The 115,343-nt window shown below is 46.4% G+C and carries 103 protein-coding genes (2 of these 103 running past the window's edge); 19 read left to right on the top strand and 84 right to left on the bottom strand.

The features are described from left to right. The 13 genes from H5647_RS17575 to gyrA all read right to left on the bottom strand — a co-directional run. Positions 1–361 carry the 5' end (the start) of a mannose-1-phosphate guanylyltransferase/mannose-6-phosphate isomerase gene (locus tag H5647_RS17575; protein ID WP_045860383.1) on the bottom strand. The gene continues 1,028 nt to the left of window position 1, outside the view, so 361 of the gene's 1,389 nt are visible here — the first part of the coding sequence; it begins with the start codon at positions 359–361; its stop codon lies beyond the left edge, outside the window. Positions 362–685: 324 nt separating this feature from the next. Beyond that, complete coding sequence (gene ihfB, locus H5647_RS17580; protein ID WP_268871378.1) at positions 686–994, bottom strand: integration host factor subunit beta; 309 nt, start codon at positions 992–994, stop codon at positions 686–688. Positions 995–1,407: 413 nt separating this feature from the next. Beyond that, positions 1,408–3,087 (bottom strand): 30S ribosomal protein S1, encoded by a 1,680-nt coding sequence (gene rpsA, locus H5647_RS17585; protein ID WP_045860385.1) that lies wholly within the window; start codon positions 3,085–3,087, stop codon positions 1,408–1,410. Between the two features lie 238 nt (positions 3,088–3,325). Then, entirely contained in the window at positions 3,326–4,501 is a 1,176-nt protein-coding gene (gene lapB / locus H5647_RS17590; protein ID WP_045860386.1) for a lipopolysaccharide assembly protein LapB, read from the bottom strand. A 7-nt stretch (positions 4,502–4,508) separates the two neighbouring features. Continuing rightward, positions 4,509–4,817 (bottom strand): LapA family protein, encoded by a 309-nt coding sequence (locus H5647_RS17595; protein ID WP_045860387.1) that lies wholly within the window; start codon positions 4,815–4,817, stop codon positions 4,509–4,511. Positions 4,818–4,850: 33 nt separating this feature from the next. Beyond that, positions 4,851–5,537 (bottom strand): (d)CMP kinase, encoded by a 687-nt coding sequence (cmk, locus tag H5647_RS17600; RefSeq protein ID WP_045860388.1) that lies wholly within the window; start codon positions 5,535–5,537, stop codon positions 4,851–4,853. A gap of 163 nt (positions 5,538–5,700) precedes the next feature. Then, positions 5,701–6,405 (bottom strand): orotidine-5'-phosphate decarboxylase, encoded by a 705-nt coding sequence (gene pyrF / locus H5647_RS17605; RefSeq protein WP_045860389.1) that lies wholly within the window; start codon positions 6,403–6,405, stop codon positions 5,701–5,703. 146 nt (positions 6,406–6,551) lie between these two features. Next, positions 6,552–6,914, bottom strand: coding sequence for a ComEA family DNA-binding protein (locus H5647_RS17610; RefSeq protein WP_052692160.1), 363 nt, complete (start codon positions 6,912–6,914; stop codon positions 6,552–6,554). Between the two features lie 338 nt (positions 6,915–7,252). Further along, positions 7,253–8,665 (bottom strand): sulfate adenylyltransferase subunit CysN, encoded by a 1,413-nt coding sequence (cysN, locus tag H5647_RS17615; protein WP_045860390.1) that lies wholly within the window; start codon positions 8,663–8,665, stop codon positions 7,253–7,255. A gap of 116 nt (positions 8,666–8,781) precedes the next feature. Beyond that, positions 8,782–9,693: a sulfate adenylyltransferase subunit CysD gene (cysD, locus tag H5647_RS17620; protein WP_200911602.1), complete on the bottom strand. Its 912-nt coding sequence runs from the start codon at positions 9,691–9,693 to the stop codon at positions 8,782–8,784. 84 nt (positions 9,694–9,777) lie between these two features. Further along, on the bottom strand, positions 9,778–12,006 hold the full coding sequence (locus tag H5647_RS17625; protein WP_045861504.1) for a bifunctional prephenate dehydrogenase/3-phosphoshikimate 1-carboxyvinyltransferase: 2,229 nt from the start codon (positions 12,004–12,006) through the stop codon (positions 9,778–9,780). A gap of 82 nt (positions 12,007–12,088) precedes the next feature. Next, complete coding sequence (gene pheA / locus H5647_RS17630; RefSeq protein ID WP_045860391.1) at positions 12,089–13,213, bottom strand: prephenate dehydratase; 1,125 nt, start codon at positions 13,211–13,213, stop codon at positions 12,089–12,091. A 20-nt stretch (positions 13,214–13,233) separates the two neighbouring features. Further along, positions 13,234–15,894 (bottom strand): DNA gyrase subunit A, encoded by a 2,661-nt coding sequence (gene gyrA, locus H5647_RS17635; RefSeq protein ID WP_045860392.1) that lies wholly within the window; start codon positions 15,892–15,894, stop codon positions 13,234–13,236. Positions 15,895–16,114: 220 nt separating this feature from the next. Between gyrA and H5647_RS17640 the strand changes: the two genes are divergently transcribed. Genes H5647_RS17640 through H5647_RS17655 form a run of 4 tightly spaced genes read left to right on the top strand, consistent with a single transcriptional unit; the run spans position 16,115 to position 19,718 of the window. Next, positions 16,115–17,485, top strand: a complete 1,371-nt coding sequence (locus H5647_RS17640; protein WP_045860393.1) for a TRZ/ATZ family hydrolase — start codon at positions 16,115–16,117, stop codon at positions 17,483–17,485. Then, the gene (gene ubiG / locus H5647_RS17645; protein ID WP_045860394.1) at positions 17,482–18,198 is read left to right on the top strand and encodes a bifunctional 2-polyprenyl-6-hydroxyphenol methylase/3-demethylubiquinol 3-O-methyltransferase UbiG; all 717 of its coding nucleotides are present in this window, start codon (positions 17,482–17,484) and stop codon (positions 18,196–18,198) included. Before H5647_RS17640 ends, ubiG begins: the two co-directional genes overlap by 4 nt. Continuing rightward, positions 18,195–18,863 carry an HAD family hydrolase gene (locus tag H5647_RS17650; protein WP_045860395.1) on the top strand — a complete coding sequence of 223 codons (669 nt, stop codon included), beginning with the start codon at positions 18,195–18,197 and terminating at the stop codon, positions 18,861–18,863. Before ubiG ends, H5647_RS17650 begins: the two co-directional genes overlap by 4 nt. Before the next feature lie 57 nt (positions 18,864–18,920). Then, positions 18,921–19,718, top strand: a complete 798-nt coding sequence (locus H5647_RS17655; RefSeq protein ID WP_045860396.1) for a YciK family oxidoreductase — start codon at positions 18,921–18,923, stop codon at positions 19,716–19,718. On the opposite strand, the gene H5647_RS17660 is transcribed toward H5647_RS17655, so the two are convergent. The 15 genes from H5647_RS17660 to flhA all read right to left on the bottom strand — a co-directional run bounded on the left by H5647_RS17660 (position 19,713) and on the right by flhA (position 35,869). Further along, entirely contained in the window at positions 19,713–20,357 is a 645-nt protein-coding gene (locus tag H5647_RS17660; protein ID WP_162926434.1) for a hypothetical protein, read from the bottom strand. The two genes, H5647_RS17655 and H5647_RS17660, sit on opposite strands and share 6 nt — an antisense overlap. Before the next feature lie 64 nt (positions 20,358–20,421). Further along, on the bottom strand, positions 20,422–20,853 hold the full coding sequence (locus tag H5647_RS17665; RefSeq protein WP_052692164.1) for a DUF2802 domain-containing protein: 432 nt from the start codon (positions 20,851–20,853) through the stop codon (positions 20,422–20,424). A 72-nt stretch (positions 20,854–20,925) separates the two neighbouring features. Beyond that, the gene (locus tag H5647_RS17670; RefSeq protein ID WP_045860397.1) at positions 20,926–21,411 is read right to left on the bottom strand and encodes a chemotaxis protein CheW; all 486 of its coding nucleotides are present in this window, start codon (positions 21,409–21,411) and stop codon (positions 20,926–20,928) included. Positions 21,412–21,564: 153 nt separating this feature from the next. Next, positions 21,565–22,686, bottom strand: coding sequence for a chemotaxis protein CheW (locus tag H5647_RS17675; RefSeq protein WP_045860398.1), 1,122 nt, complete (start codon positions 22,684–22,686; stop codon positions 21,565–21,567). Then, on the bottom strand, positions 22,683–23,552 hold the full coding sequence (locus tag H5647_RS17680; protein WP_082087200.1) for a ParA family protein: 870 nt from the start codon (positions 23,550–23,552) through the stop codon (positions 22,683–22,685). Before H5647_RS17680 ends, H5647_RS17675 begins: the two co-directional genes overlap by 4 nt. 75 nt (positions 23,553–23,627) lie before the next feature. After that, a complete protein-coding gene (locus H5647_RS17685) occupies positions 23,628–24,551 on the bottom strand; it encodes a flagellar motor protein MotB (RefSeq protein WP_045860399.1) in 924 nt (307 codons plus the stop codon). A gap of 24 nt (positions 24,552–24,575) precedes the next feature. Further along, on the bottom strand, positions 24,576–25,316 hold the full coding sequence (locus tag H5647_RS17690; RefSeq protein ID WP_045860400.1) for a flagellar motor protein: 741 nt from the start codon (positions 25,314–25,316) through the stop codon (positions 24,576–24,578). A gap of 11 nt (positions 25,317–25,327) precedes the next feature. Further along, positions 25,328–26,446 carry a protein-glutamate methylesterase/protein-glutamine glutaminase gene (locus H5647_RS17695; protein WP_045860401.1) on the bottom strand — a complete coding sequence of 373 codons (1,119 nt, stop codon included), beginning with the start codon at positions 26,444–26,446 and terminating at the stop codon, positions 25,328–25,330. 35 nt (positions 26,447–26,481) lie between these two features. Further along, positions 26,482–28,704, bottom strand: coding sequence for a chemotaxis protein CheA (locus H5647_RS17700; protein ID WP_045860402.1), 2,223 nt, complete (start codon positions 28,702–28,704; stop codon positions 26,482–26,484). 93 nt (positions 28,705–28,797) lie between these two features. After that, the gene (locus tag H5647_RS17705; protein ID WP_045860403.1) at positions 28,798–29,592 is read right to left on the bottom strand and encodes a protein phosphatase CheZ; all 795 of its coding nucleotides are present in this window, start codon (positions 29,590–29,592) and stop codon (positions 28,798–28,800) included. 19 nt (positions 29,593–29,611) lie between these two features. After that, positions 29,612–29,998: a chemotaxis response regulator CheY gene (cheY, locus tag H5647_RS17710; protein WP_045861508.1), complete on the bottom strand. Its 387-nt coding sequence runs from the start codon at positions 29,996–29,998 to the stop codon at positions 29,612–29,614. Positions 29,999–30,257: 259 nt separating this feature from the next. Continuing rightward, positions 30,258–30,980 carry an RNA polymerase sigma factor FliA gene (locus H5647_RS17715; RefSeq protein ID WP_082087201.1) on the bottom strand — a complete coding sequence of 241 codons (723 nt, stop codon included), beginning with the start codon at positions 30,978–30,980 and terminating at the stop codon, positions 30,258–30,260. Positions 30,981–31,126: 146 nt separating this feature from the next. Beyond that, positions 31,127–31,954 (bottom strand): MinD/ParA family protein, encoded by an 828-nt coding sequence (locus H5647_RS17720; protein WP_045861509.1) that lies wholly within the window; start codon positions 31,952–31,954, stop codon positions 31,127–31,129. Positions 31,955–32,050: 96 nt separating this feature from the next. After that, complete coding sequence (gene flhF / locus H5647_RS17725) at positions 32,051–33,592, bottom strand: flagellar biosynthesis protein FlhF (RefSeq protein ID WP_045860405.1); 1,542 nt, start codon at positions 33,590–33,592, stop codon at positions 32,051–32,053. 48 nt (positions 33,593–33,640) lie between these two features. Further along, positions 33,641–35,869, bottom strand: coding sequence for a flagellar biosynthesis protein FlhA (gene flhA / locus H5647_RS17730; RefSeq protein ID WP_045860406.1), 2,229 nt, complete (start codon positions 35,867–35,869; stop codon positions 33,641–33,643). A 208-nt stretch (positions 35,870–36,077) separates the two neighbouring features. Between flhA and H5647_RS17735 the strand changes: the two genes are divergently transcribed. Next, positions 36,078–37,295, top strand: coding sequence for a tetratricopeptide repeat protein (locus H5647_RS17735; RefSeq protein WP_052692166.1), 1,218 nt, complete (start codon positions 36,078–36,080; stop codon positions 37,293–37,295). Between the two features lie 27 nt (positions 37,296–37,322). On the opposite strand, the gene flhB is transcribed toward H5647_RS17735, so the two are convergent. From flhB to H5647_RS17835, 20 genes are all read right to left on the bottom strand, one after another. Further along, the gene (flhB, locus tag H5647_RS17740; protein WP_045860407.1) at positions 37,323–38,456 is read right to left on the bottom strand and encodes a flagellar biosynthesis protein FlhB; all 1,134 of its coding nucleotides are present in this window, start codon (positions 38,454–38,456) and stop codon (positions 37,323–37,325) included. 21 nt (positions 38,457–38,477) lie between these two features. Continuing rightward, positions 38,478–39,251, bottom strand: coding sequence for a flagellar biosynthetic protein FliR (gene fliR, locus H5647_RS17745; protein ID WP_045860408.1), 774 nt, complete (start codon positions 39,249–39,251; stop codon positions 38,478–38,480). Then, the gene (locus H5647_RS17750; RefSeq protein WP_045860409.1) at positions 39,251–39,520 is read right to left on the bottom strand and encodes a flagellar biosynthetic protein FliQ; all 270 of its coding nucleotides are present in this window, start codon (positions 39,518–39,520) and stop codon (positions 39,251–39,253) included. The genes fliR and H5647_RS17750 overlap by 1 nt, the downstream gene beginning before the upstream one ends. Positions 39,521–39,548: 28 nt before the next feature. Further along, entirely contained in the window at positions 39,549–40,262 is a 714-nt protein-coding gene (gene fliP / locus H5647_RS17755; protein ID WP_236075072.1) for a flagellar type III secretion system pore protein FliP, read from the bottom strand. 134 nt (positions 40,263–40,396) lie between these two features. Continuing rightward, on the bottom strand, positions 40,397–40,957 hold the full coding sequence (gene fliO / locus H5647_RS17760; RefSeq protein WP_052692168.1) for a flagellar biosynthetic protein FliO: 561 nt from the start codon (positions 40,955–40,957) through the stop codon (positions 40,397–40,399). Between the two features lie 58 nt (positions 40,958–41,015). Beyond that, complete coding sequence (gene fliN / locus H5647_RS17765) at positions 41,016–41,447, bottom strand: flagellar motor switch protein FliN (RefSeq protein ID WP_045860411.1); 432 nt, start codon at positions 41,445–41,447, stop codon at positions 41,016–41,018. Then, the gene (fliM, locus tag H5647_RS17770) at positions 41,440–42,441 is read right to left on the bottom strand and encodes a flagellar motor switch protein FliM (RefSeq protein ID WP_045860412.1); all 1,002 of its coding nucleotides are present in this window, start codon (positions 42,439–42,441) and stop codon (positions 41,440–41,442) included. Before fliM ends, fliN begins: the two co-directional genes overlap by 8 nt. An 8-nt stretch (positions 42,442–42,449) precedes the next feature. After that, positions 42,450–42,974 carry a flagellar basal body-associated FliL family protein gene (locus H5647_RS17775; protein WP_045860413.1) on the bottom strand — a complete coding sequence of 175 codons (525 nt, stop codon included), beginning with the start codon at positions 42,972–42,974 and terminating at the stop codon, positions 42,450–42,452. Positions 42,975–43,201: 227 nt separating this feature from the next. Further along, the gene (locus tag H5647_RS17780; protein WP_052692170.1) at positions 43,202–44,707 is read right to left on the bottom strand and encodes a flagellar hook-length control protein FliK; all 1,506 of its coding nucleotides are present in this window, start codon (positions 44,705–44,707) and stop codon (positions 43,202–43,204) included. A gap of 376 nt (positions 44,708–45,083) precedes the next feature. Then, complete coding sequence (locus tag H5647_RS17785; protein WP_045860414.1) at positions 45,084–45,428, bottom strand: Hpt domain-containing protein; 345 nt, start codon at positions 45,426–45,428, stop codon at positions 45,084–45,086. Between the two features lie 22 nt (positions 45,429–45,450). Beyond that, positions 45,451–47,199 (bottom strand): ATP-binding SpoIIE family protein phosphatase, encoded by a 1,749-nt coding sequence (locus tag H5647_RS17790; protein ID WP_045860415.1) that lies wholly within the window; start codon positions 47,197–47,199, stop codon positions 45,451–45,453. A gap of 115 nt (positions 47,200–47,314) precedes the next feature. Continuing rightward, on the bottom strand, positions 47,315–47,623 hold the full coding sequence (locus tag H5647_RS17795) for an STAS domain-containing protein (protein ID WP_045860416.1): 309 nt from the start codon (positions 47,621–47,623) through the stop codon (positions 47,315–47,317). Positions 47,624–47,878: 255 nt separating this feature from the next. After that, positions 47,879–48,934, bottom strand: coding sequence for a protein-glutamate methylesterase/protein-glutamine glutaminase (locus H5647_RS17800; protein ID WP_045860417.1), 1,056 nt, complete (start codon positions 48,932–48,934; stop codon positions 47,879–47,881). 36 nt (positions 48,935–48,970) lie between these two features. Next, entirely contained in the window at positions 48,971–49,615 is a 645-nt protein-coding gene (cheD, locus tag H5647_RS17805; RefSeq protein ID WP_045860418.1) for a chemoreceptor glutamine deamidase CheD, read from the bottom strand. Positions 49,616–49,689: 74 nt separating this feature from the next. Next, positions 49,690–50,532 (bottom strand): CheR family methyltransferase, encoded by an 843-nt coding sequence (locus H5647_RS17810; protein WP_236074957.1) that lies wholly within the window; start codon positions 50,530–50,532, stop codon positions 49,690–49,692. Positions 50,533–50,619: 87 nt separating this feature from the next. Then, the gene (locus H5647_RS22375; protein WP_045860419.1) at positions 50,620–53,376 is read right to left on the bottom strand and encodes a methyl-accepting chemotaxis protein; all 2,757 of its coding nucleotides are present in this window, start codon (positions 53,374–53,376) and stop codon (positions 50,620–50,622) included. Between the two features lie 10 nt (positions 53,377–53,386). Next, positions 53,387–53,950 (bottom strand): chemotaxis protein CheW, encoded by a 564-nt coding sequence (locus tag H5647_RS17820; RefSeq protein ID WP_045860420.1) that lies wholly within the window; start codon positions 53,948–53,950, stop codon positions 53,387–53,389. A 12-nt stretch (positions 53,951–53,962) separates the two neighbouring features. Further along, positions 53,963–56,473 carry a chemotaxis protein CheA gene (locus H5647_RS17825; RefSeq protein WP_045860421.1) on the bottom strand — a complete coding sequence of 837 codons (2,511 nt, stop codon included), beginning with the start codon at positions 56,471–56,473 and terminating at the stop codon, positions 53,963–53,965. Positions 56,474–56,624: 151 nt separating this feature from the next. After that, positions 56,625–56,987: a response regulator gene (locus tag H5647_RS17830; protein ID WP_045860422.1), complete on the bottom strand. Its 363-nt coding sequence runs from the start codon at positions 56,985–56,987 to the stop codon at positions 56,625–56,627. Between the two features lie 70 nt (positions 56,988–57,057). After that, on the bottom strand, positions 57,058–57,342 hold the full coding sequence (locus H5647_RS17835) for an STAS domain-containing protein (RefSeq protein WP_045860423.1): 285 nt from the start codon (positions 57,340–57,342) through the stop codon (positions 57,058–57,060). 803 nt (positions 57,343–58,145) lie between these two features. Here H5647_RS17835 and H5647_RS17840 point away from each other — a divergent pair. Beyond that, on the top strand, positions 58,146–59,891 hold the full coding sequence (locus tag H5647_RS17840; RefSeq protein WP_045860424.1) for a substrate-binding domain-containing protein: 1,746 nt from the start codon (positions 58,146–58,148) through the stop codon (positions 59,889–59,891). Between the two features lie 3 nt (positions 59,892–59,894). Here the strand turns inward: H5647_RS17840 and H5647_RS17845 are convergent, their stop codons facing one another. The 14 genes from H5647_RS17845 to fliS all read right to left on the bottom strand — a co-directional run bounded on the left by H5647_RS17845 (position 59,895) and on the right by fliS (position 74,063). Beyond that, the gene (locus H5647_RS17845) at positions 59,895–60,338 is read right to left on the bottom strand and encodes a flagellar FliJ family protein (RefSeq protein ID WP_045860425.1); all 444 of its coding nucleotides are present in this window, start codon (positions 60,336–60,338) and stop codon (positions 59,895–59,897) included. Further along, complete coding sequence (gene fliI / locus H5647_RS17850; RefSeq protein ID WP_045860426.1) at positions 60,338–61,768, bottom strand: flagellar protein export ATPase FliI; 1,431 nt, start codon at positions 61,766–61,768, stop codon at positions 60,338–60,340. The genes H5647_RS17845 and fliI overlap by 1 nt, the downstream gene beginning before the upstream one ends. Further along, positions 61,765–62,580, bottom strand: coding sequence for a flagellar assembly protein FliH (locus tag H5647_RS17855; RefSeq protein WP_045860427.1), 816 nt, complete (start codon positions 62,578–62,580; stop codon positions 61,765–61,767). The genes fliI and H5647_RS17855 overlap by 4 nt, the downstream gene beginning before the upstream one ends. Positions 62,581–62,656: 76 nt before the next feature. Continuing rightward, a complete protein-coding gene (fliG, locus tag H5647_RS17860; protein ID WP_045860428.1) occupies positions 62,657–63,691 on the bottom strand; it encodes a flagellar motor switch protein FliG in 1,035 nt (344 codons plus the stop codon). Continuing rightward, positions 63,688–65,364, bottom strand: coding sequence for a flagellar basal-body MS-ring/collar protein FliF (fliF, locus tag H5647_RS17865; RefSeq protein ID WP_045860429.1), 1,677 nt, complete (start codon positions 65,362–65,364; stop codon positions 63,688–63,690). The genes fliG and fliF overlap by 4 nt, the downstream gene beginning before the upstream one ends. A gap of 30 nt (positions 65,365–65,394) precedes the next feature. Further along, the gene (gene fliE / locus H5647_RS17870) at positions 65,395–65,766 is read right to left on the bottom strand and encodes a flagellar hook-basal body complex protein FliE (RefSeq protein WP_045860430.1); all 372 of its coding nucleotides are present in this window, start codon (positions 65,764–65,766) and stop codon (positions 65,395–65,397) included. A gap of 423 nt (positions 65,767–66,189) precedes the next feature. Next, complete coding sequence (locus H5647_RS17875) at positions 66,190–66,384, bottom strand: PA3496 family putative envelope integrity protein (RefSeq protein ID WP_045860431.1); 195 nt, start codon at positions 66,382–66,384, stop codon at positions 66,190–66,192. Positions 66,385–66,643: 259 nt separating this feature from the next. After that, the gene (locus H5647_RS17880) at positions 66,644–68,116 is read right to left on the bottom strand and encodes a sigma-54-dependent transcriptional regulator (protein ID WP_045860432.1); all 1,473 of its coding nucleotides are present in this window, start codon (positions 68,114–68,116) and stop codon (positions 66,644–66,646) included. 51 nt (positions 68,117–68,167) lie between these two features. Continuing rightward, complete coding sequence (locus H5647_RS17885; RefSeq protein WP_236074959.1) at positions 68,168–69,418, bottom strand: sensor histidine kinase; 1,251 nt, start codon at positions 69,416–69,418, stop codon at positions 68,168–68,170. Between the two features lie 152 nt (positions 69,419–69,570). After that, a complete protein-coding gene (locus H5647_RS17890) occupies positions 69,571–70,674 on the bottom strand; it encodes a phosphoribosylaminoimidazolesuccinocarboxamide synthase (protein ID WP_045860434.1) in 1,104 nt (367 codons plus the stop codon). A 200-nt stretch (positions 70,675–70,874) separates the two neighbouring features. Beyond that, positions 70,875–72,335, bottom strand: a complete 1,461-nt coding sequence (locus H5647_RS17895) for a sigma-54 dependent transcriptional regulator (protein WP_045860435.1) — start codon at positions 72,333–72,335, stop codon at positions 70,875–70,877. Positions 72,336–72,748: 413 nt separating this feature from the next. Continuing rightward, on the bottom strand, positions 72,749–73,039 hold the full coding sequence (locus H5647_RS17900) for a hypothetical protein (RefSeq protein ID WP_045860436.1): 291 nt from the start codon (positions 73,037–73,039) through the stop codon (positions 72,749–72,751). Positions 73,040–73,121: 82 nt separating this feature from the next. Further along, a complete protein-coding gene (locus H5647_RS17905; protein WP_045860437.1) occupies positions 73,122–73,499 on the bottom strand; it encodes a flagellar export chaperone FliS in 378 nt (125 codons plus the stop codon). 186 nt (positions 73,500–73,685) lie between these two features. Further along, the gene (fliS, locus tag H5647_RS17910) at positions 73,686–74,063 is read right to left on the bottom strand and encodes a flagellar export chaperone FliS (RefSeq protein WP_045860438.1); all 378 of its coding nucleotides are present in this window, start codon (positions 74,061–74,063) and stop codon (positions 73,686–73,688) included. A 239-nt stretch (positions 74,064–74,302) separates the two neighbouring features. On the opposite strand from fliS, the gene H5647_RS17915 reads away from it, so the two are divergent. The 8 genes from H5647_RS17915 (at position 74,303) to H5647_RS17950 (ending at position 83,557) form a co-directional block, all read left to right on the top strand. Next, complete coding sequence (locus H5647_RS17915) at positions 74,303–75,502, top strand: UDP-N-acetylglucosamine 4,6-dehydratase (RefSeq protein ID WP_162926435.1); 1,200 nt, start codon at positions 74,303–74,305, stop codon at positions 75,500–75,502. Positions 75,503–75,517: 15 nt separating this feature from the next. Further along, entirely contained in the window at positions 75,518–76,558 is a 1,041-nt protein-coding gene (locus H5647_RS17920) for an N-acetylneuraminate synthase family protein (RefSeq protein ID WP_045860439.1), read from the top strand. A gap of 3 nt (positions 76,559–76,561) precedes the next feature. Beyond that, positions 76,562–77,455: an NAD-dependent epimerase/dehydratase family protein gene (locus H5647_RS17925; protein ID WP_045860440.1), complete on the top strand. Its 894-nt coding sequence runs from the start codon at positions 76,562–76,564 to the stop codon at positions 77,453–77,455. Then, complete coding sequence (neuC, locus tag H5647_RS17930; protein ID WP_200911603.1) at positions 77,448–78,674, top strand: UDP-N-acetylglucosamine 2-epimerase; 1,227 nt, start codon at positions 77,448–77,450, stop codon at positions 78,672–78,674. Before H5647_RS17925 ends, neuC begins: the two co-directional genes overlap by 8 nt. A gap of 29 nt (positions 78,675–78,703) precedes the next feature. Further along, positions 78,704–79,846: a nucleotidyltransferase family protein gene (locus tag H5647_RS17935; RefSeq protein ID WP_082087105.1), complete on the top strand. Its 1,143-nt coding sequence runs from the start codon at positions 78,704–78,706 to the stop codon at positions 79,844–79,846. A gap of 63 nt (positions 79,847–79,909) precedes the next feature. Beyond that, positions 79,910–80,596 carry an acylneuraminate cytidylyltransferase family protein gene (locus tag H5647_RS17940; protein ID WP_045860442.1) on the top strand — a complete coding sequence of 229 codons (687 nt, stop codon included), beginning with the start codon at positions 79,910–79,912 and terminating at the stop codon, positions 80,594–80,596. A gap of 23 nt (positions 80,597–80,619) precedes the next feature. Further along, the gene (locus H5647_RS17945; protein ID WP_045860443.1) at positions 80,620–81,411 is read left to right on the top strand and encodes a hypothetical protein; all 792 of its coding nucleotides are present in this window, start codon (positions 80,620–80,622) and stop codon (positions 81,409–81,411) included. Positions 81,412–81,562: 151 nt separating this feature from the next. Further along, a complete protein-coding gene (locus H5647_RS17950) occupies positions 81,563–83,557 on the top strand; it encodes a motility associated factor glycosyltransferase family protein (RefSeq protein WP_045860444.1) in 1,995 nt (664 codons plus the stop codon). Positions 83,558–83,620: 63 nt separating this feature from the next. Here the strand turns inward: H5647_RS17950 and fliD are convergent, their stop codons facing one another. The 3 genes from fliD to H5647_RS17965 form a co-directional block, all read right to left on the bottom strand. After that, on the bottom strand, positions 83,621–85,705 hold the full coding sequence (fliD, locus tag H5647_RS17955; protein WP_045860445.1) for a flagellar filament capping protein FliD: 2,085 nt from the start codon (positions 85,703–85,705) through the stop codon (positions 83,621–83,623). A 270-nt stretch (positions 85,706–85,975) separates the two neighbouring features. After that, complete coding sequence (locus H5647_RS17960; RefSeq protein ID WP_045860446.1) at positions 85,976–86,359, bottom strand: flagellar protein FlaG; 384 nt, start codon at positions 86,357–86,359, stop codon at positions 85,976–85,978. A gap of 85 nt (positions 86,360–86,444) precedes the next feature. Then, entirely contained in the window at positions 86,445–88,211 is a 1,767-nt protein-coding gene (locus H5647_RS17965) for a flagellin N-terminal helical domain-containing protein (protein ID WP_045860447.1), read from the bottom strand. 559 nt (positions 88,212–88,770) lie between these two features. On the opposite strand from H5647_RS17965, the gene H5647_RS17970 reads away from it, so the two are divergent. Beyond that, the gene (locus tag H5647_RS17970; protein WP_045860448.1) at positions 88,771–90,840 is read left to right on the top strand and encodes a motility associated factor glycosyltransferase family protein; all 2,070 of its coding nucleotides are present in this window, start codon (positions 88,771–88,773) and stop codon (positions 90,838–90,840) included. 164 nt (positions 90,841–91,004) lie between these two features. Here the strand turns inward: H5647_RS17970 and H5647_RS17975 are convergent, their stop codons facing one another. The 4 genes from H5647_RS17975 to H5647_RS17990 form a co-directional block, all read right to left on the bottom strand. Continuing rightward, positions 91,005–92,744 (bottom strand): flagellin N-terminal helical domain-containing protein, encoded by a 1,740-nt coding sequence (locus tag H5647_RS17975; RefSeq protein WP_045860449.1) that lies wholly within the window; start codon positions 92,742–92,744, stop codon positions 91,005–91,007. 424 nt (positions 92,745–93,168) lie between these two features. Next, on the bottom strand, positions 93,169–95,154 hold the full coding sequence (locus tag H5647_RS17980) for a TonB-dependent receptor plug domain-containing protein (RefSeq protein ID WP_082087106.1): 1,986 nt from the start codon (positions 95,152–95,154) through the stop codon (positions 93,169–93,171). A gap of 151 nt (positions 95,155–95,305) precedes the next feature. Next, positions 95,306–95,755, bottom strand: a complete 450-nt coding sequence (locus tag H5647_RS17985) for a hypothetical protein (RefSeq protein ID WP_045860451.1) — start codon at positions 95,753–95,755, stop codon at positions 95,306–95,308. Between the two features lie 215 nt (positions 95,756–95,970). Next, positions 95,971–96,405, bottom strand: a complete 435-nt coding sequence (locus H5647_RS17990; protein ID WP_045860452.1) for a hypothetical protein — start codon at positions 96,403–96,405, stop codon at positions 95,971–95,973. A gap of 840 nt (positions 96,406–97,245) precedes the next feature. On the opposite strand from H5647_RS17990, the gene H5647_RS17995 reads away from it, so the two are divergent. Next, positions 97,246–97,449, top strand: coding sequence for a hypothetical protein (locus H5647_RS17995; protein ID WP_045860453.1), 204 nt, complete (start codon positions 97,246–97,248; stop codon positions 97,447–97,449). A 127-nt stretch (positions 97,450–97,576) separates the two neighbouring features. On the opposite strand, the gene H5647_RS18000 is transcribed toward H5647_RS17995, so the two are convergent. The 5 genes from H5647_RS18000 to H5647_RS18020 all read right to left on the bottom strand — a co-directional run bounded on the left by H5647_RS18000 (position 97,577) and on the right by H5647_RS18020 (position 101,930). Next, positions 97,577–99,070, bottom strand: coding sequence for an amidohydrolase family protein (locus tag H5647_RS18000; protein ID WP_045860454.1), 1,494 nt, complete (start codon positions 99,068–99,070; stop codon positions 97,577–97,579). A gap of 88 nt (positions 99,071–99,158) precedes the next feature. After that, the gene (locus H5647_RS18005; protein ID WP_045860455.1) at positions 99,159–99,872 is read right to left on the bottom strand and encodes an NAD(P)-dependent oxidoreductase; all 714 of its coding nucleotides are present in this window, start codon (positions 99,870–99,872) and stop codon (positions 99,159–99,161) included. A 49-nt stretch (positions 99,873–99,921) separates the two neighbouring features. After that, the gene (locus tag H5647_RS18010; RefSeq protein ID WP_045860456.1) at positions 99,922–100,485 is read right to left on the bottom strand and encodes a dihydrofolate reductase family protein; all 564 of its coding nucleotides are present in this window, start codon (positions 100,483–100,485) and stop codon (positions 99,922–99,924) included. A 140-nt stretch (positions 100,486–100,625) separates the two neighbouring features. Further along, on the bottom strand, positions 100,626–101,129 hold the full coding sequence (locus H5647_RS18015; protein WP_045860457.1) for a GNAT family N-acetyltransferase: 504 nt from the start codon (positions 101,127–101,129) through the stop codon (positions 100,626–100,628). Between the two features lie 408 nt (positions 101,130–101,537). Then, entirely contained in the window at positions 101,538–101,930 is a 393-nt protein-coding gene (locus H5647_RS18020) for a DUF2750 domain-containing protein (RefSeq protein WP_236074961.1), read from the bottom strand. A 1,548-nt stretch (positions 101,931–103,478) separates the two neighbouring features. On the opposite strand from H5647_RS18020, the gene H5647_RS18025 reads away from it, so the two are divergent. The 3 genes from H5647_RS18025 to H5647_RS18035 all read left to right on the top strand — a co-directional run bounded on the left by H5647_RS18025 (position 103,479) and on the right by H5647_RS18035 (position 104,372). Further along, positions 103,479–103,766 carry a hypothetical protein gene (locus H5647_RS18025; protein WP_045860458.1) on the top strand — a complete coding sequence of 96 codons (288 nt, stop codon included), beginning with the start codon at positions 103,479–103,481 and terminating at the stop codon, positions 103,764–103,766. 131 nt (positions 103,767–103,897) lie between these two features. Then, a complete protein-coding gene (locus H5647_RS18030; RefSeq protein WP_162926436.1) occupies positions 103,898–104,095 on the top strand; it encodes a hypothetical protein in 198 nt (65 codons plus the stop codon). Further along, positions 104,079–104,372, top strand: coding sequence for a hypothetical protein (locus tag H5647_RS18035; RefSeq protein ID WP_162926437.1), 294 nt, complete (start codon positions 104,079–104,081; stop codon positions 104,370–104,372). Before H5647_RS18030 ends, H5647_RS18035 begins: the two co-directional genes overlap by 17 nt. 352 nt (positions 104,373–104,724) lie before the next feature. On the opposite strand, the gene H5647_RS18040 is transcribed toward H5647_RS18035, so the two are convergent. The 10 genes from H5647_RS18040 to flgF form a co-directional block, all read right to left on the bottom strand. After that, positions 104,725–105,117, bottom strand: coding sequence for a DUF6559 family protein (locus H5647_RS18040; protein WP_045860460.1), 393 nt, complete (start codon positions 105,115–105,117; stop codon positions 104,725–104,727). A 155-nt stretch (positions 105,118–105,272) separates the two neighbouring features. Beyond that, the gene (locus H5647_RS18045; protein ID WP_045860461.1) at positions 105,273–105,557 is read right to left on the bottom strand and encodes a YkgJ family cysteine cluster protein; all 285 of its coding nucleotides are present in this window, start codon (positions 105,555–105,557) and stop codon (positions 105,273–105,275) included. A gap of 161 nt (positions 105,558–105,718) precedes the next feature. Further along, positions 105,719–106,138 (bottom strand): DUF4260 domain-containing protein, encoded by a 420-nt coding sequence (locus H5647_RS18050; RefSeq protein ID WP_045860462.1) that lies wholly within the window; start codon positions 106,136–106,138, stop codon positions 105,719–105,721. 296 nt (positions 106,139–106,434) lie between these two features. Next, the gene (gene flgL / locus H5647_RS18055; protein WP_045860463.1) at positions 106,435–108,036 is read right to left on the bottom strand and encodes a flagellar hook-associated protein FlgL; all 1,602 of its coding nucleotides are present in this window, start codon (positions 108,034–108,036) and stop codon (positions 106,435–106,437) included. Positions 108,037–108,111: 75 nt separating this feature from the next. Further along, entirely contained in the window at positions 108,112–111,294 is a 3,183-nt protein-coding gene (gene flgK / locus H5647_RS18060; protein ID WP_045860464.1) for a flagellar hook-associated protein FlgK, read from the bottom strand. 12 nt (positions 111,295–111,306) lie between these two features. Beyond that, the gene (gene flgJ / locus H5647_RS18065) at positions 111,307–112,461 is read right to left on the bottom strand and encodes a flagellar assembly peptidoglycan hydrolase FlgJ (protein ID WP_045860465.1); all 1,155 of its coding nucleotides are present in this window, start codon (positions 112,459–112,461) and stop codon (positions 111,307–111,309) included. Continuing rightward, positions 112,461–113,525: a flagellar basal body P-ring protein FlgI gene (locus H5647_RS18070; protein ID WP_408034007.1), complete on the bottom strand. Its 1,065-nt coding sequence runs from the start codon at positions 113,523–113,525 to the stop codon at positions 112,461–112,463. Before H5647_RS18070 ends, flgJ begins: the two co-directional genes overlap by 1 nt. 59 nt (positions 113,526–113,584) lie before the next feature. After that, positions 113,585–114,295 (bottom strand): flagellar basal body L-ring protein FlgH, encoded by a 711-nt coding sequence (gene flgH / locus H5647_RS18075; RefSeq protein WP_082087109.1) that lies wholly within the window; start codon positions 114,293–114,295, stop codon positions 113,585–113,587. Between the two features lie 39 nt (positions 114,296–114,334). Beyond that, complete coding sequence (gene flgG, locus H5647_RS18080) at positions 114,335–115,120, bottom strand: flagellar basal-body rod protein FlgG (RefSeq protein WP_045860466.1); 786 nt, start codon at positions 115,118–115,120, stop codon at positions 114,335–114,337. A 47-nt stretch (positions 115,121–115,167) separates the two neighbouring features. Continuing rightward, positions 115,168–115,343, bottom strand: partial view of a flagellar basal-body rod protein FlgF gene (gene flgF, locus H5647_RS18085; RefSeq protein WP_045860467.1) — the 3' portion only. 574 nt of this gene lie beyond the right edge of the window; only the last 176 of its 750 coding nucleotides appear in the window; its start codon lies off the right edge, out of view; the stop codon is at positions 115,168–115,170.

Genomic DNA, 115,343 nt, shown 5'->3' on the forward strand with positions numbered 1-115,343 from the left:
TATTTTTAATAAGGTGGTCGGCGGGTAAAACAATTAAAATGGGGTTTTCGTACAACTGCTGCGCCCTAAGCGCGGCTACCACTATGGCCGGTGCAGTATTGCGCGCACAGGGCTCTAAAATAATATCGGGTTTTGCTATTTGCAGCTCGGACAATTGGTCTGCCACCATAAAGCGCTGGTCGTTATTACAAACAACAATTGGCGCCTTAAACCCCTTAACACGATTAACGGTATGCTGCAGCATGGTGTAATCGCCGTAGAGCTTGTGTAATTGTTTTGGGTAGGCTTTTCGAGACTTGGGCCACAGGCGTGTACCGCTGCCGCCAGAAAGAATAACGGGAACTATGGGGCGAGTATTCAATGGCTTTTCCTGTGCGTTAACTTCCGATGGCTACCGAGCTGTTGACCCGCTCTTTTGTGCGCTGCCGCACAATTTGCGCGAATTATATAGGCTTTAATGGCTGGTTGCAGCAGAGAATTACCACACTGAATAAACTTTTAGGTATATGTACCTAGAAGCCGCCCCCTCCCGTACGTTTTCTCCCTCGCTCTGTAACAAACCAAAAAACGCTGCGGAACACTTACGATTATTTAACGTTTATTCGAGTTATAGTGCCGCTAACAATAACTAAACGGTGCAATACAAAAAACTATATTGCCCTGTAAAACACCACGCCAAACGCGCCTAATCGCGCGATAGACTTTCATTCACCCTATCGCGCATTTCTTTGCCGGGCTTAAAGTGCGGTACGTATTTACCTTCTAGCTCAACAGATTCGCCCGTTTTGGGGTTGCGGCCAGTGCGTGGGGCGCGGTAATGAAGGGAGAAGCTGCCGAAGCCGCGAATTTCGATGCGATCGCCCGCGGCGAGGCACTGGGACATGTATTCGATGATAAGCTTTACGGCCAGCTCTATATCTTTGGCGGATAACTGGTCTTGCCGTTCGGCAATTCGCTCGATTAGCTCTGACTTGGTCATAGGGTTAGAGGCCACTGGCGAGTAGTTAGCGTTATTTAGCACGTTTAGCGCTAATGGTTAACAATGATTCTAGCCTAAAAAGTCGCTTATATCATTGCGTTAGGTTAATAAGTGAATGCAGTTACTCTGTTTTGGCTGCAAGTTGTTGTTTATACAACAAAAAGCGGCGGAACGCCACCTTGGCGGTTACTGTTAACCACAGCACAATTAACATAAACAAACTTAGCGCCCGCCGAACACTACTTTAATTCCTTTTTAATTCCTCTTCGACGGCACACTACCTGCACATAACAATATCGTGCTAAACACGCACTTACACCGTAAACACGACAACAATGGCGCACAAAGCATTTTCTGCACCCTGAAAGCAAAAAAGCGACACGCCTTTCGGTGTGTCGCTTTTACGTAAAACTAAATGCGGTTAGCGATTAGTTTTTACTTTTCATTTCCGCTTTGATCAAGTCACCAATAGTGGCTGGAGCAGCAGATTCAGCTGCTTTTGCACTGTGCTCTTTAATCGCTGCTTTTTCATCGTCGTTATCTTTCGCTTTTATGCTCAAGATAATGGCGCGGTTTTTACGATCAACATTGGTAATTTTCGCTTCTACTTCTTCGCCTTCTTTCAGCACGTTGCGAGCATCTTCAACTTTGTCGCGGCTAATTTCGGAGGCTTTCAAAGTACCTTCAATGTCGTCTGCCAAGGTGATAACGGCTTCTTTCGCATCTACAGATTTCACAACGCCAGTCACGATGGTGCCTTTGTCGTTAGTGCCCACGTAGATAGTGAAAGGATCTTCATCTAGCTGCTTGATGCCTAATGAAATACGCTCACGCTCAGGATCGATAGCCAATACAACTGTTTCTAGCTCGTCACCTTTTTTGTACTTACGTACGGCTTCTTCGCCAGCTTCGTTCCAGCTAATATCGGACAAGTGAACCAAACCGTCTATACCGCCGTCCAGGCCAATAAAGATACCGAAATCGGTGATAGATTTGATTTTGCCAGAGATCTTGTCGCCTTTAGCGAATTGATTACTGAAGGCATCCCATGGGTTTTCTTGACACTGTTTGATACCCAAGGAGATACGACGACGCTCTTCGTCGATATCCAAAATCATCACTTCCACTTCGTCGCCTAGGTTAACAACTTTGCTTGGGTGGATGTTTTTGTTGGTCCAATCCATTTCGGATACGTGAACCAAACCTTCAACACCTTCTTCGATTTCGGCGAAACAGCCGTAGTCGGTAAGGTTGGTGATGGTGGCTTTAACTTTCGCGCCTTCTGGGTAACGATTAGTGATAGCGGCCCATGGATCTTCACCCAATTGCTTAAGACCAAGTGATACACGGTTGCGCTCGCGATCAAATTTAAGCACTTTAACGTCGATTTCGTCGCCTACAGCAACGATTTCACTTGGGTGCTTAATGCGCTTCCACGCCATATCGGTAATGTGTAGCAAGCCATCTACGCCGCCCAAGTCAACGAAGGCACCGTAATCGGTAAGGTTCTTAACGATACCTTTAACCGCTTGACCTTCTTGCAAGGTAGCCAGCAACTCATCACGCTCTTCGGTGTTGGCTTGCTCCATAACGGCACGACGAGAAACAACAACGTTGTTACGCTTCTGGTCTAGCTTAATAACTTTAAACTCTAACTCTTTGCCTTCTAGGTGAGTTGTCTCGCGCACAGGGCGAACATCTACCAATGAACCAGGCAAGAAGGCACGAATACCAGCAACGTCTACAGTGAAACCACCTTTAACCTTGCCGTTAATCACACCTGTAATAACTTCTTCAGATTCGTGAGCCGCTTCAAGCACTTTCCAGCTTTCTGCGCGCTTAGCCTTTTCACGAGACAGGCGGGTTTCACCGAAACCATCTTCTACGGTCTCTAGGGCTACCTGAACTTCGTCACCTATGCTTAGGTCGAGTTCGCCTTTTTCGTTTAGGAATTGTACTGCGGGAATAACGCCTTCAGATTTGAGACCAGCGTGTACTGTGACCCAATCTTGATCGATGTCGATAACAACACCGGTTACGATGGTGCCTGGCACCATATCAACTGTCTGTAAGCTCTCTTCAAAGAGTTCTGCAAAGCTTTCGCTCATTGCGCGCTACCTATATATAGAAACCGTATTCGCCAGTATACGGGTCAATTAATTGTCGCTAGAAACACTCCACATCTGGCTAAAAAGAGGTTGTCCAACGGTTTTTCAGAGGTGCGCGAGGGTAGCAGAGATATACCGTAATCACAAGGGGTTTTGTTTGCTTTTAGGGTGTGCTTGCGTCACGGCCATTTACATGAATGGAGATAGACTCGCACAAACAATATAAGCGCTAAATAGGTTAACGCGCCGTTATCGTCGACCAGCGTTTACAGCTAGGGCACAACCAGTGCAACTGCTCGCCCGAGAACCCACAACCGGCGCATTCGTATTCACAATTTGCGTGGGTTAATTTTTCGAGCACCCCCTTTATGGTGCCGTAGTTAAAACCTATCCATTGAGAGGTGTTTTCTGAGACTAATTTCAGTAGCTCGCCGGCGGCATCCATCTGTGGGAATGCCTGGAGTTCTTGCAATAAAAAATCGACGACAACATCTTCACCTTGCTCTTGCGCGATAGATTTAGCTAAGTAGCTCAGCACGAGTAAACTATGGCTATCGGTATATATTTCTTGGTAAAAGGCGGTCATTTCTTTGGGGCTATTGAGCGCCTGAAAACACGTATAAATAAGCGGTAATGCTTCGGAAATAAATTCGGGGTTATGGTGCGGCAATTTACGCAACACCGTTAACGCAACGGCAGCCCCGCCTTCGGCTAGCTCTATTTTAGACTGGAGCAATGCCGCTCTGGCGCAGGCCTTGTCGTAACGCAGGGCATTGCGCACGAAGCGCCGAGCCTCTCCTGCCGCTTGCCCCGCCAACGCCTCTTCTGCCAGTTCACAGCTGTATTGCGCTTGCCTGTGACGCCATTCATCGGCCGTTGATGAAAACTTGGCGGCCGTGAGGCGGTCTGCCACATCAATTGCCGCCAACCACTCTTTCGTATCTTGATACACTTCTAACAAATACGATAACGCTTGCTCTCTAAAGGCATTATCAAGACCTTTAACTTCTGCTAATTCTTTAAAAAGCGATTCGGCACGATCAAGCAAGCCCGACTTCATATAATCCACACCCAGTTCAAGCTGCGCCAAATGACGTTGCGCTTTACTTAAATTGGGCTGCGATAACACATTCTGATGGACGCGAATGGCGCGGGCGGCTTCGCCGCGCTTTCGGAGTAAATTGCCCAGCGCTAAATGCGTTTCTAGCGTTTCGCTGTTAACGTCTAGCGCTGCGATAAAGGTGTCGATGGCTGCATCGGGCTCATCTTTCAATAAATGATTTAAGCCTTGGTAATAGGAGTTACCGGGCGCAGCTCCGGCGTTTTGGCGTTCGCCAGCTCGCTGATAGCGGCCAAGCACGTAACCCACCGCTACCGCCACTAACAACAATGCAAAAACAAGGTAATCGACCATAGCTCGCTTAGGTCTCCTGAACTTGCGCCGTGCGCAGCTTGCCTACCTCTTTTTGAACCTTACCCAATTCCCGCTTACGCGAATAAAGTTTTCCCTGCGCTAACACCCAAGTGCCAAACCACCCCAAACCAACACCTACAGCAAACGTTAAGCACAAGTAGAAACCAATGGTCATTTCAGGCAGTTGAAAACCGAGGATATTAAGCGTGGTGTAATCGGCGTTATAGAAGCCAATCCAAGCGCCTATAACGAGTACAGCAACCAGCCAAAGGATAATGAAAACGCCCCGCAGCCACCCTATTAGTTTTTGAAACATGCTCTTCTCCTATATAAGCGGCTCGCCAAACAATTAAGCGCCCAACGCTCGCTGGCTCACTTCATTCATTATGAGATTGAATACCGCGTTAATCGACAGGCTAGTACTGTCGAGCACTATCGCATCACTGGCGGGCTTAAGCGGTGAACTGGCTCTATTAGTATCTCGGTCGTCTCGCGCCTCAATATCTGCAAGAATTTTAGCGGGATCGATACCGGCCGCACCTGATAACGCCAACTGCTTAACTCGGCGATTAGCGCGCTCTTGCGCACTGGCGGTTAAGAATATTTTTAGGGGCGCCTCTGGAAAAACAACTGTACCCATGTCTCTACCGTCCGCCACTAGACCTGGCGCCTGCCGAAAATCACGCTGACGGGTAAGCAGTGCTTCGCGCACCTGCGGGTAAGCCGCTACTGTTGACGCGAGCATGCCTATCTCTTCTTGACGAATTGCGTCGGTAACCTCTTTTGAGCCGAGCATGACACAAATAGACTCTTCAGCGAGCCTGAATTCTATCGCCAAGTTCTGGGCTAGCGCTGCGACAGCCTGCTCATTTTCTAAATTGGTATTCGACTGCACGGCCGCTAAAGCCGTTAGGCGGTAGAGTGCACCGCTATCCAGCAATGAATAGCCCGTTGCCTGCGCCACAAGACGACATAGCGTACCTTTGCCAGAGCCACTAGGGCCATCAATTGTTATTACAGGACTATCGTTTTGCATACGCTCTATTCAACTTTTCTTTAATCGTTAATAAGCCCAGTTTATCGAGGCTTTGTACAAGTCGCGCTCCGCAAATATTGCCTACACAACACCTTTCACTCAGAGCGCTGGCCAGTTACGCTTCGCGGGCCTTATGTTATCGCTACTTATTTTCTGGGGTAGTTTACTCAGCACGAATACTGGATGCGATAGCAGCACACGCCGCTGCGGGGTCGGCGGCTTGCGTAATAGGCCGGCCCACCACAATATAATCACTGCCATTTTGTATGGCTTGCTCTGGCGTTACCACTCTTCGTTGATCGCCTTGCGCCGCCGAAACGGGGCGTATACCTGGGGTAACCGTAAGAAAGGCATTGCCTAGCGCTTGCTTCATTTGAGCCGTTTCCATTGCCGAACACACCACGCCATCCATACCCGACTGTTGCGCTAAGCGGGCTAGACGGGCCACTACCTGCTCTGGCGTCTCTTGAATACCAATACCGGCAAGGTCTGAGGCATCCATGCTGGTCAGTACGGTAACGGCAATAAGTTGTGGGCGCTGCTGAAAAGATGCTAACGCATTGCGCGCCGCTACCATCATTCGCTCGCCCCCTAGCGCATGGACATTCACCATCCAAACGCCTAAGTTAGCCGCGGAATTTATAGCCCCAGCAACGGTATTGGGTATGTCATGAAATTTTAGATCGAGAAACACCTCAAACCCTAATGCCTGTACAGCATTGACAATTGAAGGGCCTGCCGCTGTAAACAACTCTTTGCCAATTTTTAGCCGACAGTCTTTGGGGTTAAGCTGCTGTACGGTTTTTAGGCATTGTTCTGCGTTATCGTAATCTAACGCAACCAGTAAACGAGGGCCTAGGTCGATCATAATATCTCTCCATTCAAATACGGTGGGTATTCTACAACGGACCGCAACATTATGCCCTTTGGATATAGCGCTAAAACAAGAAAAGGGAAAGCCACCTGAGCGGTAACTTTCCCTTTTTACACAATACCTAGAATACAAGCAGAACGTTAGAGCAGAATTTTAGCCCGATTCTTTTCCAAAATACCTTCGCCAATTCCTTTGATTACGAGTAGTTCATCTAGCGATTTAAACTTACCCTTCTGCTTGCGATACACCACGATGGCCTCAGCCTTTTTCAGGCCCACACCGGTTAGCACGCTAGCGATTGTTTCTGCATCTGCTTTATTGATATTCACCTTACTCGCCACCTGCTCGGCATTAGGTTTTACCGCTTGATCTTTAGCTTTAGGCGCAGCCACTCCTTGCGGTGATGCAACGAGCAAACAAAAAACCGAAAGCACCAACATTGACGTATAGAAATCTCGCGAAAACATTCGCTGTACAAACTCAAAATTTGTTCCCTTTAACATAACTCGCTCCTTGTTGATTATTATTGGTGTGAAGCCATTAGCTTCGGGAGTTACTTTACGAAAAAAAATTTGAATTTAAAGCAGGCCGTTTTATAAACGTTACGTGAGAAATGAACGTTTATAAACGTGAGAAAAAGAATAAGCATCGACGAAAAGCACTACTACCCATTATTACAACATAACAATGGCTCTAGTGACCTTTAATTAACGTTAGAATTTAAGCGGTAAAGGTAAGGGAAAGCGATTTTACTGACGGGGATTTTTTCGAACCTTCCACCAACGGCAGAAGGTTCGACGGTATTAAGCGTGAGCCAAACCAAACAATAAAGTGAAAAAAATCACAATTTGGATAGATCTTTCGCATCCCAGTGAGGGAAATGTTTGCGCACCAATGAATTCAGTTCAACTTCAAACTCAGAAAACTGAGAGTCGCTTGCCTGCTTAGACTCAAGCGCATCGATCACCATGCCCGCCCCAACTGTGATATTTGTCATACGATCGATAATAATGAACGCACCCGTTGCCCTATTCTGCGGGTAAGAATCGACAACAACTTTTTGCTCCAGCTGCACATCGACAACGGCAATATCGTTAAGCGCCATATCATCTGCTTCAGACTTTTCGAAGGTATTAACATCGATACGGTATTCAACTTCGGAGACAAAACCTGGTGTTACTTTACTCGCAAATTTAAAGAAGTATTGTTTGTTTGTTTTTAACGTGGCCTCGGCCATCCAAACAATATGTGCCTGCAAGCGATCAGAGAAGTGTGGGTTTGCATCCGCGTGCACTATCATGTCCCCGCGGCTAACATCAATTTCATCTTCTAGCGTAAGCGTAACGGACTGGTCAATAAAGGCCGACTCCAGCTCACCATCGTAAGTTTCAATAGATTTTATTTTACTAATTTTCTGAGAAGGATAAACCTTAACTTCATCCCCTTTTTTGACGATACCCGATGCGACAGTGCCACAAAACCCGCGGAAATTAAGATGCGGACGGTTAACGTACTGTACCGGATAACGAAAATCGGTAATATTTTTATCTTCTGAGACTTTTACTGTCTCTAAAATTTCCATTAGCGATTGCCCTGTATACCAAGGCGTATGGGTACTTTTATTAACCACGTTGTCGCCTTCGAGGGCAGACATGGGTACAAAATACAATTCTGCATCGTTCAACGACTTAGACAACTGAAGATACTCGGCCTTAATTTCTTCAAAACGCTTTTCGTCGAACTCGACCAAATCCATTTTATTAATCGCGACAACAACGTGTTTCAAGCCCAATAGCGATGCAATATACGAATGGCGACGTGTTTGTGTTTGCACGCCGTAGCGGGCATCAATCAAAATTATCGCGAGATCACAGGTGGAGGCTCCTGTGGCCATATTACGCGTGTACTGCTCGTGCCCTGGAGTATCGGCAATAATAAATTTGCGCTTCGCTGTAGAAAAATATCGATAAGCCACATCGATGGTAATACCTTGCTCACGCTCAGCCTGCAAACCATCGACGAGCAAAGCCAAATCTAGCTTTTCGCCCGTTGTACCATGCTTTGTTGAATCTGAAGCAACTGCGGCTAACTGATCTTCATAGATCATTTTGGAGTCGTGCAGCAAGCGACCAATTAATGTGGACTTACCGTCGTCAACGCTTCCGCAAGTGAGAAAACGTAACAGCTCTTTTTGTTCGTGCTGCGCTAGGTATGCGTCGATATCGGTTTCAATAAGTTCTGATTGATGGGACATTGAAATGCCTACTCCAAATTCACTGTATATTTTTACGTATGCTCATTAAACCTTCACAGGCATGGCAAGGTACAACAAACACTGCCCCATGGTGCTGAGGCGGCCAAAAAAAGGGATTAGAAATACCCTTCCTGCTTTTTCTTTTCCATTGAGCCTGAAGAGTCGTGATCAATCACGCGACCTTGGCGCTCAGAGGTTTTTGTGAGCAGCATTTCCTGAATAATTTCGGGCAATGTTGTTGCGGTAGATTCAACCGCGCCGGTTAGGGGGTAACACCCAAGCGTGCGGAAACGTACCATTTTTTCTTCAATTTTGTCGTCTTTGCCAATGGGCATACGATCGTCATCGACCATAATTAGTACGCCGTCTTTTTCTACCACTGGGCGCTTCGCCGCAAAATATAACGGCACAATAGGAATGCTTTCTAAATGAATATATTGCCAAATATCGAGTTCAGTCCAATTGGAAAGCGGGAACACGCGAATACTTTCGCCTTTATCCACTTTACCGTTATATAAACTCCATAATTCAGGGCGCTGATTTTTAGGGTCCCAGCGATGGTTTTTATCGCGGAAGGAATACACGCGCTCTTTCGCTCGAGACTTTTCTTCATCTCGCCTGGCGCCACCAAATGCAGCATCAAAACCATGCTTATCTAGAGCCTGTTTTAAGCTTTGAGTTTTCATGATATCGGTATGTTTTGCACTACCATGAACAAACGGACTAATGCCCATATCAACACCTTCTTGATTGATATGTACAATTAAATCCCAACCTAAATCTTTAAGTCGCTGCTCACGAAAGGCTATCATTTCTTTAAATTTCCATGTGGTATCCACATGCATTAAAGGAAACGGCGGCTTACCCGGCGCAAAGGCTTTCATGGCCAAATGCATCATTACTGCAGAGTCTTTACCCACAGAATACAGCATTACAGGGTTATCAAATTCTGCCGCTACTTCGCGGATAATATGAATACTCTCAGCTTCCAGCTGCTTGAGATGTGTCATGGTAGTATCGTTAATCATGAAATGTGTCTCGGGACAGTTCTTAATAGGCATTGACTGACGTTTAACCAGCCAATGCAAATTATAATGATTTAGCGCGTAAAATTAAGCACAATTTACTTCTAAGCTTATGCCGACTTCTCGCGCCAGATCGACAAAGTTAGGGAATGAGGTTGTCACATTTGCACAGTTGTTCACCTGTATCGCGCCTGATGCGCGCAGAGCAGCGATGGTAAACGACATTGCAATACGGTGATCGTGACAGCTTTCTACAGTACCGCCGGTTAACTGGCCACCCACAACAATGATACCGTCGGGCGTTGACTCACATTCGATACCAAGCGCAGTTAAGCCATCTGCCATTGCCTGGATACGATCCGTTTCTTTTACGCGCAGCTCTTCGGCTCCGGTCAGTACAGTTTTACCTTCTGCGCAGGCTGCGGCAATAAGTAGCGCAGGAAACTCATCAATCGCTAGGGGTACTTGATCTTCTGGGATTTGAATGCCTTTTAACGGGGCGTATTGCACGCGAATATCCGCTACCGGTTCTCCGCCTACTTCACGTTCGTTTTCGAGCGATAAATTTGCCCCCATTAAACGTAAAATATTAACCACACCAATACGCGTTGGGTTGATACCAACATGAGTAAGCGTTATATCTGAACCAGGGCAAATAGCGGCCGCCACCATAAAGAACGTTGCGGAGGAGATGTCGGCAGGAATATCGATGTCGGTACCGGTTAACTTGCCACCAGATTTTACCGATACAACATTTCCTTCGCGCTGCACATTGTACCCAAAGCCTCTGAGCATACGCTCTGTATGGTCGCGCGTTGGCGCAGGTTCTGTAACGGTTGTTTCACCTTCGGCGTATAAGCCGGCTAACAACAAACACGATTTTACCTGTGCGCTGGCCATTGGCATTTCGTAGTTAATACCTTTTAATGCAGAACCACCGTTAATAACCATGGGTGGACGACCATTTTCTTCGGTATCGATTGTTACGCCCATATCACGCAACGGATTAGCAACGCGATTCATTGGGCGCTTACTTAACGAGACATCACCCGTTAGTTCACTCTGAAATGATTGCCCTGCTAATATTCCGGATAACAATCTCATTGATGTACCAGAATTACCCACGTATAACGCGCCCGAAGGCTTTTGCAGACCCTTTAAGCCAACGCCATGCACAGTAACGGTACCTTGTTCTGGCCCTTCGATAACAACACCCATGTCACGAAACGCTTGCAAGGTGGCGAGGGCATCTTCACCCTCCAAAAAACCTTCGATATGCGTTGTACCTTCTGCTAACGAGCCCAGCATAATGGAGCGGTGAGAAATTGATTTATCGCCAGGAACGCGAATACGGCCTTTTATTTGGCCACCAGGAGCTACGGTGTAAACAACGAGTTTTTCTTCTGTATTTTGCATAGGGCTACTATAGGCTTTGTGTTCTAACATTTTAGTGAATCGATCGCGGGCAAATTTAGCGCGGGTGAAAACACCGGTGATTTCGGTAGCGTCTTCTTTATCGATTAACGCTCTTAAACGCGAAAGGTTTGAAGAGAATAAATCGATAGCATCTAAAACGCTTCGTTTATTGGCGAGCATTATGTCTCGCCACATAATGGCATCGCTGCTGGCAATTCGAGTAAAGTCGCGAAACCCACCCGCTGCGTAGCGAAAAATATTTTCATTATGGCTGTCATGAGCCAAGGTATCGACAAGCGAATAAGCAATAACATGCGGTAAATGGCTAGTGGAAGCTAAAACCACATCGTGATCGTCTACTTCCATTTCCAATACTTCTGCACCAACGGCTTGCCACATTGCCCGCACGGCCGTAACCGCCTCGGCGTTGTTTTGTGGCATAGGCGTTACAATAACCCGATGCTTAACATACAAATCGGGGTTTGATGCTTCTACGCCACTTTGCTCCGACCCTGCTATTGGGTGACCCAACACAAAGTTAGCCGGAAAATGGCCGTAAATTTCGCGTACATCATCACGTACACTACCTTTTACGCTTGCGCCGTCGGTAATAATAACGTCACTCGGGATACAGGCTTTTAATTGTTCAACAATAGCGCGAACAGTTAACGTGGGCACCGAAATAAAGACGATATCGCCCTTACCTAATTCGCTCGCAACCTCTGAAATATGGGTAACGGCCTGATCAACCACACCCATCTTTAAGGCTTGCTGACACGTTTCTTCTCGTCGTGCAACGCCAATAATTTTTTGGCACGCACCGGCTTTTTGTAGGCCTGCCGCTAAGCTGCCGCCTATTAACCCTAAGCCAACAATAACAACCTTATTTAGTCCGGTCATAATCACCAAGCGATCCGCCACTCGTTTACACCGCCAGCTAATAGTCGCTGGCTAGCGAGAATAAACGACGTGAAGTAAATGGTTATAAAACGCCCTTTGGATAAGAGCCAAGAATTTTTAAATCGGATACGTTTTTTTCCACATCCTTTAGCGCTGCTTGTACAACGCTATCGGTAACATGCCCTGCAAAATCAATAAAAAACACGTAATTCCATGTGCCGGTTGACGACGGACGCGTTTCGACTCGCGTTAGATCTATACCGTGCCGATGAAACGGTTCCAGCAAGCCGTGTAGTGCGCCCGGCTCGTTGCGGGTAGACACCACCAATGAGGTTTTATCATCATTACTGGGGCCAACGTCTTCGGAGCCAATAATTAAAAACCGCGTTGAGTTATCGGGCTGATCTTCAATATTTTGTGCGTAGCTGGTTAAATCGTACAAGTCGGCAGCTATTTCACCTGCGATAGCCGCTGCATTCCATTCACCCTTCAAACGACGGGCTGCTTCTGAATTACTGTTAACAGCTATTCGCTCTGCATTGGGGAAATGGCCATCCAGCCATTTACGGCATTGGGACAACGACTGAGCATGAGAATACACACGCGTAATATTGCTAACGTGAGTAACGTCTGACACTAAAAAGTGATGATGAATGCGAAGCACCACTTCACCACAAATTTTTACGCTACTCGCAAGAAAATTATCTAAGGTATGGGTTACAACCCCTTCAGTGGAATTTTCGACGGGAACAACACCGTAATGAGCCGCTCCCGATGCCACCTCGCGAAACACTTCATCAATAGCCGACATGGAAACCGTATGGGCCGACTGACCAAAATGTTTTAGCGCGGCTTGCTGGGTATAGGTACCCTCTGGCCCAAGATATGCAACTTTTATAGGATTTTCGAGCGCCAAACACGCCGACATAATTTCACGGAAGAGCCGCGCATATTCTTCGTCGTGTAACGGCCCTTGATTACGCTCCATTGCTTTGCGCAACACTTGCGCCTCACGCTCAGGGCGATAGAAGTTCGGAGCTTCATCACCTGAATACCGCTGCTTTATCTCGGCAACATCTTGAGCGCATTGCGCGCGCGAACTGATCAGCTCACCAATTTGCGTATCGATACCGTCAATTTTATCGCGCAGTGCCGCAAGCTCTTTTTGCTCTTGGGTATTGGGCCCACTGTTTTCGTTGTCAGTCACTCGTCATCATTCCCTGAAAGTTATTCTTCGTCGGTGTCGGCGTCTGAATCGGCTGGTTTCTCATCCGCACCGCCTGAAGCAGCAACTTCACCCGCTGACGCTTCTGCCTGCTCCGTGTCTGCCGGTTCAGCACCCTCGGGATCAACATCGTCTAGCTGTTCATCTATACGCGCAACACCCACAATATGTTCACCGTCTTTCACTCGAATGAGACGAACACCTTGGGTATTACGGCTAAGCACCGAAATTTCGTCACCGCGTGTACGCACCAAGGTGCCTTGGTCGGAGATGAGCATAATTTCATCACCATCAAAGACCTGTGTTGCGCCTACCAATGCACCGTTACGATCAGACGTTGCCATGGCAATAACACCTTGACCACCACGACCTTTCGTTGGGAAATCGGCTACTTCGGTTCGTTTGCCGAAGCCATTTTCACTAACCGTAAGAACTTTGCCGTCCTCGGCTGGGATGATCATCGCAATAACACGATGTTCTTCGGCTATTCGTATGCCTCGAACACCACGAGAGGTACGCCCCATGGAACGAACGGTATCTTCTTCAAAACGCGTAGCTTTACCGCTGGAACTCAGCAGCATAATATCTTTTTTGCCATCGGTAATGGCCGTACCCACTAAGTGATCGCCTTCTACAAGATCGATCGCGCGCAGCCCTACGGAACGTGGACGGGCAAATTGTGGCAGCGGCGTTTTCTTAACCGTACCGTTAGATGTTGCCATCACTATAAATAGGTCTTCGTCGAACTCTCGTACCGGTAAAATTGAGGTGATACGCTCACCCTCTTCCAGCGGTAACAAATTCACCATGGGTCGACCTCGAGATTGTCGGCCAGCCACCGGAATTTGGAACACTTTCAACCAATACACTTTACCGGCATTGGTGAAGCACAAGAGGTAATCGTGCGTGCTCGCTATCAACATATGCTCGACGAAATCTTCATCTTTCACCGATGTAGCCGCCTTGCCCATGCCACCGCGACGCTGTGCTTGATAGGCATCGAGAGGCTGTGTTTTGGCGTAGCCACCGTGAGATATTGTCACGACTCGATCTTCTTCAGTAATGAGGTCTTCTACGGTTAAATCTTGCTGAGAATGCTGAATTTCAGTACGACGCTCATCGCCATACTCTTCTTTTACCGCTTCAAGCTCTTCTCGGATAACGTGCATCAAACGAAGCGGGTTGCCGAGAATTTCTAGGTATTCCCCAATAAGTTTGAGCTTCTCTTCGTACTCAGCCAGTAACTTCTCGTGCTCCATTCCCGTTAAACGGTGCAGGCGCAACTCCAAAATTGCCTGCACCTGTGCAAGCGACAAATAATACAAGCCGTCTCGTAAACCGAAAGAATCGCCTAGGTCGTCTGGTTTACACGCATCGGCGCCAGCGCTCTCTAAGAACGGGCTGATGGTGCTAGTGTTCCAGCCTCGCGCCAATAAGGCTTCTCGAGCCTCCGCGGGCGAAGGAGACGCTTTAATAAGCGTAATAACGTCATCGATATTGGCGATAGCGACGGCCAAACCTTCGAGTACATGACCTCTCTCACGCGCCTTACGCAATAAATAAACCGTACGACGCGTAACCACTTCACGCCTATGGCGAATAAAATATTCAAGCATTTGTTTGAGGTTGAGCACTCTCGGCTGATCGTCAACCAAGGCGACTACGTTAATACCAAAAACGCTTTGCAGCTGGGTTTGTGCGAATAGGTTATTAAGAACCACATCGCCCATTTCCCCACGCTTAATTTCTATCACTACACGCAAGCCATCTTTATCGGATTCATCACGAATCTCGGAGATACCTTCAATCTTCTTATCTTTAACGAGCTCCGCAATTTTTTCGATCAGGCGCGCTTTATTCACCTGATAGGGGATTTCGTTAATAATAATGGTGTCACGATGCGTTTTTTCGTCGGTAATAACATCGGCTTTAGCACGCACATAAATGCGACCACGGCCTGTTCGATACGCCTGAATAATACCGGCCCGGCCATTAATAATGGCGCCTGTGGGGAAATCTGGACCAGGAATGTCTTCCATTAGCTCGTCAATGGTCGACTCTGGGCAGTCAATTAAACGAAGACAACCCTGAACCACTTCGCGCAAATTGTGAGGCGGAATGTTCGTCGCCATGCCCACCGCAATACCCGAAGAACCGTTCACAAGCAGGTTGGGAACCCGAGTAGGCATTACCGCCGGGATCAATTCTGTGCCATCGTAGTTGGGCACGAAATCTACGGTTTCTTTATCGAGATCGGCTAACAAATCGTGCGCGATCTTCTTCATTCTAATTTCGGTGTATCGCATAGCAGCAGCGCTATCACCATCGACCGACCCGAAGTTACCTTGGCCATCGACCAGCGTATAGCGCAACGAAAAAGGCTGGGCCATACGAACAATGGTGTCGTAAACGGCTGAATCGCCGTGAGGGTGATACTTACCAATAACATCACCGACCACACGGGCCGATTTTTTATAGGGTTTGTTCCAGTCGTTGTTTAACTCGCTCATCGCGAACAACACTCGACGGTGCACGGGTTTTAAGCCATCTCGAACATCAGGTAACGCACGCCCCACGATCACGCTCATCGCGTAATCGAGGTAGGATTGCTTGAGTTCGTCTTCGATGCTTACCGGTAGGATTTCTTTTGCAATATCGCCCATAAAAGTCTCACCCGCTTTGCGGGACATGTCTTTTTGTTGTTTTGCGGTTCTATGCGACCTAAGCGCTCTAGATCACGGCCAAATAAACGGCGAATACTACCATAAAATCAACATGATAAGCACGTTGAGCGAGCGCCACAGCATAGAAATTTACGGGTATACTGGGCTCCCTGCCACTAAACCCACGTGACGAACAAACAACGAGCAGTTAGCGCACAATATGACCACAAAAATAACCGTAGACCTATGCCTAGACGCCTCTTGGATTGCTCCCGTGATTCCACGTGGCCGCCTTTATACTGATTGCAGCCTATTAATCAACGGCGACACCATTATAGGTATAACCCCGACTAGCGATGTTAGCAGCCAATACACGCCCCTAAAGCGAGTAGATCTTACCCGGCAATTGATTATGCCGGGGCTTATCAACACCCACGGTCATGCGGCTATGGCCCTGCTACGCGGTTTTGCCGATGATCACCCTCTCGACACCTGGCTACAAGACCATATATGGCCGGCCGAAAACCGTTGGGTAAATGAAACATTTGTGGAAGACGGAAGCAAACTCGCCATCGCCGAGATGTTATTAACAGGTACAACCTGTTTTGCCGATATGTATTATTTCCCCGAAGCGTGTGCCGCAGCCGCCCGCGAAGCCGGTATTCGGGCGCAAATTACCTTCCCTATATTGGACGCCCCTAATAACTGGTCCCGAGATGCTGATGACGCGTTCCACAAAGGTTTACAGCTGCGTGACAAATACCGTTCTCACCCCCTTATAGAGATTGGCTTTGGCCCCCATGCGCCCTACACCGTTAGCGACCAGTCACTACAACGCATTGCGACCTACGCAGAAGAACTGCAAGCCCCCATTCAAATACACTTACACGAAACGGCTCACGAGATCGATACCGCTCTAGCAGAAACCGGCATACGTCCCTTGCAACGCTTACACGATCTCGGGCTGCTCACGCCTTTAACGCAGTGCGTGCATATGACGCAAACCACCGCAGACGATAGAGCACTATTAAAACTTACCGGTGCACACGTTATTCATTGCCCGCAATCGAACATGAAGCTGGCCAGCGGTACCTGTAACGCCCAGCAGCTTTTAGACGCCGATATAAACGTAGCCCTCGGTACTGATGGCGCGGCCAGCAATAACACGCTGAATATGTTTGCCGAGCTACAAACAGCCGCATTGCTCGGTAAACTTGCGGCCAACAACCCCGCCGCGATCAATGCCACCACCGCCATTGAGATGGCAACCATTAACGGCGCACGCGCAATGGGAATTGAAGAAAAAGTGGGATCACTCGAAGCCGGTAAACAAGCCGATGTGATTGCCATAGACCTCTCTAATATAGCCTCTTTGCCAGTGCACAACCCGCTGAGCCAACTGGTATACACCGGTGCAGGCGCGCACGTAACACATGTTTGGGTGGCCGGTGAGCAACGCGTTCATAACGGCGCTCTCACACAGCTATCGCTTGAAGAGATTAAGATTAATACCCATAAATGGCAAAACCGTATGAAGGGTAACGAACCCCCTAAAAATGCCAGTACACACATTGGAGAGCGCGAATCATGACGACGACAGCCAACCAAAATGTTGATGAAGCCGAGATTGCAAAATTTGAACGCATGGCCAGCCGCTGGTGGGATTTAAACGGCGAATTTAAGCCCCTGCACGACATTAACCCGCTACGCGCCAACTACATTGATGAGCGCGCGGCCGTCGCAGAAAAGAAAGTACTCGATATTGGTTGTGGTGGCGGAATATTATGCGAAGCTCTTTTTCAGCGCGGCGCCAATGTGACCGGTATAGACATGGGAGTGGCGCCGCTAGAAGTTGCTAAGCTTCACGGCCTAGAAACTGGCGCTCAGGTTGACTACCAACACACTACCGCAGAAGCCTTTGCTCAGAATAACGCGAATCAATTCGACATTGTTACCTGCTTAGAAATGCTCGAACACGTACCCAACCCCGCGAGCACAATCGATGCCTGTACAGCATTAGTAAAACCCGGTGGCGACATTTTCTTTTCAACCATTAACCGCAACCCAAAAGCATACGGCGTTGCCATTCTTGGGGCAGAATACCTGCTTAAATTATTACCCAAAGGCACGCACGAATACGGCAAGTTTATTCGCCCTTCAGAGCTTAGCCGCTGGGCACGAGAATCTGGCCTTGTAGTGAATAATATTTGCGGCATTACGTACAATGTTTTCACCAAAAAATATAAACTTAACCCAGACGATATCGATGTTAATTATTTAATTCACGCGACCAAACCGTTATGAACCCGAAACTTACGGCTGTTTTTTTTGACTTAGATGGTACGCTGCTCGATACCGCTCCAGATTTGGCGGCAGCGCTTAACCGGCTACTGCGCAGTAAAAGTATGCCAGAATTACCGTTAACCGCAGTACGCAACGTTGTCTCCGACGGCGCTAACGCCATGCTACAAATGGCGTTTAATTGTAAACCCAACGATAATGGCTTCGCTGAACTGCGCAGTGCATTACTCAACTTTTATTTACTCGATTTAGCCACTCACACAACCACTTTCGACGGCATTGATACCCTTCTGGAAAACCTAGCCTCCAAGGGCATTCACTGGGGCGTTGTCACAAATAAACCTTGGACCTATACCGAACCGCTCATGAACGCATTTAAATTTTCTTCTGAGCCGTGTTCTATTATATGCCCTGAACATGTGGAAGAACGCAAGCCCGCACCCGACGCCTTACTGCTCGCCTGTAAGCAAAGCGCTTGCCTACCGCAAAATGCTCTTTATATTGGTGACCACAAACGCGATATTCTGTGTGGAATTAACGCAGGCATGCCCACTATCGCCGTAGGCTACGGTTACATTGACGCAAACGATAGCCACGAGAATTGGAACGCAACCCATTGCGTTAATAACGCCAGCGAAATATGGCCTATTATTGAAACATACCTTTAGATTATTGATACCGCCGCACGACAACACGTCTAAGATTCCGGCGTCAGGAAAAGCATTATGATCGATTCAAATACGCTCGTTCAATACGACGCGCCCAGTAAATTATTACACGATAAAATTATTCTCGTGACCGGTGCTGGAGATGGCATAGGCAGAGCTGCGGCCTTGGCGTTTGCCCAAGCCGGTGCAACGGTTGTATTACTCGGCCGAACCCTTTCAAAACTCGAAGCCGTTTACGACGAAATTGAAGCCAATAATGGCCCCAAGCCAGCCATTATTCCTATTAATTTTGAAGGCGCCGCCGAGCAAGATTTTATTGAAGTAGGTAATGTGCTCGCAGAGGAATTTGGCCATATCGACGGTTTACTGCATAACGCTAGCGAACTCGGCCCACGTACGCCCATCGCCAATTACGGGCTTGAACAATGGCAAAAATTATTGCAAGTAAATGTGACCGCGCCGTTTATCCTCACAAAAACACTCTTACCGCTTTTATTAAGTGCACCGAGTGCTAGCGTAGTATTTACCGGTGCAGACGTTGGTTTAAAGGGTCGCGCTTATTGGGGCGCATATGCCGTCTCTAAAGCCGCCAGCGAAAACCTAATGGAAACCTTAGCCGATGAGTTTGATGGCAAAAACACTATTCGTATTAACTCGATAAACCCTGGCCCTACACGCACCAAAATGCGCGCGACCGCTTACCCCGCAGAAGACCCCGGGAAAATAGCCTCAGCAGAATCGCTTATGAACCGTTATTTATACCTCATGGGAAAAGACAGTGAAGGCATTTCAGGCCAACAGTTTAATGCTCAACCTACCGTAGAAATAAGCGCTAGCAACCAGCTAAATCTATAAGCGCGTACCACCGCTTCCAATAATAGGTTGCGGTGCTATCGCTGACCCGCGGGAATGGTCTGGTTCTGGCGTGGGCGTAGGCACGGGAATAGGCCCTGTGGGCGGTGCCATAAAGTGCGGCGTTACGCTGGAATGCGGCGCTACCGATGGGCTTGATGGAAGCATGGCGCTGTCCAACTCTTTCGGTTTTTCTGTAATCTCTAAATTCTCTAAGCGCTCGACGTTTTCTACATTATCGACAATCTCATTAGAGCCATTGGGCTGACGAAAAAACGTCGTTGATTGCGCTTTAGCGTAACGGTCTCGCCAATGACTTTTCACTACTCCTTCATCGTAAAATACATGAAAGTACTCCACATCCTGTTCTTCACCATCATAGCGAAGTAATACAAAGAGATCGGCATGCATTTTATTTAGCCGATACAATCGATAATTTGAAATAGACTGGTTATCCGGGCCTTGCTGACGAGACTGCGGTTCGCCGAGTTGCGATTCTATCCACAACTGAGACGTTTTATTGTGTCGAATATCAACAAAAAAATTATCGGGCAACAAGCCTTCAACATCTTCGTAGGCTGTTTTGTTAGAAATGGAACACGACGAAAGTAGTAAAAATACAGCAAGAGAGAAAATACGCAAATCTGTACGCGGTAAAACCCAAGGTAATACTCGCCTATTTAGCGGCGCATTTTTAAATAGAAGGTTACGCCACATGATCGTGTAATTGTGATTGCGCGTGTAGCATTTTCATTAAATCAATTTCTGATGGCGACAACCCACTATTAGCGGATATCGTTTGTACATCGATACCTTGTTCCACCAATTTTTGCGCCTGAGAGTATGAAAATTCGCTATCGTTATGCCGAATATCCTCTTGCTCTAGTTGCAAAGTATTCAGTTTTTTTTCTAATGCAATAATGTGCTGCCCAAGCCCGCGCGAACCCGCGTTTATTAGCGCACCCTGTTTTTCTAACCTATCCACTTGTTGCCTAAGCGCTAGTAGCCTACGACGGTTTAACAGTGAAAATACAACGATAGCCACAAAACACAACGCAACTACACCCATAAAGCCAACGAGTAGATCATCACTTAGCGCGCCAAACCATTGCGCTAATTTAAATGAATTCATCTCCATAATAGAGGTACCTCGTTTATCTCAACCTGATATGTACGTTGTGTACAACCATGTTGTTGTTTTAGGTGTGATTTACACCGCATCTATTTCAGCCCACTCATCGTCGGTTAATAATTTATCCAGTTCAATTAAGATGAGTAGTTCATCATTTTTATGACAAACACCCTGAATAAATTTAGCGCTTTCTTCATTACCTACATTGGGGGCCGTTTCTATTTCGGACTGGCGTAAATACACCACCTCAGCAACACTATCCACCAAAATGCCCACTACATGAGCATCTGCCTCGATAATGACGATTCGAGTGTTATCGTTAAGCTCGCCAGGAGGCAGGGCAAAGCGTTCTCGCGTATCAATAACGGTTACAACATTACCGCGCAAATTGATAATACCGATAACATAAGAAGGTGCGCCTGGCACCGCCGCTATTTCGGTGTAACGCAAGACCTCTTGTACCTGCATCACATTCACACCATAGGTTTCACCGGCCAACTTAAACGTTACCCATTGTAAGACCGGATCTTCACTGGATTTATTGATGCTGGAATTAGCTGACATTGATTGTATTCCTCACTATTTCTACGCCTGAGCTTATCGGAAAGATTTCTGATGTCACAGCAGGCGTCAAATTTCAGCCGCGCGGCGCCGGATCTACTCTTTAATATAGTTAATTGCAGCTTCTATGCCAGCGGAAAACTCATCGAGAAGAGATTATTTATTTTCCGAGGCCTGCAACATTGCGCCCATTTGAGGAATATCGATAAGTGCACACATGGCAGACTTAACGGTACCCGCGAGCCAAGGACGACCAGAACGATGCGCACGCCATTTAACCTCATCAGGGTCAAGTGATATGGGCTGGTTAACCGAATCAACCGCCAAGCCCCACGGTAAGCCATCAATAGAAACAACATATTTAGCCGACGACAAAAAACAATCGGAGTATTTTTCGGGCATTACAAATAATGCCGTATTAACCGTGCGAATTTGCCCATGCGGCGTGGTCAAGAGCCCCATAAACCAATCGGACTGTCCGAAAATTGGCGTTAATTCCTCGGCGATAGGCTGAATTTGGCCTAGGGCAATAAGCGGAACCGCCAACGTAAGGCCAGCAACATCGAATAACAGCACATCAAAACGATTCTGAGCCCATTGCGGACGCCCATTATCGGCCCACTCAAGAACAGAATTGATGCTCTGTGCGTAAAGGTCTTCTTGCGAAAACGAAACCACTTCCGAAACGCTCTGCATACCGAGCGATTTGCGTAACGAGATCTCGGCTTTTTCATCGTCGGATAGCGCTTCTTCGCACTCCACCGCTATTTCTACGGGCTCGCTTTCTTTTAACGGTGCTGCAGGGCTATCGACAATCGGTAAATCAACCTGCTGCTCAACATGAATATCGGGTATTTGTTTAGCGAGTAACGCCTGTAACTGTTGTCGCTTAAGTGCCTCCAACTCGGCAAGGTGCTGCCCATCGACCTCTCGCACACTCTCTTTCTTGGGGCTTACCTGCACTTGCGTTACCGCCTTCGCGCGCTCACGCACCCGCTCAACTCTAGGAGTAACCGGTAAGACAGCGGGGCTTGGTTTGGGCGAAATGGCGATGCGCTGTGACGTTGATGCACGCGATGCTGCAAGAGGAGGTGCGGTATTCTGCGAGGTTTGCGACACTGCCGTAACAGTTGCCTTGTCAGTTGTAAGCGTACAAGGCGACGTTACCTGTTCAGGTTTTTCCGCCTCAGCAGTTGCCGGGCGAGCGCTTTCTACCTTTTCGCTTAACAGCTCATTAAAATAATCTAACAGAGATTCTTCAGTGTGCCGGTTATTCATCGAAGGCTTCCCCGCGCATTATCGCTCGGTGAAACGCGTGTTGTTTTTACGCGCGCTGTATCAGTTGGCACACCAACGTCTCTACCTTGCGCATAATCTCCTTCTTCTGTATTTAAGAATTGATACAACGACCGGTAGCCCTCTATACCCCGCGTACTATCGTCGAATAAATGGGGTGGTACACCCGCCTTACTCGCATCACGAAACCGTGTATCAATGGGAATTTTTCCTTTCCATACCGGCTCACCAAAACTATTACGTATCGTCCTTAAGCTGGTCACGCATGCCTGTGTTCGCCTATCGTACATGGTGGGTACGATTGTAAAAGGTAACTCTTGCTTACGTGAGCGGCTCATCATTTTGAGTGTATGCAAGATACGCTCTAGGCCTTTTATGGCCAAAAATTCCGTTTGTACAGGGATAATTAAATGATGGCACGCCGCTATCGCGTTCACCATCAACACCCCTAATTGCGGCGGGCAATCGATAATCGCTTGGTCAAAATCACTAGCCACCGCAGACAGTGTTTTAGCCATTACCAACCCCATTCCATCGCCAATCGCTTGACGTTCGAGTGTCGCCAATAGGGTTGAAGCCGGCAATAGGTGTAACCCGGCAAACGGTGTAGACACCACCATTTTTTCAACAAGATTATGCGTAATTTTATGTCGATTTTCGAAAAGCGTAAAAACTGATTCAGTTAGGGTATCGGGGTTTTGTCTAAAATAACTGGTCAACGAACCATGCGGGTCCAAATCAATAAGCAGCACACGCTTGCTCGCCTCAGAAGCTAAGCCGCCGAGCGCTACCGTGGTGGTGGTTTTCCCCACGCCACCCTTTTGATTTGCGATTGTCCAAACTTGCACAATAGTACCTGAGGTTTTTTCAAAAATACGGGTAGTATTTCTGACGCGTACATTCAATATTATTCACCAACGCAATTAACGTGCCTCGCCTCTGCCTTTTGCGTCACTCGTAAATAACAGGCCACCACTGGGCAGCTGAATAGGCTCTACCGTATTGATGGGTAAATCCTCTTGCTGGATGTCATTAGGCGCTATATCACTCTCGGGATTGCCTTCTAGCGCGTTCACAAGTTCTGGCGACGGCAGGATATCCTGTGTATTGCTGACTCGCTCACCAGCATTCGACATAATGGTATCGGCACCTTCTCTCGGCGCTTGCGCCTTACTGCGTGCCACGCGTAATACAACACGTCGATTTTGGTTGCGCCCCTCGGGTGTAGCATTATCGCCAATAGGTTGATACTCCCCATAACCGATTGCCGATAAACGAGTAGGGTCGACACCTTCAACTGCCAATAAATTGACTACCGCTACCGCGCGTGCAGACGACAGTTCCCAGTTACTGTCGAATCGAGTATTGCGTATAGGAATGTCATCGGTATGCCCCGATACCGCAACAGCGTTGGCAAAGGGCGACAACACTTCGGCAACATCGGCAAATATTTGTCGAGCCTCTTGGCTTGGCGCAGCATCGCCAGAATTAAACAGCAAGGCACTACTCACTTCAATTTCTACCCAGTCTTCGTTACCCCATACACTCACGGAACCTTTAGCGATAGCCCCTTCTAATAAGGCCGATAGACTTTTTTCGAGTGATGACAGTGCAGCCAAGGAATCGCCGTTCTCAACGATTTCTACCGGCGCTGCGGCAAGGGATTGAACCGGCTGTGAAAACGCCGATTGCAGCGTTTCGGATAACACTTTGTATTTACTTTCGCTCACATGTGAGACGGAATACATCACCACAAAAAAGGCAAACAACAACGTAATAAAATCGGAATAGGATACTAACCAACGTTCGTGATTCGTTTTAGTCGCTATTGTGCTTCTACGTCTCATAATAATGTGCCGCAAAAATCGACCTTAATGAAGATAACCGCTTAACTTCATTTCGATTGCCTTAGGGTTTTCACCATCGGCGATGGCGATAATGCCTTCGATTAATAACTCTCGAAACTGAGACTGCTCTTTAATACAAGATTTCAATTTGTTCGCTATCGGTAATAGCAATAGATTCGCGAACGCGACGCCGTAAATCGTCGCCACAAACGCTACCGCTATTCCTGGGCCTAACTCAGCAGGGTCTGCCAAATGTTGCATTACATGAATCAAGCCCATCACTGCACCGATAATACCGATGGTGGGCGCGTAGCCCCCCATGCTCTCATAAAACTGTACGGCATCGTGATCACGCTCTTCTGCCACAATCAAATCTGTTTCTAAAACATGTCGAATAACATCGGGTTCACTGCCGTCAACTAACATGCGTAAACCTTTTTTCGAAAACGCATCCTTTTCACGCTCAGCAATATTTTCTAAACCCAACAAACCTTCTTTTCGAGCCGATCGCGCCCACCCCACTACTCGCTTAATACCCACCTGAAACTTTTGCCTTGGCGGCCTAAATATCCATTTAAATAAGCTTATGGCTCGGCGCAAGCCAGATGACGGCGTCTGCAATATTGCCGCACCAAAGGTACCACCAATAACAATAATGGCCGCAGGGCCATTTACCAGAGAGCCCCAGTTACCGCCCTCCAAAAAATTGCCGCCTATTAGTGCGGAAAAGCCAATAATAACGCCAACTACACTGAGCATATCCATTGTTCAGACCGTCATATTTCGCTAGTTAAACGGGGCAGAAAATCGACCAAAGGCACAATCTCATCCGACAAATTCGCTTTCGCCACAGCTGCAGGCATTCCATAAACCACGCAGGACTCTTGATCCTGAGACCAAATTGCTGCGCCTTTGTTTTTGAGCAAGCGCGCACCTTCGCAACCATCAGAACCCATACCCGTAAGGATTACGGCTAAAATTTTTCCGCTAAAGGTGTTGGCCAAAGACGCGAAAGTGATATCCACGCAAGGCTTATAATTAACACGATCATCTCCTTCTATAATTTTTATAGTGCTACCGGTTCGGTCTAGCATCATTTGTTTTCCACCCGGCGCAATAAAAACTTTTCCTGGTCCCAGCCGATCGCCATTTTCAGCTTCTTTTACCGAAACGCTTGATTGTTTATCTAACCGCTCGGAAAATGCCTTGGTAAAGTTTTCGGGCATATGCTGTATAACCAATACCGGCGTTGGAAAATTACTCGGTAATCCTGTGATAATGTCGGATAAAGCAACCGGTCCGCCGGTAGAAGCGCCAATTGCGACCAATTTAACCTTGCCCTTTAAGCCGCCTGAAGACGCGCCTTTAGTTGTGCGAGACAGCTCTGTTTTTTTCGCGATTCGCTCACGTAAGGCCGCCGTTTTTTCCTTTGCTCTTTGAGAGCGGACAGCGGCTTGTGCGGCCAATTCATCGGTTGAACGTACGGGCGCCAAATTAGCTTGACTGGCAAAGGTAACAAGTTTTTCGTGTAAGCGTTTTTTTAGAACAGCAGAATTGGTAGAAACTTCGGCAAAGTTTTTGGGAATAAAGTCGACAGCACCCGCTTCTAAAGCCTCTAACGTAATTTTTGCGCCCTCGTACGTCATAGACGAAAACATTACGATAGGAACCGGCCTTTCCGCCATAATGGCGCGCACGGCCGAAACACCGTTTAAAAACGGCATTTCATAATCCATTGAAATAATATCGGGGTTTAGACTGGCCGCCTTTTCTATAGCTTCCTGCCCATTTGATGCGATGCCCACCACTTGCAAATCGGGGCATTCACTTATAATTTCTTTCAAACGATGCTGAAAGAAACTCGAGTCATCAACAATTAACACCTTGTAGGGCACGAGTACTCCTCATTTCAGTAACCTGTAGACGCTCTCTACGTATTGCCTGCATAGCGTTTAAGCATGCTGGGCACATCCAGTATTAGCGCGATCGTACCGTCCCCTGTAATAGTGGCGCCAGCCATTCCGGGTGTGCCGTGTAGCATTTTACCCAGAGGTTTTATCACCACCTCCTCCTGCCCAATAAGCTGATCGACCACAAATCCCACTCGCTGTGTACCGACCGACACAATCACAACATGGCCCTCTTCTGGAACATCGAACGATATATTTTTCTTTACTAACCATCGCTTTAAATGAAATATTGGAATGGCCTTTTCTCGAATAGTGATGCATTCCTGGCCATCAACAATATTGCTCTGGGTTAGATCCATGTGGAATATTTCGTTAACGCTTACTAACGGCAACGCAAAGGTTTGTTGGCCAAGCATAATCATAAGCGTTGGCATAATCGCTAAAGTAAGAGGAACCTTAATGCGAATGCACGTACCTCGATCAATTTTTGAATCAATTTCAATGGAGCCATTTAGCTGGGTGATTTTTGTTTTCACCACGTCCATACCTACGCCACGACCGGACACATCGGAGATTTCCTGCTTGGTTGAAAACCCCGGGGCAAAAATTAGGTTAAAGGCTTCGTTATCCGTAAGACGTGCAGCGGCATCATGATCTAACAACCCTTTTTCCACCGCTTTTTCTCGCAGTTTATCCGGGTCCATTCCGCCGCCGTCATCGGTAATCGACAGTAGGATATGATCACCTTCTTGCTCGGCAGCCAAAATTACTTTACCCACTCGAGGTTTACCTTTTTCCTCTCGAATGCCGGGTAGTTCAATACCATGGTCAACTGAATTTCGCACCAAGTGAACCAGTGGGTCGGCCAAAGCCTCAACTAAATTTTTATCGAGATCCGTTTCTTCGCCCTCCAGTTCCAAATTGATTTCTTTTTTAAGATTGCGAGCAAGGTCTCTTACCACACGCGGGAAGCGGCCAAACACCTTTTTTATGGGCTGCATGCGGGTTTTCATGACCGACGTTTGGAGGTCGGCGGTCACAACATCGAGATTGGCTACCGCTTTTTGCATGACTTCATCTGCAGATTCTACGCCCAATCGAACAAGACGATTACGCACCAACACCAGCTCTCCCACCATATTCATGATGTCGTCTAACCGCTGGGTATCAACTCGCACTGTTGTTTCTGCCGCAGGCGCCGCTTGAAACGTTCCCTCACGAGGCTTAGGTGCTGCAGTAGGTTTCGGAGGCGCTGGAGGTTCTGCGCTGGAACTCGCTTGGGGTTTCGGAGCCGCCACTGGAGTCGGTGGCTCTACTTTTTTAGCCGCCGGTGGGGGCGCGGGAGCACTACTGCTAGAAGTAGGAGTAGGCGTTGGCGACGAGGTTTGGGAGGACGATAGATCGGGCGCCTTGCCTTTGCCATGCAGTTGATCGAGTAGATTTTCAAACTCATCGTCTGTAATTAAGTCAGATTTTTTATCGTCCTCGGCGGTTTTTCCTGGCGCCGCGCCGGATCCATGAAGTTGATCGAGTAAATTTTCGAATTCATCCGGCGTTATTTCGTCGCTATCTGTAGACGAGGCCGGTTGTTCTGCAGAAGAAGCCGGAGGTGCGTCCTTACCGGGGCTTTTGCCGCTACCATGAAGTTGATCTAACAAAGACTCAAATTCGTCTTCTGAAATTTCATCACTGCCGCTAGCACTTACCTCAGCCTGCGGTGCATCACTTATAGCATCCAGAAAGCCTTCAAATTCATCGTCGGATATTTCTATGTCGCCGTTCGCGGTTACTGGAGCGGGAGGCTCCACATTCTGCACGGGCTCAGGCTCAGGTGCAGGCTCTGCTACTAAATCGTCACCTGACACGAGTTTTTCGAGCGCCTTAATAAGTGCAGGGTCGGCAGGCGCCAATTCTTCTCGTGCAGATACCTGCGCAAACTGCGCATTCACGGCGTCTAATGCTTGTAGTACAACATCCATTAATTCCGCTGTTACCGTGCGCTGACCGTTACGCAATATGTCGAAGAGATTTTCGGTTACATGACAGCAGTCAACCATTGCGTTGAGTTGCAAAAATCCTGCGCCACCTTTTACCGTGTGAAAACCACGAAAAATTGCGTTCAGTAAATCTTTGTCATCAGGACGCTGCTCTAGGTCGACTAACTGTTCTGAGAGTAGCTCAATGATCTCTCCAGCTTCGACAAGGAAGTCCTGCAGGATATCTTCGTCATCGCCAAACGCCATTTATTGCTCCTTCAGAACCGGCAAGTATGAATGCCTCGCTCACTGTTTTTTTCGAGTTGCGAATTTTCATTTTATCCGAAAAATCCCACGTGATTAGAAACCTAAACTTGATAACAAATCGTCTACATCGTCTTGGCCGGACACCACATCATCCCGCTCTTCCGCGTGTATTTGCGGGCCTTCTGCAACGATATTATCAATAGTTTTTAATTTATCTTTATCCAACCCATCACTTGCCATGCCGGTAACATTTTCTACTTGCCCGGCAATTCTCATCAAGTTAACCAACTCATCTTCAACATTGGTTACCAAACTAATCACTTTGCGCAATACTTGCCCAGTCAAATCCTGGAAGCCCTGTTCAAGAATAATATCTTGCAAAGATTTATTAAGTTGTTGCGTGCCGTCATCCATTTGTTCGAGGAATTCGCCCATTTGGTTATACAGGCCCTTAAACTCCTCTTTGGTTATTTCGCGCCTTTTTAGTCTTTTCCATTCGTCTCGTAGTCGAGTTGCCTCTTGCCCTAAGCTCATGGCAATTGGGGCTATCGCTTCAACCTTATCCATTGTTTGATCGGCGGCTTTTTGGGTCATATCGATAACGTAGTTCAATCGACTAGACGCATCTCGTATTTCCGATGCGTTGACCTCGGGAGGTTCGGAATCTAGATCTGCATCGACATGAAAATTTACAATGGCTTCGTGCAGCGCTCGGGTTAATTGCCCAACGCTATTAAATATGTGTTTGTCTCTTGCTTCTACTAAACCGTGTATAAGCTTAGACGCTTCGTCGTAGTCATCGCCCTGTAACTTTTCAACCAGCTGAGTTGCGCAATCTTGCAGTTGCGACAGGAACTCCTCATCATGGCTCTGAATCGTTTTTTCCATTGAATAACCACCTGGCCGTTTAGCCGTCTACACGCTCAAAGATTTTATCTATCTTTTCTTTTAGTACTTGTGCGGTGAAGGGTTTAACCACATAGCCATTTACGCCAGCTTGAGCAGCTTCAATAATTTGATCGCGTTTCGCCTCCGCTGTCACCATTAATACAGGTAGGCTCACAAGTTTTGCATCGGCCCTAACCTCTTTAAGAAGATCGATACCTGTCATGCCCGGCATATTCCAGTCCGTCACTAGAAAATCAAAATCGCCGCTACGTAACATGGGTAAGGCCGTAGTACCATCGTCGGCTTCTTGAGTGTTAGTGAAGCCTAAATCTCGAAGAAGATTTTTAATGATTCGCCTCATCGTCGAAAAGTCGTCCACAATGAGGATTTTCATATTTTTATCCAATGCAACCTCCGTCTCCCTTCTCGGGTTTACGCTAATCTGATGATTTCTATGCCTTTTATCGCAGGGTTCTGTGGAACCTTGAAATAAGTCTAGCTGCTGATTACCAGTCGGCCAGTTTTTACGCCAGCCGCGCATAAAGAAGAACTTAATCGGGCAATAAACACCTCATTACCGAACCAATAGCATCGGTAATGAGGTTTAAAGAAATTTATGGGGGCGTAAAACGTAACCGGTACCACTGATTGACTTCGCGGTTGGGCTACGATTGTTGCCAGTCCGTTAGTCGCGCCCTTAATCGCAAAGCTGCTTGGCTATGGATTTGACTAACACGTGATTCCGATACCGATAACACCTGCCCAATCTCTTTTAAGTTCAGTTCTTGTTCGTAATAGAGCGACAGAACCAGCTGTTCTCGCTCGGGCAATCCTCTAATCGCCTCGGCTAATGAGCGGCGCAATGCTTCTTTTTGTGCGCCTTCGGCGGGGCCTACGAAGGGACTTCCCAGTGCTGGCTGTGCTGTACGTGGCTCGTCTTCGTCAAAAGTTTCTTCTAAACTGAATAAACGTGCTGAGGTGCTGTCACGTAAAATATCGTGGTATTCGTCTAATGACATGTCTAACTGCGCCGCTATTTCACTGTCTTTGGCGTCACGCCCCAACTGAGCTTCGAGCACTTTAATGGCTTCTGCTACTCTACGTGCATTCCTATGAACGGATCTGGGTGCCCAATCTCCACGACGCATCTCGTCGACAATTGCGCCTCGAATACGAATACCGGCATACGTTTCAAAGCTCGCGCCTTTAGTGGCGTCATATTTTTGTGATGCTTCAAGCAAGCCAACCATACCCGCTTGCATTAGATCATCGATCTGAACGCTAGATGGCATTCGGGCCATAATGTGATGCGCAATGCGATGCACCAGATTCAGGTAATCTTCAACCTTTATTTGAATGCTCGCATCCTGCGTTTGTTCGTAAGTCATTAAATTGTCTGCTGCGGAAACCGACATAAAACCTGCGTAAAAACACGGTGGATTAACATCAAATGGTTATCGTCTCGTTACTCGAAAGAGTGTTGTGAATGTTGCGTATGCAACCCCTGATAGTAAACGTTATTACGTTATACGTATTAACACGCACCTGCATTAGCGGTCACTAAACGTTCTAAGAAAAATTCTAAATGCCCACGTGGCGACGCCTGTACCGGCCATTGATCAATTTTTTGAGCGATAACGCGTACCGCAGCAGAAGCTTTACTTCGTGGCGCAAATTCGATTAAGGGCTGGCGTTTTTGCACGGCTTTACGCACATTTTCATCGAACGGCACGTGCCCCAGATATTGTAGTGACGCATCTAAAAAACGATCGCAAACCCCATTTAATTTATTAAATAAATTAATACCTTCTTGGTTGGTTCTCGTCATGTTTGCAATAACGCGAAACCGAAAAACACCGTGTTCAGAATTGAGCAATTTTATTAACGCATAGGCATCGGTAATAGAAGACGGTTCGTCGCACACGACGATAATGACTTCCTGAGCGGCTCTCACAAAACTAACAACGGTTTCGGAGATTCCAGCGGCGGTATCAATCATTAAAATATCGAGCTGATCGCTGAGTTCATTAAATGCATAGATGAGTGCAGCATGCTCTTGTGGTGTTAGGTGTGTCATTTGCTGCACACCTGACGATGCCGGTACAACCTTTACCCCACCGGGGCCATTTAGCATCACATCACGAAGCGACATACTGCCATCGAGCACATCGGCGAGCGTATGTTTTGCATGGAGCCCTAAGAGCACATCGACATTCGCAAGCCCTAAATCAGCATCCAATAGGATAACTCTACGGCTTAGTTCAGCGAGGGCGATACTAAGATTTACCGATAAATTCGTTTTCCCAACGCCACCTTTACCACCAGTCACGGCAATGACTTTTACGGGTCGGTTTACACTCATACGCTTCAAATCTCTTTCTATCGGGGATGCATTCAACAAGTATAGATGACGATTGTCTTGCTGCTGGCTCATGCCGCTAACACCGCATTGTCAACGTTAGCCACCTTGCAATGCCGGGTCTGTTTCTATTGGCGCTTTCAATAGCGCTACGGCGTCAGCCACTAACTGGTGACCACTCGCACAGCGAATATCTTTCGGTATCTCTTGCCCATTGGTAGTGTAGGCCACGGGTAATTGCCGATCGATAACCACACTAATGGCTTCACCCAAGCTGGCCGCTTCGTCCAGTTTCGTGAGCACACAAGCATCAATACCTTTTGAGGCGCTATAGGCATGAGTAGAGGCTTTCATTGTTTGGAGCTGGCTGTTACACGCCATAACTAAAACGCGCTTGATGCCAGAGCAATGGTCCATTTGCCGAAGCTGATCTTTCAGCAACGGATCGCCGTGACGAAAACCCGCCGTATCGATAAGCACTAACGAAAACTGACGTAAACTTGACAGTACAGTAATGAGGCTGTTGTCTCTGTCGACCGCTCGCACAGGCACATTTAAAATACGGCCTAATGAACGTAACTGGTCGTGCGCCCCCACTCTATAAGTATCGGTTGTGACGAGTGCGACCTTACCCGGCCCATTCTCGAGTACGTAGCGTGCCGCTAATTTGGCAATAGTGGTGGTTTTACCGACGCCCGTTTGCCCTACAAACGCATAGGCCCCGCCCTTAGAAACAAAATCGTCCGTCGCCGTTGGAATATCTTTCGCCAATCGCGCCATACATTCTCGCCACGCTTTATTAACTTTTTTATGGTGTTTAGTTTCGCTTAGCAGTTGATGCGTGTGTTTTTCCGGTAAGCCTAATCGCGTTAAATGCTCCGTTACCACGGAAAAACCCGCCGGAAGTTGCACTTGGCTGGGCATATTCTCGTGCGCCTGATGCTGAGACATACGCCACAACTGCTGTTCGAGAATCATGCGCATATCGGCCAGCTCACTTTGAAGGGTTTCTAGGCGCGTATCCTGACCACTATTGTCGTTCACACCTGCAGGCTGTTCATATCCCCCCCGCATAGCAGCCTTTGCCGGTACTGGCGATTGAGTATACTGCTCCATCGCGGAAACCTGCGAAGCTGGCGACTTTTTAGAGGAATCCCGAGCGTCTTGCTGGCGTGCAGCGATACTCGCTGTACTGGGTAATTCAGAGATTGGCAATTCATTTTCACGGGCACGACGTTTCGCGTCTATCATGCGTTCTCGCGCTCGCTCTATGTCTAGCGCAAGGCGCTCACCTCTGGTCGCGGGCTTGCCTGCTTCCGGTGACGTACGATCATTATGTTCAACTCGCCCTGCATACTGAGCGGCCGCTTTATCCATTTCGGCTTGCGCCTGCCAAGCGGCATCGCTTCCCATGGCCGTATCCAATTCGGTATCAAAACTTCTGCCAAATTCTCGACGCACATCAATACCGCGCGTGGGTAAATCGGGCTCAAGTGAGGTGATCACTTCCACACCCTCTGACGTTTTTTGACTCGACAAAATAACGGCTTCAGGGCCTAGTTCCTCTCGAACGAGATCCAGTGCGCGACGCATAGAAGGCGCAACAAATCGTTTGACGAGTGAATTACCGTTGGGTTGCATGGTTAATCTCCTGCAGAATATCGCGTTCAATAGGGTTGGTGTACATCACTAACCACTCATTACATCGCCGCCAATACTGGCATCGATGGTAATTTGTTTGTTGTCGGGCACTTCGTTATACGCCAGCACCCGCATATCCGGAATATTAAAACGAACAAACTGCGCCATCATTGCGCGAACGGGGGCAGCGACTAGTAACACAATCACTTTGCCTTCGCTCTCTTGTTTTCGCGCCGCTTGTACCAGCCCATTATTCATGCGTTCCGCCAATTGAGGTTCTAATAAAGCGCCCTCATCGGCGCCAGTTTTTTGTGCTTGTTGTACCGTCTGTAGCAACAATTGTTCCAGTGCGGGATCAAGCGTTAGAACGGGTAAATCGGTTTGCTGTCCAATAATGCCTTGTACAATTTGTCTCGCCAACGCTGCACGCGCTATGGCGGTAAGTGAACCCGTATCATGATTTTTACTACCATGCGCCGCCAAGGCTTCGGCGATAGTGCGCATATCCCTCACCGCGACCTGTTCACGTAATAAGGCTTGGAGAACTTTTAGCAATTGGTTAATCGAAAGGGTATTCGGCACTAATTCTTCTACCAGCTTGGGTGATTTTTCGGCCAGTAGGTCTAACAACTTTTGTACATCTTCGTGGCCGATCAGTTCGTATGTATGCTGTTGAATAATTTGATTTAAGTGCGTGGCTGCCACAGTGCTTGCATCCACTACGGTGTACCCCAACGTTTGTGCTTTATCGCGTTGCGTTTCGTCTATCCATACGGCGTCTAAACCAAAGGCCGGATCTTTTGTGGCCGTTCCCTCTAGCTTCCCAAACACTTGCCCGGGGTTAATGGCAAGGGAACGGTCGGGAAAAACCTCACCTTCCCCAACGCTCACGCCCATTAGGGTTATGCGATAAGCGCTGGGCAGTAAATCTAAATTATCGCGAATATGAACCGCGGGTATCAAAAAACCTAAATCCTGAGACAGCTTTTTACGTACACCTTTAATGCGCCCTAGTAATTCGCCATTTTGATTTTTATCGACGATAGGAATTAAACGGTAACCCACTTCCAGTCCAATAATGTCCACGGGCGTTACGTCATCCCAACTGACTTCTGCAGGCTCGTTCGTATTCGGCACAGGCGACGGTAAACCGGCAGGCGTAGAACCAGAGGGAGGAATATCTCTAATGCCCGGTACCGCACCAGGTGCCCCTGGTTTAAAACCACCTACGTCAACGACTTCGATTTGTTGTTGTTTGAAATAAATGAAGTAGGCGATTAACGCACAAATAAACGCCAAACTAAGGAAGGCAACGTGTGGCATTCCCGGAATAGAACCCATAATAAAAAGAATGCCGGCCGCTACTGCCATTGCTTTCGGCGAGGCAAACATTTGCGATAGCACCTGCCGGTTCATATCCTCGTCACTGTTTACTCGCGTCACCATTATGGCGGCAGCAGTGGACAAGAGTAGCGACGGTATTTGTGCAACGAGCCCATCACCAATGGTGAGTAATACATATTTCTCGAGCGCATCCTGAAATTCAAGTGAATGTTGCACCATGCCCACGATAAGCCCCCCAATAATATTGAGGATTAGAATTAAAATTCCCGCAACCGAATCGCCCCGTACAAATTTACTTGCACCGTCCATAGCACCGTAAAAATCGGCTTCTGCGGCAACATCTTCTCGCCGAGTTCGAGCATCGTCTTGATCAATGAGGCCTGCATTAAGGTCTGCATCAATGGCCATTTGTTTGCCCGGCATTGCATCCAGTGTAAAACGCGCGCTCACTTCCGAAATACGCCCCGCGCCTTTGGTAACAACAACAAAGTTAATAATGATGAGAATAATAAACACCACCAAACCAACCGCATAGTTACCGCCAATAACCACCTCGCCAAAGGCTTGAATAACTTTACCGGCCGCATCACCACCGTTGTGACCTTCCAACAACACCACGCGTGTAGAGGCTACATTTAGCGCCAACCGAAGCAAGGTCGCAATCAACAAAATAGTGGGAAATACCGCAAAATCGAGGGGTCTTAGGCTATAGACGGCAACTAACAGCACCACTATCGATAACGCAATATTGAAGGAGAAAAAAACATCCAATAAAAAGGCCGGCAAAGGCAACATCATCATGCCAAGCAAGCAGAGCAACAGAATTGGAACGCTCAGGTTACCGCTTAAGATCGCGCGTGCGCCACCGGCCAGAGATTCACCCGAAACCGTACCGGGGAGTGATTTTAAATGATCAAAAAAACGCTCTGACATGCAGGCTCTACCCTTAAAACGACAATATTCTGTCAAAAAACCGGTTATATCCTGTAATGGCAAAAAACGTTCCTATAACACCTCGCTATAAAAGAAAAACATGTACCTCTATTATCTATAGCAACGATCTATTCAACGTCTTCACGTTATCGGTGTTACTATTAACGACAGGGGGGTAGTGCATAGTTTCTAAGATTCGGAGCCTGCCATGAGCAACTGTTTTACGTTCAAGCCATTGACTTCACCCGTTTTTCTAACGTGTGTACTGGCTGTTATCAACTCTATTCCTTGCAGTACCTTCGCTGAACAAGCACTGCCGGCACCTGCCGTTGCAACCATTGCCGATACACCACTCGAATTTCATCGTTCAAATACTTCAATCGTACCGCTTAATTTATCGCAATTACCTCACGTAGCAGATGTGGATATTCTGGCCATCAGTGACGAGCTCAAAGGCCTATTAGATAGGACCATTGCGAATCTCTCGAGCGGTCGAGAAAAGGCTATCGAACTGCATCGTTTGCTGTTTAAGCCCATGTTTTTAAATATTGATTATGTGTATAACGCCACCCACACCGCGCAGCAAACCTATGAGACTCGTGAAGGTAACTGCTTAGCGCATGCAGCACTGTATACCGCCGCTGCCCGCTACGTAGGGCTGAAGGCACAATTTCAAACCGTGGATGTACCGCGAGACTGGCTAGACCGAGACAATTTTTATATCGTGCCGGGGCACGTAAATGTGGTGGTAAAGCTACCAGGAAACACCATTACCGTGGAATTTGCCGACGCCTATTCGGCACAACACACACAGCTGCTAGATTCCAAAGTGATTCCAGACAAACAAGTGCTAGCCGAGTACTACAACAATATCGGCATGAATTATATGGAAGAAAAAGACTATCCCACGGCCATAGCGTACATGCAAAAATCAATCGACACCTACAGTAAAGTCGGTTCTGTTTGGTCCAATATTGGGGTTGTCTACAAATTGAATGGGTATCTTGAACTTGCCGAAAATGCCTATAAAAAAGGCCTGAAATACGACAAACGCAACATGTCGATCATCAATAACATCTATATCCTTTACAACCAAACCGGCCAGTACGAAAAAGCACAGAAACTGGCCAAGAAAGTAACACGCTATAGCAAAAAGAACCCGTATTACCTCGAAAAACTTGCCACCACCGATTTAAATTTGGGCAACTATGGGCACGCAATTAGCCTGCTTAAAAAAGCCATTGCGCTAAAACAGAATGAGCCTGAATTTTATATAAACATGTCATTCGCTTACCATCAACTTGGCCAATATAATGAAAGCCTAAAGGCCGCGACACTAGCGCGAGAATATTCAACGTCAGAGGAAGAGCATAATCGGTTTCAATCGAAACTGGATATTTTAAAACGTTATCAAGCGGGAATATAACGCAGTTTTTTCTCTTCCCACGTCATCTTAATAGTGTTTCATATCGGGTGGAATATCGACCTTTCGTGGCGGATAGGGTCGTTCGCCACCCATTTTTCGGTAGTCTCTCAACTGAAAGACGTACGCCAACACTTGCGCAACCGCTACAAATAAACCGGCGGGTATAGTGTCATCCAAGGCGGTTGTGTTATAGATAGCGCGCGCCAATAACGGTGATTCAACAAATTCTATTTTATGTTCTTTCGCCACTTCTCGAATTTTCAACGCTGCAAAATCAACCCCTTTTGCGAGTAAAATAGGGGTTTCCATTGTCGCAGGGTCATACTTCAACGCAACCGAATAATGAGTAGGGTTGGTAATAACAACATCGGCTTCTGGCACCGAGCCCATCATTCTGGACTGTGCTATTTGTTGTTGCATTTGTCGAATTCTGCCCTTAACTTCTGGCTTCCCCTCTGTATCTTTCATTTCGTCTTTAATATCTTGTCGCGACATTTTTAGCTTTTTAGAGTGGTCCCATATTTGAAACGGAATATCGACGAGCGCAATTAAAACCGTTGCGGCTGAAAGAAAAACCGCCGCCCATAAACTTAAGTTAATCGAATGAAGTATGCCCCGCTCTACGGCCTCACCCGCTAATCCCAATAACGAATCTTGCATAATGCTCAACAACACAAAGGCAATGCCCACTACCACCAGCACCTTCCCTATAGCTTTTACAAGTTCAACTAACGATTTCACTGAAAACATACGCCCCAAGCCTTTTATTGGGTCCATCCTGTTTAGCTTGGGCGCCAATGATTTTGTGCTGAACAACCAACCGCCAAGTGCTATGGGGCCCGCTATTGCAGCAATGAGTACAATAATAAAAAAAGGAATTAGGCCAAGAAAGACTTCCCAAAAAGACGCACCCAGTTTCGAGAACATGGCCGCAGTATCAAATAGTTCCGGCCGTTCTAGTTGAAAATTCATGCGTAACACCGCCATCATTTTTTGCCCCAGCACATCGCCGAAAAGCACCAAACCAGAACTGCCTGCCAATAATACCGCAGTGGTTGTCAGCTCTTTAGAACGGGGCACCTGCCCTTCTTCTTTCGCTTTTTCAAGCCGTCTCGGCGTCGCTTCTTCCGTTTTTTCTTGTGAGCTATCTTCTTCTGCCACGTGAGTGAGTCCGCCCGCCTGCTATTGAACTGTTATCCCTTTGGCTACACTAAAGCCAAAGATCATGGTGTTGTTAAAAATATCAATGAAGTTAGATAATCCCAACCAAATGAGTATTAACCCGCACATCAATGTAAATGGGAAACCCACCGCAAAAATATTCAGTTGCGGTGCCGCACGGCTCATTACGCCAAACGCCATATTGACAAACAACAATGAGGTGAGAACAGGGAGTGCGAGTACCAACGCCGACGAAAACATCCAACTGCCCAGCCCTGCGAGCTGCCAAAATACCGAAGGCTGAAAATTAAACTTGCCAGGCGGCAAGGTTTGGAAACTTTCGACCAACAACGAAATTAACACTAAGTGACCATCTACCGCGACGAACATTAAGGTAACGATCATAAGAAAAAATTGAGAAATAACCGTCGTTTGAACACCGTTTGTAGGGTCGTTCATGGACGCAAAGCCAAGGCCCATTTTCATGGCCATATACTGACCACACAATACAAACATTTGAAAAATTATTTGGAAGGTGAAACCCATTGAGAAACCTACGAGAATCTCTTGCAGAATAAACCCAAAGGCCGATAGGCTTAGTAAATTTACGGTGGGCAATGCGGGCAAAAAAGGTACCACAATGACTACAATAGCTGCCGACAACACCAACCGTATACGAGGATTCACAATACGAGAACCAATCACGGGCATTACCATTAGCATGACGCCAATACGCACAAACGGTAAAAAATATTGTTGAATAAGTGCCGCCAATTGCGATTCGGTTAAGTCCATTATCCGATCACTTCAGGAATAAGCAACATTAGCGTCGTAAATAGATCCATTAGCTTTTGAACAAGCCAAGGCCCTGTCATCATGATGGTTGCTAGGGTAACCAATAGGCGAGGTAAAAAACTCAGTGTTTGTTCGTTTATCTGGGTAGCGGCTTGAAAAGTACTGACAATAAGGCCAATCATTAAACTAGGGCCAACAATAACGGAGACCATGGTAACCGTCAAAAAAAAGGCCTCACCAAATAATTGAAGAGCAATTTCGGGGGTCAAATTCGCTTACTCCACGCATGGGCTGTATCTAAATGCCAAAGCTGGCCGCTAGCGTTCCAATAATTAACGCCCAGCCATCCACTAATACAAACAACATTATCTTGAACGGCAACGAAATTATAAGTGGTGACAACATCATCATACCCATTGCCATTAGAACGCTGGCTACTACAATATCGATAACCAAAAAAGGGATGAAAATAATAAATCCAATTTGAAATGCAGTTTTAAGTTCAGAGGTCACAAATGCAGGCAATAGAATACTAAACGGTACATCTTCTGGCTGCGCTACCCTAGCGACTCGACCAATTTTAAAGAAAAGATCTAGGTCAGATTCTCGCGTATTCGCCATCATAAATTGATGGAAGGGTTTTTTGGTATTATTCAGTGCCTGATTGGCGCTAATACTCTCGCTAATATAGGGTTGTAACGCTGTTTCATTCACCTCGGTTAGTACGGGAGACATAATAAAAAACGAAAGAAACAACGAAAGACCAATGAGAATTTGATTGGAAGGCGATTGCTGTAAACCTAACGCCTGTCTTAATATCGAAAAAACAATAATAATGCGCGTAAACGATGTCATCATCATTAGAATGGCCGGCAAAAACGTGAGCACGGTCATTAAGAAAAGTATCTGTAACGTTACCGTATATTCTTGAGTGCCATCACTGTTCGTTTTTACCGTCACGGCTGGCAAACCTTCGATGGGCTTGAAGCCTTCCGTGCCATTACTCAACATACTTTCAGCAACGGTTATACCATTAGCGTCTTGTGAAAATACGGGCTGAGATAGCATGCATAAAAAGCCCAATAATAGGATAGTGGCTATGGCCATCGACACGCGATAATAATGACCATTAACACGGAGGCGTTTCACGACTTATTACTCGGGTCCAGGACCGATTTTAAATAACGGGCAAATTCCTGTCCTTTTTTTAACGGCACACCGTTATTTTTCTCTGGGAATGAATCGTTTACGGATACAGCGTATTCCTCTCTAGAAACCCTCGCCTCCAAGATTTTTATAACATTAACACGGCCGGGCGCTACTCCCAATACCAGTCTTTCGCCTTCAACTTCAATAAGCACTGCTCGCTCACGATTACCCAACGGCAAATTTGCCACGACACGCATATGTGCAGGGCCATTAAAATTCGCGTATCCCAGTTTTTTTGCCAACCATGCAAGCACAAAAATGAGCAAGGTCACCGCGCCTAGACCAGTAACAACCTGAATAAGAACACGGCTCGAAGAAATGACTTCCGGCCGCTCATCAATGACTGATGACGAGAGATACGACGCAGGTGAATTCTCAGGAACAGACGATAGTATTTGAGTATCGTTGGCATCTGTGTCGATTGCCTGTTCGGCCCAAAGGTTTTGGCTTACCAAGAATACTAGTAATAATGTGTAGCGAAAAAATGTTAGTGACATACGTTTACCCGCATTCAACAGAGCTATCAATTGGCTTTTCTAACGTACTTTTTTGAACTTACTTTAATTTATTAATTCGTTCGGAGGGGCTTATAACATCGGTCATGCGAATACCAAATTTTTCGTTGACCACAACCACTTCGCCATGCGCGATAAGCGTACCGTTCACGAGCACATCCAACGGTTCTCCGGCTAAACGATCAAGTTCAATTACGGAACCTTGATTGAGCTGTAACAAGTTACGAATGGTGATCGATGTCCGCCCAACTTCCATCGAAATACTAACAGGAATGTCCAGAATGACATCGAGGTTTGGGTTACCTTCACCACCGCCGTGCTCAAGTGATGCGGTTACCGCCTCGAATTCATCTAAAGCCATAGGCGCTGTGTCACCCTCGGCATCACCGTCGCCATCGATGATATCTTGTTCCTCCATCGCCGCTGCCCACTCATCGGCCATATCACCTTGGTCGACATCATCATCACTCATGGTTATCTCCATCATCACTTGTAGCGCGAACTATTGGTCGGTCCACAAAGTCGAGTACTTTTAATGCTAGATTATCGCTACTTTGCCCAAATTGAGTTTTAAACATAGGTACGCCGTTTGCGGTAGTAATGTGAAAATCTGGCATAGTAATGGGGACAACGTCCCCCGCTTTTAAATCAACAATATCGCGCAAACTAATATCCCGTCGAATAATGTCGCACTCCAAATCGATTCGCGCGTCCATCACGTCTTCGCGTAATGCCACCACCCATCGATCGTCTCTTTCATCCGTATCCGATTGCAGCCCTGCATCCAGCACCTCCCGAATAGGCTCTACCATTGAATAGGGCATGGTGATATGCAGCTCACCACCGCCGCCATCCAGCTCCACATGAAAGGTACTTACCACTACGACTTCGCTAGGGCTCACTATATTGGCCATAGAGGGGTTGACTTCCGAATTGATATATTCAAAATCAATCAGTTTTACCGCCTTCCACGCCTCGCGCAAATCAATAAACACTTGATCCAATACCATTTGAACGACGCGTAATTCTGTTGGTGTAAATTCTCGGCCCTCGATTTTTGCATGACGACCATCACCGCCGAAAAAATTATCGACCAGTTTAAATACCAGTTTCGCATCTAGAATAACCAATGCTGTACCGCGTAAAGGGCGAAACTTCACCATATTTAAGCTTGTGGGTACGTAGAGTGTATGAACATATTCACCAAATTTTTGAATTTGAATACCACCTACAGATACGTCCGCCGTGCGCCGCAATAAATTAAACATACTGATACGGGTATAGCGTGCAAATCGTTCGTTGATCATTTCTAACGTGGGCATTCGGCCACGTACAATTCGATCTTGGCTTGTTAAATCGTACGATTTTATACCGCCGAGGTCTTGATCCCCTTCGGTTTCAATATCACCGTCATCGACTCCGTGGAGGAGCGCATCAATTTCGTCTTGTGAGAGTAAGTCTTGCAAGGTTTTTCCTATTGCATTACGAAGTTAGTAAACAAAACCTGTTCGATACCCGGTTTTCCTAATTCTTCTTGCATAATATCTTGCAACGTTTGCAAGCATTGCTGACGCAAAAGTTCTTTTCCCTCAGCGGTTTGTATTTCTTCGTAAATTTGACTACCGATAAGTAAATTCAAACCGTTGCGTATTTTCGGCATATGCAATTCGATGCTGCCAATAATGTCTTCTTCGCGCACCATTAATGTAAGCTCTGCTTGCAAATACCGTTGCCGCCCTTTCGCATCATAATTAACGATTATGGCGGGCTTTATGGGGTAGTAAATGGCGGGAAGTCGTGGCGGTTCCAGGTCTTCTTCAGCGCCCTCTTCTGCCGTAGGTTCCGGCGGAGGCGGCATAATAAATTTAAGCGCGGCTAACGTACCGCCTACAGATATTCCAGCAATCACCAGCGCCATTACAATTAGGGTAATGAGTTTTTTCTTACCGCCACCGGGGGCCGCTTCTTCGCTGCCTTCTGTGTTGTCATCATCTGCCATGTCAAACTTCCGTCTTATAACGCAGGTTGATTTCTAGTGAGCAAGAGATATGCCAAGCACTTGTCACCGCCCTACAGCTAAATGTAGTCGGCAATTTCTGGATGAGCGTATTTTTTCACGTAATTGAAGTGCACCCTCCTATTAATATTGAGAGTGCTAGGGAAAGAGCGTCGAAAAATTGACGCTTCGATGTCAAATACAAACATTACTACAACAAAGCAAAGCGCTTAGGCAAAGTAATCGATACCCGTTTGTACCGTTACCGATAACGTGGTGGTCTGTTCGTCTTGCGGAGCGTCCAATACCGTTTCAGTTTGGCCCGATGCCGAGTGCTCGGGCTGTGGCGTAGGCTCTTCGTCTGGCGACTGATCTGAAACGTCGACATCCACTAAATTTAGCCCTTGTTGTTCACACAGTTCCCGTAATCGCGTCGCTGTAGTGTCTAAGGCATCACGCACGTTGGCATGACCAGAAACAAAGCTAACCACTACTTGGTCACTGTTCACCTGAACCCGTACTTGCAGTGGCCCTAGCTCAGGGGGGTCTAACTGAAGCTCTGCAGATTGAATATTTTGGCCCGCCATCATTGCGGTACGCTCGGCGACCATACCCGCCCATTGAGGCCTGCCGAAGGTTACGTTAACAGGCATTTGTAGCCGCGACGAAAGACTATCGTGCGTTACGGTATTAAGGTTTAGGCCAGCGCCGGCAATACTCGCATGGCGTACCGATGTTTCCAGGGCAGGCCCACTTTCCAGCGCCGATAGTTTTTCAACATTCCCCCCAATCCCCAATCGAAACAACGCTTCGCTTTGCGCGCTACGGTTCAGCATACCCTCGAACGATGCCATGCGATTATCCATGCTGGTCGCCCAATCACTACTCAATAATGCACCCTCATTTTTTACCGCAACCGGTGCGCTTTTTACGCCATGAAATTGAAGTTCCGCAGGTAATGCAGTAGGCGTTACCTCTTGCGACCGAACGAGATTCGCCGATAGACCAATGCCGCCGTTTAAGGCCAGCCGAAGCTCGGCAAACGTCATTGGTTGAACGCTAAGCCCCTCGGCCTGTATAGACAAGCCTGGGGCCGCACGTAGGCGGTGTAACGGTGATTCACCTATACCTGCAGAGAGTTGAACGGTTGCCTGCAACGCCGTCTTTAACCCCTCTACCGGCAGTACAATACTTTCCATCGATAGCACACCTGACGCTATAGGCCCGCCCAGCAACCGATTGTTCACCCCTACAGTATCGTGTTCAAACGACGCCAGAAGTGCGCTCAGCTCCGTCGGCGTGAAGTGATACGGTTGTTCTTGAGGCTCCAGCGCCGTGCCCGCTGCAAGGCCGCTGAACTCAGGCGTATTATCAGCTGTGCCAGACTGTTCCATTGTACTCGACAGCTCCGTTGTACTCGATACGTTTTCGGATACCGAAGACGATTCGGTTACGCTCTTACGGTCGCGATTACTGGCTGCTTGCGTTGCGCCGCTGACGCGTTGATGAGGCGAAGTATCAGACGCCGCAGTAGCTCCGCGATTAGGCGCGTCATTCGGCTGAACTGCCGTTTCTGACTGTTCGGCTTTACGCCGCGCCTCATGGGCGAATGTTGTTCGAAAAGTATCATCCTTGCCATTGTCACGATTAGCTGACGATGGTGATTGCGCCCTTGGGCGCGATATTTGGCTGATGGCGCTATCGCCAATAGTTAATAGGTCGAAAATGGAATGCATGGCGCTTTCTCTCTAGAGATATAACGGTATCTATCAGCTAAGAGCAAAGGCTATGCCAGAGGATACATAATTCGCGGGAGACGCATTAATTAAATAGAAACGTTTACAAACCTCTCGCCAGAATAAAATGACCAACACTGTATTGCCAAGAAGAGACGTATTCCGTTGCTAGACATCTAGCGTAACAAGGGCGCGCTACAAACCGCACTCGAAGGGGGGTTGCTAATAAACCTATGATGACACGGTGCCTTTTACAGACCCCGTTCGACCGCGTACTTCGCACGCTTATGCGGTAAAAATGACAGATATTTAAGCACTACCGAGCGCCTAATTAAGGGCGCTAATAAGTGGATAAGTAAACGCTAGAGGACAATAGCTAGAGAAGGTTATTTAATTGTTGCGCGGTAGCGGCAAACTCTTGCTCTATAGCGGAAAAAATTTGCGGCATTGCGACGGCGTCTTCCACTTTGGCCTTGGTTTCCATTTGATCACATAATAGAGCCAACGAGTTTGCCCCCATATTACGGCTACTGCCTTTCACGCCATGAGCTTCGTGATTAATTTGAACAAAATCGTGGTTTTCTAATGCAATACCCATACGAGAAATTCTCGCGGCGCAATCTTCGTTGTACGTGCGAATCAACTCAGGAAATTTTTCGCCCAGTAAATCCCGCAGGCTTTCCAGCATTGGTAAATCAATGTCTACGTTCAACTCCGACATCGTGTCATTCACTCCACCTCAATCATAAATCATGACCATCATCCAAGTGCCACCGAAAATCCACTTCAATATCATTTCCAGGGGGATGTATCGTCAATTTTTCGCATATAGAATCCATAAGCGATAACCCACGGCCAAAATAATTGGGCTTACTTGGCGTTGGCGGAGCGACCACTTTACTCGTTTCCTGCGTCTTTTCGGTGGGTGTAAAGCCTTTTCCGCTATCAATAATTCGAATATTCAAAAGGCCACCTGATGGCGACGCAACATGTTTCAAACACACACGAACAGAGCCTTTATCGAGCGACTGTAAGCGATCGTGTTTAAGCTTGTAAAACTCGGCAAAACCCTGAGGGGTTTTCTTAAGCTCAGACGACAACCCTAGAACGCCATGCTCAAGCGCGTTAGCGTAAAGTTCGGCGAGCACTGTGTATAGCGTAGTGCTTCGATCCTTTAATCCCGGCACTTCGGAGGTTATATTCACCAGTAAAGGTAGCGGGTCAAACTCTTTTAAACTCGATTCACTTACCTCGAATGTTAGCGCCCAATCGACCAACTGCCCCTTCGCTTTCGTGTGAGTGTCCGTATCGAGCCGCTTAATTGGAAAATCGTCGATCAGCACCTCCACTAAGGAAATATCATCATCTTTATCTGAATCGCCGATATGATTATGTACCTGCCCCAAAATCTCATCAAACAACGTGGATGAACCAATACGCCGGTCCATCAATGCGTGTAACCGCGATTCACCAAACATCTCACCCTGACTATCGCGAGCCTCGAAAACACCATCTGACCACATGTAAAATCGGTCGCCGATCTCTAATGGAATACGTTTACAATTCGCTTTAAAATTCTGCGTTGATAACACGCCTAATGGCAAATTTCTAGACTGGAGCATTTCATAACTATTGGTGCGTGCACGATAAAGAAAACTTTCGGGCAACCCACCATTCCATATGCGCATGCGACGCTTTTCAAGATTAATATCGATACACGTTGCACAGCAAAAAAAACCGATTGGTAAGATCTCGTGCAATTTGGTATTAATTTCTTTAATGATATCGGGCATAGAAAAGCCCTTGCGAGCCATGCCATAAAAAGTGGAAGCCAAAGGCATGGAGCCTATAGCGGCAGGTAAACCGTGCCCCGTAAAATCACCCAGTAAAATTAATATACTGCCATTAGGGCTCACCTCGGCGACCAACACATCACCATTAAAAACCGCTAGAGGTGACATATACGCATTAATAATATCGAGATCCAAACAACCCGAATGCGCGATTTTATCGTACACCTGTTTAGCGACCTCTTGCTCTTGAATCAGGTGCTGATTATGTGCCTGGATAAGCGATTTTTGCTGAGCGAGTACAAGGTGCATGTCACGCATACGCCCGAATGCTTTAATTTTTGATACCAGCACCACGGGGTTGTACGGCTTTGGCAGGAAATCATCGCCACCCGCCTCAATACACTCCACGAGTGACTCATCATCAGACAGGGACGTTAAAAAAATAATGGGCACAAATTCGTCACGCGTAAGCGCTCGAATTTCTCGCGCGGCCTCTACCCCACCCATGCGTGGCATTAAAACATCCAGCATGATGATATCGGGTTTGTGCTCTTTGTAGGCTTCTATGGCTTCTTGACCGTCGGCGACAGGGATAGGAACATGCCCAGCGCGTGCAACGATCGATTCAAGAATCAACCGGTCTGGTGCAGAATCTTCCGCAATGAGTATGTTTAAACTCTGCTCTTTCTCGTTGGGCACCGGCGAACCTTAGTGAATTACCATGAAATACGTGGGGTTGTATTCGGTAGGATTAAGTGTTCAAACAGCTCACGCTAAAATGCGATTACTATTACCTTAAAAAGCATCGACCACATTATTGAATGGTAAATAATTGCTCGAAACTAGAAATTGCAAATATTTTTTTAACTTCAGGGCTGCAGTTGTCGATGGTAATTCGAGCGCTGTCGCCACCTGCGAAATCTCTTAACACTAACAACATTCCTAATGCAGAACTATCTAAGTGAACGGTGTCGCCTAGGTCCACACAATAATTTTCAAGAGAATGTGAATCGACATCCTCATACGCTTTTCGAAAATTATCCAAAGAAGAAGCGTCAAATCGACCTTCAATTGATATTCTTAATGTTTTCCCGTTATCAGAGATTGCGGATCTTATAGCCATATTCTGGTGTCTCTTACGTTTGGCCAACGACATGAACAAACGTTCATTTTGTTAGCGACAATAAAACCACATGTTAAACGCTTTCGGCGGTAATTAACCTTCTGCACCGACGCTGTGCGCATATTACCACAATCAGCGAAAAACACTGGATCATATTTCGATAAGTACTCGCCGAACGCCTCAAATTTAAGCGTCTTAATGAGGATAGCTCAATCTCCAAGAAGCCCAGCAGATTACCATCAGATTTCATACCTTTTATTTAAAGGCGTTTGTAAGTAGGTACCGGCCAATTTTATTCAAGGGTAAAATTTTACTCGCAGCACCCATTTTTACCGCGGCGCCAGGCATACCCCATACCACACTCGACCCCTCATCTTGCGCCACCGTGACTGCACCGACTTGTTTCATTCTTAATAACGCCGCCGCACCATCACTACCCATGCCCGTTAAAATAATACCCATCGCTTTTGCGCCAGCCGCTTTCGTAACGGAATCGAACAACGCTTCTACAGAGGGCCTGTGGCGATTGATCACATCGTCGCGACCTAAGCTGCAATAGTAACCACCTGCTCTAGCCTCAACGCGCAAATGCGCATTTCCTGGCGCGATATAAACACTACCTTGCTCAATCTTCTGATTATGCTTAGCCTCGACCACTGTCATTTTCGCAGCGGAATTGACGCGTCGTGCAAAAGAGGCGCTGAACGCCTCTGGAATATGCTGAGCAATAACAATAGGCGGGCCATTTTCCGGCAAGCCAAGTACAACCTCTTTTATGGCCTCGGTACCACCCGTAGATGCACCTAATGCACAGATAAATTGCGATTTAAGCTTTTTGCTGGAGGCGAGATCACGATTGCCTGAAATATGGTCACTAAAACTAGAAGCTTCAGCTGATGCCGCTATGTTGGCACTCGCTGCACATAAGACTTTCTCTACAATTACATCGCGATAAAGCTCTAACGCTCCACCACCTTCGTTTTTAGGTTTTGGTACGAAGTCAACAGCCCCCAGTGCTAGCGCCTCGAGCGTTGCGGGAGCGCCATCCTGCGTAAGCGTCGATATCATAACCACCGGCATGGGCCTTAAACGCATAAGATTTTTAAGAAAGGCTATGCCGTTCATGCGAGGCATTTCAATATCAAGCGTCAGAACGTCTGGCGCGAATTTTTTAATTAATTCGCGTGCCTCGTAGGGATCAGTTGCAGCACCAACGACCTCGATCCCAGGATGAGAGCTCAACACCTCATTCAGTAAAGCGCGAATAAGGGCCGAATCATCCACAATTAATACTTTTACGCGCTTTTGCATATTCGACACTCGCGTGCGTCTCACCCTTTACGATTATTAAAATAGTTCCACGTTGCCTGAGGCAGGCTTTTTAACCATGGAATCCAGGTAGGCTTTTTCGCGCTGTTCAATCGTATTATTCATGCGCGTACGTAACTTCTTGAGTTTAATGGCTCCGGTATCGGGAAAGTAAAGCACCTTTCGCGGGTAATCACTGCCTAGATCCTGTGCCGCTATCGTTAGGCTGTCTTTTTGTAAATAATCCAATACGAATTCGACATTACGTTTACCTATATCCATATTCGTCATGCTACTGAGTACACGCCCGCCGCCAAACAGTTTTACTTCCAACCTATCGCGTCGTCCACCCTGTTTTAATATAGCGTTAATGAGATATTCCATTGCCCAATTACCGTAGCACAGCTCTGCATTAACAACGCTGGGCCTCGATATTGACTGCTCCCCTAACTGCACGGGCAACATAAAATGGTTCATGCCACCAACACCAATTTTAACGTCTCTCACACACGCTGCCACACAAGAACCTAGTACCGTTACTATCATTTCACCCGTTCGGCTAACGTAGCATTCTCCGGGAAGAATTTTAGCGGCGGGTATTCCTAAACGCCGATCCCAGTAACGGTTAATATGTTCAAAACCGCTAATCGAGGTTACGGGTTGATAGTCACTTTTTAAAAACAATCAGTTTTCGCTCTTCCAAATTAAATATGGCAGCACAACACACTCACACGTTATATGTCACCACCTAAAAACCACTAGTTAAGTTCGTATATTGTTCGACCTAGAGATTTAAATCGTGATGTAATATTGTGTAAATTTTCTGAATGCCCAATAAATAGATTGCCTGTTGTTTCAAGTAGGTTAGCATAGCGTTCAAACAATTTTTTTTGCGTTTCGACGTCAAAATAAATCACCACATTCCGACAAAATATAATATCGAAACGCCCTTTCATTGGCCACTCATGAAGTAGGTTGAGCTGTTTAAATGTGATCATATCCCGAATAACGTCCTTTACTCGTACTCTATCTTCCACATTATTTCTGGCTATAAATCGGCGACAGTTATCGGGTATTGTTTCTACTCGCTCAGTGGCGTATTCGCCCAATCTGGCCTTTTCTACCACATTCGAGTCGAGATCGGTCGCCAGAATTTTTACATCCCAAGCGCTCATTCCCGTAAAGTTTTTTAACGTCATGGCAATAGAGTAGGGTTCTTCTCCCGTCGAGCATCCCGCTGACCATATTCGAATACGCTTCTCTTGCCGCTTCTCGGCCAGTAATCGTGGTAATAGTTTGGTCGACAAGAACTCGAAATGATGGCCCTCTCGAAAAAAAGACGTTAAGTTGGTAGTAATAGCATTAACAAATTCAACATGTTCCCGGCTATTTTTTTCCCGAATAACATCGCAGTACTCATTAAATGAGGCAACATTTAAACGCCGTAAGCGACGCGCCAAACGGCCATACACCATATTTTTTTTATGGTTCGAAAGGCTTATTCCGGTCAGAGAATAGGCAACGACCTTTATTTCCTCAAAATTTTGCTGCGTCATTGGAAATTCACGCTGCGAAAAATCGCCTACGTTTGAATTATTCAAATACGCCTCCAATCAGCGTTCTATTGGTAGCCAAGGTCACGATTACTTTACCTCTTCACTCACAACTAATATGCAATGCTTAACCCTTTAGAAATCTTCCCATTCATCGTCCGTGGCACCGCCTTGCGAACCATAAGACATCGGCGGCTCTACCGACGCACGATGCGCAACACTGGTATGAGTTGTTGGACGTGATTGATGGGTACTAGGGGCATTTGCTGCAGCGGCCTCCCTATGGCCGGCGATTGAAAAGAAATCAACCACCTGATTGAGTGCGCGCGCCTGATCGGCCATGGCCTCACCTGCCGCTGAGGCTTCCTCTACCAGAGCCGCATTTTGTTGGGTCATTTCGTCCATTTGGGAGACCGCTGTATTCACTTGCTCAATACCGCTCGTTTGCTCCTTCGCAGCATCGGCAATTTCGCGCATCATCGCGGTAACGCTTTCCACCGACGCGACAATATCGGCTAGCGTTTGCCCCGACTCATTCACTTGCGCGGTGCCATCTTGTACTTTCGATACGCTATCGCGAATCAAATCTTTAATTTCTTTCGCGGCACCAGCCGAACGTTGAGCTAAATTACGCACCTCACCTGCCACGACGGCGAAACCTCTACCCTGCTCACCTGCACGCGCCGCCTCTACTGCAGCATTAAGGGCTAAAAGGTTCGTTTGAAACGCGATTTCGTCGATAACACCAATGATATCGCTTATTTTTTTGCTTGAGGTATTAATTTCCCCCATGGAGACCACCGCTCGATTAACCACATCACCACCACTTTGCGCCTTGGTTTGTGCTTCCATCGCTAAACTACTCGCTTGAATGGCGTTATCGGCGCTTTGCTTTACCGTCGATGTCATTTGTTCCATACTCGACGCGGTTTCTTCCAGCGAGGACGCTTGTTCTTCGGTACGCTGACTCAAATCGGCGTTCCCCTGCGCTATTTCGTTGGCCGCCGACGTAATCGACCCCGATGCCGTTCGAATTTTAGTTATAACATCGGTAAGTTTATCGGCCGTTGCATTCGCATCTATTTTCATCGTGCCGAAAGCGCCCCTATAGTCGCGCGTGATACGCTCTGAAAGGTCGCCGCGCGCCATCGCGCCTAGCATACGAATAACATCATTTAACGCAACTTCTACGGTACTAATTAGATCATTTAACCCCTTACCTAAATTGGCAAAGAAATCAGTTTTACCGTCTAACGAAATTTGTTTACTAAAGTCGCCAGCGCTCGCCGATTCAACCATGGAGTCGATTTCTCGCTCTATCGCAACTTCCGCCGTGCGATCGGCCCATTCCACTACAGTGCCTAGCCGTTCTCCGTCCACAATAATGGGGTTGGCTATTACCGTGAAGGTACGCCCTCCAACCTCAGCATTACCGAAGTACGTTGTTGTCAAATTATTGATAATACCGCGTTGATGCGAGACATCTTTATGGAAGATATCCATATTCGCACCTTTGAGTTTCGATGCGTCAAAAGTCGGTAATGCTTTACGAATATCCGCTTGCGCGTTACTCATCATGCCCACCGATGCATCATTTAAATAAATAATATTGGCATCTGGATCTGCGATCATGACGTTGGTTGTGACATTATCCAGCGCCTGTCTTACTCTTGCGTTTTCATCAGATTTTGCTTTTTCTTCTGCTTCACGCGCTAATCGTTCAGTTTTATCGTCCCACTCTACAACCGTACCCAACCTTTCGCCACCGGGGCTAAACAGTGGCGTGGCAATAAGACCAAATGTGAGGCCAGCAATATCTAAATTGGTACTGTAAGGCGAGCGTAAATCATTTAATAGCTGGCGCTGATGAGAAGGTTTTACGTGAAAGTCATCTACACATGTGCCGATAAGCCTGCTCACGGAAAAATTGGGTAATTGCTGCCGAATCGTAGTCTCTCTATCAGACATCATTTTCCGAACCGCTTCGTTCATGTAGATAATATTCATCTCTTTATCGGCTAACATTACCGACGTGTCGCACACATCTAACGCTTGTCTAATACGTAGATTTTCAGCTGCCTTAGTTGCCCGGGCAGTTTCTTCTGCGAGGCGCTCCGTTTTATCTTCCCATTCCACTAACGTACCGAGCCGCGTACCTTCTGCATCAAACCAAGGCGTTGCAATTAAACCAAAGGTAAGCCCACTCACGTTGATATTGGTACTGTAGGTGTCAGTTAACCCGCCCAACAATTTACGCTGATGCGATGCATCGTTATGGAAACCATCAACACTAGTACCTATAAGGGAACCCACTGCGAACGAGGGTAAACTCTCCTTGATTTTTGCTTCGTTTCGCGTCAGCATTTCGACTACGGTATCATTCACGTAAACGATATTAAGATCATTGTCTGCCAACATAACATTGGCACTACACAGCTTTAATGCACTGGCTTGATTGGCTGCAATACGATTGGTATTTTCTTCCTGCTTTCGTGCGGTTACATCAATAGCAAATTTAATAACCTTATAGACTTTCCCTTTATCGTCGCGCAACGGGTTATAAGAGCCTTGTATCCAAATTTCCTTTCCGCCTTTCCCAACGCGCTTGAATTCTCTTACCACCGACTCTCCGCGCGCTAGATTTTCCCAAAACAACATATACTCTTGGCTATTAGCGTAATCATCATCTACAAACATACGATGATGACGGCCCACGACCTCATCACTGGTATACCCCGTAACGGTTAAGAAATTGCTGTTCGCCTCTAGAATTCTACCGCTAGGGTCGAACTCTATTATCGCTTGTGTTCGGCTAACCGCGGCGAGCTTTCCAGCCATGTCTTTGCATTCTTGCGATTGACCTAAACCAAAAATAGAAAGCCAATTATTCATCGTTATTCACCTATCCATTAGTTTTGGCTTGCGTAATTTGCTCAGCCAAGTTCGACAAATTGGGTACATCATCCAACGTTAGAAGTTTATCTATATCCAACAAAATAACCATTTTTTCCTGGACATTCACGAGCCCTCGAATAAAATCTGTATTCACTGCGCTCCCTAAATCTGGCGCCGCACGCATATCAGTTTTAGATAACGAGTAAACGTCGGAAACGGCGTCGACCACAATACCCATAATTCGGTCACCATCCTCCATCTGTACTTTCAGTACAATCACCACCGTCACACCGGTATATTCAATAGCCTTAAGGCCAAAACACTGGCGTAGATCCACAATGGGTACAATGGTGCCGCGTAAATTTATAACGCCTTTAATATGGCTGGGTGCGTTAGGCAGCGGTGTAGCCGATTCCCACCCTCTTATTTCTTGAACACAGAGAATATCAACCCCGTATTCTTCTTCTGCCATTATGAAGGTGAGGTACTGATCATTTAAATCTGCCGATATATCGCTATTATCCGCTGTGGTAACGGACATGCTCTGCGCGGTATTTTCTTGTGCCTGCATTACTTTCTCCTGCTACCCGATGGCTTGGGTAGGCAAAACTTGCGCTCCAAAATTTCGCCCATGTGTTAAATGATGAGCAATTCCAAATTTTTCGCCAGCCAACTTTACAATGCCGACTATATCCAAAATAAGCGCAACGGTACCATCACCCAATATAGTTGCACCGGAAATACCGTCTACACGTCTATAATTGTTTTCAAGGCTTTTAATCACCACCTGCTGCTGCGCCAATAACTCGTCCACTACTATGCCTATTTTCTCGCCATCGGCTTCCACCACCACCATAAGCGATTGCTCTAAGTCTGGCGTACCTTCTGGAACAGAAAATGTTTTATGAAGTTCAATAATAGGAACATAGTCGTCGCGAAGTTTAAAAACATCACAGCCTCCCGCAACTTTACTGATAAATTCTTTTCGGCATTGAAGTGATTCGACGATTGAAACCAGAGGAAATATATAGGTATCATGACCCACGCGAACAAGCTGTCCATCCAAAATTGCGAGCGTTAGAGGTAACCGTATGGTAATAGTCGAGCCAACGTTGACTTGCGAGCGAATTTCGACACTGCCATTGAGCGCTTGGATATTACGTTTAACAACATCCATACCCACACCACGCCCCGATACGTCACTCACTGTTTGGGCGGTAGAAAATCCGGGCTGAAAAATAAGATCGAATACGGCCTCATCTGGCATTAGCTCCGCTTCGTTTGCCGAAATAATGCCTTTTTCTATCGCTTTTTCGGAGATAGCAATTTTGTCCAACCCTTTTCCGTCATCCGTAATTTCGATAACAACGTTGCCGCCCTGATGGTAGGCGTTCAAGGTAATAGTGCCCAAAGCGGGTTTACCGTTTGTCACTCGTTCATCGGGTAATTCAATACCGTGATCCACAGCGTTGCGCACAAGATGCACTAATGGATCACCTATTTTTTCCATTACCGTTTTATCCAGTTCCGTGTGCTCTCCTATCATTTCCAGATGAAGCTGTTTATTGAGCGTTTGGCCAAGGTCTCGAATCATGCGGGGAAAGCGGCTAAACGCAAAGCTAATAGGTAACATTCGAATACGCATAACGCTTTCTTGCAATTCTCGGGTATTCTGCTCTAACTGCCCTAGACCTTCCATTAATTTGGGCAGGCGATCCGCTTCAAATTCGGTACCTAACTGCCCTAACATGGACTGAGTGATAACTAGCTCGCCGACCATATTAATTAAGTTGTCGACCTTATCAATACCCACACGAATTGACCCGGGTTCGGCCGGCACTTTTTTGGCAGGCGCCGCTTGCGGGGTTTTAATAGGCGTTGCAATAGGTGTTGCTACTGCAGTGATATCAGTGACGCTGGCCGTATCGCCAAAACTCATCGCGTCACTGCCAACAGGTGCAGCAATGGTGCCCACTGCTACCGCAGGTACAAGACCAACCTCTTCGTTTAAGGCTACAGCGCCCGTTGAGTCGTGTAATAGGACCGATACACGAGATTCATCTAGCACCCATTCAAACACTTCTAATATAGTGTCTTCCGTTGCGTCAGCAGAACGAAGAATAATATTCCACGATAACAAACACCGTTCATGATCCAACAATTCTAGGCTGGGCAATTTGTCGGTATTGGCCGCTACGGTAATATCGCCCAACTCCTCTAGCGCTCGGAATAACCGAATGGGTTCATTGCCTGTTAATAAAATACCGTCGCTGGGAGCGAAATCAATCTCCCACACCTGCTTTATTTCAGTTTCAGTAATCGTTATTTTGGATTCGTCTGCAACCCATTCAAACACTTCATTGATCGCCGGTAGTGCGTTGCGTGTTTTCAGTAGAATGGTCCAGCTCATCAGACAATCTTCTGGATTGAGGGATGCAAGGTTAAGTGCGTCTGCCCGACAACAAACGTCTAACATCTGAGATATTTCCGATAATTCACGAAACATTCGTACAACATCGTTACCGGTTTTTAATATATCGCTATCGGGAAAAAAGTGAATTTGATAATATTTTTCGGCTGAATCATTTTTACCGACAGCTACTTCTATAGGCTCAAGTTTCGGCTCAGCGCTGGTTTCCACTTTCTGTTTTGACGTATCAAGAAGGGTTTCAGCACCTTCATTTGAGGGTGAAACCGCTGTTGCATCAGCGTCTAACAGTGCCGCGAAAACAGCTTTCAACTCTTTCGACAACGGCGTATACCCATCCTCCCCCGCCTGTAATAATTGCAGCATTTCACGCATACAATCGACAGAGTTCAAACAGGTATTAACATCTTCGCCGCGAAACCCTCTCTTTCCCGAGCGCACCTGATCAAGAATGGTTTCCAAATCGTGGGTGAATTCTGCGACAGAACTAAAACCAAAGGTTGCACTGCCCCCTTTAATGGAATGCGCTGATCGGAAAATTGCATTGATGGTTTCATCATCGATATTGGCGGGGTCCAACTCCATGAGAGCGGCTTCCATTACATCAAGCCCCTCAAAACTTTCTTCGTAAAATACCTGATGAAACTGCGATAGATCGATGGTCATAATCAACAACCGGATTGACTGCGTTTGCCTCGCAAGCAGGCATCAACGATACCTGCTTCCCTGTTACGTTCTGTGTAAAATCACGCGCTTACTGAAGTAAATAGTCTATTGTTTTCGGAGAAAGCGGTTCAACGAATGACTTCTTGCTGAATTAGAGTACTTTCCCAATCGTAGCGAGAAGCTGATCTGGATTAAAAGGCTTTACTATCCAGCCTGTAGCACCTGCCGCTTTCCCTTCACTTTTTTTATCGGTACCCGATTCCGTGGTAAGCATTAAGATGGGCGTAAACTTAAAAGCGGGTAATTGACGAAGCTCTTTTATGAGAGATATTCCATCCATGTTTGGCATATTGATATCTGAAATGACTAGGTCCACCCCAGTTTCCGCTTTCGCCACCCGCAGTGCTTCAACGCCGTCCGATGCTTCGCACACATTGTGGCCAGCGCCCTTCAGGGTAAAACTAACCATTTGCCTCATCGAGGCAGAATCGTCAACGGCAAGTATTTTTGCCATAGGGTCTTTCTCCATTTTTTGCTAAGCAGAGAGATTCACAATAAACATACGCTCGTTGCACTATATGGGCTTAGTGAATACCAATGGCATTTCCTAGCCCCAGTAGATCTGCAGCATTGCACAGCTGCTTAGAGGGGTGATCCCACGTAACACTAATTTGCCGCTCTCGCGTAGCCCGCATGAATGCTAGCAACAGCTGCAGGCCGGCAGTATCTGCGCGCTGTACCGCATCGGCTACCAGTACAACCGCGTCGCAATCTTTCTTATCCACTAGCGCCTCAAATTCTTCGTGCAAACCATGGATATTGGCAATGGTCATGTTCTCGGGCAAATTGAAATTAATACTCGCAGGCATATCGCTAACCTCTTAATCTATAGCGTTTATCGTCGAATGTTTGATTGAATATCAAAAGCCAACAATCACTCCTACGCCAGTAAATGACAAAATGATTACAAATCACCTAACACAAAAACTCAGTGCGTACGATGGCTCAGAAGGTCGATCAAACCTAAGTCTAGACGGAGTTTTAAAAGATGCTAGAAAGATACCGTAAGCCGAAAATATGCGGTTTTTAAAGGGACACTGAATACTTTTTAAAAAGAGAATTAACTAAGAATCGCTTAACTAAAGCTATCTGGTTATATAGGGAGACTGCAACACAGTTGCGAACGGTTAAATCTATCCTTTTTTACACGTATCATTCAATAATTGCGTAAGATACACAGTATTGGCCTTCTTTTACTGCATTAATCGTTTAATCTTAAGCGACGCGAATTTAAATGACCATACGTGATAAAACCCTTTTTTGTATTTGTCGCCTTTAAAAAACTAAACGCCTCTAAAAATTAAATACAGACGAAATCATTGACCGCTATTATAGTTATGTGCCCACAAAACGTTAGCCCTATTATCAGCGTAAGCGGTCTATTGCCATGTTCTTCACCCAGTGAAAAACGTCCGTTTTGCACGCTTCTCTCGAGAACTTCTGGCCACTTAATGTAGATAATGTTCGAACTCACTACGGGTTATCACACATTACTCGTGGGCGTGTATAGGGGCCGTTCTGTACACTATCGAACGCGCGTTCGGCCTATAATAAATGGCGGTGACTTTCTGCTGATATTTCCAAACCAAAATTGAAGGTGATTAGAACAATTATGTTCAGGCGCGAAAAAAAACCCTTACATATCGGTGTAATTACGCCCTACTTACAGGGCGACTATATGGGAGAAATTATCGAGCATATTCGCCATAACTGCGAGTTAAAACATTACCGTTTTAGCGCCATTCGAACGAATGGTTTCGGCCATTACACACTTGGAATTGGCTTAAATTCCTATAGTGCTATTATTGTCCTACGCAATGCGGCTAACCCTAAACTCATCGAAAAAATTCAGAACCGCGGCATTCCCATTATCGCCATAGCCCACGATTATTTCCCTCTTGACGTACCCGTACTCACCTGTGATAACAATCTAGGCGCCGAACAAGCCTTCGATTATTTACAGTGTAAAAATCACACAGACATGCTCTTTATAGGCGACATTACACAATACGATTTACGCAAACGCTATGAACGCTTTTGTGAGCTTTTAAAGGAGCATCAACTACCTTGTGGGTCAGCACAGTTAATTTGCGCACCGAACACCGTTTTTTCCGGCGGTCTTACCGCTGGTATCGAATTTCTACAACAAAACTCACGGTGCACGGGCATACTCTGCGGTGCTGGGTATACGGCTATAGGGTTTATTAAAAAACTTGAAGAGTTTGGCTTTACCTTTCCTGGCCCTATTGATGTCGTCGCGTTCGATGCCATTAGAATGACTAACCTCTTAACGCCACACCTTACCTATATCGATCAAAACCTTGACCTTCTCGCGAAGCGCAGCCTGACGTTATTAGAAAGTATTATCCACAGCAGTGTTACACCACCGAAAACCATAACCATTTCACCTTCACTTTACGGCAACTCCGTAGAACCAAACAATGATAGTTCAGCGAATGCGCCTAATATGCACGGAAGGCAACACCTTCACAAGTTTCTAGACAATACCGACTACACCGGCGCTTTACTCAATAATAGCTTCGAAATAACGCGGGATATCGTCAATTCTCGTCTCGACAATTTAATGGACATAGCACCACTGTTCAGTCAGTTTTTAAATTTTGGTGTGCTTTCCTGTATTACACATGACCGAAAATATCGCATTCACCTAAGTACACACAAAATTTTTGAACGCGGCCAAACATTGTGTATTCCTGGTAATGGTAGCGACGAAACATACACCTGTTTACCCGAGTCGTTTCCGCCACCCGCTATTCGCGCCGCCTATGCGCTTGACGGTGATACTTGGGTGCATTTTCCCATTTTTTGTGAGGACGACTTATGGGGTGTTCTCAGCCTTTCCGGCTCTCGAGAAACTGCGCACCACCCTAGTAGTTTTTCGAGTTTTACAGCGTTTATCGATACTATTACCTTTAGCTATTCGTTACTGCTTGAAAACACAGAACTGCGTCAACAACTAAAACAATCTATCGCCAAAGCACCAAAGGTTAACCGCAATTCAAGCAGTTTACATTCTCTTCCCAGTTTTGAATGGGATTTAGAAAAAGGTTCTGTGATGTGGAGCGATCTTGCACTAGAAATGCTCGGGTTCACCACTGAACTCGAAAAAAACATATACCGAAATATGGAAATATTTGACAGGGTTCATCCTGAAGATGAAACTAGGCTCCGAAAAGAACTCACCACTAGCTTATCGAATTTAGGCACAATGTCTGCTGCGGTTAGGTTAAAAAATACAGATGGTGAATACCATAACTATACGTTGCAAGGCGAAATTTTACACCGAGAGGAAAGCCGCGCTATTAGCTACCGCTGCTGTTTATCGGTTATTAACTAGCGTTTACGGGGTTCGATTAGAACGCAATGTAACCCACTCTTCTACCGCCGCCTGCTCTAACGCATCTCTATTCATCGCTTCTTCCACGCGATATCGCGATTGTAAATCGGTAAGTGACTGCACCTTTAGATAACAACTATGCCACGCGGCTTGCAATTGCGCTAACTGGTACTCTACGCGCTCTACTTGGTAACCCTGCCCTTCTATTGCCTTCGCCATTTGGCCCAGGAACTTTCTTGATTCGCCTATTTGTGCACCCCGTAGCCCTACATTTTTTGCGCCAAACAGCTCGATGTAGTGATGATAGTAATCGCGTAATTCGTGATGACGTTTTTTTTCGCCGTTTAGAATATCTTGCTGTTGACGTAACGCGAGTGCCGCATCGTTCAATTTTCGCCGCGCAAGTTCGACAACCACTTCGATGCGTTGCGAACGTAGCGCGGCCATTAGCGGTTACCGGCGGCCAACGGTCGCACCGGTCGAGCATTTTGCACTGTAGTATCTGGCGCCCCACCTAATGCTTGTGGTGCAGGCGGCGTCGCTGTCGTTAATACAGTCTCGAGTAATTGTCGGCTGAGAATATAATGCGCCGGTTCTGCCATTTTTTGAGCGATATATTTTTTTAGGTGTGGCTGTCGCTCGATTGCGCGATCAATCTCTGGATCAGTGCCACGAGTATAAGCACCAATAGCAATGAGATCTTTATTCGACCGATAGATTGACAACAACTGCTTAAATTGTTGCGCCCGCGCCAGGTGACCTGCATCCACTATATTCGGCATTACGCGGCTTACGGAGGCTTCTATGTCGATCGCGGGGTAAATGCCTTCTTCTGCTAATTGACGGGACAATACAATGTGGCCATCTAAAATCGCACGGGACGCATCTGCAATGGGGTCTTGTAAATCATCGCCCTCGGTTAGCACTGTGTAAAACGCAGTAATTGAACCTCCACCTTTATCGGCATTGCCAGCCCGTTCCACCAATTCTGGAATGCGTGCAAACACGCTGGGTGGGTATCCTTTTGTGGCCGGTGGTTCACCAATGGCTAACGATATTTCGCGTTGCGCTTGCGCGAAGCGGGTAAGAGAATCCATGAGTAATAAAACATTTTTTCCCTGATCGCGATAGTACTCCGCGATACGCGTAGCCAACTGAGAAGCGCGCAAACGCATTAGTGGTGCATCGTCTGCCGGGGCTGCCACAACTACGGCACGTTTGAGGCCGTCGTCACCCAGAATATGGTCAACAAACTCTTTAACCTCGCGACCACGTTCGCCAATTAGGCCTACCACTACAATATCGGCAGTCGTAAATCGTGTCATCATGCCGAGTAAAACACTTTTACCGACACCGCTGCCGGCAAATAACCCAATGCGCTGCCCCTTGCCTACAGTCAACAAACTATTAATAGCGCGAATGCCAACATCGAGCGGCTCATCAATCGGATGACGATGTAAGGGGTTAATGGTGCTGGGGGAAAGATCGACTTTGTCATGCGTAACAACCGGCCCTTTGCCGTCCAATGGCTGACCAATGCCGTTGAGTATGCGCCCTCTTAAATGGTCACCCATCGACAAATTCTTATGCGCGTGTATAGGCATTACTCGCGCACCAGGTTGAAGCCCTTCAATTTTTTGTACCGGCATTAAAAAGGTTTTTTCGTTATGAAACCCCACCACTTCTGCTTCTAATTCTCGACCATGACTGAGTTCAACACGACATTGGCGCCCAACGGGAACATTAAGGCCCACGGCCTCTAAGGTTAAACCGACCATTCGCGTGAGCCGCCCTTGCGCCTCGGGAAATCCATTTAGCTTATGAAAAGATTGGTATTGCTGCAGGCGCTCTTTAAGCGTCGAAAATTGTGTGGTCATACGGTATTGTCGCGAGCGCTGGTATTCTCAGACGTTACATTGAGCGTATCGCCCTCCTCTTCAAGCGTCACAAAATAATCGGCTAGCCGCGTTTCCACTGAGTAATCGATTAGGCTATCGGCTGTTTCAATACGGCAACCGCCGCGCGCCAGTGCGGCGTCATTCATAATGTCCCATGTACGATGCTCCGGGGGTATGCTGGCGTCTATTAGCTGTGCATCCTCTTCATTGACAAAAACGGTAATATTCGAAGCGCCAACGGGTAACGCTTTTACCGCACGATTCACAATAGTCACTATTTTTTCGGGTGCGGCCGAAATCTCGTCGCCCAATAGCCGTTTGGACAGCGACACCACCATGGATACAATTATGTTTTCTAGCTGTTGATCTTGATTTTGTAAGGGATCAAAAAGCTGGCTGGCAATGGCGGCTAATCGTGCGATTTCATCGTCACTTCGTTTCTTGGTTTCCTTATACGCTTTTAACTCACCCGCTTTCAGCCCGGACACCTCACCTTGCGATACGCCCTTCTCCATACCTTGCTTAAAACCGTCAGCATACCCTTCTTGCTGTGCTTGATCGGCCATTTCCTGCAATTGTTCAGCGGTGGGTGGCTTAGGTTTTTCTTGTCGAGTAACCGTTTCGACACGTTCGCTATTGGCTTTTTTTTGTGCCGCTTTTTTTTCAGTCTCTGCACTTTTTATGACTTTCTTATGCTGACCTACATCAGGAAGATCCCACGCTGTAACACGATCAGACACTGTAATGTCTTCTTGTGGAATTCTATTCACTTGCTTGGAAACATCCGTCATAGTGTTACGTCATATCATTGTGTTATGGTTTTCTGGTACAGTTAAAACGTCCCTTAAGCTTTCTAAAAAAAATAGCTTAGAGCATATCTTCTCCACCACCACCAAGCATAATTTCTCCGGCATCGGCCATACGTCTGGCCACAGTAAGGATTTCTTTTTGCGCACCCTCAACCTCGGAAACTTTAACGGGCCCTTTCGCTTCAAGGTCATCCCGTAACAACTCGGCCGCACGTTGAGACATATTGCTGAATATTTTTTCCTGTAAGGCTTCGTCCGCCCCTTTAAGGGCCAATATGAGCACATCGGAGGAAACTTCTCGCAAGAGTGATTGAATACCTTTGTCGTCAACATCGCGCAGGTTTTCAAATACAAACATAAGATCGGATATTTGATTACCCATATCTTCGTCCACTTCGCGAATGGAATCCATTAATTCGCCACCAATAGCGCTATCGAGATTATTCACAATTTCAGCAGCGGTTTTAAACCCACCCATTTCTTTGGTTTGCGATCCGGAACTACCCGAGAATTGTTTTTCGAGAATATCATTCAACTCTTGTAAGGCACCGGGCTGTACGGTATCTAATGCGGCAACACGCATCATTACATCTAAACGTACTTTCTCTTGAAAATAGCCCAATATTTCGGCCGATTGATCGGGATCTAGGTACGCTAAAACAATGGCTTGAATTTGCGGGTGTTCATTGCGAATAATATCGGCAATGGAACGCGCTTCCATCCATTTGAGTGTATCGAGGCCTGTTGTATTACCACCTAACAATATACGATCGATGAGGCCGTGTGCTTTATCTTCCCCGAGCGCGGTTACCAACATATTACGAATGTATTTATCTGCGCCCATACCCAAGCCCGTTTGGGTGCGCACCTCTTCCATAAAGTTATTGAGTACCACTTCTACTTCGTACTGTTGTACATTACTGAGCTGCGCCATTGCGGTACCCAACCGCTGGACTTCTTTGGGGCCCATATGACGTAGGATTTCGGCTGCGCTTTTCTCTCCCAGTGTCATCAATAAGATAGCAGATTGGTCAACGCGGTTGAGGCTGACTATCGGTTTTCCATCGGCGTCAGTTGGTGGCGTATCGGTCATTCTTCATTAATCCAGCGTTTGATGACTTGAGCAACGCGGCCGGCGTCTTCTGCTACTAAACCTTTCACCGCATTGAGTTGTTGTTCATAACTTTCTTCTGGGCTGGGTAACGCTAGGGCGTCACCCCCGGTAAGCGTTACGGTTTCATCAGACAGCGAATCGAAGGAATCTATACCGGACGCTTGTAGCGCTGCCATTTCTTTCGCTTCTTCTTGTTCTTTGGATTTAGAGCCCGTTCCCGCCAAGCTTTTTAATACGGGCCGTAGTAACCCCGTGATTAAAATCATGATAATAAACGCGCCGGTAAGTTGTTTCGCCAGCTGTTTAAACCAATCCTGCTCCCATAAGGGGGCATCACTTAAATCGTCGACTATCGGTAAGGGTATAAACGTCTCATTTAATATATTCACACTGTCACCCCGTACCGCAGAGAAGCCTACCGCATCTCTTACCAGTATAGCCAAGCGTTCCAATTCGACATCGGTCCAGCGCTGGGAGGTTATCTCGCCCGACTCAGCGTCTAGCTTTTTTTTATCATCCACAACAACGGCAACGGTGATGCGTCGTACCCGCCCTTTTTCATGTTTGGTGTAGCTTACGGTTCGATCGAGTTCAAAATTACGCGTTGCTTGGGAGCGAGTATTACTGGAAGGTGCTGGCGGCTCTTCATCTCCTCTTGGGCCCGCTACTTCAGGGGCCTGTCCTCCCGCCGGTGGTTGATTGGTAAGGGCACCCGGAATCCCACCGCCGCCTGCCGCACCCACTCGCTGCTCTTCAACGGTTTGTTCACTGCGAATTGCGGGTAAATCGGGGTTAAACGATTCTTCGGCTTGCTCTATTTCTGTAAAATCGATATCGGCGGCAACTTCCGTTTTGAAATTTGCGTCGCCGACTATGGGTGACAGCAAGCGGCGAATACGCAATACAATATCGTTTTCCACTTTGCGCGCGTAATCGAGATGCTGGTCGGCAAGCACTAATTTTTCATCTTCAATGCCAACGGAGAGTAGGTTACCTTTTTGGTCCACCACGGTAACATTCTCAACATCTAATTCAGGAATACTTGCCGCAACCAAATTAGCAATGCCATTAATTTGCTTTGGTTTAATCGGTCGCCCGGGAAATAAATCGAGAAAGACGGAGGCACTGGGTTCTCGCCCATCGCGTACAAACACCGTTCGCTTTGGAATTGCCAAGTGCACCCGTGCGCCACGTACCGAATTGATACTGGAGATTGTGCGTGAAAGTTCGCCTTCTAGCCCGCGTCTATAGCGCGTGGCTTCCATAAATTGGCTGGTACCTAACGGCTGCTCTTGGTCTAGTAATTCGAAGCCAATACTTTTATCACCTTGTACCCCATTTTCAGCCAGAACAATACGTGCTCTGTGCACTTCGTCTACGGGTACCATTAGCGCGCCGGAAGAGCCGTCTATTTTATAAGGGATTTCATTGAAATCTAATATTTGCCCCACTTCAGAGGAATCTAAACGATCGAGACTACCATATAGCGGCTTGTAATCTTCTCCTTGGCTCCATAACACAACAGCAAAACCGATGGCTACGCTTGCCGCTAAGCCAATCATCAAACCGGCTTGGCGAACAATGTTGAGGTTGTTAAACCCTTCGATTAAATCACTGGTTCCTGCTGAGCTAGCTGTTTCTGCACTGGCCATAGAATATCTCGTACCACATTACGCGGGGTGTTAGATGGGCATGTTCATTACATCGCGATAGGCTTCAACTAATTTGTTACGCACTTGCAGCATCGCGTCAAAAGCAACGCCGGCTTTTTGCGAGGCGATCATGACATCCGTTACGTCAATATTTTGATCGCCGCGAACATACGCTTCCGACATTGAGCTAGACGCTTGCTGTACTTCATTCACTTTATTGACGGCCTGCTCCATAATTTCACCAAAGCCGGGGCCGTTAACCTTCGACGCTTGCCCTAGGGCTTGCGTGCCCTCTACACGGTCTCGTCCCGCGATTGCGCCGGGGTTACCGAAGGCATTGGTCTGCTGTTTTATCGCACGCATTTCCATTAAAAGGCGGTTTACATCCATTCGATCTGTCATGGTAGGGGCTCTCGTCTTTCTCTCATCGACTCATCCAGTGCCAAGAATTTGTCGAATTGATTAAAAATAGGCAACTACCGTTAAATAGCACAATTTGGGCCACAGTTTGCCGTGTGGCAAAGTTTGTCCGGTTGGGGTTCATTACAATTTATTTTCAGTGATGAAGGGCGGGACATTGCGGTACCGAAAACCCAAATAAAAGGCAAAAAAAAGCACCAAGGTACAAAAACCTTGATGCTTTTTAATCACCTCGTGTGGCTGTCTATTTGGCGTATTTTCACCCCATAAAGCAACCACCACTGGCGGCTTTGATATAAAAGACACTTAAACAACAATTGCTTTCACCCAACGAAATACGGTTTAATTAAATACAATTTAAAAACAAGCCGTTGGTTTTAGTTGAATGTTTAACTCATTAGTCAATTAGATATCAAAATCAAATTCTTGCATTTCTCTTAACAAACGCAACTCTTCAATTTTATTTTCTAGTTGTCTTCGCGAATCAACAGTCAACTCATCGTTACGGTGCCCACCCTCGAAACTTTCATCTGTTTCGAGGGCCAACTCCAAAATAACGTTGTTCAAGTCAGAAGAACTACCCAAAACTTCAATACCCATAACTATGGACTCCTATAGGCAGGATGTAATTACACTCTAAAGAAATGAATGAAAACTAACCGTCGCTATCCTCCACCTTAATTGTGACAAAAGAATGAAATCGATATGACAATATCGAACCCTTGGCCTAGATCATATCAAATTTTTTTTCATTTAAAATAGCATTTTTTATGCAATTGACATTTTTTTTAAGGCCCTGGTAGATCCTCTATACTTACTTATACCGTATGGGACTAAAACAAGTTGAGATAACGTTTTTCTAACCGGTTACGGGGTCGAGTGAGTAGCCCTCTTCTCGAAACTTTGCCAATTTATAACGCAGCGTTCTTGGGCTTATTCCTAGACGTTCTGCGGTGTGTTTTTTGCTGCCCCTTTCCTGGCGTAATGTATGCAGAATAATTTCAAACTCTCGTTTCATGAGGTCTCGGCCTAGGCGTGCGGCTGGGTCCGACGTTTGAGGCGCTGCGGCGTTATCTCCGCCCATTTGGCCACCGGCAACATTAAGGGCAACCGATGTAAACACATCCCGTGTATGCTGCGCTACAGCATCCACCAGTGACGGTTTTTCACTGTATTGTGTTAGCGTATTTAGCCCTAAGTCAACTGCACCCAATTGATTTCCAGGCTGTAAAATTAACGCACGTTGCATCACATTATCGAGTTCACGTACATTGCCTGGCCATGCATAATTCAGCAGGGTGTCCAGTGCTTCGGGTGTAAATTCTACTCCTTGGCGATGCTGCTTAGCGGCATGACGTGCTAATAGGCTTTCGGCCAGTGGCAAAATATCTTCTTTACGATCACGCAGGGGTGCCCACTGCAGGGGCAATACACTTAGGCGGAAATAGAGATCTTCGCGGAAAAGCCCCTCTGCCACCTGTTGACGCATATCCCGGTTAGAGGTGGCAATTACGCGCACATCCAGCGCGATATTTTTTCTCCCGCCCAAACGCTCTACTTCTCGCTCTTGCAGCACGCGCAATAATTTCGCTTGCAGACCTAGGTCCATTTCTGAAATTTCATCCAGTAACAGCGTCCCCCCATTGGCTTGTTCAAATTTTCCCGGTGCAGAACTGTGTGCACCGGTATAGGCGCCTTTTTCATGGCCAAACAGCATGGCTTCAAGCATATTTTCGGGGATGGCGGCACAGTTAATGGCGATAAAGGGTTGATTCTTTCGGGGTGATTTTTCGTGAATATAGTGTGCGAGCACCTCTTTACCGGTACCCGACTCTCCAATTAAGAGCACGGTGGAATCGGATTGCGCAACACGTGTTGCGAGCACTAATAGTTGCTGACTCGATTCGGAGACGGCAATCGGTTCGCAGCTTTTGTTAACGCTGCCGCCTACGTACTGGTTGACGGTTTCAATTAATACTTTTGACTCAAACGGTTTCACCAAGTAGTCCACCGCACCATTACGTATCGCCTCTACTGAGTCACTAATACTGGCGTAGGCCGTCACTAACAGCACGGGTATTTGCGGGTATTCTTGACGCACATGGTGCAATAAATCGTGCCCACTCATAGCCCCCATATTAACGTCGGAAATGATGAGATCAAAGGTGTGGTCTCGCTTTAGCAGGTCGACAGCGACTTCGGCATTTTCGGCTTGATTGACCGAAAAGTGCTGTAATTCCAACGTATCCACTAAGGCTTCTCGTAGGTCGCCATCGTCTTCGACGACTAGAATGGACACTGTTCGTTGCGTGCCGTTTTTTGAGGTTCTCATAGTATGCTCCAAACCAAAACTGTCGAAAGCCAATAAGGTGGCTGAATTAAATTAATGCGAGAGTGGTATTCGTAATGTTGCGGTAACGCCGTGATTGGGTGGCGATGCCAATTCGAAACCGCCACCGTGAGCACGCGCCACTGATTGCACAACCGCCAACCCCAAACCTGTACCCTGCGATTTTGTGGTCACGAATATTTCGCGCGCGGTCGACAATAATTCTGCCGACATACCCGTTCCCTTATCGTTGACACTTACCGCCACAAAACCAGGAAAGTCAGCATGTTCGTTGAACGTCACGGTAAGGTGTGGCTCCGATGCAGACGCCTGCAGGCCATTATTAATTAGGTTCATTAATGCGCTAATAAGCGCTTCTCTATGACATTTAATGCGGCGCTGCGGCAGGTGATTTTGCCAATCACATACCGCCCCCGCCGTTTGCAAGGGGATTTCGGCCGCTTCCTTAAAGCCCTGCTCTAAGTCGCGAAGTGTAATGTCATCGTTAAGCGGCAATTCACTTTTTACGAATAGCAGCATATCCCGCACTTGGCGTTCCATATGTTGTAGACGGCTAAAAAGCTTGCGAGAAAAGTCGCTTCTTTTCTCTGGTGACAAGGTGGAGTGACACAGGTGGTCGGCATACAACATCGCCGCCGATAAGGGCGTTCGTATTTGATGAGCCAACGCTGAGACCATTTTACCCATTGCCGATAATCGTTCGGAGCGGCTCACGTGCTGCTGTAACTGTCGTGTCTCGGTTAGATCCGTGAGCAGAATAATTTGACCACCCTGTGTAACGTCGGCAACCTTGCCTTCATCAAGAGAGCTGGTGGCAACACTTAAGCGTCGGCCCAACTTTGTCGAAACTTCTAAACCGTCGTCATTGCGTGGCGCAAAGCATTCACCTATTACGTCTCGCCATAATCGCCCCGTTAAACCAGATGCGAGCAACTGCTGAGCGGCGGGGTTAGCCTCTACAATATGCCCGCGCGCATCTAGCACGATAACGCCACCGGGTAACACACTAAGCAACACCTGCATTTGGCTTGCTATCTGTTGTTTTTCGGATTGCTCAGCCTTCTTCTCGGCCGATACTTGGTCGAGTTCTTGGGTGAGCTGCCCCACGCGATCCTCTAGCAATCGGTACGAGTTTTCGAGCTGTGTGGAGGTCTCGTTAAAAAACGCAAACGCTGCGGCTAAGGTTTCGGCCTTAACATCGGGTGTGGAGCCTAATAATGCTGATGACGATGGCGATACGGGTGTTGGCGACAAGCTGGACATCTCCCGACAGTTAACTGTCACTACTGTTCGTGTGAGAGTCTTAACTGCAAGGCCAATGCCAGAAGCTAAACGTTAATAATTTCAAAGCGTTAGAAAGGGGTAACAAGGAGAGCGAGTGTGAACGTCAGGGATTTGACGACGACCAGAGAGAGGCTCTGGTCGCCGGGAAAACGTTATACGATGAGATCGAACTCGCGGCGTAATACGTCAACAATTTCGGCTTTAGGGTTATCAGAAAGAATAATAGGCTTGCCGGTAATTTTTTCGGCGATACCTGTATAGGTTGCCGAGATTTGCATAAGAACAGCTTCCGGCAAGGCGTTGTCACGGGCCAACCCTTGGCGTTCTGGCATACGATCTTTATTCAATAAAATATCGGGGTCTGGAAAGTGGTTAAGTAGCTGCTGACGAAATTCTTCTTTCGATTTTTCGATAACGTTTCCGTCGCGGTACTGTGGGCCATCCCATATACGGGAAGAATCTGGTGTACCCACTTCATCCATATAGATAAGCTCTTCTTCGCCTTTTGCATTGGTTACGTAGCCAAACTCAAATTTGGTATCAACAAAGATTTGATCCAACTTTTCCAGTTCGTCTGTTATCACATCGAAGCCTTCGCGTAGCAGCGTTTCGTACACATCGATATCGCTCGGCGTTCGGAAATTAAACGCCTCGTAATGTTGTTCAATATCGGCGCGTGTAATGTTCACGTCGTCTGCTTCGGGTACACCGGGAATACCGGTCAAAATACCCTTGGTTGATGGCGTAATGAGCAGCTCAGGTAACTTTTGATCTTTCTTCAAACCCTCTGGCAACTCTATACCACAAAAGTCACGCTCGCCTTTGGTGTAGGCGCGCCACATGGAGCCCGTAATATATTGACGCGCTATCGCCTCTATCATAACCGGCTTAGCTTTTTGAACGATCCATACGAACGGGTGTGGAATATCGAGAATATGGCTGTTGGCCAAACCTTTTTCCCGAAACAGACCAAACCAATGATTGGATATAGCGTTGAGCGCAGCACCTTTGCCCGGTACGCCATTCATACCGCCTTCACCGTGCCAAATACAATCAAATGCCGAGATACGATCGCTAATAACCATAATAGCTAAAGGGGCATCGGCCGCAACGTTATAGCCTTTATCTCGGATCAATCGTTTGCTGTCGGCCTCGGTTAACCAATATACCGAACGGACTTTACCGCTATGGACAGGTTGATCTGTACGGATGGGAAGGTCGTTATTCACAGATAGAACGCGATCGGCAAGATTCATAGCTTTACTCGTATTGATTCAAATTCAAAAAGTGTGTTTCTGGGAGAGAACCCAAATAATAGGAAAGCGGCGGATAATACCAAATGAAGGTTAGCCGTGACTATATGGTGTGTGCGAATTTTCGCAGAGAACGCGCTTTTCCCCCGTTTTTTACGCTTTAAACAGAAGAAAAGACCACTTTTAGAGTGCCAAGACGAACCCTAGCCTCGCTGTAGACCGTATTTACGCATTTTTTCAACAAGGGTTGTACGGCGAATGGTCAATTGCTCGGCTGCCCTCGCTACCACACCACCCGTATTATCCAACGCCTGCTGAATAAGACTTTGCTCCAAACCCGACATGTATTCTTTAAGGTCAATACCATTTTCAGGTAACAATGCAATATCGCCTTCACCCACCACCGTTGGCTTACGGGTTTCGTCCACAAGAGAATCAAATTCATCTTCCGATTCAGCCGCTATATGGCGGTAACGCTGCGGTAAATCTTGCACGCCCACAATACCAAACGGGTTCATAATGGCCATACGCTCAACTAAATTCGCCAGTTCCCGCACATTACCCGGCCAAGGGTGATTACACAGCGATAAAATCGCAGCTGAATTAAATCGCACAAAGCCGCGTTTTTCGCTCTCCATGCGAGCCGTTAATTCACTGATCAGTAAGGGAATATCTTCGGCTCGGTCTCGTAGCGGGGGCATCTCAATAGGAAAAACATTCAGCCGGTAATACAAATCTTCTCGAAAGCTACCGCCGGATATCATTTCTTCCAGGTTACGGTGCGTCGCGGCAATAATACGGACATTCGTCTTAAACGCCTTATTACCGCCTACACGTTCATAAGATTTTTCTTGTAGCACGCGCAAGATTTTAACCTGCATATGCAACGGCATATCGCCAATTTCATCAAGAAAGAGCGTGCCACCTTCTGCCAATTCGAAACGCCCAGCGCGTGAATTAATTGCACCCGTAAAGGCGCCTTTTTCATGGCCAAATAATTCGCTTTCCAATAGCTCTGCAGGAATAGCCCCGCAGTTAACAGGGACAAAAGGTTTGTCTCGCCGAGGCGAATGAAAATGCAAATTACGCGCGACAACTTCTTTGCCCGTGCCAGACTCGCCTTCGACAAGCACCGTTACGTCTTTTTCGGCGACTTGTGCCATCATCGCGCGTACATTTTGAACTTCTCTGCTAGTACCTACCAAGCTTCGAAACAAGTGATTCGGACGTTGATTTTTATCGATTTTGTGACGCTGCTGAGCTTCGGTATAACGTTGCGCGCGGTGAATAACATTTATCATTTCGGAATAATTGACGGGCAAGACCAAGGTATCGATCACCATATGCCGCAAATACGGGTCCCAATCATCACTCACCACAGGGCCTTCACCGAGCAACACTACCGGCGCTTCCTGACAATAACCTCGCACGGCCTCCAATTGGGCCTTAAACGATTCTACCGAATCACTATGGCCCAATATAAGCATCCCCACTTCTCGTCCGTTCTCTAACGAGACAGGCCCTTTACCGCGTTCGCACATTTGTCGCCACTGCTGGTGCGATACAATGCGGCTATGCTCACCCAAAAAATCGAACACAATGTGTAAATCATGACGAATAACATCGTTATCTTCTACTACCAGAATCTCTTTTTCGTAAAGCATTACTTCGACCTACTCTAACGTGAGCGAACTCATAGGGGTGATTGAGTTATGCGTGCTGATTTAGTTCTAATAAGCTGCCGCCTTCTATTGCTAAGACTCCAGTACGATGGCGTGCTCAACAATAACAACCCGGTATCTCAAAGCGCAGTTTCTAACGCTCGCCGCATTCGACTAATTTTTGACTGATTAGAAAACGCAGCGGGAATTTCCCTAAGTAATAGTCAACAAACTGCCAAGGGTCAAATTTCTGGCGAGCATATACTTTATCGGTCTAACGATTTAAGGAAGGGTTAACACACAGGGAAGGTGGTCAATATTAAAATAGACGCGCAAGCAACAATACGCTATTAGCACCCAATTATCTTATGCGCCAGGCATTACAAAAATTGGGCGAAAAAATAAGGTTGAAACAATTATTCTAGGCAGGGAGGCACAACGCTTAGCATGTTCGCGCCCGAAAACGATAACTGTTCTGCTTGCTCGGGCAACGACGACACAATAGCCGCGTACAGTTTTAACACGCGCTCTAGTTCGCTAACAAGCGCTGACGTATCGCGTTGGTCATCATCAAATGCTTGGTTTAAGCACTCGCCCAAGAGCGAGTCCAACTCGCGAACATCGTCCCAGTTTTTTGTATCATACGCTTGTTCTAACGCTTTACGCGCGCGCACTAACGCAAGGTGACTTACAGAAATAACAGACATAAAGCATCCTGATCAACCGTTGTTCAAAGCATAGACTACACACTATGCGTTAAATAGGTTAACGGCTCAAAATGCGATTACTTTAGCCTTCCTTATCGATAGCATCCCAGCCTTGCTTAACGTTATCAATTAATTTACCCACCTCCGATAACGCAATCATTTCTTCTGGGCCTGAACAGGTTGATAACCGTTCAGACATGTAATTGTATAGAATATCTAAATTGGTGGCGATATCGCCGCCGGCCCGCATATCGAGCGATTGCCGTAACCCGTTAATAATGCCAATTAATTTAGCCATAAGAACAGCTTTATCAGCTTCATTTCCCTCGCGCACGCAGGTTTTTGCCTGAGAGACACGCTCCATTGCACCGGCCAATAAAAGCGAAATAACTTGGTAAGATGACAGTTCGTCTGCGCGTTGTTCCATAATACGTGCAGCGTTCGTTGGGGCCACAGACATGGCAACCTCCTTAAGTAAAAGCGCTTATTTAAAGAACGCTTATTTCAAAAAACATACAATAGTGAGTGGCAAAATAATGCCGTTTTTCAACATCAATAAACTTAATGCAGGGACAGTGCCAATTATTCGAATAGCCTTCGCGAATCATGGCCTTAAGGTAGGTATCAATAGGTGAGTATGAGAGGATTAACCAATTTGTTTCCAACTATCGCGCATGTTACCGACAAGTTTAGCCGCTTCATCGAGTAATTCAGCGTCGGCATTGCGGTGCGCTTTTGCCAAAATATTTTGAATATAAACATAGAGGCCGTCGAGGTTTGCCGCAATATCACCGCCCTGATCTCTATCTAAACTTGTACGCAAGCCGCCAACAATAGCAATGGCAGAATTAATTTTTTTGCCGCGCAATTCAATATTATTGTATTGAATTGCGCCCTTCGCCTGAACAATTCGTTCAAGAGCCCCTTCATACAACATATCGATAAGTTTGTGCGGCGACGCCACTTCTACATTGGATTGACGGTGCACTTTGGCATAAGAATCTACTGCGAATTGGGTGTTCACTTAAACCTCTCTCTAAAACGTTTCGATTGCGTCACATTTATCAATGAATCAGTTTTCATTCGCGACTATCCAAACATTTCGGCCAATATGGTTAATACTTTAGCTTAACTTGGCGTCAACGCGAGCCGGCTAGCCGTTACGTGCCATAATTTCGTCAAAACTTTTATGCGTTGGTATTTATTTTGCAAACAGTCTATTTTGCGCCATTTTTTTGGCCCCCATAATGAGCCCCAAAAAAAATGACCTTTGTGCCCTCAACATTAACACTAATTGGTAGAGACCTCCCGTTATTTGACGCGGACATTACGGCCAACGCTACTGCGCTAAACGACGTGGTCGCGCACGCGTCTTTTTTAGTGCTGGGAGGCGCAGGCTCTATTGGCCAGGCCGTGGTAAAAGAAATAATACAACGGCGCCCCAAAAAAATTCATGTGGTGGACATTAGCGAAAATAATCTTGTTGAACTGGTGCGTGATATACGAAGCCAGTACGGCGATATTGGCGAATCATTCAAAACCTATGCCCTAGATATTGGCTCAACGGAGTTTGATGCCTTTTTTGACCATGACGGTCACTACGACTACTTAGTCAATCTTTCGGCACTAAAACATGTGCGCAGCGAAAAAGACCCTTACACGTTAATGCGCATGCTAAACGTCAATATTTTTAACACACAAAAAACGCTGAAACTCGCCATCAACAAAAACATTAAACATTATTTTTGTGTATCAACCGACAAAGCCGCAGACCCCGTGAACGTAATGGGCGCGTCAAAAAAAATAATGGAATGGGTGTTAATGCAATACAGCAAAAAAATATCCATTAGCACCGCTCGCTTCGCAAACGTGGCATTTTCTGACGGGTCATTACTCTGCGGCTTTGAGCATAGGCTTCGAAAAAAACAACCAATAGTGGCGCCAAATGATATTCAACGCTACTTTTTGACGCCTGAAGAAGCGGGACAACTGTGTTTAATGGCGTGTATTTTCGGAAAAAATCGCGAACTGTATTTTCCGTTACCGAGCGATAATATGGCTTTAACAACTTTTCCTGAAATCGCGAAAAACGTGCTCAAGGCACATGGTTATCACGTACATTCCTGCACCAGCGAAGATGATGCTCGCCAATTAATCAAGACTCTACCGCAACAGGGAAAATGGCCGTGTTTGTTTAACGAAAGCAACACTACCGGTGAAAAACCAATAGAACAATTTTATACCGATACCGAAACGCCCGAATACAGCACTTACAAAACAATTGGCATTCTTCACAATAGCGCTACTGTGAATACAGAACATTTGAATATTTTTGAACAAACAATTAGCGCTTTACAGCTACGCGGGCAATGGACGAAAAACGATATTCTTGCGGCCATTACCACCCTACTGCCTACGTTCAAGCATTACGAAACAGGTCAACACCTTGACAGTAAAATGTAACCCGACATCATACCTATGAACGAAATCATTATTGATGGACGTAAAATAGGCCCTGCTCATCCACCGTTGGTTATTGCCGAAATTGGCATTAACCATAATGGTTGCCTTACAACAGCCAAAAAAATGGTAGATGCGGCCGCGCGCGCCGGTGTGGAAATTATAAAACACCAAACCCATATTGTTGAAGACGAAATGAGCCGCGCGGCAAAATCGGTTATTCCCGGGAACGCAACGTCGTCTATCTACGATATTATGCGCGAGTGCGCATTAAGCGAAGACGACGAGCGTGCGCTAAAGCGGTATGTGGAAGATAAAGGCATGATTTTTTTCAGCACACCCTTTTCACGCGCAGCGGCAAACCGTCTCGCGGACATGAACGTAAGTGCTTATAAAATAGGCTCGGGCGAATGCAATAACACACCACTAATCCAACATGTTTGTGCGCAAGAAAAACCCGTAATTTTGAGTACGGGTATGAATAACATTGGCTCCATCGCCAACGCCGTCACATTGTTTCGTGCATACCACATCCCTTATGCGCTTTTGCACACCACCAACCTATATCCTACTCCTCCCCATTTAGTGCGGCTGGGTGCCATGACCGAAATGGCTCACGCCTTCCCCGATGCCGTTTTTGGTTTATCCGACCACACAACCAATAATATTGCCTGCATGGGTGCCATTGCACTTGGCGCGTCTATTGTGGAACGGCATTTTACTGATCATATGCAACGCGAAGGCCCCGATATTATTTGCTCTATGGACGAGCACGCCTGCCGAGAACTCATCCACGATAGCAAGACATTACATGTACAACTCGGCGGCCACAAAACCGCAACGCCAGAGGAAAAAATCACGATGGATTTTGCATTTTCTACCGTCGTAAGCATTAAAGCTATTCAAAAAGGCGAGCCATTCAACCACGATAATATTTGGGTTAAACGACCAGGTTGCGGTGACATTCCTGCGGTCGATTACGAATCGTTAATAGGCAAAGTGGCCGCTCAAGCTATTGAGAACGATACCCACCTTAAACGCGACGACATACAGGCATAACGCATGAGAACTATTGTGGTAACAGGCGCTAGTGGCTTTATCGGACAACACCTATGTTACGCACTCACGCAACAAGGTTACCGTGTTATTGCGGTCACCCGTCATAAACCCCACGCCCGCCGATTCAAGCTTTCTTTTACCGTTGTAGACCACTACCGTAATAGCCCACGCGGCGACGCCTTAATTCATCTTGCGGAGGAATCGGATCGCGCGACAGTAGAAACCTTAGGTGCCGAATATGCACGCGACGCCACAGCACTAGTCGAGTTTTTTGCGCATTTTTATGGAACCGAGATGTTGTACGTCTCATCGTGCTCTGTGTTTGGCGCAACAACAAAAAGTAAGTTGCGGCCTTTTACTGAAGAGTATCCCGTCGATGTCTCCGACCGTTACACCGCCATTAAAACAACAAACGAAAGAACGGTATTAAATACTCATGGAACAGTTGTGCGCCTTAGTAATATTTTTGGCACTGGCATGGCGCCCACCAATGTCGTGTCTACCATTCTCCATCAGCTACACGCCACGCCACGTGACCCCATCTACCTTAAGCGTTTACGCCCCATACGAGATTTTCTCTATGTCGAAGATTTAACACAAGCGCTCATTGCTGTGATCAACAGTTCCTCTACAGGTCTGTTTAATCTTGCATCGGGCCATTCCGTTAGAATTGGGGATTTAGCGCGTGAGATTTTGGCCGCGTTTGGTCAACCCGATAGAGACGTGATTGCAACCGATATAGAGACGCCCGCTTCAGTGGTGCGAATCAACACCCAAAAATTTAAACGAACATTTTCTTGGTCGCCTCAGTATTCGCTCACAAGAGGCATTCACCAACTCGTCGAAGATGACACGGTGCCTATCAAAGGTTTATCAAAGCTCTATCAATATGAATAAACGTAAAATAGCGGTTTTTACCGGTAATCGTGCTGAGTATGGTTTGCAGCTCCCTATACTCAAAGCCATTGATGCGCACCCTCAGCTGCACTATCAACTTATCGTATCGGGCGCGCATTTAAATACCCAATTTGGCCATACGCTTGATGAAATACGCGCTGATGGTTTTCATATAGATGCCGAAGTCACTATTGATATGGGGAATACTGTGGCGTCGTCTACGGCGGTTGCCATTGGCAATGGTATTATCGCCATGACGAAAACCCTTGCACAGCTCGCCCCCGATATAGTGGTAGTGTACGCCGATCGCTTTGAAGGTTTTGCTGCGGTTATTGCTGCTACACAAATGCACATACCTACCGCCCATATTGAAGGTGGCGATCTTACCGAAGGCGGCGCGCTCGACGATTCGGTTCGCCACGCCATGAGTAAGCTCGCACACTTACATTTCACCACCAATCAACAAGCCGCCAATCGGTTACTCGCCATGGGCGAAGAAACATGGCGAGTGCATACCGCCGGTTTTCCCGCGATCGATCTAATTGCCGAAAAACGCTATGCAAACCCTCAAGACATTGTTAAAAAACTCTCCCTTACGCTAGCACAACCGATTGTTGTATTTACGCAACACTCTGTGAGTAGCGAATACCAACGTGCAAAATGGCAAATTATTCCCTCAATAAAAGCCCTAAAAGCATTGGCGACAAAAGGCGTTCAAGTCATTGTGACTTACCCCAATAATGATGCCGGCGGTGACCTTATCGTCGCCGCGCTAGAACAATTAAAAAAAGACACGGCCAACAGGCTCCCCATACAAGTACATGCCTCCCTCGGCCACCATCTATACCACGGTTTACTCGCGCTCGCGAAACAAGAGGGTATCGCCATTGCGTGTGTGGGCAACTCCTCTTCAGGCATAAAAGAAACGCCGGCTTTTTGTTGCCCAACCGTGAACATTGGCACCCGCCAAAAGGGCCGTTTACGCTCCACTAATGTGCTCGACGTCGATTACGACGAGCACGCTATACAGGCGGCTGTGGAACAATGCTTAGGTGATGCAAACTTTAAGGCGCACTGTAAAACCGCTAAAAATCCGTATTTTTTGGGCGGGGCAGGAAGAAAAATTGCAGAAATTCTCGCGACTGTCGATATAAACACTAGCTTGTTACAAAAAGCGATGACCTTAAAAGGTGAGTCCGAGAACGGTTGGTTCCGTTAAACCACAGCTTATACCCATTGGTGATAAAAATGCCGCTATCGCAACACAATCAAACCACCGAAAACGAACTTAGGCTCGTGAGCAGTGGCGTGCGCCCTCGCCAACGGTACCTTGCAGAAGCCACGCATAATTGGCGCGATAGCCTCATTTTACCCAACGTCACCATTCGAGATTCTCTTGCGATATTAGAAAAAGCCTCGTTACGTGTATTACTGGTAACCGATGCTAACCGGCTGTTATTAGGCGTGGTGTCCGACGGCGATATACGTCGTGGCCTCATTGATGGCGTTGCACTACACGCCCCCATTTCTACCGTTATGAACGAACACCCTACCACCGCACCGCACGGCACACCCACAGCAGAATTAGTGAATACCATGAGCAGGCTAGACCTGCTCACCATTCCACTGATACACGACGGCCACGTTGTCGGCTTGCAGAGCCTCACCGAAGGGCTTGCAAAAACGCATTATAAAAACCCTGTATTTATTATGGCTGGTGGTGGTGGTACACGCTTGCGCCCCCTCACTAACGATTGCCCAAAGCCGCTGTTAAAAGTAGGCAACCGCCCTATTCTTGAACGTACCATTTGCCATTTTTCCAAATCCGGTTTTAGCGAATTTTACATTTCCACCCACTACATTCCCCACATGATACAAGAACACTTTGGTGACGGTAAAAAGTGGGGAGTCAATATTCATTACGTACACGAAGACACACCACTTGGAACTGCCGGCGCCTTGGGGCTACTCCCCAAAAACCTTCCAGATATTCCGTTAATTATGATTAATGGCGATGTGCTAACGGATATTAACTACAGCCAATTGCTCGATAATCACATTCAAAGCAGTGCCGACGCTACCATTTGCGTTCGTGAATATGAACATCAAATTCCCTATGGCGTAATCGAAAATAACAATAGCCAAATGATAGGCATGATTGAAAAACCCAAATACCAATTTCAGATAAACGCTGGCATTTACGTCATTAACTCAAACCTTGTAGCGAGCGTAAAATTAAATCAACGTATCGATATGCCAACGCTATTACAAAATCATATTGCACAACAGAAAAAAATTAGCGTGTACCCCATTCACGACTACTGGCTAGACATAGGCTCTATGGATGATTTTAGCCGCGCGCAAATTGATATTAAAAACCTTAACCTTTAGCGCTTTAACATAAAAATATTAAGCCGCTAAACCCATTGGCTACCTTCGTAATAGGCGCGACCTATGACAGAAAAACCCCGTGTACTCGCCCTTATTCCCGCCCGTGGTGGCTCCAAAGGTATACCCCACAAAAACCTTGCACTGCTAAACAGCAAGCCGCTTATTCAATGGACAATTGACGCTGCAAAAGCAGCAACCGTACTCACTGATATTGTGGTATCAACGGACGATGACACCATTCGGCAGTACGCCCAAAGCCAATCCGTTGACACACTGATGCGCCCCACTACGCTCGCATGTGATACCGCTCCTATGAACCCCACCATTACCCACGCGATTAAAGCATTCAGGCAGCGTGGCAAAACTTACAATTACCTGTGCTTACTGCAACCAACCTCTCCGTTACGCACCGCGTACGACATTGATACTGCAATGGCTACCCTTCAGCAGCACTACGCCGATGCCGCCATTAGTGTAACGGCACTGGAACACAACCCGTTGAAATCCTTTCGGTTAAACCATGAAGGTTTTCTGACGGGCATTGCCAATAACCAATATCCGTTTATGCGTAGGCAAGATTTACCCCCAGTTTACGAACCCAATGGTGCACTTTTTATTGTTGCAATAGACGCATTTGAACAACAACCCACATTACTGCAACCACGCACCGCTCCCTATCTAATGCCTGCGGAGCGCTCTGTGGATATCGACACGCAACACGACCTTGCCATAGCCGCGGCGGCACTTTAATTGTCAAAACTGTTAGAGATAATATGAATAGACAAACACAACTTGACCACAATAAAGCGTACCTTCAGGAAAACGGTTTGAACGCCCTATTAAACTTCGAAGACAATCTCGACTATACCGAAAACGCGTTTGACAGTGTGTCCGGTGAACTCGCTATTGCGTTGCCACCTGAAACCGACGACCTCGTACGGCTGCACAAATTAATACGGCAACGAAAATGTTTTACCGTATTGGAGTTTGGCATTGGCTATTCCACCGTTATAATTGCCGATGCCCTCGAAAAAAATGAGCGCGAATGGGAGAAACTCCCCAACAGGCCCAGCGTTCGAAACCGCTTTATGTTCCAACTGTTTTCCGTAGACGCGTCGGCGCAGTGGATAGCCACCACCCAGCGAAAACTCCCCACGCATTTAAGCCCCCGTATTCATTTGCAACACAGTGGTGTTGAGATAGGCACATTTAACGGCCAAATGTGCCACTACTACACCCACCTACCCAACATAGTGGCAGATTTTATATACCTCGACGGCCCAGATCCAAAAGATGTTAAGGGAACACTCAACGGCCTAAGTTTTCAGTGCGATGAACGCACTGTAATGGCCGCAGATTTATTGTTGATGGAACCCACCCTATTACCCGGCACGCTTATTTTAGTGGACGGACGAACCAATAACGCACGATTTTTAGCCCGAAATTTTTCCAGAGATTATGCCACGCACTGGTCGCCAGAACAGGATATAACCACCTTCGAACTCAACGAAGAACGGCTTGGAAAATACAACATTCTCGGCACCGACTATTTTCCACAAACATAATAGCGGTAACACCTAACACCTAACACCTAACACCTTTTTACTGTGGGCCTACACAAGGATTACGCCAATTAAACCCTCCACTAGTGATTCACCGATAACAGACAAGGTTACACGCCTACAACAGCAGCTTAGCGTTATTTTTTGTCATAATATGACAGCCTTTAAAGACGTTGTGCCCACGCTGTACCAAACGTTCAACCAACATACCCCTACGCAATACCACTTACAGGTAAACCCCAAGGGGTATCTCGATTTAGTTAACAACAATAACAAATCACTTTATTCACAGCGACCCGATCGCTATTGCCGAGCGCAAGTGAATGCCTTTTTGAAATCGCCGTTTATACGAGGCATAGGGTTCGAAAAAGTACCGGTACGCAATAACCAACACTTATTCCCCACGCTCATTAATACGCTTATAGAAGAGCACAACAACCAGTATAAAAACCCGCACATTCATTGCGCCGTGCCCATTGGCTTTATGATTATTACCGGCTGCGGTTTGGGCTATTCATTGGAAGATATTACCCACCGCTTAGATGTTCGTCACCTGTGTATAGTGGACCCAAATCCCGACTCTTTTTATGCCTCATTACACAGTATTGACTGGCAGAAAATACTTAATCATTTTACAACAGAGGGCCGCTCTATACGGTTTTTTATTGGCGTAGACGAAACGCAGGTGATTCGCCATATTCGTACCTTGCGCGATGAAATTGGCTTACATAACCTGGTATATACCGCCATTTTTCAGCATTTTAACAGCCCTCTGGAAGCCTCTTTTGTTCAACACTACCTGCGGGAATACCCGCTTATTGCCTCTGGTACGGGTTATTTCGATGACGAACAAATTGGCTTGGCCCATACCGCCGCGCATTTACACAGTGGTGTGCGTTTATTCAATCAACGTAAGCCCGCGACAGCATTACCGCCCGCGTACATTATTGGTAATGGGCCATCTCTCGACCAGCACATCGACTATTTAAAAAAACACGGTAAAAACGCCTTACTATTTTCGTGCGGAACGGCAATAAGTTCTCTGGCCAAAGTGGGAATTAAACCCGACTTTCATATTGAAACCGAACGTACCGCCATTATTAAAGGCTATCTTGAAAACGGCACCACCACCGAATACCGCAAGGGCATTACACTGTTGTGCTTAAATACGGTTGCACCGAGCGTTGTGAATTTATTTGATGAAACCTATGTAGCCGTAAAGCCGAACGATGCCGGCGAACTATTGTTAACGGCGCTGCAAAACCAAGACACCAACGAAGAGGCCTTTTTACCGCTGGCTATATGCAACCCAACGGTGACCAATGCCGGATTATCGTTTGCGTTGGCGATGGGCTTTGAGAACATCCAACTCTTTGGCGTAGATTTGGGTATGAAAAGCGGGAGAGCGCATCACTCCGCACTCAGTATCCACATGGATATTGAGCGTAAAACCCAGAAACAGGGTTTTACCTCTTTCGAAGACGAAAAAACACATTACGCCGTGCCCGCAAACTTCGGCGGCACCCTCGCGACACACCCTATTTTGCACGACACTAACGTTAATATGGCGTTATTGCTCTCGCTCTACACACAATCTGACCGACGATTTGTGGTGTACAACCCCAACGATGGAGCGTTTATTGATGGCACCCGGCCTACACATCCACAAGATCTTCCCACGCCCCCCTCTCTCGAGGACGGCGAAAAATCTACAATTGTAACGCGACTACTCTCGCAACGTTTCACCGCATTCCCCCCACAACAATTATCGATTAATCACCTTGTGCATGTTCATTTGGCGCCGTTAATTTCGCTTAAAGAAACCCTTAAACTTCCATTAGCCTGTTCCGAACTGAATGCGCGAGCATTGTTAGCTGAATTTCATCGCATTCACGCTGCCGTAACACGGCTTAAAGACACGTCGCCCATTAGCTATCAACTTATTCGTGGCAGCACGCAGTTTATTTTCGCTTTGATGACACGCCGTGTACTATTTTTGTCGAACGAGGAGGATTACCGAACCGCACTGGAATTTTCTATTCCACTGTACAATCAGTTTATTGAGGAAGCTTTAACCTTTGCGCAATCGCAACCACTGCAATGGGATACAAGCGAAGATACCGTGGCCACACAACTCGGGCTCGCGTGAGAAAAAACGGTGCTTAATGCGGCTTTAGCGTTTATTTTCCACCCTTTTACACGCCGGCAGGTGTTAGTCTCTGCTGGCAGTAAAGGGTAAGGTATTAATAAGGTTTTCGAGAAATGAGCCGGAACTATTCAAACTGTTAATAATACGTTCCATCGCAATAAACTGGTTTATTAGGCGCTCTTCGAAAGCGGTCATACGGCGGTCAAGCGCCTCTTGATCTTCGTCTAAGCCGTCAATACTGGTTTCTAGATTATCTTCGCGATAGGCAATTAAACCACTGCCCGACAAAAATTCGTCTAAGGTTGCACCCAACTCGCCCCCGAAACCACGCGAAAAATTAACCGTCGCAGAGGTTGTATTCTCACCCACAACCAAGGCCAAACCTTCTCCTGGCTCCCCTAACGCAGGCAGTAAAACATTAGCAGAACCAAACGCCGTTTCGCCATTAATGGTGCCCACAACCGTTTGGCCTTGCGTACCATCCACCACCGTTAAACCTAACTCGGTAACAGATTCCATGCTCGCATCGGTAATGGACACGATGGAAGATGCACCATAAGCCGTAGAGGCAATATCAAAATTATTAGTGCCCGAATTATAGGTAACGGTGACCGCTGCGCCATTGTCAGCTAGGTTCGTATCAGCATTAATCAAGGTTTGCATGGCCGTAGCCAAATCAGATTCGGTGGCATAAACCGCTGCGGGTATCGCTAACGCGGCCGACTCAGTGCCGTTGACATCCACGGTAAAGGTATACACATCGGCACCAGGGCTAAACCCCGGTGTTGTAAAGTCAGCCGTTAGCGCGCCGCCAGTATAATAACCTCGCGCAGGAGGCGTTGTAATAACAACGTCGTACTCACCAGCCGTGGTGCTATCGTTGTAACTATTGATATAGATATCGCTATCCGATGTGGCCGTAAGCGGTGCAAACAAATTTTGCACACTTTCAAAATCTTTTTCGAACGCTTTCGAAAAAGCATCTTCGTCGATGCTCATGGTGCCATCGAGTTCGGTTCGTAATCCAATTGCACCCAGCGACGTAAAGCCAGAGTCTGCCAAACCCGGTATAGCGCTACTAATTACCGAACGAATACGAGAAATAATGGAGTTGGCCAACGAATCGTTTGCAAGAGAACCGGTAATAGTCTCGGCATCACCTTCCTCGTTATCTTGCTCGTAGGTGCCCACGGCAGGTTCAATAGCCTCTAAGAATAAATTAAACGCTTCTACAAAATCTCTTACATTTTGTTCCGCGAAGGCTTTATCTTCCGATACGGTAACCGTAATGGTTTCGCCGGGCGATTCTTTAAGTAAATCGAATTTTAAACCATCTACAATATCGTCTATGGTATTGGTTTCTCGTGTAACATCGAGACCATTGATGGTCAGCGCTGCGTCTTGGCCGCCTTGATTCTGCGTAAGTTGAGACGCATCTACGGCGTCCATATTGAAGGCAAACCGCGAAAGATCACTGTCGTCGGTATCCGTAGAGGCGCCACTGGTTTCCACTACTTTAATTTCAAGTTCGTTGGTAGCGCCAGATTCGGCGTTAATTTGTAACACATAACCGGAGCCACTATTAACGATAGTGGCTTGCACACCAAAGTCTTTCGCATTAATTGCATCGCGTAAACCTTCGAGTGAATTGTTTGTACTATCAATAACAACGTCGATCGAATCTTCTTCAAAATCTTGGACGAACGCGGTCATTTCGCCGTCGACATCGGCCGTAACATTACCAAAACTAAACGTTAAGGTACCTTCACCAACGGCATCCGTTGTATTGGTAAACGTAGTGGAGGTTAGTGATTGAGATTTTGCAATGGCCGTCACTTCAAAATTATACGTACCGGCCTGAACATCGGTGTCGAGTTCAAGGGGAACTAACGCGCTACTGTCGGTATACGAGGCCGTTTTGCTGTACATTCCTTCTGGGTCTGACAGTACAGTAGCGGCATCTTGTAAGGTGGCCATGGCACTGCTGAGCAAGCCATAGTCAGATATTTGTGTTTCTGCTTTTTCACGCGCGGAATCTATTCTTTGTTGCGGTGCTGCCCGTTCAATTTCGGTGAGCTGTTTGGTTAGACCAGGCGTATCAATGCCAGAGCCTACGCCGAGAGACTGAATAATATTATTATCAATCATGTTCGTCCTCACCTCTTAGCTTTTACGTTGACGCGTTACGGAACAGGGGGGCACGCGATTAAACACTACCGTTAAACCTTCACGTAAACCCTCACACTTACATCCAACAACCTTCTTCAGCGGTTTAGGTTGCCCTTTAATAACACCGCCGAAGTAAGGCTGGAAAAACCTGCTGCATTGCCACACCGTGTTAACGCAGAAAGACGCCCAGTTAAAAACTGTGCGCCCCCGTTGAACCCAGTTCGGCATCAGGCTGCCGTCACTTTGCTATTAGCCAAGTGCATCCATTAACCGTAATTCTCCATCATCGTTCAACTTACGTGCCAATTCCAAAAATATTTCTTCTGGAATCTGTCGGATTAACTCTCCCGAGTCACCATCCACCACTTTAATTACGGTTTGCTCAAGATCTGCGTCTACTGAAAATTGTAGGTCCCTTTGGATAGATTGCACGTATTGGGTAATTGATGCTACGGCAACATCCAATTTCACTTCTGTTTTAGGTTGCTCTTTTGGAGCCTCTTCAACAGGTGATTTTTCGTCAATTTTCGGCAATTGTTTGCCGCTCTGTTCCTGAGCTTCAGCAGCCCCCTTAGATGAAGCAGGCACGGCCGTTAACGGAGTGGCCGGCGCTATATTTCTAACTTCAATCATGGGTTATTCCTCTCTTTAACCCGCGGCCGGAAAAATAATTCCGGCGTTAGGGTAAACATTACCAATTAACCATTCGGTTATTAGGTTATTGCAGTAGCGAGAGAACCTGCTGTGGTCTCGCATTGGCCTGAGCCAACATGGCTTGTGATGCCTGTTGTAGTACTTGTGCTCGACTTAACTGTGCCGTTTCGGAAGCGAAATCGGCATCGACAATTCGCGATCGTGCAGCCGATGTTTTTTCCGATACGTTAGACAAGTTAGATACGGTAAAGTCGAGACGGTTATTAATCGCACCTAGATCCGATCGAGCGCTGTTAATTTGCTCTAGCGCCTCATCAATAACCGAGATAGCCGATTGCGCACCCGCCTCGGTGGATACATTCACCCCTGCTATAGAGCCTGCACCTACAGAGTCATTACGCTCTTGCAAGCCCGTATTAGCAAATATAGTGGCCGCTGCGTTATCGCCGTAAGCAATACTCAAGTCACCACTGGTAGAGCTAAGCGCAATACTGTTTGTTGCGTCACCTGCGTAGGCCACTACACCCGTTTCGCTACTGAACTTATTAATCGCTTCAATCACTTCTGTATTTTGAGCGGCTACATCGGAACCAGCAGTAATTGCACCAATTTCAACACCGTTGATAATTAAATCGCCTTCGTTCAAGGAGGCTGCAGCGGAAATACCATGGCCTTGTAAATTGCCTTGATCATCCTGTACATCCAAGCCTAAGCCTTCGACTAATACCAATGTTGCCGTAGAGGCTGCCGTTGCATCCAAACCACCTTCTACTTTTACGCCGGCTTTATCGACACTGGTGTCGGTAAAGACCATTCGGAAGTTAGTGGCTTCTGTTGCATCAATACCCGCGACATCGGCAATGGCTCTACCGGCACCCGCTGTAACAGCGACCGATACGGCATCTTCCTGAGCCAGGACTAGCTTGCCGTTTTCACTAAGAGACGCCGAGACGCTGGTGTCTGCATTAATTTTATCAACGAGTTCGCCAAGATTATTAGTGCCCGTTAATTGAAACGCTTGCGTACGGCCATCACCATCCACAACGGTCAGTACAATGTGGTCAGTACCCGCTACCATACGGCCATCACCTGTACCGCCCGCTTCATAAGACACTAACGCAGAGGCTTCCGCACCCTTGCCATCTAAATCGGCGTTCATTGTGGCCAGTTTTTCATTTAGCGTATCACCGGCCGTTGTATCCATTGCGCTAATGGTTACGTCGTTCACATACAAAGTAGTATCCGTATCCGCTGCAGTAAACGCTGCCAGAGACGTTAAACCGGCAGCTGTCGCTTCACCAATAATATCGCCACCAGCACCACCTAAACTATTGGTACTAAAACTTTGAATGCCGAACTCGATCGTTTGATTTGATTCCGAGCCTACCTGCAAGGCAATATCACCTAAAGAACCGTCCAGTATGTTCTGGCCGTTAAACGCTGTTGTATCGGTAATTCGGTCAATTTCTGATTTAAGCTGTTGTACTTCCGCGTCGAGTGTTGCACGGTCGGTATTGGAGTAAATGCCGTTCGCCGACTGAATAGCCAGTTCCCGCATACGCTGTAAAATGTTGGTGGTTTCGTCCAACGCTCCTTCAGCGGTTTGGATCAATGAAATACCGTCATTTGAGTTTCGAATGGCTTGATCTAAACCTCGAATCTGTGATGTTTGACGATTAGAAATTGCGAGACCGGCAGCATCATCAGCCGCGCCATTGATCCGCTTACCAGAGGCGAGACGCTCGCTCGCTTTGTCCAATTCCATTCCAGACTGAAGCAGCTGGCGCTGGGCATTCAGTGAGGGAACATTACTGTTAACTACTAAAGGCATGATAAGCCTCCCATTCATTAGTTTTCAAAACGCCAGCTGTAAAGGCCCGGCCATTAGTACTCAGATCGTCGTTTCAAAAAGGTCTCGACGTTCCATACTTAGCGTTTCGGCGCCGCACGAATAAACTTTAGTATGAGTGGAAAGTGGTTTACAGCAATGGGGAAGGCAATAGATTTACCTGTTAATTCAAGCGGTTAAGCATTGCCGCTCGAGAAGAATCATAAGTTTTTTAGAGAAAATGAGCCATTTTTACGGCACAACCTCTATATTATTTTTTCGATAGTCCAGCATCCTTCAGAGGCTAACGTTATAACTACGCACATTCGGGCCGTTTGCGATAATTAATTGACACCTAAAATACGCCGAACAGAATACCGAAAGCCCTCGACATTTTTTTGACTCACAGTACTTTTTTATCAGTGATAGAACACTGGCATTTCTATTGCCTATACTGATCTTTAACGTATCAATAGTCGAAACCTTGACGCTAAGCTACGCCCCCCACGCGAAAAAAGGCGTCACATTAAAACGGGCCACACCCGTAAGAAAAAGGACGGTAATGTCGCAAGCGCTCCAACAACTCATACAGCAGGCCGAAGCCCAAAAGATTCAAGCCAACATGAATCTTTGCTATAGAAAAAATATCACACTTTTACAACACGCGTTCCCCTCCCTATATAAACGACTCGAACATCATCGCCCCAGCGGGGTCGTGCTTCAGCTAGACCCCAACGGCGAACTGAACTTGGCCGACACTGCCACTCGACAATACCTTTACAACGAGCCACCGCAACACTACTGCCGTAAGCAGGTAAACCACTTTAAAAAAAAGCAAAACGTACAACGCTTTAAACTCTGTACCGGAGAGGCCTACAACGACCGTCATATCCACCTACAGCACCTGAATACACTTATCGATGCCTATGCCGCGCTTAAAAAACCCGCGCTAGAAACACCTATAACGTACATTCCTAACCTTATTGTAAGCGGCATTGGGCTTGGTTACTCATTACCGCTATTGCTCGACACATTCGATATTCAGCATATTTTTATTCACGAAGCCTGCTTAGATACCTTTCATGCCTCGTTACATACGTTAGACTGGGAACCCATTGTGCGGCATTTTTCTCAACCGCTTCATTCAATCGATTTCTGCGTAGGCAAAAACAGTACACAAGCGTTAACCGACATCGAATTTTCCCTACAACGCATTGGTTTGCACGCACACATTTATTCATTTATCTATTCACATACCACCCGTGCCGCCGAACAACAATTTATTGAACGCTACCTACACGAAATTCGCGCGTTCATTGGTGGCCTTGGGTATTACGACGACGAACAAATAGGCTTGGCACACGGCTACCATAATGCGCGTTCATCCCACCCTGTGTTTGATAGCAGCCAAACGCAGCACCGTACTGCACGGTTAATATTAGTAGGCAACGGCCCCTCGCTCGATGCGCATACCGCGTACCTTCGCGAAAACACCGACAACGCCATTATCATGAGTTGCGGCTCGGCATTAGGCTCCCTGCTTAAAATGGGTATCAAGCCCGACTTTCATGTAGAGATGGAGCGAACCAATGCCATCACCGACTTTTTACATCTCAGTACCCGCCCAGAAGACCGCGAAAACATCACACTATTGTGTTTGCATACGGTTGCGCCTAACGCCATAGCGGCCTTTAAGGAGGTGTGTTACGCCATAAAACCCAACGATGCAGCAACGGCCCACCTTCATAATAATGTCGCCCCAAAAACGTTACATGCATTAGGTTTTTGCAATCCCACCGTCACAAACTGTGGCCTAGCGTTTGCTATTTCTATGGGTTTTAAAGACGTACATTTAGTGGGCGTCGATTTGGGTATGCCTACAACCGGAGGCCACCATAGCGCTAACAGTTTTCACTACGAGATGGAAAAATCACTTACCGATACAAGTAATTTTAAATACGCTTACACCCAGCAAAACAATACGCTGGTAGCGGGCAACTTTGGTGGCAAAGTCAAAACCCATACTGTGCTGAATCATTCCAGAATCGCTATGGAACGGCTACTCGCTATGGCGACCCGCGCATTTCCCGATTTTAGTTGCACTAACACCAACAACGGCGCAAAAATTCAGTACACCCTCAGCGCTGCGATAGACAGTATTCCTCCCGCGCCGTGCTGCGATAAACCAACGGAAATCAACGCCATTAAAACCGCGCACTTTTACCGGGCCACTGGCACGCACTTACCGGAAGCAACAAACACCGGTAATAACACTCACGAACCATTGCTTTCGTATTTTATGAGCATCGAAAAAACCCTCACTATGAGCCATACGCTTTCCGACAACCGAGCACTACAGAATGAGTGCCAACGTATATATGGATTAATTGCCGCCCACAATGACCCGCTCACACACTATTTGCTACGAGGGTCTATTAACTGTTTGTTGGGTGTTATCGTTGAAAACTGCTTGTATACCCGCGATAAGGTGTTATTTCAACAACGTACACAACTCGGTGCAGGGATCTTCAACGCGTTTATCGACAACGTTTACCTTCGCATGAAAACAGAACCCTTTAGACTCGACGACACTCGCGACCCCATACTCGAAAAAATGAGCCACATGCGTTAGCACATACTCTATTCGCTTGCTCGACTACCCTTGGCGCAACGCCCGCCTTTCAACACCTACCTTTCAACACCCAACGACACACGCGTACCGTTTTAATCCGTACGCGTTGCAAAAAACGGCTACCCCGCTAGCGATAACCGTTTAGGTTTTCTGTCGTTAAGAGATTACCCTTGGAGTAGCTGTAAAACCTGCTGGGGCTGTGCATTGGCCTGCGCCAACATTGCTTGGGACGCTTGCTGTAAAACTTGCGCGCGACTTAGCTCAGACGTTTCGGACGCAAAATCGGCGTCGACAATACGTGACCGCGCAGCCGAGGTTTTTTCAGACACATTTGCTAAATTACTCATAGTAAAATCCAAGCGGTTATTCACCGCACCGAGTTCAGACCGCACCGAATTAATTTGCTCAAGCGCAATATCAACAACCGAAATTGCTTTTTGAGACCCTTCCGCAGTATCAATGGCAATACCCGATACAGAACCGCTGCCCTCTGCTACATTACGTTCCTGCAACCCGGTTATCGCGACAATATTACCGGCGTTAGCATTCTCCCCATACTCAATGGACACATTGCCGCCCACCGTAGAACGCAAACCAATGCGAGTGGTTGACCCCGTTACCGTAAAGGCCACCACACCAGACTCTTCAGACACCAAGTTAATCGCCTCGATGGCCGATGCCGTATCCGTCGCGGCAGTATTGACACCCGTAAAGGCGCCAACATCAACGCCGTTAATCATCAAATCGCCTTTTTGAATAGTCGCAGCAACGCCGGCAACAGTAGAACCCAGTAGGTTGCTATCGTCATCGTGTACGTCAATACCCAACGCTTGGATATCCGCGTCGTTCTGCGCACCCGTTTCCACCTTAACGCCATTTTTATCGGTAGTGGTGTCAGTAAACACTAATGAGAAATTTGTGGTTACGCCCGTTGCTAAACCCGACGCACCGGTGGCATCCGTCACGGTTATGCTCGTGCCACCATCTGCATTTAGAATTAACTTGCCCGAGTCATCTATTTTTGCATCGAGAGTGGTTTCGGCATTAATTTTTGTGACGAGCTCTCCCAAGCTCGCAGTGCCTGACAAAACATAGCTCTGTGCTAACCCATCACCATCCGTTACGGCCAAGGTAATAGACGAGACACCGGCCGTTAAAATACCGTTACCCGCGGCCGTTGCCTCTACATTCACTAAAGCGGACGCTTCTGCACCCTTCCCATCTAGGTCGGCATTAATAATGGCTATTTTATCATTAAGGGTAGTACCAGCCGAAAGATCGCTAATAGCCGTATCATTCACAAATAAAGTATCGGCAGCGGCACCTGCATCAAATAATGCAAGGGTCGTAAGCCCAGCGGCAGTCTCTTCGCCCACAATATCGCCGGAGCTTCCACCCAGCGAAGACGTACTAAAACCAGGAATAGAAAGATCGATAATCTGGTAAGCCTCAGCACCCACTTGCAGCGATACATCGCCCAAACTACCATCCAATAACGGTTGCCCGTTAAACGAGGTCGATTTGGCAATACGATCCACTTCTTCTTTTAGCTGCTGAACCTCCGCATCTAACGTGCCTCTATCCGTATCGGCGTAAATTCCGTTAGCCGACTGAATAGCAAGTTCACGAATACGCTGCAAAATATTGGTCACCTCGTCTAACGCGCCTTCGGCGGTTTGAATAAGTGAAACACCATCGTTCGCGTTTCGAATGGCTTGGCCTAACCCCCTTATCTGAGAGGTCATTCTATTGGAAATGGCCAAGCCCGCCGCATCGTCGCGTGCGGTATTAATGCGTCTACCCGAAGCTAAACGCTCCATGGCCTGACTCATATCATTACCAGAGTTAACTAATTGCCGCTGGGCATTCAAAGCACCAACATTGGTATTAATGACTAAGGGCATAACAATTCTCCTGTAACATGAGTCACTAACGTGTATTCGTTTCTACTGCGTGGAATAGAACGTTTAAATCGCAGTGAATGAACTTAACAGGAAATTTGCAATGGCTATGCCAAGTTTGAATGAGACCGAATATTAGGGCTTGTAGCGTATTTTTGTCGTTTATAAACACACGCAGATACAAGAGCGGCAATAATTGTTAATACAGCGGAAAGACCATTGCCGCTTTAATACCGTTAATACTGGCCTGCATTTCGATGGAGGAAGATTAAGGCAATTTGGGGGAACACACGCCTGTCGCTGTCGCTTTATTCATGCGACATTAAAAAGTGACGATAACTTATCTGTTTGAAGGAAGGAAAATGCTCGCCACGCTGTCTTAGCCTGAGGCTTCAATTGAAAAAATGGTTATAGTGCAGAAACTACATCAAAATATAAACTCTATTCCCAAACTAAGCATACGGCCTCTATTTTCGACACCCGACACCATTTTTCGGTTCATACTGGGAGAATAATATGTAGCATCGGTAAGGTTATAAACACGCGCTATAAGCTTGGTATCGCTAAATAAATTCTTATAGATCGATGCGTTTAGTAACCAATATTGCGCTAATTGTCGAAATGATGGGTTTTCTCTTGTACCAATAGTTTGCTCTGTATCACTGTGAAACTGTGCATTGACATTCGCACCCCATTCAGCTCGGTTATAACTAGTAGAAAACGAAAAGGTGTTAGTCGAAAATAATTGTGGTTGTTTATCTGTTTTAGGCAAATGCGTATAAGCCATGCTCATGCGAGTGTAATAGCCTAGCACTGCCGACATTTCAAGTTCCAACCCTGAAGACGTAAGAGTATCCTCATCGTTAACAATCGACAATCCAAATGGGCCTCCACCAGGTACTAGACTAATGCGATTTTTATGTTTACTGGAAAACAGTGTTACAACGCTTTGAATTTCAATTTTTTGATTCAACCATTCTGCCCAATTCTGCAGCCATGCAAGCTCTAACGTACGAATCTTTTCGGATTTCATATCAGGATTACCTAAATATAAATCATCCGTTTGCAGGCGATTGGGGGCACGAAAGGCTTCCCCGTACATAAGTTTAAAACTCCGTTCCGGCACTGGCGCGTAAACAAGTGCTGCTCGAGGATTAAAGTCCGCACCGACACCGCTTGTTTTATCAATACGCACGCCCAGTGTGCCGTGTAATTTTTCCGAAAAAGCAGTTTGATCCTGCGCATATAAACTCAATATTTCTCGGTCACTGGTTGGGCCTTGAGGGTATACAGTATCACTATCGAAGCTGACGAAACGGTACTTATCAATATCCGAGTGACGGTAACCGATTCCGGCTTGAAGGGTGTGTTTATTGACGTTGCGATGCGCTTGTAGCTCAAAATCCCATTCCGAGGAATAATACTGGTATGTCCCCAATTCTGTATTAAAGACCTCTATCTGCTCCTCCTTCCATTCGGAATAATTAACATTGGCACTGAGCTGCCATGTAGAGGATTGTATGACATCACCCCAAAATGCGAAGGAATTTTGCTCTGTTTCTGCATGCGTGGTGCCATTTTCTACAAAATTGAAGTTAAAAAAATCGTCCAACTCTCGACGACTATGCCGAATATCTAAGTGAAGACGGTCCTTCCACGTAAGGGTCGCTTTTCCGTCTAGGGCTTTATTCGGGTCTTGGGTCGACGTCGTGAATGGGTTGATCTGAGTGGTTAAGTCCGCGCCATAATGGTGACCCGTATCGTTGTAAAACCGGGCAAAACCAGAGGCTTTCCAGTCATCAGCATGAATAGAACCATTGGTATAAAATTCTCTAGCGCCATAATCTCCCACTGCCACAAACAGGTCATTACTATCTTTTGTCGTGATAATATTAACCACACCAGAGAAAGCGCTGGAACCATACATGGCAGAACCAGGGCCCCTAATAACTTCCACGCGGTCGATATTAGCCGTTGTGATGAACCGATTATCAAACATGGCCCCGCCAGACATATCAGAATTCATACGCTGACCGTCCATCAAAAAAAGAATGGAGTAAGACGGCTGTCCAGTAACAAGACCACGGGCTGCCACTCGATACCCTTGATTAAGGAAGGTTACGCGCGAGCTCTGAAATCCTGGTACAAAGTTCAATAACTCTTCAACGCTGCGAACACCCATTTCCAATATTTGTTGCCGCTGAAAAATAGTAACCGATGAGGGCGCGAGCCTTGCCAACTCCTGATGCCTAGACGCAACCTCTACGGTGATTGACATCAATTCCTTAAGGGACAAATCCATCAGGTTTTCTAGATCTGAGCTTTTGTCGAAGGCCTTACTAACGGGCACAATAAACAACATAAAGACACAAAATAAAACACACCGACTGACCAAAACACTCTTTTTTCCCATGATGTTTTCTCAATAGTTGCGTATTCATCCTGCCAAAATGAAAAACCCTTTCGCTAAAATAATACGCAACCTTTGTTCCCTCAACGCCACCCGAAGATACACACCCACATTATTGTAGTATCGAATTCATAATTTGGCACCTACAATGCCATTACGAATGAGGCACGTCATTATCAGTAGTGCGTATATTGAGGAAGTTATTTATATCTTTAATGGATGCTTTTACTTGGGCCGAATCTATCGTATCTTTTTTCTTTAGGCTTTCGATGTAAACACCCCAAAGAGAATTTGTCATGGAATGAAACATTTCCAACGATATTTTATAGATGGCTTGTTTATCTCTTACCTCAAAAAAATGAAGCGCTATACCACTTATCGACACTAAGGCGCCACTAACTACAGTAATCGCAAGCCCCACTCCCTTTAGGGCCGCTAAATTTGCCAACAAAGATACTCCAATTATTGAAACGCCCGTTACAAACACTAACAGCGAAAAACCACCAATAGTGTGAATTCTCTCTACACCTTCAATAGCTTTATCCGCATATTTTTCCCAGTTTTCTTTTCCTTTTTCTTCCCGATTAAACATATTGATTTTCATTTCACGGAACCCCTCATCGATAAGTGTATTGTTTGAACATACCCCCACTGAAAACGAAGAACGGCAGAGCACCTAAAAGCAACCCATTGCTTCGTATCTTTACGATAAAACTGTAACGACCTGATCACGACAATCCATTTGTTGTTTGCAAGCCATATACCGAAGATAACGTTTATCCATATGCAACTTTTACTTAACTCGGTTTATATTTAACTTTACTTTTTTACCGATATTATTTTAAGAAGAATACCGCTATGATCAAAAAAATACCCGTAATCACCAAAATCTCCGCCATGGCCGTGCGTCACGGCCTTACGCACACCACCATTTCCTACAGTCGCTAAATCTTTGGCTTCTGCTTCACTATGCGTAGGCCCATATTCCTCCCAACTAAAAACCCCATCTCTGTAGAACATGCCTGCAGCAGCATTCCAGTGAAGGTGTCCATCCTCATGACCGTCCTCCAAGCAAGTACTTGTTGCTGAGGCTTCGTGTTTCCACGTAAAAATATTGGCGTCATCACTAAAGGTAAACTGTATAATGGAACGTTCATTCGAATACACATTAAACATCGGCTCGATACTTTCACCACTTTCACCCTGTCTTTTCTCGAAAAACCCAACAACAACTTCGTGTATTAAACTCGACATTACAATGCGTTCCTATTTTAGTTAATAACAAATAATTCCTCTTCCGTTACACATCTATAAAAATCCCTCATAACCAGAGCCCTGTTATTGTCAAAATAGTGAACGGTGTAAATCACGTATTGCCCTATAAACTTTCCCCAAAGGCCATGGCCAATACAGGCAACCCAGCCGAATAAAAAAAACACCTGAATCATTTAGAACGCAATAACGCTGACTATCTTTACAATACGGTATAAAAAAAAACTATTTTATTTCCACCCAATCTATAGTCGCTCTGTAACCTTTAATTAAGCGCTCAAAAACTACACTACTGTAGTTTGACATGCAACTATGTAATGGCCTTACAACGAGCCCCAAACACTAACCGTTTAAAATGGCGTGAATAGGCGTACTTTTACATTAAAAGTAGTGCCTACAGCGCTATTCTATTGACCGGTCACGCTAAGGCACTTTATGGCGTTTGGTGTTCACCCGCTAACCATCGCATAGGGAAATTTAACGCCCACCTACGCGCCAACCCAATAAATTATCATGATATTCAGCCGTAATTGATCACTGTTCCTCACAGCATATTAAAGGGAAGCATCAGTCGATATTAGAATGGGGGCAATACAATGTCGCATCCATAGTCGTTCGGTATCCGCTACATCAAGTATCGACATTATCTGGTAGGATCGAAATGTATAGGGGGCGCAATATTGACAAGTAGTAATATCGCTGTTTTTAGAACATTACGCGCAGGGGGTAACCGAGAAAACTGTATTACACCTGTTCAACATTTGACAATGACCAGAATATAACTGAGCATACAGGTTCGCCTACCATTTGGACGCATGTAACATGAAGAAAATAATTATTATTGCATCATTAGCGCTATTGGCTGCAACGACAACTGTATGGGCTGCACAAGCAAAATATAAAGTGTTTTGCCCAGAGCATGACAAAGTTATCAAATATACGAGCGACTGGGATGAAGCGAAAAGCTATTCCAAGAACCACAATTCAGGTGCTCGACATAATTCGTACCCAACCAATAATAATTAGCCTATAAACGGGGAGAACGTTCTATTCTCCCTTTTCTACTATCTACAACCTCACCATTTTACCCGCTCGGCACTATTACTCGGCACTATTACTCGGCACTATTGCTCGACACTATTCCTACAACGAACTAATTACTCGCGGCCAAGGCCTCACGAGCAACAGCTTTGCCATTAATTAGAACGCGCTCAATACTATTGTATGCCTCTACCGTTTTTAATGGGTCTTTAGTTAAGAGGAGTAAATTCGCCTTTTTACCCACTTCAATACTGCCGACACTATTGTCTAGATGAAAGGCCTTTGCGTTATTAATGGTGGCTGCCTCCAATATTTTTTTCAATGATACGCCGGCCTTATACCACGCCTGCATATCGGTATACCCACTTAAACCAGGTGCATTAGCATAAGACTGACCGATAATAGTGTCCGTTGCAAAAAGTAGATTTGCGTCATAGTCGGCCAAGGCTTTTAATACCTGTATATTGTGGCGATAGTATTTATTGAATAATTGGTACATACCCTCATCATCCAGCGCATGTAAATGCCGAGGAAAATATTGGCGTATACGCTTATGAAACCATTGCCCGTCTTCAGATTGGTACCAATCCAATAGCGGCTTCGGTAATACTCGCTCCAATAGCGGATTATTTAAATACGCAGGGTCAAACATACTGCGTTGCGAATCTAGAACATGTAAGGTCGGCTGATAGCCAATACCACGATCAGCAATGGCTTTTAACGTAACATGGATAGCCGGCGGCACTTCGCTAGCATGTCGATATTCACCCCAATGAAACATGCCATGCGCGATAATATCAACATCTGTTAACAGCGCAAAACGCTGAGACTCCCAGGAATTAGCGTGCAATAGTGTTGGCATATTGAGTTTACGCGCCTCACTAACCACGTCACGAATAATCTGCGGAGTTGGAATATCATAATCAGCGAATTCACTGCCACCATATCCGTTTTCGTAATACGTTTTAACGCAAATTCCACCACTTTCTTTAATATACTTAACGGTTGCTTTTGGCGTATGTTTTTTCAGATCAAAATCACCGTTTAGCGTTTGTTGCTGATAATGATCGTATAGAAAATTGGCATTGTCATATAGGCGGGTTTTTGGGTCTTCCTCAAACATACCGTGGCCATTGGCAATGTCAAGGTGCTTGCTACACGTGTATACGTCTGGATGTAACGGCTGCTGGGTGAACTCACTTAGCACCTTTGGCGAAAAAACATTTAGATCAATTAAGCTTGTATAGCCGAAGTATAGATAGCTACGTGGTTGCTGCTGCAGGTAGGACGCGACTAAATCCGGGTGTTGTTTTTTATGGCGACCCGTCATACTCGGCACTTTGGCGAGATGCACATGAGAGTCGATAAGCCCGGGAATAAGGTAACGCCCGCGTCCATCAAGACGGACAACAGGCGCTCTTATATCGATTTTTTTCGATGAAACCTCGGCAATCATTCCGTCTTTAATTAAAACATAGGCCTTGAACAAGGGAGTTTCGCGCTCTGGAGAAATCACCGTTACGTCTTCTATCAATAACGTTTCAGAAATGGCCGGTTGAGCGGATAAAAACAAAAGCAAAAATGCCGATATTTTAATAACATTCATCTAAAACCCCTCATAGAGTGATTGGCACGATAAGAATAAATAAAACAGTGGGTAATTAAAACCTTATACCTACGTAATACACTCATTTCTATTGCGCATGATTATAAATTACTGGCATTTTACCCTTCCATTGCAGCCATATGTCTTCATCGAGTATGAGCTCAACCATAACGTTAGCGACATTAATTCTACTGGTTGCACCCGAATCAAAAATTGCATTTCGAATAGGCGATACGTGCAAATCATACGCTGTTACTTTTTCATCATCGATTAAAGCATCTGGGCGAATCGCCACCCATTCTATGGCACTATTTTCTTGTCCAATGTTAGTGCGTAGAAAATCAGCTGCTTTTTCATTATCTACATGCGGAGGCAACAAAACTCTTAATAGTGAAATAACCATGCGTTGAGTTAACGGCGGTTTTTCAGGAATATCTCGATTACTATTTCCAGTGGTGTTCATTAGGAGTACTTTAACCTTATCGCTCGCGCCTTGTGATTTAATCGCATCACATACACACCGCAGCGTATCGGTGACCAAAAGACGAGGTTTACCAAACATACCTTTGAACGTAAGATTATGGCCAAGACAAAACACAACAGCATTACAATCACTTGTGTACACGGCCATTTCAGCACTCGTTAAATCGTGTACGGAGGCTTGAACTACATCTAAATTAGGTTGATCGGGTAATGCCGATAACGATCGCACTATTGCGCGCACCTCAACTCCTCTACGAAGCAACTGATCCACAACAAGTTGCCCTGTAACCCCACTTGCACCGATAACTAAAACATTCATGGCCTTTCACCTTAAATTAGTGACAACATTATTAGCGTGGTAAACGATATTACTGCGGGTAAGCGATACTATATTCCACCTGACTAAAATCATTTGGGAACGTAATAGCATGACAATGTGAAAGTTTTACCGGTGTCTCTATTTTTCCGAAAAGCGGAATCCCTTCACCTAATAGAATAGGCGCTTTTGTAATAATTATTTTATCAATGAGGTGTAAGTTAATGAACGACGTAATCGTTGTGCCACCATCAATGTAAGCTCGCTTGCAACCATTACCTTCTAACATTACGAGCAAGTCGTGAATACTTCCTGAATACATCTCAACTTTTCCGCGCAGGTTTTCGGGCGGTTCTTCCACTGTGTTACTCAATACAACAATGGGAATATCGCCATAGGGCCATTGCTCAGGAGTTAAATTCATACTGGCGATTGTTTCCATGCATTTACGGCCCATAATCATACAATCTACAGAATCCATGAAGGCGCTAAAGCCCATATCATTACCTCCCATATCAGCCTCCACATTGCCCGCGGTGTGAAGCCAATCAACACCACCTTCGGGCGTCGCAATATACCCATCTGCACTGGTTGCTATATAGACTGAACATTTCATTTGAGCTACCGTTCTCCTTACTTGAAACGACTTATTTCACGGTCTTTAGAGAAAGTTTAGAATCAAAATATTCCAAAAAAACCTTCTTATTTCAGGCGGTGAAAGCAGCTGACAATAAATTCTTACGCATGACGTATGGGTCAGTAGGTGTAGGTATAAAATTCCGTAGTATCTGACGATTCAGTGTAAATAAAACCGTTTTTGGTGAGCACCTTAACTGAGGCAATATTGTCGGGGGAAACACCACCCGTTATGGCGGTTATCGTATTATTTATTTGGAGTGTTTCAACGACTGACGCTATTAGCTCACTGACAAGCCCTTGTCCCCAATACTTTTCAGATAGTATATAGCCCACCCTAACCTCGCGGGGCTTTGCCGAGCCATTGATACCCTGAAGAAAAAGAAACCCTATAAATGTATTACCACAGGTTTCTTTTAGGGATAACGCGTATACGCCACCCTCTTTTAGTCTTTCGGCTATCCAGCCTCTCGCTTGGTGAGGCGTAGCGATGCCTCGCCAATGTGGAGGCAAATATTGCGTAGTTCTATCGGTTAAAAGTTCAATAATATGGCCATCCAATAAGAAATGGGTCGACTGAACAGTAGAAATTAATAATCTTTTTGATTCAAATTGTGCTAACACTTGAAGCCCTCCACAATCTCGATTCAAAGTAAAAGACATGCACGTTTTCACTACCGCTGACGTCTAGAAAGCCATTAGCGTGAAATTGTTAAGCGTTTTTTACGTGCTGCTATGTATTATTATTTATTGTTATATAATTTTTTGGCTAATATTACGTGCTTTTTTAAAAAAGAATAACTCCTTTTTTTACAGAGAAATATTGAGCATTCTCACGGTTCACATTTTTTCGAACACCAATGTTTGCCGTCTAGGCTATCCACTGTAGGTTCGTAACCTAACGGGGCCACACCTTTCTCGTCTAGCCCTCTAAATCGTCTACTCGTCGACACGAATACCTATAGAAGCGCTTTACAGACTAAGGCGTTATTCCAACAACAGAGTAATCTACACTTAAAGGTGTGGATTGAATTAAAACTCAGAGTTTGAAAATTCATCCTGAAGGTCACTTTTTACTTCTGACGGTTCCATAATCCACACTTCGGTTCCGGCATTAGGGAAAACACTAATTTTCAAACCATCGCGTTCCAAACCTGGAACCCACCTTGAGAAAAATTCTGGTACCGAAACACTTTTTGGTGAAAGCTTTTCGGTAGAGCTATTACTGTAAAACTCTGTAAACTCAGCATGAGGCCAAACGGGCAGGTATTCAAAACCGTGATCTTCCGAGTGAATTTTTAAAAATTCCTTTTTTTCGTTTACCAAAACCCAAATATCTCGTTCTTCGGCAACCATACTTAAAAATATTTCGTACCTAGATTCACAATCCATTTTTTCTATTTCTTTAAAGCTTAAATCTTTCACAATTCGTACTCACTTATTTATGTCATGGAGGCCATAACAACCGGGTTTATTCACCGTGTTGCTCCCAGTATTGGCAACTAGGGTATTGCATCTTGCGTAACCCGTTTCATGTAGAACCTGGTCGATAGTGCAGTATCGGATAAATCACCTCACACCACTGGCTTAATTGCGGGTATACGGCCTGTATCATGACTCTACACGGGGATGAAAAGCGCTCGATGTCAAGAATCTAGGCAGTTTTGATGACGTTAGTCTAACGTGAGTATATCCCTTATTTTTTCTAGACTAAAGCCTACCACACTATAGATAATGCGCACCCGAGAGAGTGCTGTAACCAAGATGCTACTCACTAACGGTAGTTTCATTGTGCTACAGGGTATTTGTAACCCAATCTCCCTTCGTACGGTCTTATGATGCAAGCAAAGCTATTTCGTGAGGTTACAAAGGGCCGCCAAAGCGATAGGCTTTCACTAGCCAAAATCGCCTTTTAGGCGGTGATCAGCATCTGTAAAATATGATGCCCGCTCTCTAGAATCAGGCCGATCTTTCAGCCCTATGCTTTACACCTGACTCAATCACTTAGTACGTGTTACAACGGCAATTAGAATATTGCTGGGTTTATTGTTGGCTTTTGTGGTGGTTCACTTCAGCCGCTCTGAACCCACAGTACGGACTGATCTAGCGGCTATTGTAGTTATTGTGGCCTTAAGTGCCTTATCCAACTCGAGCTTGGCATTTTGATGGGGGCTCAAGACCCCATCGCTGCCCAGTGTCCCAGAACTCTTTCAGTTACTCGTAGGCCCGCTCTTTTTCATTTATTTAAACCGTCTTAATAGGAAACCGGTTACCGCTCAATTGACACTGGTACATTTTTCCGCGTTTGGGCTTTTTACGGTGGTTTTCATCGCTTTTATTATCTCTGGGCATGAAAGCTGGGTTAAGAGCCTCCACCTTAAGCACTTGGTTCAAGGCATGACATTAGCCGCCAACCTGCAACTCTGGTTTTATTGCTTGCGCTGCCATCGCCAACTTAACGAATACGCTACGCGCCTAAAGCGATCGTGCTCGCCATAGATCGCTATAGTAAGACATGGGTGGAGTAAAGCTTATTTGCGCTGTTGCTGTGCAATACGGGTATCACTTTGCTCTATAGCCTAAATCATAGTCACTTTCATTTGCCTGTACACAAAACCGTTACTTTTATTCTCGCGTTAATTATCGTTTTAATCGTGTACCGTACGTTGCGCAACCCTGTGGTTTCTTTCGGGTAGCAAAGCGCCGGCATCCAACCCCCACGGGCTAGCGCGATATTTACTTAACTATTTTTTTTGGGGGGGGGGTAAAACCTTATGGAAAAAAACGTGGCGTAATCTCTGGGAGAACAGAGGCCCCTCTGCACGGGTAATACTGTCGATTCCACTCGGCACACTAACGCTGGGAGTGACTCTCAAACCTTATTCGATTCTTGCGCGGGAGCTACAGGAAAATTTTCTGAAGGCTAATTCAACGGCCATTCTATTTCAGCTGCAATAAATTGATACGAAACTGGTGGAATTACTGGCCGAACACCCGCCTATCGATAAAGTAGACACTCGTAGAGTTATTCTGGGCGAAATTAAAACAACAAACGGTCAATGGAAACCTCTACCGTTATTTGTGTTGCCCGATTACCATAATATCCAACTCGACCGCGTAACATCGCAGCCTGGAAACTGGCCGCCGGCAATAAATCAAATCCTAATTGAGCGACAATCCGTTAGCGTACTTGGTGGCACATATGATGCTCGCCCGACAACTCCCACAAATTGGCGTAATGATAGCCTTAGCGACCAGTAGCGGCCAGTAGCGGCCAGATAAAAGCCATTTATGACCGGGGAATAATCCTTTTAGGGCTGCTAGCCCCATTATAGAGTTTGCCTATCGCGTTTTACGGTAGCTGTATTTACGTTGACCGGTTAGCGACATTAATGAACCTCAATATTCAGCGTTATGGCATATCGGGATGGGTATTTTTAGTTCAAATCGCTCTTGACGTAGGCATTCCACTGCTTGCTACAAGTTTACCGATCAAACACGTAAGCCGCATGAGTATTCGCGACACTCTCATTGAATTTGGTCACCACCAATTTTCCAGAATTAAAACTGGGCATGCCAGTAAGTGTTAATACCGGCGATCACACTAAACACTACACGCTCGTTGGCATCGCCAGAGTAATGGGACAAGCAACACTTTTCACCGCCGATAATGCTCTTATTGTTCAAGCTGAAACGTCAAATAAAATAATTAGCAATGGAGTATTTATAACCCGTAAACATGCGACACCTTTAGCGCTCTATACCTTAAAGAATGATGTGCGATCACTGGCTAAACGTCAGGGAATGTCAATACGCCCGATTACCACCGCAGATGAAAGTGCCGGCAGAGTGATAACGCCGGCATAGTGATAACGCCGGCATAGTGATAACGCATTTCACAATAATTGCCTCACTCATGACTCTACTCACCCTGGTTATTACCTTTATTGCAGCCAATGGTATAGCGCTAACAATGACCACCACTATCATCGAGCGCACGCGGGAGATAGGCATTTTAAAATGCCATTGGAGCATCCACTATTCAATTGAGAAAAATATTTCCAATAGAAGGACAAGCAATCGCAGTGAAATTGCCGGTTAGGGAGGCGCTAATCTATGAACAAACACCAAATTCATTCAAATCACCATTGATATTAGCTATCTCCATGTGTTGCTCACCGTTGTAAACAGCAACACGACATCGTTTATTCAATAGGGTTTATAAGCTTGTACGGCCCGATTTATTGGCGCCCCAACTTGGAGATTGACCACCCTGCCAGCCACGGTCTTTACACAACTCAAGAACGTGCTCAACTCGATAGCGTGTGTTGCCGTCAAATAGCAACTGCGCAATGGTTAAACGGATCTCATCCAGCGCAACCTGATTAAGCCATACGCGCTTTACGGTATTGATTGATTCCTCATGCCGATAGAGCGCAATTGCGTAGGGCATATAATCGGCATTCAGTTTTAATACTTTTATTGCTGCCTGAATCTGCATAACGGTGTACTGCCCGCTGCCACCATAATTCTTTAGCAAATAAGGCCCAAGCTCACGAACATAAGCCTGTATAGTTTTTCTTAATTTATATTGCCTGAATAAACCGAACATAAGTATCCAACCGTTAGTTAAATGGGAACTACAAGTCTTTTCTCCCGAGACTATAGCCTAACCATTTACCCCTATTTTTATCGAAGCTATTCGTAGCGCGGGCCATTGTGTATAAAGAATTATGCGTGCTATTTTCGCATGCACTGAACAATCACCTAATCTTCTCGTTCATTACGACATTCATACGAACCCATTTCGAATTCTCGACAGATCCACGGGCGATTCTCATAAATAGTGCACATAAAGGTTCCACGATCTAACGCCGAGCACCAACCATCCGCTAAGCGCAACATCGTTTCGCCGCCCCATTGGTCGCGCGCGATATGTTCATCGGGAACACCGGTGTCGCTAATAATCATAACTTCTAAACGACAGCAACACGCTCGACACGTTGAACAGGTGACTTCGGTTTCCGAAATATCTTTAATCTCGACTGTCATATGGCTCTTCACGTAAAATAATCGCGCACTCTACGCCATATTTACCGCATTCGACATCACTTTTGTACGGGGCTGAGACGCTGAGCGCGATAGTGTATTCCCTTAGTAAAAATGTCTACAAGTGACGCTGTTCCCTTACCGAGTATTGTAGCTAAATTGAGTCATAAAACGATTTTTTGGCTACGCTTTTTTTCTTTTCCAATTAAGCCTAAATGCGTGAAACCAAAACCATTTTCATATTTTAACCCGTAACCCAATGTACGATCGACGCCAATATGAGAAACCCAAATTAAGCCTGCCATCTGAAATAGTTCAATGTTAAGAAAGAAGCCAAGTGCCACAATACCAAGAGCGCCAACAAGCGAATGCGCACCATTATAGGCCATTGCACCTACCTTTTTATTGACGAGGTAACCTAAAAAAGAAAGATCTGGCACTAGAAAATAAAGCGCAAATGTTAACCCGCTATACCCTTGCTGAAAATAAAAACTTAAGGCCAATATTAATACAGCCAATGCCTCTGCTCTCAACACCCATTTTACTGAACCCGTTACATTGCCCACGATATTTTCTCTATTCATAGATGCCGTTTCTTAAACAGACGGGTAAAAGCGATCACCACCTGCTCCTCGGTTACGTCCTTTATACACAATAATCTGTACACGATAACGATATTTTGAGGGTATAAAGCCGTATATGCACGCTGTTTTTAATAGAACACGGCCATACCGCTGTTGCGGTTAGCCTATAAATTAACCGAAACCTAGGGGGGGGAGATTTAAACGGTGTTTATGAGAGTATTGTCGGATTTCGGCAATGGCTGGATGCCGTAACGGCTTATAGAACCAACAAGCGCTGCACAATACCAGCAGGTATTCTACAGTTGTGAGAATAAATTTAACTGGCTGACGCGTACAAATGACGATTGTGCGGCTTGCAACACTAATGATTGTGCCGATAACCGTGTGGCCGCTTCGGCATAGTCCACATCTCTTAGGTCGGCTAATACATCTTTCATAACTAATTCGGAATCTAAATGAAGTGCGCGGGTGCTATCAAGTGTATTAAAACGTGCGCCCAGCTTTGCCGTAACATCCAATATACTCGTTTGCGTATGTTTAAGGTTATTAAGGGTAGAACCTACGACCGTATCCAATATTTTTCGCCCTTCGTCACTGCCGTCGTAATCTTTCATGCCTTGGCTAAAACGCGCTAGCGTGGTTAAAATATCTTGTTTCTTCGATGAATCGACGAATACCCTATCGCCAGCAACGGCTAGCACGCCATCCGCAGAGGTTGAGCCATTGACCGTATCAAGCCCCATTATGGCAGTTGAATTCACTGAGCCATTCCCAATCGTGAGGCTAACGCCGGTAGGTACTTGAACGCCAGTATTGTCGACGGTTACACCGAGTGAGATAAGCTTCGCCGCATTGCCATTACCCGCGCTATTAAAGATTGCAGAGAGGTCTGCAGTATTGGTGACATTACCATCCAGCACTAACGTTTCGGTTCTACCACCAACTCTAAACGTTACAGTTTCATTATTAGGTGCAGTAAAATCAAAGGGGAGTGTAACGGGGCCGTCGGCACCAAATGAGCGTGTTGCGGGTACGGCTGCATCGCCAGAGACCGGGTTGCCCGATACTCGAAAGCTAACGCCGTTCACCTCTATACTATTGCCGCCAGTGTATGCCTGATTGGCAACAACGACACGACCAGACGCGCGCTCCGTTATCGTATAGTTTTTACCGGCGGGTATTATGGTGTTGTCGGCATTAAACGATACCACTAAATCTTCTGGGTAAAATTCGTCAAATGCTTCTTGATCTATCACCAAGCCTACGGATATAGCAACGGGCGGATCAGAACGATTCGCAGCACTCGCATAAGTCACTACAGTGTTTTCATCACTTTCTATATCCACGAAAATATCTTTTCCGGAATCACTCGCCGCTATGGTGGTGTTATTGGCAATTTTTATAAATTGTTGGCCATCGTCACCGTTGTAGGTAAAACCGGAATTAGCGGAGCCGGTGAACGGTTGAGAACGGCTTTTATAGCCACCGAAGATATAGTCGCCATTCGCATTTTGGCTGTTCAACAAATTCGCGAGTTCATCTAAACGCGCATCTACTTCACTGGCTAGCGCTTTATATTCACTGGTACTAAGCGTAGCGGTGTTACCCGCTTGGACGGCGAGTTCTTGCATACGCTGTATAAGGTTGCTCGCGCTTTTTAAAGATGATTCTTCGAGTACCAAATTATTTTCGGCGATATCAATATTTTTGCGGTATTGACCAATATTTGAGATGTCGGTAGTGAGTTGCATTATTTTTGTGGAGGCAACGGGATCGTCTGACGGATTGAGTACGCGAATGCCCGTGGACAATTGCTCTTGCGTGTGAATCAGTGCTTGATTCGCATCGGCCATACCCTTGTTGGCAATATTAAATATTTGTAACGATGAAATGCGCATAATTTTTGTCTGGCAATACGTTTTAACATTACATAAGCGAAAAACGTGCCTCTTCGATAAAATAGAGCGTTCAGGTTAAAACGAGTTAATTAGGCGGTCAAATAGCTCTCTTGCAACGGAAATGACCTGAGTATTGGCGGCATACATTTGTTCAAAGCGGATAAGGTTTGCCGCTTCTTCATCGAGATTCACACCTGACACCGACGCGCGTAATTGTGTTGTTTGATGCAGAACTTGCTCGCTTGCATCAACATTAATTTTAGCGGATGAAGTATCGATGCCCACATATTCCACCAGTGACCCGTAACTTTCCGCATAGGTCGCTACGCCGCCGCCCACATTTTTATCACGTGCTAAGTTCACCAGTGATAGCGCGTTACGATTATCCGAGGCCGCGTCGTTATTAAAGTTGAGGCTAAAAGTATCGCCCGTATCGGGTATACCACTGAGTGATGCTTGAATACCCCAATAATTAGAACGCGCAAAATCAGTAGCCGTAGTATCACCAAAAATCATGCTATTAGGTGGAAAGGTTGAAAGTGTCATGTCTTCGGCAAGGGTCACATCCAACGACCCACCTATAACAAAAGTTGACGCGGCATTGTTGCCGGTGGTCGACATGGTGGCATTTGGGTTTTTGCCATCGCTTAAGTCCACGGATTCGCCTGCCCCCGCCGTTAGGGATACGACAAAGTCGTCGCCTTCGGTGGAATATACTCTAAGCTCCGGCGTACCGGTTAAGGCGTTTCGCCCCGCTACCGCGTATATTCCCGCAGCAGACAATGTTGAGTTCCCGGCGATACGTTCAGCAAGGTAATCATTAAATGCATCGATATCGGTTATAGGGTTGGGAACATCCGCGCTTACAACATTTACACCGAGAGGATCGGTTTCGTACTCAATGAGATTTTGATCGTTAAGATTAATTTGTAAGGGCGCCGCATTGGTAATTTGAAGATTGGATAATTCCATATAATTAAAAGCATTGGCGGTAACACCGGCAATATTATCCAAAGCACTCGCCAACCCTCGTGCGCTACTGTTCATCTCAGTAAATATTGTTTGTGCCGACGCAGGAAGACCTTCTAGCTCCGCCGCAGTGGAAAGTGTAATGGCTTCGGCAGGATAACCATTGCTAATAAAGCCCGTACCGGAAATACCGTTGACATCGCCAGCGGTAGTAAACGTTGCTCCTTCTATATTAAAACCTAATAGGTTATTCGCTTGACCTACGGGGGCCACATCGCCATTTCCATCTGGGTCACTATTGTAATTTTGTAGCGTTATATCACCAAAACCCGAGTGTTTTAGCCTAAACGCAACCGTTCCGCTATCGGACATAAAGGCGGTAACATCGGTACCCGTTAGCTGAGCATTAATTTCACTTAACAATACAGCCTCGTCCACAATAGCGGGGCCGGAAACCGCAACGCTAAAAGCACCGTCGTAGGCGGCATTTAAGGTTCCGCTTACCACAACATCAAATGAGAACTGATTTGTCGTTGCGCTAAAATCGGTAGTGGTAAAATCAGGCGCTACAGCGGTGGGTGGCGCCATAAAAAGTGCCGCCTGCTGCGCAAACGTTCGGCCTTCGGGTATGCCTGTCATATTCCCATTGGCGGACACCAATGTTGCCTGCGGGTTTGTTCCAAAGAGGGCGTTATTCGCACCCACGACAAACCGCTGATCACGAATGGGCGGTGACAATTGTATGGGCTTTCCAGGGTCGGAGTTGTCGAGAATATCGTAGCTGGTGGGCGAAGTAAATTGTACAATTAAAGGCGGGTTCATAACGCCTGTATTCGCTAATAAAGGTAATGGCGAACCGTCGGCAGCGGTAAGCGATAGCACTTCGCCGGGCGATATTTCGCCAGAACCTCTATTGCCGAGGCTGGCATCCGTAACCAGAGGGCTCGCAAAGGCGAGGCTTTGTGCATTCACTAATGATGACGAAAAATCTCGCCCGCCAGTACGTACAGGTAATAGTTTAAACGCATCGCCATCTTGAAAGGTGCCCGATTCAAACACCAATGATAACCCATCAAAATTAACTGATAGTGGATAGGCCCCAGTTAACAAACCTGTGGCAACTTCAGTACTGTCGGATAAACGCTCTATACGATACAGGCCACCCGCTTCAATTTTCACCTCGTAGTCACTGTCTGTGAGTTGAAGGCTATCGTCGATGTTTAATTTTATTTGTCTGTCGGCCGGCCCGGCATTATTGGAGTTTCCAATCACCCGTGCGGCGGATAAACTATTCTCATTGACATCAAAAAAGAATAAGCCACCAAATTCGTTTTCGAGCGTTATACCCTGTTGATGAACCTCGTTAAAAGAATCGGCCATAACTACCGCTATTCGACCAAATTGATTGTAGACACTGTCCATTACACCATCACGAAAGCGAAGTAAGCCACCAATTTCGCCACCGCTAATTAAATTAGTAATGGGCTGACCACCGATATCATTTTGAAACACAATATCCATTTTCGCCGCATCTTCTTCACTTGAAGCCACGGTTAATCTACGGGCCTCGATACCCACGACAAGATTTTGACCACTACCAATTACCACATTAATTTGACCCGACCCTTGGTCGTAGGTTTGAATTGAAATTAATTCGGATAATTGACGAAGCGTTTCATCCCGTTGATCTAATAAGTCATTCGGCAACGCGCCACCGCCAATACCCACGGCGTCAGATATTTTCAAGTTTAGCCCCGCTATATTTTCCACCAGCGCGTTAACTTGAGCTACCGCTGCCGAAATAGAATCATCGGCGTTGGCATCAAGCGCTTGAAACCGGCTATACAGCGTATTGAAACGGTCGGCAAGGTTTTCGGCCTCACTCAGAATTAATTGGCGAGCCGGTATTGACGTTGGGTCGTCTAGCCCGTTTTGCATCGACGCAAAAAATGATTCGAGGCCACTCGACAAGCCTGTTGACGTATCAGATAACAAATTATCGAGCTGGCTAACGTTGGTATGGTAAACCTCTAGGTCACTGTAAAGCGTGGTATCGGCACGTAATTGTCCGGTCACAAAACCATTCACAATACGTTCAATACTTTCAACATTAGCGCCATTACCAACGTAACTATTGCCGGTAAGTGTTGCAGGGTTGGTTTCGATGGCTACACGCTGCCGACTATAACCATCGACACCCGCATTGGATATATTGTGGCCTGTAGTGCTTAACGCTGTTTGCGTTGCGCGAAGGCCGCTAACACTAATGCCGAGAAGGTCTGAGCTCATGACATAGCCACCTTAGGAATCCGTGCGTTTTAGGGCCGAATCGCCGGTAACGATACGCTCACGAATGGAGAGTATTTTATTCGCATAATCAGGGTCGGTTGCGTAACCCGCCTTCTGCAAGGCATGAATATAGGTACCACCATCATTCGCTTTTAGCGCATTGTGATAACGCGGATTCTGCTGAACAAAAGCCACGTAATCGGTAACCGCGTGTTCTATGGAGTCGTAGGCGCGAAACGTCGCTTGCTCTGGTTTAAAGGTTCCCTGACTATATTCAAGTGTCGACACATCTAACGTGTCGCCCTGCCATTGTTGGCCGGCTTTAATATTGAATACATTAAAACTACTCTCACCGTTCGAATTTTTCAGTACGGATTGTCCCCAGCCGGTTTCGAGCGCCGCTTGTGCGGTAAGTATTGCACTGTCAATTCCTAGCGCTTTTGCGGCTTGCGCCATAATGGGTGAAACAACGCGTATAAAACTTTCAGGGGAGTGCGCCAGTGCAAAATAGTGCGGCGGTTTATCATTCGCCGATTTTGTTACAACGGGAACGGCTGCTTCTGGTTCGTTGCGCAGGGTTAGTGGTGCATTGACAGAAATGGTTTTTGCGGGCAAAGGTAACAGCGGGCTAACGCTATCCGGTTTAACCAACCGATTTTTAAGTTGCTCGTTGCCTTCAGGTGTAACACGCGCTGGTAGGCTTCCCGTTGGAATGGATGACGCTGGCACATTTTCCAATGAAGTATTTACCGATGAATCAGTCTCCAATGGCGTTACCATCGATAACCGGCTTTCCGCCGCAGAGGATGTTCTATTGTCGCCGTACGACTGGCTCATTTGTCGGTACATGGCCTCTGCAATACCAATACCACCTTGCTGGGTATGGGCCATACTCAACGATAATTGCTGGTCGTACATATCGCGGTAGAATTTTGTTTCGCCGCTGTTAAATAAACTACCTTCTTCAAATACAGCGTTTGCATCACGCATACTTTTTAACATCATGCCTATAAAAATGGATTCAAATTGTTGAGCCACTTTTCGCATGGCATCATCTTTATCGTCGCTGGCCTTTAGTTGCTGAAGGCTCGCTAAATCTGTATAGACATCTGCCGACTGTAAATGTTGTTGCGCGGCTAGAAGAGAGTGTGACGTAGCACTATTCATCAGATCACCAATATTTCGGCTTTTAAAGCACCGGCTTGTTTTAACGCTTCTAAGATTGCCATTAAGTCTCCTGGGGCAGCGCCTACTTCGTTTACTGCTCGCACAATGTCACTTAATGTTGGTCCGGGCGCAAATTCAAACATAGGCCCAGATTCTTCCGTTATTTCTACTGAGCTTTCGGGCACTACGACGGTGTTTCCGTCCGAGAAACCACCGGGCTGGCTAATATTGACATCTTCGCGCACTGTAACCGTTAAAGAACCATGGGTAACGGCAACTGGCGACACGCGTACATGTTTACCGACCACAATGGTGCCGGTACGCGAGTTAATAATAATTTTTGCCGATGATTCTCCCGGCGTAACGTTTACGTTTTCGAGTAGCGATAAATAATCCACTCGCTGTGCTGCGAGCTGGGGCGCTTGCACGGCAATTGAGGTTGCATCCATTGGCATGGCAACGTCGGGGCCGAGCAAGTCATTAATACTATCGGCAACACGTTTTGCCGTGGTGAAATCGGGCGTGTGTAAGTTAAATATAATTTTCCCTCCGTTCGCGAAGGTAGACGGTACCGAACGCTCGACCATCGCACCGTTAGGAATACGGCCTACACTGGGAATGTTGACCGTTACGCTTGAGCCATCTCGGCCGTCTGCTCCAAATCCGCCGACAATTAAATTACCTTGCGCAATGGCATATACGCGCCCGTCCAGGCCTTTTAGCGGCGTTAACAATAACGCGCCTCCACGCAAACTTTTAGCGTTTGCAACGGATGAAACCGTGATATCAATGGTTTGGCCCGGCTTAGAAAATGCGGGGAGTTCGGCATGCACCGCAACGGCGGCCACGTTTTTGAGTTGAAATTTTGCACCGGGCGGAATGGTAATACCAAACTGCTTTAACATGCTCATAAACGATTGCGTGGTAAACGGCGTTTGATTGGTTTGATCGCCACTACCATCGAGCCCAACCACCAAACCGTAGCCCACCAGTTGATTACTGCGCACTCCCGCTACGGAGGTTATATCTTTTATTCGTTCGGCCATACCATTGGCACTATGCATTAAACACAACACCAAGAAAGGACCCATAAAAAAACGTGTTAACGTAGAGTAACTCTTCATTAGAATGGCCATAAGGGGCTGTTAAAGAATTTTCCAATCCAGCCAATTTGCTGCGAATCTGCAAATTCTCCAGTGCCCGAATAGGTAATGCGCGCATTCGCAAGTTTGGTTGAGACGATGGTATTGTCTGGGCTTACATCGTCTGGGCGAACTAAGCCGCTCAATCGAATATATTCATCACCGCTATTAAGCGTTAACCATTTCTCTCCACGTACGAGTAGTGTGCCATTAGGGTAGACATCCACCACTGTTACGGAAATATTACCGGTAAGCTGGTTGCTTTGGTCGGCATCGGCCTCACCTTTAAATTCTCGAGCTGCCGCCAGATCGGTATTCATTGATACATCACCCGCGCCGAGCGTTGTTCCAAGTAGCGCAGCCGTACCAGATGCTCCGCCAACAGTAATATCGCTATCTTTAATTAACGCTATATTCGACGTTTTTTTAGAGCTGGTACGTTCTTGCAATACCACATTTAAAATATCGCCTATGCGTGTTGCTTTACGATCATCAAACAACACCATAGATGTATTGTCGGAATACAACGATCCGTTAGCCGGTAGCGACGGTCTTTCGGACGGTTGCATTACCGGCGCGTAATAGGGGTCGTCGGGTAGTACGGGCTTGCTTACGCAACCGCTGAGTAGCAAGTGCCCACCACCGATTAGCGTGACTATTATTAAGCCTTTTATGCTCATATTGTTACCCATGCCGTTTTAATCGTGACGCTCATTTCACAGAACCTTAACTTACAAATTTTGCGTCACAAACTGTAACATTTGGTCTGCCGTTGAGACGACTTTCGAGTTCATTTCGTAGGCTCTTTGCGTGGTAATCATATTGACCATTTCTTCAACAATATCGACATTGGAATTTTCCAGCATGCCTTGGTTAATTTGGCCCAATCCATTTTCGCCCGGCGTACCGGTAACCGGTGTTCCACTAGAAGCAGTTTCTAAAAACAAATTGCCACCTATGGCCTGCAGGCCAGCAGGATTAACGAAATCAACCGTTTGGATATTACCCAACACTTGCGGTGCGGGCGTACCCGGTACAAAAGCGCTAACGATACCGTCTGTTCCCACGGTGATACGATCGGCATTGGCCGGTAAGGTTATTGCCGGTTGCAATAGCAAACCGCTTGCATCCACTAATTCACCCGCACTACTTAGATGAAGTTGGCCCGCGCGGGTGTAAGATATGTTGCCATCGGGTTGTAGTATTTGAAAAAATCCGCGCCCGTCTATGGCCATATCCAAAGGCTGATTGGTAATTTGTAAACTGCCTGCGGTAAATTGTTTTTGCGTTCCCACAACCCGTACGCCAGTACCCAACTGCATGCCAGATGGTAGCTGAGTTTCTTCTGTTGTTTGCGCCCCTGGTTGACGCTGAATTTGATACAACAGATCTTCGAATATCGCTCTATCGCGCTTGAAGCCTACCGTGGAGGTATTCGCCAAATTATTGGCGACTGTTGTAAGCTGTATATCTTGTGCGGCTAAGCCGGTTTTACTCACATAGAGTGCTGCGTGCATTTCACACCTCGAACTATCGTTTTAAGGCTTTAACTGAAGCGTTTGTATTAACCCGACACCCGCAATAAGCTTGCGGATGTTTCTGAGTTCTCTTTTACGGTTTGCATAATTTTCACCTGCATTTCATATTGCCGTGCAAGGCTTAGAATACTGGTAAGTTCGTTAACAGCATTGACGTTACTACTTTCGACAAATCCAGAAACGACGCGTACCGCGGCATCTG

The organism is Teredinibacter purpureus (assembly GCF_014217335.1).
Classification (GTDB): Bacteria; Pseudomonadota; Gammaproteobacteria; order Pseudomonadales; family Cellvibrionaceae; genus Teredinibacter; species Teredinibacter purpureus.

Coding starts and splice junctions, on each gene's coding strand:
- H5647_RS17835 (WP_045860423.1), bottom strand. CDS start 57,342: ATGCCTGCGAGTATTAATTTCAATTTGCCCGAGAACATGACCATTGCC.
- H5647_RS17950 (WP_045860444.1), top strand. CDS start 81,563: ATGACAGCCTTTAAAGACGTTGTGCCCACGCTGTACCAAACGTTCAAC.
- H5647_RS17970 (WP_045860448.1), top strand. CDS start 88,771: ATGTCGCAAGCGCTCCAACAACTCATACAGCAGGCCGAAGCCCAAAAG.
- gyrA (WP_045860392.1), bottom strand. CDS start 15,894: ATGGGCGATATTGCAAAAGAAATCCTACCGGTAAGCATCGAAGACGAA.
- H5647_RS17715 (WP_082087201.1), bottom strand. CDS start 30,980: ATGACTTACGAACAAACGCAGGATGCGAGCATTCAAATAAAGGTTGAA.
- pyrF (WP_045860389.1), bottom strand. CDS start 6,405: ATGATCGACCTAGGCCCTCGTTTACTGGTTGCGTTAGATTACGATAAC.
- H5647_RS17825 (WP_045860421.1), bottom strand. CDS start 56,473: ATGACCATCGATCTATCGCAGTTTCATCAGGTATTTTACGAAGAAAGT.
- H5647_RS17855 (WP_045860427.1), bottom strand. CDS start 62,580: ATGACGGATGTTTCCAAGCAAGTGAATAGAATTCCACAAGAAGACATT.
- H5647_RS17975 (WP_045860449.1), bottom strand. CDS start 92,744: ATGCCCTTAGTCATTAATACCAATGTTGGTGCTTTGAATGCCCAGCGG.
- H5647_RS17655 (WP_045860396.1), top strand. CDS start 18,921: ATGATCGATTCAAATACGCTCGTTCAATACGACGCGCCCAGTAAATTA.
- H5647_RS17800 (WP_045860417.1), bottom strand. CDS start 48,934: ATGCAAAAGCGCGTAAAAGTATTAATTGTGGATGATTCGGCCCTTATT.
- H5647_RS17830 (WP_045860422.1), bottom strand. CDS start 56,987: ATGGCAAAAATACTTGCCGTTGACGATTCTGCCTCGATGAGGCAAATG.
- H5647_RS17675 (WP_045860398.1), bottom strand. CDS start 22,686: ATGAATAACCGGCACACTGAAGAATCTCTGTTAGATTATTTTAATGAG.
- H5647_RS17700 (WP_045860402.1), bottom strand. CDS start 28,704: ATGGCGTTTGGCGATGACGAAGATATCCTGCAGGACTTCCTTGTCGAA.
- H5647_RS17920 (WP_045860439.1), top strand. CDS start 75,518: ATGAACGAAATCATTATTGATGGACGTAAAATAGGCCCTGCTCATCCA.
- H5647_RS17820 (WP_045860420.1), bottom strand. CDS start 53,950: ATGCAGGCACAAGAAAATACCGCGCAGAGCATGTCCGTTACCACAGCG.
- H5647_RS17840 (WP_045860424.1), top strand. CDS start 58,146: ATGTTCAGGCGCGAAAAAAAACCCTTACATATCGGTGTAATTACGCCC.
- H5647_RS17650 (WP_045860395.1), top strand. CDS start 18,195: ATGAACCCGAAACTTACGGCTGTTTTTTTTGACTTAGATGGTACGCTG.
- H5647_RS17915 (WP_162926435.1), top strand. CDS start 74,303: ATGACCTTTGTGCCCTCAACATTAACACTAATTGGTAGAGACCTCCCG.
- H5647_RS18040 (WP_045860460.1), bottom strand. CDS start 105,117: ATGTTCGGTTTATTCAGGCAATATAAATTAAGAAAAACTATACAGGCT.
- H5647_RS17685 (WP_045860399.1), bottom strand. CDS start 24,551: ATGAGACGTAGAAGCACAATAGCGACTAAAACGAATCACGAACGTTGG.
- cysD (WP_200911602.1), bottom strand. CDS start 9,693: ATGATTAACGATACTACCATGACACATCTCAAGCAGCTGGAAGCTGAG.
- cmk (WP_045860388.1), bottom strand. CDS start 5,537: ATGCAAAACGATAGTCCTGTAATAACAATTGATGGCCCTAGTGGCTCT.
- H5647_RS17935 (WP_082087105.1), top strand. CDS start 78,704: ATGCCGCTATCGCAACACAATCAAACCACCGAAAACGAACTTAGGCTC.
- H5647_RS22375 (WP_045860419.1), bottom strand. CDS start 53,376: ATGAATAATTGGCTTTCTATTTTTGGTTTAGGTCAATCGCAAGAATGC.
- H5647_RS18030 (WP_162926436.1), top strand. CDS start 103,898: ATGAACCTCAATATTCAGCGTTATGGCATATCGGGATGGGTATTTTTA.
- H5647_RS17895 (WP_045860435.1), bottom strand. CDS start 72,335: ATGCTTTACGAAAAAGAGATTCTGGTAGTAGAAGATAACGATGTTATT.
- H5647_RS18035 (WP_162926437.1), top strand. CDS start 104,079: ATGCCAGTAAGTGTTAATACCGGCGATCACACTAAACACTACACGCTC.
- H5647_RS18045 (WP_045860461.1), bottom strand. CDS start 105,557: ATGACAGTCGAGATTAAAGATATTTCGGAAACCGAAGTCACCTGTTCA.
- neuC (WP_200911603.1), top strand. CDS start 77,448: ATGAATAAACGTAAAATAGCGGTTTTTACCGGTAATCGTGCTGAGTAT.
- H5647_RS17610 (WP_052692160.1), bottom strand. CDS start 6,914: ATGTTAAAGGGAACAAATTTTGAGTTTGTACAGCGAATGTTTTCGCGA.
- fliI (WP_045860426.1), bottom strand. CDS start 61,768: ATGACCACACAATTTTCGACGCTTAAAGAGCGCCTGCAGCAATACCAA.
- fliD (WP_045860445.1), bottom strand. CDS start 85,705: ATGATTGATAATAATATTATTCAGTCTCTCGGCGTAGGCTCTGGCATT.
- H5647_RS17990 (WP_045860452.1), bottom strand. CDS start 96,405: ATGTCGAGTTTAATACACGAAGTTGTTGTTGGGTTTTTCGAGAAAAGA.
- H5647_RS17625 (WP_045861504.1), bottom strand. CDS start 12,006: ATGACCGGACTAAATAAGGTTGTTATTGTTGGCTTAGGGTTAATAGGC.
- fliR (WP_045860408.1), bottom strand. CDS start 39,251: ATGGACTTAACCGAATCGCAATTGGCGGCACTTATTCAACAATATTTT.
- rpsA (WP_045860385.1), bottom strand. CDS start 3,087: ATGAGCGAAAGCTTTGCAGAACTCTTTGAAGAGAGCTTACAGACAGTT.
- fliP (WP_236075072.1), bottom strand. CDS start 40,262: ATGTTGAGTAATGGCACGGAAGGCTTCAAGCCCATCGAAGGTTTGCCA.
- H5647_RS18070 (WP_408034007.1), bottom strand. CDS start 113,525: ATGCATAGTGCCAATGGTATGGCCGAACGAATAAAAGATATAACCTCC.
- H5647_RS17940 (WP_045860442.1), top strand. CDS start 79,910: ATGACAGAAAAACCCCGTGTACTCGCCCTTATTCCCGCCCGTGGTGGC.
- H5647_RS17720 (WP_045861509.1), bottom strand. CDS start 31,954: ATGAGTGTAAACCGACCCGTAAAAGTCATTGCCGTGACTGGTGGTAAA.
- H5647_RS18050 (WP_045860462.1), bottom strand. CDS start 106,138: ATGAATAGAGAAAATATCGTGGGCAATGTAACGGGTTCAGTAAAATGG.
- H5647_RS17670 (WP_045860397.1), bottom strand. CDS start 21,411: ATGTCAGCTAATTCCAGCATCAATAAATCCAGTGAAGATCCGGTCTTA.
- H5647_RS17780 (WP_052692170.1), bottom strand. CDS start 44,707: ATGCATTCCATTTTCGACCTATTAACTATTGGCGATAGCGCCATCAGC.
- H5647_RS17795 (WP_045860416.1), bottom strand. CDS start 47,623: ATGGCTATAAGATCCGCAATCTCTGATAACGGGAAAACATTAAGAATA.
- H5647_RS18000 (WP_045860454.1), bottom strand. CDS start 99,070: ATGAATGTTATTAAAATATCGGCATTTTTGCTTTTGTTTTTATCCGCT.
- H5647_RS17880 (WP_045860432.1), bottom strand. CDS start 68,116: ATGAGAACCTCAAAAAACGGCACGCAACGAACAGTGTCCATTCTAGTC.
- fliE (WP_045860430.1), bottom strand. CDS start 65,766: ATGACAGATCGAATGGATGTAAACCGCCTTTTAATGGAAATGCGTGCG.
- H5647_RS17890 (WP_045860434.1), bottom strand. CDS start 70,674: ATGAATCTTGCCGATCGCGTTCTATCTGTGAATAACGACCTTCCCATC.
- H5647_RS17925 (WP_045860440.1), top strand. CDS start 76,562: ATGAGAACTATTGTGGTAACAGGCGCTAGTGGCTTTATCGGACAACAC.
- H5647_RS17905 (WP_045860437.1), bottom strand. CDS start 73,499: ATGTCTGTGGCCCCAACGAACGCTGCACGTATTATGGAACAACGCGCA.
- H5647_RS17845 (WP_045860425.1), bottom strand. CDS start 60,338: ATGGCCGCGCTACGTTCGCAACGCATCGAAGTGGTTGTCGAACTTGCG.
- H5647_RS17945 (WP_045860443.1), top strand. CDS start 80,620: ATGAATAGACAAACACAACTTGACCACAATAAAGCGTACCTTCAGGAA.
- cysN (WP_045860390.1), bottom strand. CDS start 8,665: ATGTCCCATCAATCAGAACTTATTGAAACCGATATCGACGCATACCTA.
- ubiG (WP_045860394.1), top strand. CDS start 17,482: ATGACGACGACAGCCAACCAAAATGTTGATGAAGCCGAGATTGCAAAA.
- H5647_RS17875 (WP_045860431.1), bottom strand. CDS start 66,384: ATGGGTATTGAAGTTTTGGGTAGTTCTTCTGACTTGAACAACGTTATT.
- H5647_RS17785 (WP_045860414.1), bottom strand. CDS start 45,428: ATGTCGGAGTTGAACGTAGACATTGATTTACCAATGCTGGAAAGCCTG.
- H5647_RS18005 (WP_045860455.1), bottom strand. CDS start 99,872: ATGAATGTTTTAGTTATCGGTGCAAGTGGGGTTACAGGGCAACTTGTT.
- H5647_RS17595 (WP_045860387.1), bottom strand. CDS start 4,817: ATGTTTCAAAAACTAATAGGGTGGCTGCGGGGCGTTTTCATTATCCTT.
- flgK (WP_045860464.1), bottom strand. CDS start 111,294: ATGAGCTCAGACCTTCTCGGCATTAGTGTTAGCGGCCTTCGCGCAACG.
- H5647_RS17980 (WP_082087106.1), bottom strand. CDS start 95,154: ATGGGAAAAAAGAGTGTTTTGGTCAGTCGGTGTGTTTTATTTTGTGTC.
- H5647_RS18010 (WP_045860456.1), bottom strand. CDS start 100,485: ATGAAATGTTCAGTCTATATAGCAACCAGTGCAGATGGGTATATTGCG.
- fliG (WP_045860428.1), bottom strand. CDS start 63,691: ATGACCGATACGCCACCAACTGACGCCGATGGAAAACCGATAGTCAGC.
- flhF (WP_045860405.1), bottom strand. CDS start 33,592: ATGCAACCCAACGGTAATTCACTCGTCAAACGATTTGTTGCGCCTTCT.
- flgG (WP_045860466.1), bottom strand. CDS start 115,120: ATGCACGCAGCACTCTATGTGAGTAAAACCGGCTTAGCCGCACAAGAT.
- H5647_RS17775 (WP_045860413.1), bottom strand. CDS start 42,974: ATGGCAGATGATGACAACACAGAAGGCAGCGAAGAAGCGGCCCCCGGT.
- H5647_RS17960 (WP_045860446.1), bottom strand. CDS start 86,359: ATGATTGAAGTTAGAAATATAGCGCCGGCCACTCCGTTAACGGCCGTG.
- fliO (WP_052692168.1), bottom strand. CDS start 40,957: ATGTCACTAACATTTTTTCGCTACACATTATTACTAGTATTCTTGGTA.
- flgH (WP_082087109.1), bottom strand. CDS start 114,295: ATGGGTAACAATATGAGCATAAAAGGCTTAATAATAGTCACGCTAATC.
- H5647_RS17735 (WP_052692166.1), top strand. CDS start 36,078: ATGAGCAACTGTTTTACGTTCAAGCCATTGACTTCACCCGTTTTTCTA.
- H5647_RS17665 (WP_052692164.1), bottom strand. CDS start 20,853: ATGGAGATGAATTCATTTAAATTAGCGCAATGGTTTGGCGCGCTAAGT.
- flgL (WP_045860463.1), bottom strand. CDS start 108,036: ATGCGCATTTCATCGTTACAAATATTTAATATTGCCAACAAGGGTATG.
- lapB (WP_045860386.1), bottom strand. CDS start 4,501: ATGGTCGATTACCTTGTTTTTGCATTGTTGTTAGTGGCGGTAGCGGTG.
- H5647_RS17985 (WP_045860451.1), bottom strand. CDS start 95,755: ATGAAAATCAATATGTTTAATCGGGAAGAAAAAGGAAAAGAAAACTGG.
- H5647_RS17900 (WP_045860436.1), bottom strand. CDS start 73,039: ATGTCTGTTATTTCTGTAAGTCACCTTGCGTTAGTGCGCGCGCGTAAA.
- H5647_RS17705 (WP_045860403.1), bottom strand. CDS start 29,592: ATGGAAAAAACGATTCAGAGCCATGATGAGGAGTTCCTGTCGCAACTG.
- H5647_RS17995 (WP_045860453.1), top strand. CDS start 97,246: ATGAAGAAAATAATTATTATTGCATCATTAGCGCTATTGGCTGCAACG.
- H5647_RS17965 (WP_045860447.1), bottom strand. CDS start 88,211: ATGCCTTTAGTAGTTAACAGTAATGTTCCCTCACTGAATGCCCAGCGC.
- H5647_RS17640 (WP_045860393.1), top strand. CDS start 16,115: ATGACCACAAAAATAACCGTAGACCTATGCCTAGACGCCTCTTGGATT.
- H5647_RS17690 (WP_045860400.1), bottom strand. CDS start 25,316: ATGGATATGCTCAGTGTAGTTGGCGTTATTATTGGCTTTTCCGCACTA.
- fliF (WP_045860429.1), bottom strand. CDS start 65,364: ATGGCCAGTGCAGAAACAGCTAGCTCAGCAGGAACCAGTGATTTAATC.
- fliN (WP_045860411.1), bottom strand. CDS start 41,447: ATGAGTGATGATGATGTCGACCAAGGTGATATGGCCGATGAGTGGGCA.
- flgJ (WP_045860465.1), bottom strand. CDS start 112,461: ATGAATAGTGCTACGTCACACTCTCTTCTAGCCGCGCAACAACATTTA.
- flhA (WP_045860406.1), bottom strand. CDS start 35,869: ATGTCAGAGCGTTTTTTTGATCATTTAAAATCACTCCCCGGTACGGTT.